Raw genomic sequence first — 109,332 nt, 5'->3', positions numbered from 1 at the left:
ACTGCAGGGGGGACCCTGTGGGAGAGTAGGACGCCGCCGAACAATTCTTCTGAAAAGCCCCTGATCCATTCGGATCAGGGGCTTTTCGCATTTCCGGTGACGTATCGTCGGTGCATGGACGATCAGACAGCGGTCATGGCGAACGATGTGCTCCGGCCCGAGCAGCGCGACGGTGCTCTGCGTGTTCTGGCGGAGGCCCAGGCGGTGGACGGTCGGGCAGCAGTGTCCGAGCAGGGCCGGCTCCGGCTGCGGACCGCGGAGACTCCGCGCCCGGGCGTCATCCACCTCGTCGAGACCGAGACCGAGACCTCGACCCAGGCCGAGGCCCAGGCCGAGGCCGGGACCGGGACCGGGACCGAGGAGAAGAACCCAGCCGTCCTCGGCTACGGCCAGCTCGAAGTACCGGAGAACCCCGCCGCGAACCCCGCCGCCGAGCTGGTGGTCGACCCGGCCGCCCGCGGTCGTGGCCTGGCCCGCCCGCTGGTGGACACCGTTCTGGCGCAGGCCCACCGGGCGGGGCACGAGGCGGTGGACTTCTGGGTGCACGGTGGCCACCCGGCGGCCCGGCACCTGGCCGAGGCGTACGGCGCCGAGCTGGTCCGCGAGCTGCGGCAGATGCGCCGCACCGGCCGGCAGAGCGAGGAGGTGGCCGTCCCCGAGGGCATCGAGCTCCGCACCTTCCGTCCCGGGGAGGACGACGCCGAGTGGCTGCGGCTGAACGCCCTGGCCTTCGCCCACCACCCGGAGCAGGGCTCCTGGACCGAGCAGGACCTGGCCGAGCGGATCGCCGAGCCCTGGTTCGACCCGGCCGGCTTCTTCCTCGCCACCCGTGACGGCAAGGTGGTCGGCTTCCACTGGACGAAGGTGCACCCGGCGAGCGCCACCGAGCCCGAGCTCGGCGAGGTGTACGTGGTCGGGGTGGACCCGGCCGAGCAGGGCAGCGGCCTCGGCCGGGCGCTGACCGCGGCGGGCCTGCGCCACCTGACCGGCACCGGTCCGGGCGAGCGCGGGCTGGACACCGTTCTCCTCTACGTCGACGCTGACAATCCGGCCGCCGTGCGGGTATACGAACGATTGGGGTTCGCCGTTCACGAGGTGGACCTCATGTACCGAGCCCGGTACCGGGCGAACCGGCCGTCCTGAGCGCTGGGGACGGCCCCCCGAGCGGTCGCGGGCGAGGGACGGGACGGCGACGCCTCTTGCCCCGACCGACTCAGCTTTCCTCCTGGCCATGCGGTGTTTACCGTGGATTCAATTGCTGCCGCGAAGATCACAGGATGAAGTCCGTAGTGTCTCGCTCGTGCAGAGTCGACCGCCACGCGCCGGCCGGTCCTGTACGGACCGCACCCGGAGGGTGGGTGCTGTCCCCGGGTCCGGCCCGGGGCGAGGGCGACGGCCCGCAGAGCCATTCGCGTCCGGACGCCGTCCTGCTGCTGGAGGAGCTGGAGCTCATGAGCATCCCCCGCCCCGTCTCTGCCCCGCTGTCGCCTACGGCCCGGATGTCCGGTGCGCTGGGTGTTCCGCCGGAGCTGCCGGCCACGGACGAAGAGGAGTTCGAAGCGTTGCCGCAGGGCCGCTTCCTGGACCGCGAGCGCAGTTGGCTCGCGTTCAACGAGCGGGTCCTGGAGCTGGCCGAGGATCCGGGTATCCCGCTGCTGGAGCGGGCGAAGTTCCTGGCGATCTTCGCCAGCAACCTGGACGAGTTCTTCATGGTCCGGGTGGCCGGCCTCAAGCGCCGGATCGCCACCGGCGTCGCCCAGCGCAGCGCGTCAGGCCTCCAGCCGCGCGAGGTGCTGGACCTGATCTGGACCCGCTCGCGCGAGCTGATGGCCCGCCACGCCGCCGCCTTCCAGCAGGAGGTGCTGCCGGACCTCGCCACCGAGGGCGTCGAGGTGGTCCGCTGGTCCGAGCTGGCCGAGAAGGAGCAGGCCCGGCTGCACACGCTGTTCCGCCAGAAGATCTTCCCGGTCCTGACCCCGCTGGCCGTCGACCCGGCGCACCCCTTCCCGTACATATCGGGGCTCTCGCTCAACCTGGCCGTCGTGGTGCGCAACCCGGTCTCCGGGCACAAGCACTTCGCGCGCGTCAAGGTGCCGCAGTCGCTGGCCCGCTTCCTGGAGGCCTCGCCCCAGCGGTACGTCCCGCTCGAGGACGTCATGGGCGCCCACCTGGAGGAGCTCTTCCCGGGGATGGAGGTGCTGGCCCACCACGCCTTCCGCGTCACCCGCAACGAGGACCTGGAGGTGGAGGAGGACGACACCGAGAACATCCTCAAGGCCCTGGAGAAGGAGCTGATGCGGCGGCGCTTCGGCCCGCCGGTCCGGCTGGAGGTCGAGGAGTCGATCGACCCGTACATCCTGGACCTGCTGGTGCGGGAGCTGAACATCACCGAGGCGGAGGTCTTCCCGCTGCCCGGGCCGCTGGACCTGACCGGGCTGTTCGGGATCGCCGACCTGGACCGCCCCGAGCTCAAGTACCCGAAGTTCGTGGCCGGCACGGCCCGCGGGCTGACCGACGTCGAGTCGGCCTCCCAGCCGGACATCTTCGCCGCGATGCGCGAGCGCGACGTCCTGCTGCACCACCCGTACGACAGCTTCTCCACCTCGGTGCAGGCCTTCCTGGAGCAGGCCGCCGCCGACCCGGACGTGCTGGCGATCAAGCAGACCCTGTACCGCACCTCCGGCGACTCGCCGATCGTCGACGCGCTGATCGACGCGGCCGAGTCCGGCAAGCAGGTGCTGGTGCTGGTCGAGATCAAGGCGCGCTTCGACGAGCAGGCCAACATCAAGTGGGCCCGCAAGCTGGAGGAGGCCGGCTGTCACGTGGTGTACGGCCTGGTCGGGCTGAAGACCCACTGCAAGCTCTCGCTGGTGGTCCGGCAGGAGGGCGACACCCTGCGCCGCTACTCGCACGTCGGCACCGGGAACTACCACCCGAAGACGGCCCGGCTGTACGAGGACCTCGGCCTGCTCACCTCCGACCCGCAGGTCGGTGCGGACCTCTCGGACCTGTTCAACCGGCTCTCCGGCTACTCGCGCCGCGAGTCCTACCGCCGCCTGCTGACCGCCCCGCGCGGTCTGCGCGACGGGCTGGTCTCGCGGATCCACAACGAGATCGCGCACCACAGGGACGGCCGCCCGGCCTACGTGAAGCTCAAGGTCAACTCGATCGTCGACGAGGCCGTGATCGACGCGCTGTACCGGGCCTCCCAGGCCGGGGTGCCGGTGGACGTCTGGGTGCGCGGGATCTGCGCGATCCGCCCGGGCGTGCCGGGGCTGAGCGAGAACATCCGGGTCCGCAGCATCCTGGGCCGCTTCCTGGAGCACTCCCGGATCTTCGTGTTCGGCAACAACGGCGATCCGGAGGTCTGGATCGGCAGCGCCGACATGATGCACCGCAACCTGGACCGCCGGATCGAGGCGCTGCTGCGGATCACCGATCCGGCGCACCGCGCCGAGCTGTCCGGGCTGATCGACCTCGGGGTGTCGGACGAGACCGAGTCCTGGCACCTGGGGCCGGACGGCGCGTGGGCCCGCCGATCCCAGGACGCCGAGGACCGGCCGCTGCGACACGTCCAGGACCTGCTGATCGACTCACGCCAGCGCCGCCGGGCCGCCACCTCGCGCTGACGCGTCCACTGATGCGAAGCCGCCGGGGCAGTGGCCCACGAGAGGGCACAGTCGCCCCGGCGGTCGGCCACCAGCTCCGGGACCACCCCGGGGGAACGGGGATCTACCACGCCATGACCGAAGCGCCGATGACGGCCCAGGCGGCCTCCACAGCGACCGCCGGGGACATCCTTTCCCGCCACCTCACCGCCCAGGCCGGCGCCTTCCTGCGCGCGCTGCCGCTGGCGGTGGGCGAGGTCGGTGCCAGACCCGGGGCGGCCTCGATCGTCCCGTCGGCCGGCACCTCGGACCTGCTGCGGGCCGTCCGGCGGGTCGGCGGGCTGCTGCACACCTTCGGTTCGCTCTTCGAGCAGACCTGGGCGCAGGAGTCGCGCACCGAGCTGCGCTGGCTGCTCAACCTGCTCGCGCTGGAGCCCGGTTACGTCCGCCGCTCGGCCCGGCTGCTGGGCGCGCTGGACTCGCTGAGCGCCACCGATCCGGGCGGGACGGGCATGCTGGCCGGCCACGCCGGCGCCCCCAAGGCGCGGGCGCTGCTGGACCGGCAGCTGACCCTGGCCCGGACCAGGGCGCACTCCACGGTGCTCCATGAGCTCCGCTCCGCCCGGCTGCACGCGCTGGCGGACCGGATGACCCTGCTGGTCGGCGAGGCGCCGCTGCTGGAGTCGGCGGGCGGCCGGGCCCCGGCGGTGCTGCTGCCGCAGGCCGCCGCCGCGTTCGCCGCGCTGTCCGCGGGAGCCCAGCAGCTGCCGCTGCAGCGGGCCGCGACGCCGTACGGCGGGGACGGGCTGCGCCGGCTGGGCACGGTGCCGGCGTCCCGCGGGGCGACGGACGCGGACACCGCGCTGGCGGCCGACGACGCGCCCTGGTCCCGGCTGCGGATCCTGGTGAAGCGGGCCCGGTACGCGCTGGAGGTGTGCGGCCGCTCGTCCTCCGAGCTGGACGAGCTGGACCTGGTGCTGGCCCGGCAGCAGGAGGCGGCGGACGCCGCCGTCACCGCCGCCACCGCGGCGCGCACCCCGCGGATCACCCCGGCGACCGCGTACGTGCTGGGCGTGGTGCACGCCGACCAGCGGCTGGAGGTGGAGTCGGCGCGGTACGCCGTCGGCCGCCGCTGGCCCGACCTGCCGCCCGGCCCGGACGGCTGGCTGGAGCTCGTGCCGGCCGACGCCTGGGGGCACCCGGGCGTGCCCGGGACGGTCTGAGGTGGGCGAGCGCCCGGGCACCGGACGGGCGGCGGCCCGGGCCGGGAGCGGGGCGGAGCACGCCCCGGTGGTGATGGCGGCGGGTGCGGTGCTGTGGCTGCCGGGGCGGCCGAAGAAGAGCGGCCGGCTGGGGCGGCCGCGGATCGCGGTGATCCACCGGCCCAAGTACGACGACTGGAGCCTGCCGAAGGGCAAGCTCGAACCCGGCGAGGGCGTGGTCGAGGCGGCGCTGCGCGAGGTCCGGGAGGAGACCGGGTTCGGCTGCCTGCTGGGCCCGGAGCTGCCCACCCGGCACTACCGGGTGCAGGGCCGTCCGAAGGAGGTCCGCTACTGGGCGGCGGTGCCGTCGAGCGGGTCGTTCCGGCCCAACCGGGAGGTGGACCGGCTGGAGTGGCTGCCGGCCGGGAAGGCCCGTGCCCGGCTCACCCACGACCACGACCGGGTGCTGGTCGACGCCCTGCTGGCGGTCCTGGGGGCGGAGCCGGTGCGGGCGGAGGGGCCGCAACGGTGAAGGAACGGTGGAAGTGATCTTCCCGCGCCCTCGCCGTGACGCAACCGTTACTACCTGACGTAGTTTCCTGCCATCCCTTCGAGGTTCACTCTCCGTTCACTTGTGACCGGCTGTCGTGTCACTTACCCGGCCTAACTTCGGGACCACCGGAGGGCCGAACGGGCCCCGGACCACAGCAGAACCCGCGCCGGGCCGTACGTGTACGGCCTGCGCAGAGGGCAATGCCACAGAAAGGGACACCCCTGTGAAGCTCCAGCGGAACGGCCGCTCCAAGGCCCTCGCGATCGGTGCCATGGCGCTCGTCAGCTCGCTGTCGCTCGCTGCCTGCGGGTCGGACGACAACAACAACACGACCGCCTCCGGTGGCTCCAGCGGCTCTGCCGCGGCCGCCGGCGCGATCAACTGTGGCAAGCCCGGTTCGCTGATCTCCGCCGGTTCGACCGCCCAGGGCGCCGCGATGGACGTCTGGAAGACCAGCTTCGCCGCCGCCTGCTCCGGTACCACGATCAACTACCAGGGTGGCGGCTCCGGTGCCGGCATCCAGCAGTTCAACCAGGGCAAGATCCAGTTCGCCGGCTCCGACTCGGCCCTCAAGCCGGCCGAGGTCGACGCCTCCAAGGCGGTCTGCACCGGCGGCCAGGGCATCGACCTGCCGATGGTCGGCGGTCTGATCTCGCTGGTCTACAACGTCGACGGCGTCGACAAGCTGGTCCTGGACGGCCCGACCGCCGCCAAGATCTTCGACTCGCAGATCACCAAGTGGAACGACCCGGCGATCGCTGCCCTGAACCCGGGCGCCAAGCTGCCGGACGCGGACATCCAGACCTTCCACCGCTCGGACGACGCCGGCACCACCGAGAACCTGACCAAGTACTTCGCCGCCGCCGGCGGCGGTGCCTGGTCCTACCCGGCCGCCAAGCCCTGGGCGGGCAAGGGCGGCCAGTCGGCCAACGGCAGCGCCGGCGTCTCGGCCCAGGTCAAGCAGGTCAAGAACTCGATCAGCTACGTCGAGCTGGCCTACGCCCAGACCAACAGCCTGAAGAGCGCCGCGATCAACACCGGCGCCTCCAAGCCGGTCGAGGCCACCGCCGAGGCCGCCGCCACCACCATCGGCAAGGCCCAGGCCGCCGGCACCGGCAGCGACCTCGCGCTGAAGCTCGACTACGCGACCAAGGAAGAGGGTTCCTACCCGCTGGTCCTGATCACGTACGAGATCGTCTGCGACAAGGGCAACAAGGCCGAGACCCTCGACACCCTGAAGTCCTTCCTGACCTACACGGCCAGCGACGCCGGCCAGAAGGCCATCGGCGAGAAGGGCTACGTCCCGCTGCCGAAGACCGTGACCGACAAGGTCAACGGCGTCATCACCACCCTGGCCTGACCCGACAGGACCCCCGGTGGGGCGGCCCCGTGAGCGAGGGGGGCCGGGGCCGCCCCCACCGGAACGCACCTCACCCAGCACCACGTCCGGGGCACCGCCGCCATGGTGCCGTTCCCCCTTCCGGGGCGGCGCCACCAGACCGGAGTAGACCAATGACTTCATCCTCCCCTGCCGCCCCGCGAGGCAGGGAACGCCGGCCGCGCGACAGCCGGGTCGGCGACAAGATCTTCATGAACCTCGCCCGGGGCTCGGGCATCCTGCTGCTGGTCATCATGGCCGCGATCGCCGCGTTCCTGACCTGGCGGTCGGCGCTGGCCCTGGGCACCAACGAGGGCAACTTCCTCACCACCTTCGAGTGGACGCCGGACGCCCCGAAGCCCGTCTTCGGCATCGCCGTCCTGGCCTTCGGCACCATCGTCAGCGCCGTCATCGCGATGGCCATCGCCGTCCCGGTCGCCATCGGGATCGCGCTGTTCATCTCGCACTACGCGCCGCGCCGGATCGCCCAGCCGTTCGCCTACCTGGTCGACCTGCTCGCCGCCGTCCCCAGCGTCGTCTACGGCCTGTGGGGCGCGCTCTTCCTGGTGCCGCACCTGGACGGCCTGACCAGCTGGCTCAACGAGTACCTGGGCTGGACGTACATCTTCGACCAGACCCGGACCGGCACCCCGCGCAACCTGTTCACCGTCGGCATCCTGCTGGCGATCATGATCCTGCCGATCATCACCGCGGTCTCCCGCGAGGTGTTCCGCCAGGTGCCGCGGATGCACGAGGAGGCGGCGCTCGCGCTCGGCGCGACCCGCTGGGAGATGATCCGCACCTCGGTGCTGCCGTTCGGCCGCCCCGGCATCATCTCGGCCTCGATGCTCGGCCTCGGCCGCGCGCTCGGCGAGACCATCGCGGTCGCGATCGTGCTCTCCGCCAGCAACGTCCTGTCGCTGCACATCCTGGACGCCGGCGGCGGAACCTTCGCCCAGAACATCGCGCTGAAGTTCAACGAGGCCGGCACCAACGGCCGCGACGCGCTGATGGCCTCCGGCCTCGTCCTGTTCGTCATCACCCTGCTGGTGAACGGCGCCGCGCGAATGATCATCGCCCGCCGCAAGGAGTACTCGGGGGCCAACGCATGACCGCCACCGTCGTCGTCGAGGACGCCCGGCCCGTCGCCCGTCCGCTGACCACCAACCGCCTGCCCAAGTGGGCCCCGGCCGCCATCGCGGCCGGCTCGATCGCCCTCGGCTGCGGGATCGGCGCGGTCGCCGGACTGGCCAGCCACATCCAGTGGGGCCTGATCTCGGCCCTGCTCTTCGTCCTGGTCACCTACGGCCTCGCGGCCCGGGTCGAGGGCCGCCGGCAGGCCAAGGACCGGGTCGCCACCTCGGTGGTCTGGGTCGCCTTCATCCTGGCGGTCATCCCGCTGGTCGCCCTGACGGTCTACACCGTCCAGCAGGGCATCGAGGTGATCAACGACAACTTCCTGAGCCACTCGATGAAGGGCGTGATCCAGTCCGGTCCCGGCGGTGGCATCTACCACGCGCTGATCGGCACCCTGGAGCAGGTCGGCCTGGCCACCGCGATGGCCGCCCCGATCGGTCTGCTGACCGCCGTCTACCTGGTCGAGTACGGCCGCGGCAAGCTCGCCAAGGCGGTCACCTTCTTCGTCGACGTCATGACGGGCATCCCGTCGATCGTCGCGGGTCTGTTCGTCCTCTCGCTCTGGAACCTCGCCCTGGGCTTCGGCTACTCCGGTTTCTCGGGCAGCCTCGCGCTGGCGATCCTGATGATCCCGGTCGTGGTCCGGTCCACCGAGGAGATGCTGAAGCTCGTCCCGAACGAGCTGCGCGAGGCCTCCTACGCGCTCGGCGTGCCGAAGTGGAAGACCATCCTGCGGATCGTCCTCCCCACCGCGATCGGCGGCATCACCACCGGTGTGATGCTCGCGGTCGCCCGCATCACGGGCGAGACCGCCCCGGTGATGATGCTGGTGTTCGGCGCCGACTACATCAACAGCAACCCGTTCGACGGGCCGCAGCAGTCCCTGCCGATGTACATCTGGACGCAGTACTCGCAGGTCAACAACGACTTCGGCTACGCCCGTGCCTGGGGTGCGGCGCTGGTGCTGATCGCCTTCGTGATGGGGCTCAACCTCATCGCCCGGGGCATCGCACGCTGGCGCTCGCCCAAGGGCGGGCACTGAGCGACCGACTGACGTACGAGACAGACGAGAGAAGCAACGATCATGGCCAAGCGCATCGACGTCAGCGGACTGTCGGCCTACTACGGCTCCACCAAGGCCATCGAGGACATCTCGATGAGCATCGAACCCCGCTCGGTGACCGCCTTCATCGGCCCCTCCGGCTGCGGCAAGTCCACCTTCCTGCGGACCCTCAACCGGATGCACGAGGTGATCCCCGGCGCCCGGGTCGAGGGCAAGGTCCTCCTGGACGACGAGAACCTGTACGCCTCCAACGTCGACCCGGTCGCCGTGCGCCGCTCGATCGGCATGGTCTTCCAGCGCCCGAACCCGTTCCCGACCATGTCGATCTACGACAACGTGGTCGCGGGCCTGCGGCTCGCCGGCGTGAAGAAGAAGTCCGTGCTGGACGAGGTGGTGGAGCGCTCGCTGAAGGGCGCCAACCTCTGGAAGGAGGTCCACAACCGGCTGAACAAGCCGGGGGCCGGCCTCTCCGGCGGTCAGCAGCAGCGCCTGTGCATCGCCCGCGCCATCGCGGTCGAGCCCGAGGTCCTGCTGATGGACGAGCCGTGCTCCGCGCTCGACCCGATCTCCACCCTCGCCATCGAGGACCTGATCGGCGAGCTGAAGGAGCAGTTCACCATCGTCATCGTGACCCACAACATGCAGCAGGCGGCCCGCGTCAGCGACCGCACCGCCTTCTTCAACCTGGCCGGCGTCGGCCAGCCGGGCAAGCTGATCGAGCTGGACGACACCCAGCGGATCTTCTCCAACCCGCAGGTCCAGGCGACCGAGGACTACATCTCCGGCCGCTTCGGCTAGACCGGACCCCGTCGCACCCCCGGCACGGGGAGCGCGACGGACCCGAGCTGTCCCGTGGTGCTGCATGGCGGTGCCGCCGCGGGACATGGAAAAGGGCCCGCCCCCGAGATGTGGGGGCGGGCCCTGTCCGTTCACGCGTCCTGCCGGGGCGTCAGCCCCAGAACAGGTGGACGAACCAGTACACCAGCGCTGCGACGATGGCGGCCGCCGGCATCGTGATGAACCAGCCGAGCACGATGTTCTTCGCGACGCCCCAGCGCACCGCGCGGATCCGCTTGGTGGCCCCCGCGCCCATGATCGCCGCGGTGATCACGTGGGTGGTGGAGATCGGCGCCTTGAAGACGAACGACGTGATGTACATGACCGTCGCGGAAGTGGCCTCGGCCGCGAAGCCCTGCGGCGGGTCCAGCTCGATGATCTTGCGGCCGAGCGTGCGCATGATCCGCCAGCCACCCGCGTAGGTGCCCAGCGACAGCATGGTCGCGCAGGAGATCTTCACCCAGACCGGGATCCCGTTGCCGGACTGGTGGCCGGAGATGGTCAGGGCCAGGACCACGATGCCCATGGTCTTCTGGGCGTCCTGGAGGCCGTGCGCCAGGGCCATCGCGGCGGCCGAGGCGGTCTGGGCGACCCGGAAGTTGCGCTTCGCCCGGTGCGGGTTGGCCCGGCGGAAGATCCACAGGATCGCCAGCATCACCAGGAAGCCGCCGACCAGGCCGACCACCGGCGAGACGATCATCGGGATGATGATCTTGTCGAGGACGCCGCCCCAGATCACGTCGACGCCGCCGGCCAGCGCCGCGCCCACCATGCCGCCGAACAGCGCGTGCGAGGAGGAGGACGGGAGGCCGAAGTACCAGGTGACCAGGTTCCAGGCGATCGCCCCGACCAGGGCCGCGAACAGGATCACCATCCCCTGGTCACCGGTGGGGGTCTCGATGATCCCCTTGGAGACGGTGTGCGCCACGCCGCTGCCGAGGAACGCGCCGGCCAGGTTCATCACCGCGGCCATCGCCAGCGCCGCCCGCGGGGTGAGCGCCCGGGTGGAGACCGAGGTGGCGATCGCGTTCGCCGAGTCGTGGAAGCCGTTGGTGTACGTGAAGAAGAACGCAACGCCGACGACGGCGATGAGTGCTGCCATGTCCACGGGGGTCAGGACTCCTTGACGGCGATGGTCTCCACCGTGTTGGCGACGTGCTCGAACGCGTCCGCCGCCTCCTCAAGGACGTCCACGATCTGCTTGAGCTTGAGGACCTCGATGGCGTCGTACTGACCGGAGAACAGGTGGGCGAGCAGCTTGCGGTGGATCTGGTCGGCCTGGTTCTCCAGCCGGTTGACCTCGATCCAGTACTCGGTCAGGTTGGACATGCTGCGCAGGTTCGGCATCGCCTCGGCGGTGAGTTCCGCGGCGCGCGCCAGCACCTCGATCTGCTGCTCGATGCCCTTCGGCAGGGTCTGGATGTCGTAGAGGACGACCAGGTCGACGGCCTCCTCCATGAAGTCCATGATGTCGTCCAGCGACGAGGCGAGGCTGTAGATGTCCTCGCGGTCGAAGGGCGTGATGAAGGACGAGTTCAGCTGGTGGAAGACGGCATGGGTGGTGTCGTCCCCGGCGTGTTCGGCGGCGCGCATGCGCTCGACGATCTCCGCACGGGCCGACACGTCTGATCCCAGCAGCTCCAAGAGGAGCTTCGATCCGACGACGAGGTTCTCCGCCGCGGCGGCGAACATGTCGTAGAAGCTCGTCTCCTTCGGGGTCAGGCTAAAACGCACGGAAATCTCCGATGTGCGGGGTAGGGACTGAACGATGCTAGGTGCAACCAAGCGCAATCACGCAAGCGGGGTGTCGGGGCAGGAGCCGGAACCTCCCCTTCCGTTCGACGGTCGCACCGGCTGTCCGGGCCGCACCACCACACGTGGACTCGAACCCTCAGTCTGACGGAACCTCGACCGGATTGTCCCCGTCGTGCGCACGGAAGACCGGGTCGCCGCCCAGACGGGCGAACCGGCGGGCGCCCCCTCCCGAGCCCCGTGGCACATGCCGGGTCGGCCGTCGGAACACCACGGAAGGCCCCGGTGTTGGACACTGGTGGCCGACGCAGCCACCAGGCACTGAGACGAAGGCGGGGCCGATGACCACGACGCAAGCGCGCACCGAGCCGGAGCAGGCGCAGGGGACCGACCCGCACGCCGACCACGCTCCGACGGGGCACCACGGCCCGCACGGCTACAGCGCGCAGAAGGACGCCCACCTCAAGCGGCTGCGCCGGATCGAGGGCCAGATCCGCGGCCTGCAGCGCATGGTCGACGAGGACGTCTACTGCATCGACGTGCTCACCCAGGTCTCGGCCAGCACCAAGGCGCTGCAGTCCTTCGCGCTCTCCCTGCTGGAGGAGCACCTGCGGCACTGCGTCGCCGCGGCCGCCGAGGAGGGCGGCACCGAACTCGACGCCAAGGTCGCGGAGGCCACCGCCGCGATCAGCCGCCTGCTGCGCAGCTGAGCGCGGCCCCGGGGGCGCGTCGCCCCCGGGTGCCCGCTAGCCGTCGGCCTCCCGGTCGGCCTGCCCGGGCTCGGCCCGGTCCAGCAGCACCTCGTCGATCCGCTCGGTCGGCAGCCGGTCGCCGGAACTGGCCGTCGCGGCGATCATCAGCTCGCCGGCCAGATCGATCTCGTCGAGGGCCGCGTCGTCGTGGCCGCCGCTGCGGCCACCCGTGGACGACACCACCTGCACCACCCCTTCAGTGCCTCGCCAGCCCGGGCGGCAGCCACCCGGAGTCCAGCCTAGGCACTTCGGGGCCCGTCCACATGGCACGGACGGGCCATCTCGGCGCCGCCGAAACGGGTGGCCGTCGCTCCCCGGACGGCCACCCGCCCCGGTGGCACCCCGTCTCGCCCCGGCGCCGGAGCGCTGCCCCGGCGACCCGGGGCGTGTCCGACCCGCCCTACTTCGGGCTCTCCGTGGGCTTCATCTGGTAGATGTCCGAGGCCGAGGGCTCGGCCGCCTCCACCGGCTTGCCGAAGTCCGTCAGCGAGGTCGTCGACGTCACCTTCACCTGGTCCTTGGGCTCCTTCGACCCGGCCACCCCGGCGAAGGTGAACACCTCGACCACCTTGCGCAGCCGGCCCTGGTCGTCCAGCCAGGCGTCGTACGGGACCTCCTTGACGGTGAAGGTCTGCCCGCCCATCCGCAGGCCGTCACCGCCGCGGCCGCCGGTCGCGTCGGCCGCCTTCGCCAGATCCAGAGTGCCCCGGTAGTGGTGCAGCGCGACCCCGTCGACGGTATCGGTGCCCACCGCCTCCGCCTTCTGCGCCCCGCGCAGCGCCCCCGCCGCCGAGGCCGGGTCGGTGGCGCCGCTGCTGACCAGGTTGCCGTCCGGCAGCTGGCGCACGTCCAGCTTGACCCACTTGCCCTCGGGGACCTTGGCGCCGCTGTTCTGGAGGTAGACGGTGCCCGGCAGGACCACCTCGACGATCTTCCCGGTGGTCGCCGCGCCCGGCGGCACCTGGACCTCCAGCCGGCCGATCCGCTTGACGTAGTCGTAGCCGCCGGAGCCGCTGAACGAGGCCTTCTTCTCGGCGGACTCGGTGACCAACTCCGTCGCGGTGTGCGCGGAACCGGTGCGACCGGTGATGTCGGCGGCGTTGCGCACCGCCGTCAGCGCGTCCGCGGCGAGCTGGTCGGGGGCGCCCGACTGCTGGTCGGAGGAGCCGTCGACGGAGCCGCCGGAGCAGCCGGCGGCCCCCGCCGCCAGTGCGGCGGCGAGCAGGGCGGCCCCGGCCGCCGCGCGCAGGTGAGGACCCGGACGGCGTGCCGACCGTCCGGTGCGCTGCTGGTCGGTCATCTTCATCCTCGCGACAACCCCCTCGGGCCCGACTGCCCCGCCGGCCACCACCGGGTGGGCAGAGCTCTTTCCGGGCAAACGAGTTGGGAGGCAAAGGGTTACGGCGGCCGGTGTGACGGGAGCTTCGCGCCGGGGCCCGTGACGCGTTACGGTGAGCGACGTGCACAGTGAGCTGCCGGTCGCCCCCGGCGCCGCCCGGATGCCCGAACACCGCCTCGCGATCAGCGAGCGCGGCTCCTTCGCCTTCGCGACCTGCAGCTGTGGCTGGTACGCCCCGGCCCGCCGCTCCCGCGACCTGGCCCGCCGCGAGGGAGCCGACCACCTCGCCGAGAACGGTGCCGGGAACGATGCGGCGAACGGTGCCGAGCCGGACTGATCCGGAGCCCGACTGATCCGGGGCCGGACCCCTGGCACCCCCGCGGGGCCGCGGGAGGGGCGGCCGCGAGGTCAGGCCGCGAGGTCGGACTCCGGCGGCTGCTCCCCGGTCCGCACCGCCCCGCGACCGCGCCGACGCCCGCGCGCGGCGACCCCGCCGCGGGCCGCTCCGCCGCGCTCGGGCGCCCGGATCAGCGGGGCGACCGCCGTTCGGCTCAGCGCGTGGCAGAACGGCACCAGCACCGCCATCGCGATCGGCGCCAGCAGCAGCACTACGGCGACCGCGAGCGCGAAACCGCCGATCACGTCGGTCGGGTAGTGGACGCCCATGAACATCCGGCAGAAGCCCTGGAGGAGCGCCAGCCCGCCGGCGATCCAGCCGAGCCTGCGGTTCACCAGGAACAGCGCCACCGCGACGCCCATGGTCATGGTCGAGTGGTCGCTGACGAAGGAGTGGGTGCCGGCCTTGCCGTCCACCAGCACCAGCAGCCCCGGATGGTCGACGAAGGGGCGCGGGCGGTTCACGATCGCCGCGATCGGGAGGTTGGCCAGCTCGGCGACGGCCACCGAGAGCGGCACCCAGAGCAGCCCGGCCATCGCCACCGGCGCGTCCGGACGACGCCTGGCCTGGAGCCAGGCCACCAGACCGAGCATCGCCAGGCCGATCAGGATGCCGTACTCGCCGATCCACGAGACCAGGTGGTCCAGCCACTGCGGGGAGCGCTTGGCCAGGCCGTTGACGGCGTAGAGCAGGTCGAGGTCGGGGTTGGTCGTGTCGGCAAGCGGCGTCGACACGCCGCACCTCCTTCTGGTCCGCTGCACCTGGTCGTCGTGGCCGGGGCCCGCCCGGTGCGGGGTGCTGACGAGGGGCCACCGGAGGAAACGTCATTTCCGGGGCACAGCGTTCCACGGAAACGCGCGGTTATCGAAACTTGACTCAGCGTCCACAGTGCGCACACAGGTCCCGGCCGTCCCCGCCGCGCCGGGCCTATCGTCCCGACCCGGCGGGGCTCGGCCCGGCCGGCGCGGGCGACGCCGCGACCGCCGACCGTGCGGGAGCCGCCGGGGCCGCGGCGGCGCCGCCCTGCGCGCCGCCCTGGTTCCTCGCCGGGGCGGTGGGCTCCGTTCCGCCCGGCCGGCTCGGGGCGTTGACCGCGCCGTCGTCGTTGCGGGTCGGCAGCGCCTGGGCGCCGTCCGAGGTGACCCGGGTCGCGCCGATGTACTCCCTGGTGTCGATCTTGTCGTAGCGGATCACCGCACCGGTGTGCGGCGCGTTGATCATGTACCCGCCGCCGACGTAGATCCCGACGTGGTGGATGCTCCGCGGATCGCTCAGGTCCGTCGCCCAGAACACCAGGTCGCCCGGCCGCAGCTGATCGCGCGACGGGTGCGGCCCGGCGTACCACTGGTCGTTGGCCACCCGGGGCAGGGTGATGCCCACACTGGCGAACGCGGCCTGGGTCAGGCCCGAGCAGTCGAACCGCCCGTTCTGCGAGGGCAGGCCCTCACCGCCCCACAGGTACGGGGTGCCGAGCTTGGTCTGCGCGAAGTAGATCGCGGCCGACGACTGCGGGGACACCTCCAGCGGAGCGGTCGGCGAGGCCGGCGCGGCGAAGCTGCGGGCCATCGCCTGGATGTTCCGCACGTAGCCCTGCGTCTCCTTGAACGGCGGGACCCCGTTGTACTTCTCCACGTTGCCCTCGCCGGCGTTGTAGGCGGCCAGCATGTTGGCCTGCGGGTCGCCCGGGTACTTCGCGACCCGTTTGGCGATCGCACAGTCGTAGGTCGCCGCCGAGGCGATCGCGTCCACCGGGTCCCAGACGTCCGCCTTGCCGTCCCCGTTGCCGTCGGTGGCGTAGCCGGGCCAGGTGTCCGGCATGAACTGCGCCATTCCCTGCGCCCCGACCCCGGACCGCGCCCTGGGGTCGAAACCGCTCTCCTGGTACAACTGCGCCGCGAGCATCGGCGGGGAGATCTCCGGGCAGAGCGAGCCCCACCGCTGGATCGGATCCTGGTAGGCCGCGGGGACCGTTCCGGGGGACAAGGCGGAACGATTCGCCGACTGTTGCGGCGTCCCACTTGCCGCAAAAGTCCCCATCGTCACCAGCCCGATGAACCCGAAACCAACAACTCCCGCAGCGGCGGCGGCCGTACCGGCCTTCCGGAGTACCATCAGCACCATCCCGACGAATCGTCAGTCGAAGTGTCCCGGAAGGCGTTGCTCACCGCAATCATCAGAGATACGAACAGTGAGCGCTATCCTTCGTACGGTGTACATCCTCGCGTACGTGCCCGATGCCTCACGACCAATTCGCGAGAAGTAGCCAAGTCGACATCAGATCTGGCCAAGAATAGGTACCGACCCTTCGCGCGGGCCGGGTCCGGGCCCTTGAATTTGCCTGATCGGGCGGTGAGATGGAAATGAACCTGAGCAGCGTGCACACCAATGCGGTCGGCCACCTGGCCGAGGACCCCCCCAAGAAGCCGAACATCGACACCATCATCGGCGGAATCGCGCCGGACTGGGGGCCGTTCGCGAGCCTCGGGTCGGAGGCGCGGGTGATGGTCGAGGTCATCATGGCCGTCGCCATCCTCATCTGCCTCGGCCTCGCGGTCTGGGGTGCGGCCAAGCAGCGGATCGGAGCGACCGCGATGCGCGACAGCTTCGGCGCCGAACAGGGCAAGGGGCTGATCGTCGCCGGCCTGACCGGCGTGTTCATCATCGGATCACTCGGCACTCTGTTCACCATTGTCTACGGCATGGCGATCTGACGATCGGACAGCAGTAGTCCGACCTGCCTGAGGCCGGGGCCCCGTCCGGACCCTCTCCGACGGCCGGCCCGCCAGGAGTCCACCCCCGTCCCCGCCCTCCGCCCGCGCCCGCCCCCGGGCGGAGGACCCCCGGAGCCGCCCCGGCTCCCCGCACTTGGAGGGCCGCCGTGCCGTTGTCCGACGACCAGCCGCGCACCCGCACGCGCCTGCCGGTCGGCGAACAGTCCTCCGCCCAGCCGAACCCCCGTCAGGCCCGACCGCTGCGCGCCCTGCTGGCCGTCCTGGTCGTCGTCACCCTGCTCGTGGTGGCCGTCGCCATCGCCAACCGCGTCACATCCGGCACCGGAGGCGGCGGCCCCTCCGCCGACCGCGCCGACGCCGGTGCCGGCCCCGCCCCCAGCGGCGACCAGCCCGTCGGCACCACCGTCAACGGCATCCCGACCGGCTACCCGCACACCGAGCCCGGCGCCCAGTCGGCCGCCACCAACTACGCGGTGGCGATCGGCTCCGCGGACATGTTCCGCACCGACAGCCGGCACGGCATCGTCGCCACCATCGCCGACCCGGGCGCACTGGCGGGGCTCCAGAGTCGACTGGACCAGGGCTTCGGCGGCGACACCGTCACCCGCTACGGCCTCGACTCCCAGGGCCGCGCACCCAAGGGCCTCACCTTCGTCAGCCGCACCGTCCCGGTCGGCGCCAAGTCGACGGGCTACAACGAGGGCGACGCCAAGGTCGAGGTGTGGTGCACCGGCCTCACCGGCCTCGCCGGCGAGCGCTCCGTCCAGCCGGTGACCACCAACTGGTTCACCCTCACGCTCTCGCTGCACTGGACGGGCAGCGACTGGAAGCTCACCGACTTCACCAGCAGGCAGGGCCCCGCGCCGGTGCCCGCAGATCAGCAGGCCGCCACCGCCGATGAGATCACCGGCGCCGTCCAGCAGTTCGGGGGGTTCCGCTTTGCGCGCTGACCAGACCTCACACACTTCCGGCGCACGGCGCCGCGTGGGCACCCTTGCCGGTGTGCTGGCCACCGTGCAGGTGGCGGCGCTGTCGACGGCCCAGCGGGTGTTCGCAGAGCCGTCGCCGACAGCCACGCCCACTTGTCAAAAGGTCGATCTCCCGATCCCTGGCAGTGACGCGGGCTGTGCTCCCGGGGGAGCGGTCGTCATCCCCGGGAGCGGCACCGTCGGGACTGTGACCGATCCGCTCGGGTCGTTGGCCAAGAGCTGTGCGCAGGCCGCGGCGTGGGTGGTGCGGAAGTTGTCGGGGGCGATCGACGGGACGACGCAGGTGGACTTCACCAATGCGTCGTTCCTGCAGCAGTACGCCGTGGTGTTCGCCGTGTCGACGGTGATCACGCTGGTGCTGTGGCTGCTGGCGGTGACGAAGCGGGCGGTGCGGGGGGCGCCGCTGACGACGGCGTTCTCGGAGGCGATCGGTTTCCTGTGGTTGACGGTGGTGGCGTCCGCGTTCACGCCGTTGATCCTGTTCACCGTGGTGAGTGTGACGGACGGGCTGACCAAGGCGATCGCGGTCGGGACGAAGACGGACACCGGGTCGTACCTGGGGGGGTTCGCCGACACTCTGGAGAAGGGCGACGTGGGTGGTGGTCCGCTGATCCTGGTGATCGTGTCGCTGGTCGCGGTGTTGGCGGCGGCGGTGCTCTGGATCGAGCTGCTGATCCGGGCGGCGATGCTGTACGTCGGCGCGCTGTTGGGTACGGCGGTGTACGCGGGGCTGGTGGACCGGCAGTTGTGGAAGCACGTGCGGCGCTGGGCGGGGGTGATGCTGGCGGTGGACCTGGCGAAGCCGATCATCGTGGTCATCCTGGGGCTGGCGGGCGCGGTGGCGACCGGGTCCGGGGCCGACGACGACTTCGCCCGGGTGTTGTCGGGGCTGGCGATCCTGTTCCTGTCGATCTTCGCGAGTGCCTCGGTCTACCGCTTCGTGCCGGGCTTCGGCGACGAGATGCTGAACATGCGCGGGGCCCGGGCCAACGCCGTGCAGGCCGGTTCGGCGATGATCAACGGCACCGCGAACCTGATGAAGCAGGGCATCACGACCCACGGCGACCGTGGTCCGCAGGCGGCGGGCACGGGTGGCGGCGGGGGTGCGGGCGGCGGTTCGGTCGCGCCGGGCATCGCCGCCCACGCCGGCCGGACGCCGACGCCACCGCCGCAGGGCGGGCCCCCGCAGGCTTCGGTTCCGATCCGCGACAGCAATCCAGCGAAGGGAGGGTGACGGGTAAGTGAGCAGCGAACCGCTGGGCCAGTACGGTGCCCAGTACGCCCAGCCGTACGTGCACCAGCGCCGCACCTACCTGATCGGCAAGGCCCGCCCGAACGCGCCGATCGGCCGGAACCGGGAGTCCGGCGAGATCATGCTGATCATCCTCGGGGCCTTCCTCGGCATGCTCTGGGGCCTGTTGATGCCGATCCTGCCGCTGCGGATCGGCGGGTTGGTCGGTCTGCCGGCGCTCGCCATCGCGGCGGTGTACGTGCCGTACCGCAAGCGGACGTTCTACAAGTGGGTGGAGATCAACCGCACCTACCGCCGGACGGTCCGCAGCGGGCGGGCGGTGTGGCGCTCGGACGTGATGGACGCCGGTACCCGGCTGGACGGTCGGGAGGTGGAGGTCGGTCCGCCGCCGGGGGTGGGGCGGCTGCGCTGGCTGACGGCGCCGTTCGGGCCGGACGAGGTCGGGGTGCTGATGCACCTGGAGCGTCGGACGGTGACGGCCGCGATCGAGATCGAGGGCCCGGGCGTCGGCCTGCGTGACTCGGAGGACCAGGAGGCCCTGGTCGACCGGTTCGGGACGCTGTTGAAGCACGTCGCCAACGGGGACGGCTTCGTGACGCGGCTGCAGATCCTGGCCCGGACCCTGCCGGCCGATCCGGACGCGCACGCCAAGGACGTCGAGCGGCGCGGCGACCCGTCGTCGGCGCGCTGGCTGCAGGACTCGTACGACCAGCTGCAGTCGATGGTGTCGACCTCCTCGGAGCAGCACCGGGCGTACCTGGTGGCCTGCATGCACTACACCCGGGACCTGGCCGCCGAGGCGCACGCGATGGGCCGGACGGCCACCGGGCGGCGGGCGCGGGACGACGAGGGGCTGGCGGCCGTGATGGCGCGCGAGCTGACCGACATCTGCGCCCGGCTGGCCGAGGCGGACATCCGGGTGCGTCAGCCGCTGGGTCAGGCCCGGCTCTCCTCGCTGCTGCACTCGATGTACGACCCGGACCACCCGATCGACCACATCCAGGCGATGTCCCGGCGCAACGCCTGGCCGGCCGAGCTGGACGCGACCCAGCCGCAGTACCTGCAGGCGAAGACCCGCGAGTCGGCGACCCGGGAGCCGTGGTGCCACGCCACCGCGTGGATCAAGGAGTGGCCGCTCACCCCGGTGGGCGTCAACTTCCTGGCTCCGCTGCTGGTGCACACCCCGGACGTGATCCGGACGGTCGCGGTGACGATGGACCTGGAGCCCACGGACGTCGCGATCGAGCGGATGCTGACCGAGAAGACCAACGACGAGGCCGAGGCCAGCCGTGCGGCCAAGATGAACCGCACGGTCGACCCGCGCGACCTGGCCCACACCGGCCGGGTGGACCAGCGCGGTGACGACCTGGCCTCCGGCGCGGCCGGGGTGAACCTGGTCGGCTACATCACGGTCTCCTCGCGCAACCCCGACGCGCTGGCCCGCGACAAGCGGACCATCCGGGCCTCGGCCGGCAAGAGCTACCTCAAGCTGGAGTGGTGCGACCGCGAGCACCACCGGGCCTTCGTCAACACGCTTCCGTTCGCCACCGGCATCCGCCGCTGAGCACGGCCGCACGCCCCCCGTACACCCGTATCCCCGTCCACCGCTGACCCGTCAGGAGGCCGCCCATGGCGCTCGGCAACCTCACCGATGCGTTCACCAGCCTGATGTTCGGCAAGGTGGAGACCACCCGCCTGCCGGTGCGCACCTCCACCGGCCAGGCGCAGGCCGTCTACCTGCCCACGGCAGCTCCGGGCCTGGGCGACTCCGGTGTGATCATCGGTCGCGAGGTGTACAGCGGCAAGGGGTACGTCTACGACCCGTTCCAGCTGTACGGGCAGCAGCTGCCCGCCCCGCACTGGCTGGTGCTCGGTGAGTCCGGCAACGGCAAGTCGGCGCTGGAGAAGACGTACGTGCTGCGGCAGCTGAGGTTCCGCGACCGCCAGGTCGTGGTGCTGGACGCGCAGGGCGAGGACGGCGTGGGCGAGTGGAACCTGATCGCCGACGCGCTGGGCATAAAGTCGATCCGGCTGGACCCGATGGCGGCCAGGGACGGCGGGGTGAAGCTCAACCCGCTGGACCCGGCGATCACCCAGACCGGCCAGCTGTCGCTGCTGCGCACCATCGTCGAGGTGGCGATGGGGCGCGGGCTGGAGGAGCGGGCGGGCTTCGCGCTGAAGGCCGCGCACGCCCACGTGGCGGCCTCGGTGAAGGATCGTCAGCCGGTGCTGGACGACATCATCGACACGCTGCGCAACCCCGACCTGTCCTCGGTGGAGTCGCTGGGCGTGGCGGTGGACGAGGTGCAGTCCTGGGGCCTGGACGTGGCGCTGGTGCTGGACCGGCTGGTCGACGGCGACCTGCGCGGCATGTTCGACGGGTCGACCACCGAGGGCATCGACCTGGACGCGCCGCTGATCGTCTTCGACCTCTCGCACATCGACCGCAACTCGATCGCGATGCCGATCCTGATGGCGATCGTCGGGGTGTGGCTGGAGCACACCTGGATCAGGCCGGACCGGAAGAAGCGCATCTTCCTGGTCGAGGAGGCCTGGCACATCATCAACAGCCCCTTCGTGGCCCAGCTGTTCCAGCGGCTGCTGAAGTTCGGCCGCCGGCTCGGCCTGTCCTTCGTCGCGGTGGTCCACCACCTGTCCGACGTGGTGGACGGCGCGGCGGCCAAGGAGGCCTCGGCGATCCTGAAGATGGCCTCGACCCGGACGATCTACATGCAGAAGGCCGAGGAGGCGCGGGCGACCGGCCGGGTGCTGGGCCTGCCGCGCTGGGCGGTGGAGATCATCCCGACCCTGTCGCCGGGCATCGCGGTCTGGGACGTCAACGGCAACGTCCAGGTGGTCAAGCACATCGTCACCGAGGCCGAGCGTCCGCTGGTCTACACGGACCGCGCGATGACGGAGGACGCGGTGGCCGAACGGGACCGTGCGGAGCGGCAGTTGGCGGCCGAGCCGGGGGTCTGAGGGCTCCTCGGGAGGGCCCGCGCGGCGGCCGTCTCCGCGGGCTCGGCGCCCCTCGGACGGCGATGGTTCGTCAGTAGGTAATCCTCTCGTTACGTTCGACGTCCTGACAGCTACGCGCGTTGACCATAGGCTTCGCAGTCGCAACACATGCCCGAACGCCGATGCTGTCCACAGCCGGTGCTCCTTCCAAGGTGCAGGGGAACCCTTCATGCTCACCGTCAGATCCCGACGGACGGCGCTCGCCGTCGTCGCCGCCGCAGGTCTGTTCGGCACGGTGGTCGTGCCGACGGCCGCCCAGGCCGCCGACGCCAACGCCAAGCGCCACAAGACCGTCAACCTCCAGCTGCTGGCGATCAACGACTTCCACGGCAACCTGGAGCCCCCGGCCGGCTCGTCCGGCACGATCAAGGAGATCGACCCGGCCACCGGCAAGGAGGTCTCCACCCCGGCCGGCGGCATCGAGTACCTGGCCACCGAGCTGCGCAAGGCGCGCATCCCGGCCGACGACTCGATCACCGTCGCCGCCGGCGACATCATCGGCGCCAGCCCGCTGACCTCGGCGCTCTTCCACGACGAGCCGACCATCGAGGCGATGGACAAGCTCGGCCTGGACGTCACCTCCGTGGGCAACCACGAGTTCGACGAGGGCGCGCAGGAGCTGCGGCGCATGCAGGACGGCGGCTGCCACCCGACCGACGGCTGCTACGAGCCCGGCCGCACCTTCAAGGGCGCCAACTTCAACTTCCTGTCGGCCAACGTCACCGACGAGAAGTCCGGCAAGCCGCTGCTGGCCCCGTACTGGATCACCAAGTCCCAGGGCGTGAAGGTCGGCTTCATCGGCGTCACCCTGGAGGGCACGCCGAACATCGTGACCGCCGAGGGCGTCAAGGGCCTGAAGTTCGCCAACGAGGTCACCACGATCAACAAGTACGCCGCCGAGCTCAAGGCCAAGGGCGTCAACTCGATCGTCGCGCTGATCCACGAGGGCGGTTACCCGGCCAGCGGCACCTACAACTACGACTGCGGCGCGGCCGGCCAGGGTATCTCGGGCCCGATCGTCGACATCGCGAAGAAGATCGACCCGGCGGTCGGCGCCATCGTCACCGGCCACACCCACAACGCGTACGCCTGCAGCATCCCCGACCCCGACGGCGTCCCGCGCTCGGTGACCAGCGCCGCCTCCTTCGGCCGGCTGTTCACCGAGATCGACATGAAGCTGGACAAGACCACCGGCGAGATCGTGCGTCCCTCGGTCAAGGCCGAGAACCACGTGGTGCGCCGCACGGTCGAGAAGGCGCCCGACATGACGGCGCTGGTCGACCACTACTCCAAGCTGGCCGCCCCGATCGCCAACCGTCCGATCGGCTACATCGCCTCGGACATCAACGGCCGCGGCAACGGCGACCCGGAGAAGCCGCTCGGTGACGTGATCGCCGACGCGCAGCTCGCCGGGCTGGCCCCGGCCGACAAGGGCGGCGCGCAGGTCGCCTTCATGAACCCCGGCGGCATCCGCTCCGACCTGGTCTACAAGGCCTCGGGCGGCGAGGGCGACGGCGTGGTGACCTACGGCGAGGCGTTCACCGTCCAGCCGTTCACCAACATGATGCAGGTCAAGACGCTGACCGGCGCCCAGCTGATCCAGCTGCTCCAGCAGCAGGTGAGCGGCTCCAACACCGCCGCGCCGAAGATCCTCCAGGTGTCCTCGAACCTGCACTACACCCTGGACATGCGCAAGACCGGTGCGGACCGCGTGGTCCTGGACTCGGTCCGGCTGAACGGCGCCCCGGTCGACCCGGCCGCCACGTACCGCGTCGCGGCCAACGAGTTCCTGGCCGGCGGCGGCGACGGCTTCCCGGCCTTCGCGGCCGGCACCGACAAGCTGGTCGGCGCCTCGGACCTGGACGTCTTCACCGCCTACCTGGGTGCCCACAGCTCGGCGGCCGCGCCGCTCCAGGCCCCGGCGCAGGACCGGATCAAGATCATCGGCCCGGGCAGCACCATCGACTGACCGTGAGCCGGCCATGGGGCGGGTGGGAGCGCTGTCGGGGCGCTCCCACCCGCCCTTCCGTCATTCCGGGGCGGGGCCGCCGGGCAGGCGGACGGTGGCCAGCGCGCCCGGGCCGCCGTCGGCGGCGGGGCCGAGGGTGACCTCGCCGCCGGCCTCCCGGATGCTCTGGGCGACGATCGAGAGCCCGAGGCCGGAGCCGGGCAGCTGGCGCGAGGACGGCGAGCGCCAGAACCGGTCGAAGACGTACTGGAGCTCGTCCGGCGGGATGCCGGGGCCGTGGTCGCGGACGGTCAGGACGCCCTGGTGCAGCCGGACGTCGATGGTGCCGCCGGGCGGGCTGTACTTGACCGCGTTGTCCAGCAGGTTGATCACGGCCCGTTCCAGCCCGGCCGCGTCGCCGTGCACGTACCAGGGCTCGGTGTCGGTCTCGAAGACCAGCCCCGGGCCGCGCAGCTCGGCCCGTTCGACGGCCCGTCCGGTGATCTCGTGCAGGGCGACCACGGTCGGCGCCGGACCGCTCTTCGGGGTGTCCGGGCGGGAGAGCTGGAGCAGGTCGCCGATCAGGACGGTGAGTTCCTGCATCTGCGCCTTCATGTTGCCGAGCAGCTTGGTCTTGGTCGCGGCGGGCAGCGGGCGTCCGGTGTCGTTGCTGCGGATCAGCAGGTCGACGTTGGTGCGCAGGGAGGTCAGGGGGGTGCGCAGTTCGTGTCCGGCGTCGGCTATCAGCCGGGTCTGCCGCTCGCGGGAGTTGGCGAGGGCGGTGCTCATGGAGTTGAAGGAGGTGGAGAGGCGGGCGATCTCGTCGTCCCCGCGGACCGGGATGGTGGTGCCGACCTCCTCGGTCCTGGCGATGTGTTCGACGGCGTCGGTGAGCCGGTCGACGGGCTTCAGGGCGGAGCGGGCGACCAGGCGGCCGGCGATGGCGGCGAGCAGGATGCCGCCGGCGGAGACCGAGCCGAGGAGGATGGCGAGGCCCTGGAGGGACTCCTCGATGGGCTGGGTGGAGGTGGCCACCATCAGCAGTGCCGGGCGTGATCCGTGGGTCGAGGAGATGCGGACGACCGCCGGGGTGCCGTCGGTGAACCGGCCGTCGCGGATGATCGACTGGCCGTTCTGGAGCTTGAACCCGGTCAGGTCGCCCGGCTGGACCACGATGGCCTTGCTCGCGTTCGGCGGTAGGCAGACGGCGGTCGGGCCGGCCACCACGTACTGGGTGTCCCGGACCACCGCGCCGCCGTTCTCCGTGGTGAGGCCCGTCGGCTGTTCCGCCAGGGCCTGGTCCGCGGTCGGGTAGCAGCTCAGGAGGACTCGGGGGGCGGGGGGCATCGGTGCGCTGAGGAGGTCCGTCCGCACCTGCCCGTACAGCTGCTTCTCCACGATGAACCAGCACGCCAGCGCCGAGAGCGCGATGGCCACCGCCACCGCGGCCGCGCTCAGGAAGGTGAGGCGGCCGCGCAGCGAGCGGGAGCGGTACCAGTGGACCAGGCGGCGCCGGAGCCCCGGCGTGCGGGGCGGAGCCGACGGAGGGGTCAGCGGAGGGGGCGGGACGTTGTTCACGCGCTCGTGCCGGAGGCCGGGCGCAGCGCGTAGCCGACGCCCCGCACGGTCTGGATCAGGCGGGGCATGCCGCCCTGCTCGGTCTTGCGGCGCAGGTACATCACGTACACGTCCAGGGAGTTGGAGGAGGGCTCGAAGTCGAAGCCCCAGACCGCCTTGAGGATCTGTTCGCGGGTGAGGACCTGGCGCGGGTGGGAGAGGAACATCTCCAGCAGCATGAACTCGGTGCGGGTGAGCTCGATCGGCTTGCCGGCCCGGGTGACCTCGCGGGTGGCGGTGTTCATCCGCAGGTCGGCGAAGGCGAGCACCTCGCTCTCGTCCTCGACGGCGGCGCGGGCGGCGGCCTCGGCGGCGAGGGCGTTGCGGCGCAGCAGGGCGCGGACGCGGGCGAGGAGTTCGTCGAGTTCGAAGGGCTTGGCGAGGTAGTCGTCGGCGCCGACGTCGAGGCCGGTGACGCGGTCGCCGACGGCGTCGCGGGCGGTCAGCATCAGCACCGGGACGGTGTCGCCGCGCGAGCGCATCCGGCGGACGGCGGTGAGGCCGTCCATCCGGGGCATCATGATGTCCAGCAGGACGAGGTCGGGCCGGTCGCGTTCGACGGACTCCAGGGCTTCGTAGCCGTCGGTGGCGGTGGCGACCTCGTACCCCTCGAAGGCGAGGCTGCTCTCCAGGGCGTCCCGGAGGGCGGGTTCGTCGTCGACCACGAGGAGCCGGGCGCAGGGGTGGGCGGCCTCGGCGGTGGTGCGGTCGTCGGCGGACGGGGTCATGGGCGGGTGCCCTTTCTCGTCGGGGTCTCGTCGGCTGGAGGGCCTGCTGGGAGCAATTGTCCGTCTCAGGGAGTGTGGCTCACAGGCTCTGTCCGGCTTCGAGCTTCGGCAGGACCTGCTTGATGTCGTTGATCGGGATGGCGAAGCCGAGGCCGACGCTGCCGGCCGAGCCGTTGCCGGAGGAGCCGGAGCCGCCGGGCGAGTACATCGCCGAGTTGACGGCGATGACCTGGCCGTTGGCGTTGATCAGCGGGCCGCCGGAGTTGCCGGGGTTGAGCGCGGCGTCGGTCTGGAAGGCCTTGTAGGTGGTGGTGCTGCCGCTGGTGGACTGCGGGGCGGTGCCGCGCATGCCGGGCAGGAAGGGCAGGCCGAAGCCGCCGTTGTTGCTGGTGCTGCCCTCGTCGAGCTGGACGGTGACGTCGCGGTTCTCGGCGCTGATGATGCCGGAGGTGACGGTGCCGGTGAGGCCGTCGGGGTTGCCGATGGCGACCACCGGGTCGCCGATGGCGACGGTGGAGGAGTCGCCGAGGACGGCGGGGGTGAGGTTCTTCGCGCCGGTCGCGGTGATCACGGCGACGTCGAGGGCCTTGTCGGTGCCGGTGACGGTGGCCTGGGCGGTGGAGCCGTCCTTGAAGGTGACGGTGATCCGGCCGCCGCCGGCCGCGGCGGTGTCGATCACGTGGTAGTTGGTGAGGATCCGGCCGTCGGTGTCCAGGACGACGCCGGTGCCGGTGGCGGTGCCGTTGCCGGTCTTGACGGTGATCTGGACGGTGCTGGGCGAGACGGCGGCGGCGATGGCGGCCACGTCGGCGCTGCCGTCGGAGCGGGCGGAGACCGGGCTGGCGATGGTGCCGACGCGGTTGTCGGAGCTCTGCCGGTCGGCGGCGACCAGCCCGCCGGTGACCCCGCCGAGGACGGCGGCGACCGCGGCGACGGCGGTGACCATGGCGAGCCGGCCGCGCAGCAGTCCGCGCCGGGCCCGGCCGCCGTGGTGGCCGGGGCCCTCGGGGGAGCCGGGGCCGAGGATCGTGGGCGGCTCGGGCGGGATCGGCGGGGGCGGCGGCGGTCCGTCGAAGCCGCCGTCGGAGTGGTCCTCGCGGTAGCCGTACCCGGCGGTGGCGCCGCCGGTGGTGCCGGGGGCGTCCGGGGCCGGGCCGGCGCCGAGCACGGTGCCCTCGATCACCCGGGGCTCGTGCGCCCGGTACGGGTCGTACTGCCGGTGGGGCTGGTACGGGTCGTACTGCCGGTGGGGCTGGTACGGGTCGTACTGCTCGCCGGGGTGCTGCTGCTGTTCGCTCATGCAGACCAAGCTCGGCCCGGTGCATGAGGAGTGGATGAGAACCGGCTCAGAACGGGGAGAGAAGCCCGTTGGGTTCTCATAAAGCCTGGTCAGGCCGCCTGTCGAGCGGAACCGGCTACTCCGCTACGGATCGGCCGGGGGTGGTGCCGTCGCAGCCGCAGGAGCGGCGGATGACCAGCCGGGACGGGAAGGTGCGGACCCGCTCGGTGTCCGATCCCGGCACCATCAGCGAGTCGTCCAGCACCAGGTCCACGGCGGCCCGGGCCATCGCGTCGCGGTCGGAGGCGACGGTGGTCAGCGGCGGGTCGGCGAGCGCGGCCTCGGGCACGTCGTCGAAGCCGGCCACCGCGAGGTCCTCCGGGACCCGCAGGCCGACCTCGCGGGCGGCCCGCAGCACGCCGATCGCCTGGTCGTCGGTGGAGCAGAAGATCGCCCGCGGCCGGTCCGGCGAGCGGAGCACGCCGAGCGCGACCTCGTAGGCGCCGTAGCGGTGGAAGGGCGCGTCGATCAGGTGCGGCTCGGTGGGGATGCCGTGGGCGTCCATGGCGCGCTGCCAGCCCTCGACGTGGTCGATGACCGGGTCGCCGGGGGCGGGGGACTCGACCGGGCCGCCGAAGCAGGCCACGTACGGGTGTCCGTGCACCTCCAGCAGGTGGCGCACGATCGCCTCGGCGCCCGCCACGTCGTCGGTGACCACCGCGACGTCGTCGATCGCCTCGGGCCGGCGGTGCAGCAGCACCACCTTGGCGCCCTCCATGGCGGCGAACTCCTCGGCGGCGCGCTGCGAGGGGCCCTGGCTGACCAGGATCAGGCCGGAGACGCGCATCCCGAGGAAGGCGCGGACGTAGTGCACCTCGCGGTCGTCCACGTAGTCGGAGTTGCCGATCAGCACGAGCTTGCCGCGCTCGGAGGCGGCCCGTTCCACGGCGTGCGCCATCTCGGCGAAGAAGGGCTGGCGGGCGTCCGGGACGACCATGCCGATCAGGTTGGTGCGCCGGGAGGCCATCGCCTGGGCGACGCTGTTCGGCCGGTAGCCGAGCTGCTCGATCGCCGCGAGGACCTTCTCCCGGGTCGCGGGCGCGACCGGGCGCGGCCCGTTGTTGATGACGTAGCTGACGACCGCGGTCGAGGTACCAGCCAGCCGGGCTACATCGTCGCGCGTCACTTTGGCCACGGGGGGAGTCTACGCGTGTGGCCCCCGGGGCGGCAGTGGGACCTGAGGCCTTGTCCGGCAGGCCGGCGGGCGGCTCCGGGAGGAACCGGACAAGCCGGGCGGTCGGCGGTCCGTCCGGCCCCGGACGGGTGCCGGACGGACCCGTGCCTCAGGCGTCCAGGGGGGCGGGCCGCTGGGTGAGCTCTGGCCGTTCGCCCTTCTCGGGCTTCTCCGGGACGACGAAGCGGTAGCCGACGTTGCGCACGGTGCCGATCAGCTGCTCGTGCTCGACGCCGAGCTTGGCGCGCAGCCGCCGGACGTGCACGTCGACCGTCCGGGTGCCGCCGAAGTAGTCGTAGCCCCAGACCTCCTGGAGCAGCTGCGCCCGGGTGAACACCCGGCCCGGGTGCTGGGCGAGGTACTTGAGCAGCTCGAACTCCTTGAAGGTGAGGTCGAGCGCCCGGCCCTTGAGCTTGGCGGAGTAGGTGGCCTCGTCGACCGAGAGGTCGCCGTTGCGGATCTCCATCGGGCTGTCGTCGGTGACGACCTGCAGGCGGCCGAGGGCGAGCCGCAGCCGGGCCTCGACCTCGGCCGGGCCGGCCGTGTCCAGCAGGACGTCGTCGATGCCCCACTCGGCGGTGACGGCGGCCAGGCCGCCCTCGGTGACCACCAGGATCAGCGGGCAGCCGATGCCGGTGGAGCGCAGCAGCTGGCAGAGGCTGCGGATCTGCGGCAGGTCGCGTCGGCCGTCGACCAGGATGACGTCCGCGCTGGGGGTGTCGACCAGGGCCGCGCCCTCGGCGGGCGCCACCCGGACGTTGTGGAGCAGCAGTCCGAGGGCGGGCAGCACCTCTGCGGAGGGTTGCAGCGCATTGGTGAGGAGGAGGAGAGAACTCATGCCCGGTGGTCCCCTTTCCGGGTCGTCGCGGTCGCGTTACGGCTGCCGCCACAGCCGGATGGCGCACGTGCTGGAGGGGAGGAGGGGACGACGGTCGGCCGCGGCGAACCGGGGGCGCGGACGGTGTACAGGGCGCGACGGCGGGTCGGCCGGGGGTCCCGCAACCCCTGGCGCACCGTTTCTGCCCTGTCCCTCACCGCGAACCCTCCGGTCTGTCCGGTGCCGGGTGGCGGCCCGGTGCCGGGTGGCGATGCCCCGGGCCGGCCGGGGCACGTCGTTGTGCCGCGTCAGGCGGGGCGGTCCCTGCGCTGCGCCGGGGGTGGGCCGACGAATCGCAAGAACGTCCGTACTGGCGTCCTGGAAGCACAAAAGGACCCGGGGGCGACTCTGCCCGGATCCCTCTTGGTGGTCGAGGATAGCCGACCGCCCCCGCGGCCGGGAGTGCCCGAATCCGGCGGTTCGCCCAAATCGGGCGTACGCCGGGTGAGGCTGGACACAGCGTCGAACGCCGGTCCGGCGCCCCCGGCGCCGGTCCGGTGGGAGGCCGCCGGGTGCCGCCTGCCCGTTCGGCCAGGGCGATTGCCGCTCGTGGTGGCGGACACGCCATCATGGGACGCACATCGGAGGCGCTGTTCGGGTCCATCGTTCGGGTGATCGGGCGGCCGTCGCGGTGGCGAGCCGGACCGGGGTACCGGGGCCGGGCGAGGACGACGAGAAGGGGTGGCCCGATGGGCGCGACCACCGAGCCCGCGAGCGGCGCCCGGGTGCGCGGGACGATCCGCTACTGGGCGGCGGCGAAGTCCGAGGCCGGGCTGGCCGAGGAGCCGTACGAGGCGGCGACCCTGGCGCAGGCGCTGGCGGCGGCCAAGGAGCGGCACGCCGACCGGCCGAAGCTCGTCCGGCTGCTCGGGCACTGCTCGTACCTGGTCGACGGGGCCCAGGTGGGCGGCCGCGACCACGCGGCCGTCGCCCTGACCGAGGGCGGGACGGTGGAGGTCCTCCCGCCGTTCGCGGGAGGCTGAGCGGCGTGACGGACATGAACAACCCGAACCGCGGCGGCTCCGGCGACTGGCCGCAGCAGCCCCACCCGCAGCAGCGGCCGTACCCGCCCCAGGGGCAGCAGCCGTACTTCCCGCCGCAGCAGCCCGGCCCGCAGCCGCCGTACGGCTACCCGGTGGACGACGCGGCGACCGCGGTGCTGCCGCCGGTGCCGGCGTTCGACGACGCGGCCGCGACCACCCTGCTGCCGCCGGTGCCGGCGGTGGACGACGCCGAGACGACGGCGCTGCTGCCGCCGGTGGTGGTGTCCGGTTCGACGCCGGTCGCGCCGCCGCGGCACCAGCAGCAGCCGCAGTACCAGCAGCAGGCCCCGCAGCACCCTCAGTACCGGCAGCAGCCCCCGCAGCACCCTCAGCAGCAGGCCCCGCAGCAGCCTCAGTACCGGCAGCAGGCCCCGCAGCACCCGCGGCGGCGGCAGCCGGAGCAGCCGGTGCAGCCCCAGCCGGACCCGACGATCCAGCTCCAGCAGCCGCCGAGGCCGCGGGCCAGGCACGCGGCCCCGGCGCCGCAGCCGGCCCCCGTGCCGCAGCCGGCGGAGGCCTTCGACCCGCCGACCATGACGCTCAAGCGTCCGCCCGTCCCCGGCCTTCCCGGCCCGCAGGGCCAGGGCGCGCCGGCGTACGCGGCCGCCCCGCCGCAGGCGGTCCCGCCCGCCGGCCCGCGCGGCCGGACCGGCTCGCCGATCATCGATCCGGGCCTGCAGCCGGCCCTGATCACCGCCGGCGCGGCCGCCCTGCTGGCCGGCGGCGCCGCGCTCGGCCAGGTCGCGCTGGCCCTGGTGGTGGCGCTGCTCCAGCTGCTGACGGCGGCCGGCTGGTTCCGGCTGAACGGCATGTGGCCGGCCCGGCAGGGCATCCTGCTCGCCGCGCTGGCCGGCTTCACGGCGGACGCGGCGGTGCTGCTGGCGGACTCCGACGGTGGCGTGGCGGCCGTGGTCGGCACCCTGGGCGGGTTCTTCCTGCTCGTCCTGGTGCTGCAGACGTTCCGCCCGTCGGACCCGAAGGAGCGCTTCTACGCGCTGACCGTGCTCGGCTCGGCCACCGTGGTGACGGCGCTGTGCACCACGCTGCTGCTGGCCGACTGGGTGCCCGCCGCGGTGGGTGCGGTGGCGCTGGCCACCCTGCTGGCCGCGGCGCCGCTGCCCGGGCCGAAGCAGCTGGGCCCGGTGCTGGGCCTGGCCGCGGCGGTGGCGCTGGGCCTGCTGGTCGGGGCGCCGGTGGCGCTCGGCGCGCTGGCCGGGCTGGGCGCGCTGGTCGGTCGCCGGGTCGCGGCGTACGACTTCCCGTCCCGTTTCGTGCACATGACGGCGGGCGTGGCGCTGCCGCTGGCGGTGGCGGCGCCGCTGATCTGGATCGCCACCGAGCTGCTGGCCTGACCCTTCCGCTCCGCCCCAGGTCGGATTCCGGCCCCGGAACCATGTTCCGGGGCCGGACGTCGTACGGTCGTGCGAGGGCGGACGTGTCCTGCGACCGCCGTGGAACGACGACTGACGACGACCGACGAACGACCACAGCGACCGGCGACGACGGGGGACACGATGCGCGGATGGCTGAAGGCCACGATCGGCCTGGTGGTGCTCTCCGGCCTGCTGCTGGGCGCCGACCGGATCGCGGTCGGCGTGGCCGAGGACGAGGCCGCCGACCGGATCGTGAAGAGCGGCCGGATGAGCCAGCGCCCGGACGTCTCGATCGAGGGCTTCCCGTTCCTCACCCAGGTGGTGTCGAAGAAGCTGGACGACGTCCGGATCTCCTCGGACGGCCTGACCGTCGGCGACGGCAGCCACCGGGTGGCGCTGCACTCCTTCAAGGCGCGGCTCTCCGGGGTCAAGGTGAGCGACAGCATGAGCAGTGCCACGGTGGACAGCGGCACCGGCAGCGGGGTGATCTCCTACCAGGACCTCGCGCAGCTGCTGCCGCCCGCCTCCGAGCTGCTGCACGGGGCCAAGCTGCCGGTGGGCGGCAACTCCCGGCTGAGCCTGTCCTACGCGGGCCCGGGCAAGGTCAAGGCCGCGCTGGGGCCGATCGCGATCGGCGAGGGCACCGTGCACAACAAGGGCAACACCGTGACGGTGGACGGCTTCCGGCTGAGCTCGCTCGCGGGGATGGTGGCCGGTGCCACCGGCCAGCAGGTCGAGCCGATGAGCTTCACCCTGGACTCGCTGCCGGCCGGCCTGAAGCTGGCCGACCAGGAGGGCGGGAGCGGCGGTGTGACGCCGCTGCCGGAGGGCCTCCAGCTGACCTTCGACGGCAAGGACGTCAAGCTCCTGGGCTGATCCCGGCCCGTGCCGGGCGCTGCCGAATCGTTTCGCTCCGCGAGACGCGCTGTCCAGCGCGAACCGCGGAGCGGTGTCGTTTCCGCCCCGCGCGCGCCGTCGGAGGGCCTCCGGCGGGGCCCCGGCGGGCCGCACCGAGGGCGAATCCCATCATCCGGTCGTTTCGATCCCATTATTCGATACGTTGATGACAGCGGGCCTCCGGTGTCCCTAGCATCGTCGGCATGAAGCGACAGACGGACCTCACGAAGCGGCGGGCGGTAGACCTGTGCCGCGTGGCCGCCTGTCTGTGTCGAATGCGCTGACTCGGCGCCCCGGCAGGGCAGTTGACGCCCGCCGCCGATCTTCCCGGTGACCGTGCCCGGCTCTGCGAGCGGGTGGTCCCCGAGGTACTCCGCAGTTCACCGCCCGGCCGCACCGGTCCAACCTCTCGTCCCAGTATTCGGACGGATTCTCGGACCGCGCCTGCCCGGGCCCCTGCAGCACCCCTCCTGAGCAGCACCTTCCGCACAACCGCCCTCGGATGGAGATCACCACCATGAGCCGCAGCGACGTCCTGGTCGACGCCGACTGGGTCCAGGCCCACCTGGACGACCCGAAGGTCGTCATCGTCGAGGTCGACGAGGACACCTCCGCGTACGACAAGAACCACATCCGCAACGCCGTCCGGATCGACTGGAAGCAGGACCTCCAGGACCCGGTCCGCCGTGACTTCATCGACCAGGCCGGCTTCGAGGCGCTGCTCGGCGCCAAGGGCATCGCCAACGACGACACCGTCGTCCTGTACGGCGGCAACAACAACTGGTTCGCCTCGTACGCCTACTGGTACTTCAAGCTGTACGGCCACGGCGACGTCCGCCTGCTGGACGGCGGCCGCAAGAAGTGGGAGCTGGACTCCCGCGACCTGGTCGCCGAGGTGCCGGCCCGCCCCGCCACCTCGTACACGGCGCAGGCCGCCGACTCCTCGATCCGCGCCTTCCGCGACGACGTGATCGCCGCCATCGGCAACCTGAACCTGGTCGACGTCCGCTCGCCCGACGAGTTCTCCGGCAAGCTGCTCGCCCCGGCGCACCTCCCGCAGGAGCAGTCGCAGCGCCCCGGCCACGTGCCGAGCGCCCGCAACATCCCGTGGGCCAAGAACGCCAACGACGACGGCACCTTCAAGAGCGACGACGAGCTCAAGGCGCTGTACGAGGCCGAGGGCATCGACCTGGCGAAGGACACCATCGCCTACTGCCGCATCGGCGAGCGCTCCGCGCTCACCTGGTTCGTGCTGCACGAGCTGCTCGGCCAGGAGAACGTCAGGAACTACGACGGCTCGTGGACCGAGTACGGCAGCCTGGTCGGCGTGCCGATCGAGCTCGGCAGCAACTGAGCCCCGGCTCGACCCGTAAGTCAGAAGGGAAATCACAGACATGTGCGGTGCGAAGGCCGGCGGCCCGGACCTGGCAGGAGTTGACGTGGCGAACGAGACGATCATCCAGGGTTCGGTGACCCGCGACGGTGAGCCGGTCAACGGCTACGTCCGGCTGCTGGACGAGAACAACGAGTTCACGGCCGAGGTGCCCACCTCGGCGACCGGCCAGTTCCGGTTCTTCGCCCGCCCGGGCAAGTGGACCCTGCGCGCGCTGGTGCCGGGCCAGACCGTGGACCGTCAGGTGGTGGCCTCCCAGGGCACCGCCGTCGAGGTCGCGATCGCGGTCTGACCCTGGCCGGAACGACTCCGGAGCACCCCGAGGGCCCCTGCCGCGCAGGGGCCCTCGGCCGTACCGTGGAGGGGTGCAGGCAAAGCGGCGGCGTCGCTACTACTTCGCCATGATGGGCGTGTGCCTGGGCCTGTTCGTCATGGCCTGGGGCGTGGTGCGGTTCTTCTCGGTCGGCGCGGCGATCGGCATGTGCGTGGTCGCGATGGTCATCCCGCCCGCCGCCGCGGTGTTCGCCAACAAGCGGGACCCGGACGACGACTGGTGGGAGGACCCGCGCTGGGACGACCCGAAGTGGGACGAACCCGGCCACGACCGGGACCGCCCCGACCACGAGCGACGCCCGTAGGGCCCGGCGGGCGTCAGTACACGAGCGCCTGGACGCCGTCCGCCATGATCTCGCTGACGAAGACCTGGGCGCCCGCGATGCGGACGCCCTCGACGGTGTCCTTCTGCTCGATCCCGCGCCGGGTCGCGCACTGGGTGCACAGCGTCACCGAGCCGGCCGCCAGGATCGACTCCAGCAGGTCCGGCAGCGGCGCCGCGTGCGGCAGCTCGAACTCCGCGGCCCGGCCCGGCAGCGCGAACCAGGAGGACTCCCCGGTCAGCCAGAGCGAGACCTCGATCCCGCTGGCGACGGCCACCGCCGCCACCGTGAACGCCTGCGAGCACCGCTCCGGCGCGTCCGCCCCTGCGGTGACCTTGATGACCAGTTTCTTCGACATGGCGCCACCATAGAGCGCCCGCCACCCCCGCCGTCCGGCATCCCCGGAACCCTTGGGCAAAGCTTGGGCAGCGCCGGGGAGGCGGCGGGAACACGGCGGGGAGGCGGCGCGAACCGCGACGTGGTGGGGCTCACCGCGACCGCCCGGAACCCGGCGGATAGAGTGAGCGGAGCAAAATCCACCACACTGTCGCCGCCTGGGAGCCCCCCGTGTCCGGTCTGGAAATCTTCTTCGACGGTCTGCTGGCCCTCATGGCCGTGCTGATCACCTGGTTCGCCATCTTCTCGGTGATGAAGCTGTACCAGGGCCAGCGCTGAGCCTGCCGTACGGTTGAGGCAGTCCCACACCGACGAGAACAGCGACCAGGAACATGATCGAGATCCCCTCTGACCTCCACAGGGACGTCGTCCCGCTCGCCTTCCTCCTCGGCACCTGGGAGGGCGCGGGAGTCTTCGCCCCTCTACCGGGTGAAAGCGGCCCCGGCGCGGAGAAGTGCAACTTCGGCCAGGAGATCGTGATCCGCCACGACGGCCGCCCCTTCCTGGAGTTCCGCTCCCGCACCTGGGTGCTGAACGAGGAGGGCGAGAAGGTCCGTCCGCTGGAGAACGAGCACGCGTTCTGGCGCATCACCAGCAACCACGACGGCACCAGCGGCGCCCGGGGGATCGAGATCTCCTCCGTCCGCGACGACGGCACGGTCGAGATCTGGTACGGCGAGCTGGCCGACGGCAAGCCCCAGGTCGACGTCTCCACCGACGCCGTCGCCCGGATCGAGGGCTCCCCGGAGTACTCGGGCGGCAAGCGGCTGTACGGCTTCGTCAACGGCGAGCTGCTCTGGGTCGGCGAGAAGGCCGCCCCGAACGTGCCGCTGCGCCCGTACATGTCCGCGCAGCTGAAGAAGGTGCTCAGCCCCGCCCAGCTGATCAAGGACATCAACGACCTGCCGGACGACGGCATCGCGTTCTTCAAGTAGGCCGGTCGCACGACCGGCACTTCGGTGCACGAGGTAGGGACCGGCCCGCGGCCGGTCCCTACACTTGCATCCAGGACCCCCGACCATTGGCAGGGACAGTACCGTGGCGGACACCGGCACCACCGACTGGCAGCTATCCGGCGACTGGAAGGCCGACCTGCGCGAACGCGGGTACCGGCTCACCCCGCAGCGCCAGCTCGTGCTGGAGGCCGTCGACGAACTCGACCACGCCACCCCCGACGACATCCTCTGCCACGTCCGCCGGACGGCCAGCGGCGTCAACATCTCCACCGTCTACCGGACCCTGGAGCTGCTGGAGGAACTGGGCCTGGTCTCGCACGCCCACCTCGGCCACGGCGCCCCGACGTACCACCTGGCCGGCCGCCACCACCACCTGCACCTGGTCTGCCGGGACTGCGAGCAGGTCACCGAGACCGGCACCGAGATCGCCCAGCCGCTGGTCGACGGCCTGCGCGAGCGGTACGGCTTCGACACCGACCTCAAGCACTTCGCGATCTTCGGCCGCTGTGCGGACTGCACCGCCAAGCTCGCCGAGGGGCGGTCGTAAGCTGGCCGGTATGACCGGTGTGAAGAGCCCGCTGCTTTCCCTGCCCGGAGCCGTCCCCGCCGAGGGGGCCGACGAAGGCGTCGCCGCCCACTACGGCGACATCTTCCGCGAGCAACGCAACCTGTCGCAGGGTGCGGGCTTCGTGGACCTCTCGCACCGCGGCGTGGTCACCGTGACCGGCGCGGACCGGCTCTCCTGGCTGCACCTGCTGCTCACCCAGCACGTCAGCGAGCTGCCGCCGCAGCAGGCCGCCGAGGCGCTGGTGCTCTCCCCGAACGGGCACGTCGAGCACGCGCTCTACCTGGTGGACGACGGCACCACCACCTGGGCGCACGTCGAGCCGGGCACCCAGGAGGCGCTGGTGGCCTACCTGGACAGCATGAGGTTCTTCTACCGGGTGGAGGTCGCCGACGCGACCGCCGAGTACGCCGTGGTCCACCTGCCGGCCGGCTCCACCGCCGCCGTCGAGGGCGCCGCCGCCGTCCGCGAACTCCCGTACGGGCGTGACCTGTTCGTGCCGCGCGGCGAGCTGGAGCGGCTCACCGCCGGGTACGGCCCGGCGGCCGGGGTCTGGGCGTACGAGGCGCTGCGGATCGAGGGCCACCGGCCCCGGCTGGGCTTCGAGACCGACCACCGGACCATTCCGCACGAGGTGGACTGGCTGCGCACCGCCGTCCACCTCCAGAAGGGCTGCTACCGCGGCCAGGAGACCGTCGCCCGGGTGCACAACCTGGGCCGCCCGCCGCGCCGGCTGGTCTTCCTGCACCTGGACGGCACCGAGGAGACGCTGCCCGCGCACGGCACCGAGGTGCGGCTGGCCACCGACCCGGACGGGCGGGCGCTGGGCTTCGTGACCTCCTCGGCCCGGCACCACGAGCTGGGGCCGATCGCGCTGGCGATCGTCAAGCGGAACGTCCCGGTGGACGCCGTGCTGCTGGCCGGGACGGTGCCGGGCACCCAGGACGTGATCGTCCCCCAGTAGACGGCCGCGCGGCCGGGGCCGCCCGGCCCCGACGCGGTCAGACCTCGACGAGGACGGTGAACGGGCCGTCGTTCACCAGCGCCACCTGCATGTCGGCGCCGAACCGGCCCGTCTCCACCTTGGCGCCCAGCGCGCGCAGCTGCGCCACCACCTCGTCCACCAGCGGCTCGGCGACCGGGCCGGGGGCGGCGGCGTTCCAGGTGGGGCGGCGGCCCTTGCGGGCGTCGCCGTAGAGCGTGAACTGGCTGATCACCAGCAGCGGGGCGCCGAGGTCGGAGCAACTCTGCTCGACGCCCTCGTCGTTCGCGGGCAGCAGCCGCAGCGTCCAGAGCTTGCGGGCCAGTTGGGCGGCCTTGGCGGGGGTGTCGTCGTGGGTGACGCCGACCAGGACGCAGAGCCCGGGCCCCTCGATCGCGCCGACGGTCTCACCGGCCACGGTCACCCGGGCCTCGGTCACTCGCTGCACCACTGCTCGCATGCCGCCATTGTGCCGGAGCGCCGCGGGGCCCCCGGGAGGGCCCCCGAGGGGCGTCCGCCGCCGCGTGTCGGCCGTGCCCCGGGCGCCCGCCGCACCCTTCCCGTCCGCCCCAGTGGCCTCCTCGGGGCGCACACCAGGGGCGTGCGCAAAGGTCGTGCACGCCCTGGAGTGCGCGCCTGCGCTGAATCGGGCGCCGCTCTCCCTGCGAAAAGGACCGGTCATATCAGCCACCCCCGTTCGCCAGGGGGCCGTTCGGGTGCACGGGCGGTGCGCGCGCGCCGGGAGGGGTGGCACGCTGGTGGACCGTACGAAGGGTCCGGGGCGCCAGGAGGTCCGCCGCGCCGGGCCGGGTTCGGCCGGGCGGTCGAGCCGGTAGGTCAGGCGTCTGGCGGTGCCGCCCGGTGGGCGGTCGCGGCCGGGGACCGGACCCTCCCGGGGTTCCCGGGGGTGCCGGTGGACGGGACGCCCGGCCCGTCGGGGGCCGGGCCGGACCGGCGGCAGGGACGGGGTGCCGCGAGCGGGCGGGATCGGACGACGTCAGGTGGTTGGGTGATGGACGCGAGCGGCGCGGCGCGGGACCGGTTCGGGCCGGTGGTGCGGGACCCGGGAGGCCCGTACGGTCCGGCGGCGGGCGTGGAGGACGAGCCCGACCTGGAGCGGCTGGGCCTGGAGCAGCTGCGGGTGCTGCGCCGGGAGACCCTGGAGCAGGAGGCCGACCTGTCCTACCTGCGGCGGCTGCTGCACGGGCGGATGGACATCCTGCGCGCGGAACTCGACCGGCGGCCCGGGGTGGGCCCGGTCCGTACGGCCGGCCCGTCCGGCCCCGACCTCGTTTCCGGCGACCTGCTGGACCGGCTGCCGGCCATCCTGACCGACGCGCCCTCCACCGTGCGGCGCTCGGCCCGGCACGTCACCCTCGGCCCGCCGCGCACCGAGGAGTCCCGGCTGGAGGCGGACGCGCTGATGGGCGACGTCCAGCTCGCCGACCTGGCCGCGCACCCGGCGGAGGAGCTGCTGGCCGCCCTGGAGCGGCTGCGGGCGCACGAGCGCGAGGTGTCCGGACGGCGCCAGCGGCTGCTGCGCACGGCCGACGGTTGCAATGCCGAGATCACCCGCAGGTACCGTGATGGGGAGGCACGGGTCGACGACCTACTCGCAGGTGGGCCGCTCTGACCGGGTGAGTCACCGCGGGCGGTGGGACCCGGCTCGCTCCCGGCCCACCCTCGCCCCCGGAAGGCTCATCCGTCATGTCCCTGCCCGTCACCGCGCCCGTTCTCGCCGAGGTCGTGCGCTCCGGTTTCGTCGAGGGCCGCCACCGTGGCTCCCTGGTGCTGCTCGCGGCCGACGGCTCGGTCGAGTTCGCGCTCGGCGACCCGGACGCCCCGGTCTTCCCGCGGTCGACCGCCAAGCCGTTCCAGGCGGTGGCCACGCTGCGGGCCGGGCTCGCGATCGGCGGCGAGCTGCTGGCGCTGGCGGCCTCCAGCCACTCTGCAGAATCGTTTCACCTCGATGGTGTGCGGAGCATCCTCGGCTCCGCCGGGCTCGACGAGTCGGCCCTGCGCACCCCGGCCGACCTCCCGCTGGACGAGACCGAGGCGGAGCTGCTGCTCGCCGCGGGCCGCGGGCGCGCCCCGATCCTGATGGACTGCTCCGGCAAGCACGCCGGCTGGCTGGCCGCCTGCACCGCCAACGGCTGGGACACCGCGAGCTACCTCGACACGGTCCACCCGATCCAGCTCCTGGCCCGCGAGGCCCTGGAGGAGGCCACCGGCGAGACCGCCGTGCACGCCGGGGTGGACGGCTGCGGAGCGCCGCTGCTGGCCGTGTCGCTGACCGGCCTGGCGCGCGGCTACCGCGGCCTCGTGCTGGCCGCCGAGGGCACCGGGCCGCGCCGCGTCGCCGACGCGATGCGCGCCCACCCCGAGTACGTGGCCGGCACCCGCCGGGCCGACACCTGGCTGATGCGGGCGGTGCCGGGCGCGCTGTCCAAGATGGGCGCCGAGGCCGTCCAGGTGGTCGCGCTGCCGGACGGGCGGGCGCTGGCCTTCAAGATCGAGGACGGCGCCGAGCGGGCCCGCGGTCCGGTGCTGGCGGCCGCGCTGCGCCGGCTCGGGGTGGCCGGGGCGGACGGGACCGTCGAGCGGATCGGCGCGGCTCCGCTGCTCGGCGGCGGCGTGCCGGTCGGCGAGGTGCGGGCGGCCTTCTAGGGCCGCTGCCCGGCGGGGTGCGGGCGGCCTTCCGGAGCCCCTTGTCCCGGGGGCCGTCGGGGTGCGGGCGGACCCGGGCCGGTGCACGGTGGACCGGGGGCCGTCGCACAGCTGAGGAGTCCGCCATGACCGACCATGTGTACCGGGTGACCGAGATCGTCGGGTCCTCGACCGAGAGCGTCGACGCCGCGATCCGCAACGGGGTGGAGCGGGCCTCCCGGACGCTGCGCAACCTCGACTGGTTCGAGGTCTCACAGGTCCGGGGCCACCTGGAGGACGGCCGGATCAAGCACTACCAGGTGTGCATCAAGGTCGGCTTCCGGCTGGAGGACTGACCTCCCCGGCACCGGCCGGGTTCGGACACGACAGGGGCCGGGGCCCGCGGAGGAATCCGCGAGCCCCGGCCCCTGGCTGTCCCGACCTACCTCGAACCGCCCTCGATCGAATGAGAGATCGGAACGACGGCTCAGTGGCCGCCCTGCTCCGCCAGACGCTTGATCGAAGCGGTGACCTCGGCCTCGGCCTCGGCGCGGCCGACCCAGTTGGCGCCCTCGACGGACTTGCCCGGCTCCAGGTCCTTGTAGACCTCGAAGAAGTGCTGGATCTCCAGGCGGTCGAACTCCGACACGTGGTGGATGTCGCGCAGGTGCTCCCAGCGCGGGTCGGTCGCCGGGACGCAGAGCAGCTTGTCGTCGCCGCCGGCCTCGTCGGTCATGTGGAACATGCCGATGGCGCGGCACTTGATCAGGCAGCCCGGGAAGGTCGGCTCGTCCAGGATGACCAGGGCGTCCAGCGGGTCGCCGTCCTCGCCGAGCGTGCCCTCGACGTAGCCGTAGTCGGCCGGGTAGCGGGTCGAGGTGAAGAGCATCCGGTCGAGCCGCAGACGGCCGGTCTCGTGGTCGACCTCGTACTTGTTACGAGAGCCCTTCGGGATTTCGATAAGGACGTCGAACTCCAACGGTTCCTCCAAGGTAGGGACTGACAGAATCCAAGTGTCTCCTACGGGAGTGAGTGCTCGGGAAAGGGGCCGGTCGGTGCGAGCAGGGGGAGGGGCGGCGCGCCGCCGCGGGGGGACAGCCGCGGGGCTGTTCGGGGCGGCGCTGCTGGTCGTCGGTACGGTCCTGACCTCGGGTGGTGCGTACGCGCAGCCGTCCCCGTCGCCGGGCGGGCACAGCGCCGGGCAGGGCGAGGACGGGGACCACGACGGGCAGGGCGGCCGCGACGGGAAGAAGGACGACCACGGGAAGGGCGGCAAGTCCCGGCCGGGCGACAGCCCGAGCGCGGGTCCGAGCACCACGCCCGCCCGCCGGGCCGCGCAACCGGGCGCCACCTCGCCCACCGCCGCCGGCAGCGACGCTCCCGGCACACGCCCGGCCCCCGCGCCGGGCACCGTCCTGGCCGCCGTCGAGGGCGGTGCCGGCGCCGCCGTCCCCACCGCCCAGGGCCTCCAGCAGGCGCTCGCCGCCGCCCTCGCCGACCGGAGCCTCGGCGAGGTCACCGTCGCCGTCGCGGACGCCGGCACCGGCCAACTCCTGTACGGCTCGGGGGAGAACACCCCGGCCACCCCCGCCTCCACCACCAAGCTGGCCACCGCGGTCGCGGCCCTGTCTCTCATCCCGGGCGACACCCGGCTGCACACCCGGGTGGTCCGGGGCGCGGACCCGTCCGCGATCACCCTGGTCGGCGGCGGAGACCCGACGCTCACCGCCCTGCCCGCCGACCAGGTGCAGATCGGCGGGCAGCCGGCCGACGCCGACACCGCCCCCGCCTCGCTGGACCTCCTCGCCCAGCAGACCGCCGACGGCCTCAAGAACATCGGCGTCACGTCGGTCCGGCTGGACTACGACCTGTCGCTGTACGCGGGCAGCCCGCAGCACCGCAACCACGACGCGCAGAACATCGCCCTGGTGGTCCCGTTGATGGTGGACGAGGGCAGGGTGGACCCGAAGAGCCGGGAGGACGCGCCGGACCGGGTCGCCGACCCGGCGGCCGCGGCCGCCGAGGCCTTCGCCGCGCTGCTCAGGGCCCGGGGCGTCGCCGTGACGGGCAAGGTCGCGCCCGCCGCCGCCCCGGCCCCCTCCGGCGCGATACCCCTCGCCGACGTCCGGTCGCCGACGGTCTCCCGGCTGGTCGAACGCCTGCTGACCACCTCCGACAACCAGCTCGCCGAGGCGATCGCCCGTCAGGTCGCCATCGCCGCCCACCAGTCGGCGAGCTTCGAGGGCGCCGCGGCCGCCGTCACCCAGGAACTCACCCGGCTCGGCGTGCCGATGGGCAACGCGGTCCTCAACGACGGCAGCGGCCTGCACCCGGGCAACGCGATCCCGCCCGCCGTCCTGGTGCGACTGCTCGTGCTGGCCGCCTCCGAACAGCACCCCACCCTGCGCCCGGTGCTCACCGGCCTCCCGGTCGCCGGCTTCACCGGCACCCTCAACAAGCGCTACGGCTCCGGGTCCGGCGCCGCCGACGCGGCCGGCCTGATCCGCGCCAAGACCGGCACCCTCAGCGGCGTCAACACGCTCGCGGGCACCGCCGTCGACGCCGACGGTCGGCTGCTCGCCTTCGCCGTCATGACCCGCACCACCGCCCCCGCCGACACCGCCCGCGCCGCCATGGACCGGGTGGCCGCCCGCCTCACCACCTGCGGTTGCCACTGACCCGGCGTCCGGCGGCGGTGCCACGGGCGGGCGGCCGTCAGCCCCCGTTCGTCGGGTGCCTCGTCGGGCGCTCTGTCGGGCGCTCCGTCGGGCGCGGGGAGGCCCCGCCGGTGCCCGGCCGTGGCCGGGGCGGTGCGCCGGGGCCCTCGGTGGAGAGGTGTTGGCGGCGGGTGGCTGCCGTTGGCGGTGGGGAGCACGTACGGTGAGGGCATGACGAGCGCGAGTGGCGGTGCTGACATGGTCGACTGGAACCTCGCGGTCGCAACCGCGACCAGGTTGGTGCGGCCGGGTCCGGAAGTGAGCCGGGAGGAAGCGGCGGCGGTGGTCGCCGAGTTGCGCCGGCACGCCCTGGCGGCGGAGGAGCACGTGCGGGCGTTCACCGGCATGCGCTCGTCCGGCCTGTCCCAGGCCGTGGCGACGCCGGTGCTGGTGGTGGACCGCCCCGGGTGGATCCGGGCGAACGTGGCGGGCTTCCGGACGGTCGTCCAGCCGCTGGTGGAGAAGCTCCAGGCGCGCCGGGCGAACAGCGCGGCGGCCGGGATGTTCGGGGCGGTGGGCGAGAAGGCCACCGGGATCGAGGTCGGGGCGCTGCTGGCGTTCCTGTCCACCAAGGTGCTGGGCCAGTACGAGACCTTCGCCCCGGCCGAGGCCCCGCTGGAGGCGCCGGACAGCCCGGCCGCGCTGTTCGACAAGCCGCGGCTGGGGCCGGACGGCCCCGGGCCGGGCCGGCTGCTGCTGGTGGCGCCGAACATCGTGCACGTCGAGCGGGAGCTGGACGTCGACCCGTCCGACTTCCGGCTCTGGGTCTGCCTGCACGAGGAGACGCACCGGACGCAGTTCACCGCGGTGCCGTGGCTGCGTGACCACATCCAGTCCGAGGTGCAGTCCTTCCTCGCCGAGACGGACGTCGACCCGGGTGCCCTGCTGGAGCGGCTGCGGGACGCGGCGGGTTCGCTCGGTGGCCTGCCGGGCGGCGGAAGCCGGGAGGGTGCCTCGTCCGGGAACCTGCTGGAGGTCGTCCAGTCGCCCGCGCAGCGCGAGATCCTCGGCCGGCTGACGGCCGTGATGTCGCTGCTGGAGGGCCACGCGGACGTGGTGATGGACGGCGTCGGGCCGGCCGTGGTGCCGACGGTCGCCGAGATCCGGGAGAAGTTCCAGCAGCGCCGGGACCGCGGTGCCAACCGGCTCGACCTGGTGCTGCGGCGGCTGCTCGGCATGGACGCCAAGCTGCGCCAGTACCAGGACGGCGCGGTGTTCGTGCGCGGGGTCGTGGAGCAGGTCGGCATGGAGGGGTTCAACCGGGTGTGGACCTCCCCGAACACCCTGCCGACCAAGGAGGAGATCCACGATCCGGCCGCCTGGGTGGCCCGGGTGGCCCGCTGAGCGCGCGGTCGTGACGCGGGCGCGCCGGGAGCTGGACGGCAAGCGGCGCGCGCCGGTCAAACCCGCTCGTACGAGTGGTCCAATCGGCCGTACGACGGATGAAGAAGCGTTTCTTCATTCACCCGAACGTGGGACGGTGGTGCCAGCGGGCGCGCGGGCGGCGTAGTGGGTGGCCACTATCTGCCACCATCTGTGAGCGCCCCGTAACCGGGCGTTCATGCCGGTGCGCGGTCCCCGCCGCGTCCGCCGCGAGTCCTGTCCCCCCTCCGCCGAGGAGTCTTCCGCCGTGGGCCCTCACCCCGCCGTCGCCGCGATACGCCTGGCCGTTCGCCGTACGCTCACCGACCTCGCCGCCGAGGCCGGTTCCACCTTCACCGCGCCCGCGCGCGAGCCCCGCGAGCGCCCGGCCGGGGCGCCGCTGGTGGGTGCCGCGGTCGGCACCACCCTGATCGGCAACGCCGCGCGCCATCCCTCCGGGCTGCCCCGGACCCCGGCCGCGCCCGGCTCGCCGCTGGTCCTGGTCGCCGTCAGCGGTGGCGCGGACTCGATGGCGCTGGCCATCGCCGCCGCCTTCGAGGCCCCCAAGATCGGCCTGCGGGTCGGCGCCGTCACCGTCGACCACGGCCTCCAGGCCGGCTCCGCCGAGCGCGCCGCCCAGGTGGCCGACCGGCTGCGCACGCTCGGCCTCGACCCGGTGGAGGCGGTCCCGGTGCGGGTCGGCCGCGCCGGCGGCCCGGAGGCCGCGGCCCGGGACGCCCGCTACGCCGCCCTGGACGAGGCCGCCGACCGCCACGGTGCGATCGCGGTGCTGCTCGGCCACACCAGGGACGACCAGGCCGAGACCGTGCTGCTGGGCCTGGCCCGCGGTTCCGGCGCGCGCTCGCTGGCCGGGATGCCCGCCCAGAAGGGCCGCTACCGCCGCCCGCTGCTGGAGCTGGACCGGGCGGCCACCCGGCAGGCCTGCGCCGCCCAGTCGATCCCGGTCTGGGACGACCCGCACAACTGTGATCCCGCCTACACCCGCTCCCGCGTCCGCCACGAGGTGCTGCCCGTCCTGGAGAAGCACCTGGGCGGTGGAGTGGTCGAGGCGCTGGCCCGCACCGCCCGGCTGTTCCGCGACGACGCCGACGCCCTCGACCAGTGGGCCTCCCTGGCCGAACGCGACCTCCGTACGGGCGACGGGGCCCTGGACGCGGTGAAACTGGCCGAACTGCCGCCCGCGGTGCGCCGCCGGGTGCTGCGCCGGGCCGCGCTGCGGGCGGGCTGCCCGGCCGGGGACCTCTTCGCCCGGCACCTGGAGACGATCGACCTGCTGGTCACCGGATGGCGCGGACAGGGCCCGCTGCACCTACCCGGGGGCGTCGAGGCCACCCGCAGGTGTGGCACGCTGGTCTTTCGGCGGCAGGGCGACTGACGGGCGAGGCATGCCCCGGGGGAGCCGACCGCCGGCCACAAAGACCCCGAACGTTTGAGGACGTATCCCCGGTGGACCAGAACGACATGGGCGCTGACCTCGCGAAGGTGCTCATCAGCAAGGACGAGATCGACGCCAAGCTCCTGGAGCTGGCCGAGCGAATCGACCGGGACTACGCAGGCAAGGACCTGCTGATCGTCGGCGTCCTCAAGGGGGCCGTGATGGTCATGGCCGACCTCGCCCGGGCCCTGCACTCGCAGGTCACCATGGACTGGATGGCCGTCTCCTCGTACGGCATGGGCACCAAGTCCTCCGGTGTGGTGCGGATCCTGAAGGACCTGGACACCGACATCGCCGGCCGTGACGTCCTGATCGTCGAGGACATCATCGACTCCGGTCTGACGCTGTCCTGGCTGCTGGGCAACCTGGGCTCGCGCGGCCCGGCCTCGCTGGAGGTCTGCACCCTGCTCCGCAAGCCGGACGCGGCCAAGGTCGAGATCGACGTGAAGTACGTCGGCTTCGACATCCCCAACGAGTTCGTGGTCGGCTACGGCCTGGACTACGCGGAGAAGCTGCGCAACCTTCCGTTCATCGGGACCCTCGCCCCGCACGTCTACGGCGGCTGAGGCCCCGTTCGGGCGACGGGCGGGAACAGTAGGCCGTTCCCGCCCGTTGTCCCGGGGGGACAAAGAACCAAAGCCGTGTCGCCGTGCTCCCGCCATGGGTGGGTTCGACTGCGGTACGGTCCAATAAACCGCTCTTCACATGAGCACCAATCGGATGCGCCGCGGCCCAACAGCCTCCCGGCGCCGTTGAGTGGCAGGAGGGACGGGGCGGCAACGCCCCGCATGGATGGACGTCAAGCGATACTTCCGTGCGCCGATCATGTGGATCGTGCTGGCCGTCCTCGCCGTCATCGTATTGATGCAGGTCGTTTCGGACTCGAACGGCTACAAGACGGTGGACACCGGTCAGGTCGTCGCGGCGATCGACGCGCACAACGTCAAGTCGGCGCAGATCACCACCGGTGACTCGAACACGATCAAGATCCAGCTGAAGGACGGCGCAACGCTGCCCAGCTCCGGCACGGGCAAGACCCCGTCCGGTACCAAGTTCCAGGCCTCGTACATCGGCGACCAGGGCGTCGCCATCGCCGACAAGCTCCAGGCCCAGGTCAACGACAAGGACCAGAGCACGCTCGCCGAGGGCTACACCATCAGCCCGGAGAAGCAGAGCACCTTCGTCAGCCTGCTGCTGTCGATGCTCCCGATCGTGATCATCGTCCTGGTCTTCCTGTTCCTGATGAACCAGATGCAGGGCGGCGGCTCCCGGGTCATGCAGTTCGGCAAGTCCAAGGCCAAGCTGCTCACCAAGGACACCCCCAAGACCACCTTCGCCGACGTCGCCGGCGCGGACGAGGCGGTCGAGGAGCTCCACGAGATCAAGGAGTTCCTCCAGGAGCCGGCCAAGTTCCAGGCCGTCGGCGCCAAGATCCCCAAGGGCGTGCTGCTCTACGGCCCGCCCGGTACCGGCAAGACCCTGCTGGCGCGCGCCGTCGCGGGCGAGGCCGGCGTGCCGTTCTACTCCATCTCCGGCTCGGACTTCGTCGAGATGTTCGTCGGTGTCGGCGCCAGCCGCGTCCGCGACCTCTTCGAGCAGGCCAAGGCGAACGCCCCGGCGATCGTCTTCGTCGACGAGATCGACGCCGTCGGCCGGCACCGCGGCGCGGGCCTCGGCGGCGGCCACGACGAGCGCGAGCAGACCCTCAACCAGCTGCTGGTCGAGATGGACGGCTTCGACGTCAAGGGCGGCGTGATCCTGATCGCCGCGACCAACCGCCCCGACATCCTGGACCCGGCGCTGCTGCGCCCGGGCCGCTTCGACCGCCAGATCGCGGTGGAGCGTCCCGACCTCCAGGGCCGGCTGGACATCCTCAAGGTGCACCAGAAGGGCAAGCCGATCGCGCCCGATGTCGACCTGTCGGCCGTCGCCAAGCGCACCCCCGGCTTCACCGGCGCCGACCTGTCGAACGTCCTCAACGAGGCGGCGCTGCTGACCGCCCGTTCGGACAAGAAGCTGATCGACAACGGCATCCTGGACGAGGCGATCGACCGCGTCGTGGCCGGTCCGCAGAAGCGCACGCGGATCATGTCCGACAAGGAGAAGAAGATCACCGCGTACCACGAGGGCGGCCACGCCCTGGTCGCGGCGGCCTCCCCGAACGCGGACCCGGTGCACAAGATCACCATCCTGTCCCGCGGCCGGGCCCTCGGCTACACCATGGTGCTGCCGGACGAGGACAAGTACTCCACCACCCGCAACGAGATGCTCGACCAGCTCGCCTACATGATGGGCGGGCGCGCGGCGGAGGAGCTGGTCTTCCACGACCCGACCACCGGTGCCTCGAACGACATCGAGAAGGCCACCGCGACGGCCCGGGCCATGGTCACCCAGTACGGCATGACCGAGCGCCTCGGCGCGATCAAGTTCGGCTCGGACAACTCGGAGCCGTTCCTGGGCCGCGAGATGGGCCACCAGCGCGACTACTCGGAAGAGGTCGCCGGGCTGGTGGACGAGGAGGTCAAGAAGCTCATCGACACGGCGCACAACGAGGCCTGGGAGATCCTGGTCGAGAACCGCGACGTGCTCGACAACCTGGTTCTGGAGCTCCTGGAGAAGGAGACCCTGAACAAGGAGCAGATCGCCGAGATCTTCGCCCCGATCGTCAAGCGCCCGGCCCGGCCGGCCTGGACGGGCTCCGCCCGCCGCACGCCGTCCACCCGGCCTCCGGTGCAGTCCCCGAAGGAGCTGGCGCTCACCAACGGCGCCGCCTCCGTGGAGAGCGCTCCGGTGGACGTCGTGAAGCTCCCGCCGCTGCCGGCCGAGCCGCCGACCGAGGGCTGACCCCCACTCCGTAGGGAATGGATGCCGCGTCACCAGGGTTTGTACCCTGGAGGCGCGGCATCCGTGCTGTTCCGCCAGAGCTCTTCCCACACGTAAGCGAGGCCCGCATGATCGACCCGGTGACGTTCGACGGTCCGCCCGCCGTCGGTACCTTCGACCAGAAGCGGGCCGAGAACGCCATCCGCGAGCTGCTGCTCGCCGTCGGGGAGGACCCGGACCGCGAAGGCCTGCTGGAGACGCCGGCCCGGGTCGCGCGTGCCTACAAGGAGATATTCGCGGGCCTGTGGCAGGAGCCCGAGGACGTCCTCACCACCACCTTCGACCTCGGCCACGACGAGATGGTGCTGGTCAAGGACATCGAGCTGACCTCGGTCTGCGAGCACCACCTGGTGCCGTTCCGCGGTGTGGCCCACGTCGGGTACATCCCGTCCACCAGTGGCAAGATCACCGGGCTGTCCAAGCTCGCCCGGCTGGTCGACGTCTACGCCCGCCGGCCGCAGGTGCAGGAACGGCTGACCAGTCAGGTCGCCGACGCGCTGATGCGGATCCTGGAGCCGCGCGGGGCCATCGTCGTGGTCGAGTGCGAGCACATGTGCATGTCGATGCGCGGCATCCGCAAGCCCGGCGCCAAGACCATCACCTCCTGCGTGCGCGGCCAGCTGCGCGACCCTGCCACCCGGGCCGAGGCGATGAGCCTCATCATCGGCCGCTAGGGCGGTCGGCGGGGGTCCGCTCAGAGCACCTCGTGCTCCGCGTGCGGCGGGGCCGGGGTGCCCAGGGCGTTGCGGCGCTCGGGCATCCGCAGCGTGACCATCCGGCGCCAGCCGTAGGCGCGGTCGTACAGGTAGAGCGTCTGCACCCCGAGGGTGACCAGGGCGAGCTGCCAGCGCGGCCAGCGCAGGATCCGGGCCATCCGGGCGGTGACGGCGAGGCCGACGTCCCGGTGGGTGCGGATCTCGCCGCGGGCGCTGGTCTCCAGGGCGTGCCGGATGTACGGGCCGTGGCCCTCGGAGACCAGCCGCAGCAGCTCCTCGTGGCAGTAGGCGAGGTGGTTGTCCTCGTCGGCGGAGATCATCCGCATCGCCCGGCCGAGGTCGGGGTTGTGCTCGTACACCCTCACCAGTTGGCGCATCTGCTCGGCGGCGCGCTGCTCGGTGACCCGGCTGTGGGCGAGGTAGGTGATGATCTCGCGGTCGGTCAGCGGGACGTCGCTGTTCAGCCGCTCGTGCGAGAGGCCGATGCCCTGGCGCTCCAGCAGCATGCAGTAGTCCGCCTCGTCCGGCACGGGCACCCTGGGCAGGCCGCGCTTGTGCAGCAGCCCGGCGAAGATCCGGCCGTGCTTGCGTTCGTCGGCACCGTGCCGGGCGACCTTCGGGGCGAGGACCGGGTCCCGGGTGAGCGCGGCGATCCGCTCGTTCTCCCAGCCGCCCTGGTCCTCGCCGCCGGCCGCGATGCTGCAGAACAGCTGATACGCCTGGTCGTTCCGGTAGATCTCGTCGAAGAGCGAGCGGGTGCTCAGCACGGTGCCTCCTGCGCGGGTCCGGGGCGGCGCCCGGCGGGGGCCGACGGGCGGTCGCGATACGTTCCCCCGGGCCGCCGGCCGTTCCGGGCCGACCGTCGGGTAATCACTCAGCTGCCCTAGCCCGGGTGCGGGCCCGGCTCGGGTGCGGCCTAGCCCAGGTGCGCGCCCAACCATTCGAGGGTGGCCGGCAGCTCCCTGGTCCAGCTCTCGAAGTTGTGCCCGCCGTCGTTCAGGTAGAGCGACTCGATGGTGAACTGCGGGTTGGCCGCCGCGACCTTGGTGGCCTGGTCGACGAACTGGACGGTCTGCGGGTAGTCACTCTCCGTGTGGGTGGAGACGGCCAACAGGTTGAGCGTCGGGACTGGCAGGTTCTGCAGCCGCCAGCCGAGGTCGTGCTGCTGGGCCAGCTTCGTGTCGCCGTTGAAGAGGTCGCCGCCGGTGTAGTTGTCCTGGCGCACGGTGAAGTCGCCGTGCAGGCTCGCCGCGTTGCCGTAGACGTTCGGGAAACGCATCGCCAGGCGCAGCGCGCAGCTGCCGCCGGTGGAGTAGCCTAAGGTGCCCCAGGAGCCGGCCGTGCGGCCGACCCGGTAGGTGCTGCGGATGGCCTCGGGGACGTCCTTGACGAACCAGGTCTCGGTGCGCGGCCCGCCGGGGACGTCCACGCACTCGGTGTCCCGGGCGGGGACGACCGCGGGGCGGGCCAGCACCAGGATGGTCGGCGGCATCTTGCCGGTGCGCTGCAGCTCGATCGCAGTCTGGGCGAGGGGGAGCTCCTGCAGCAGGTTCAGCGTGGTGCCCGGGTAGCCGGCGATGGCCAGCAGGACGGGGAAGCGGACCAGGGCGAGCTTCTGGTCGAAGTACGCGGGCGGCAGGTAGACGAACATCTGGTCGGAGAGGCCCGTCTCCTTGCCGTTGACCCGGATCGACTCGATCCTGCCGACCTCCTCGGGCGGGCCCTTCGGCAGGTTGGTGACGGCCTCCAGGCCGCCCTCGGTGGTGGGCTCGACCAGTGCGTCGGGGGCCGGGGTGCCGCCCTTGTGGTTCTCGTTGCTGGTCAGCGCGAGCTTGGCGCCGCCCGGGCTGAGCAGGTCGTCCCAGGAGGTGTAGAACCCGAAGGAGTTGTTCACCGACAGCGCGAGCACGGCCAGGACGGAGGCTTGAACGACCGTCAGCAGTCCGATCCGGCCGAGTACCGGCAGTGGGCGCTGGGGTGCCAGTCGTGGCCAGAGCCACAGGGTCGCGACGACGGCCACAACGCCGAGTGCGAGCAGCGAGTTCACCAGCGCTTCGCTGGTCAGTTCCATGCCGTCGGCCTTCCGGTGGGACGCTGTCGGTGCAGGCTTCATCGTCTGGCGGTCCGTCAGGTCCGGCCACCGCGACTAGGCTGTCCGGATGCTCGGGCGGGCCGGGTGGGGCGGGGGGAGCCGCGGGGCAACCGGCGCCCTAGAATGCGGCGTCCACCGTACGTAACGCGTCCCGGAGGGTCCCGTCGCGCCACGTTGCGGCGGGCTCCGGGCTCCCGCCGCCGGCTCAACCCGCAGCGCGACCACGGCACCGGTTTACCGACCGTTTCCGGGTCCTTGGTATGCGCATTGCCTGATGAAGGAATAGGCATGAAGGTCCATCACGCGTCCTCCTCCGGAGTGACCGGACACCGCACCGCAGCCTCTACGCTGAGCTTCCATGAGCGTTCCCGTGTCCGTTGAGCCGAGCCCCGAGCAGCCGCCCCGCCGTCGCCGCGGCCTGCAGACGCTGCGCACCCAGGCGGCCGCCGTCCCGAGGGCCTGGCTCCCCGGAGCGGTCGGCTACGCCTGTCTGCTGATCGGGCTCATGGACATAGCCAGCGCGGTGTTCCCCAAGCTTCGGCACACCAGGGTGCACACCTTCGCCGGGCAGCTGCCGGGCGGCACCACCAGCCTGGCGGCGGTCGGCACGCTGATGGTCGGCATCCTGCTGGTGCCGCTGGCGCACGCGCTGCGCCGGCGCAAGCGGCGGGCCTGGCGGGCGGTCTGCGTGCTGCTGCCGGTCAGCGCCGGACTGCACATCGTGCGCTGGCACCAGATCGGCCCGGCGGTCGTCTCGCTGGTGGTCCTCGTCGTGATGCTGGTCCACCAGCGCGAGTTCTACGCCAAGGCCGACCCGCGCACCCGCTGGCGGGCGCTGGTCAACCTGATCGTCATGGGCGCCCTCAGCGTGCTGCTCGGCCTGCTGATCGTGAGCACCCGGACCAAGTACGAGATCGGCCACCCCGGCCTGACCGAGCGCCTGCAGCACGTCGGCTACGGACTGTTCGGCTTCGAGGGCCCGGTCCGGTACAACAACATCCGGATGTCCGACCTGGTCGCGTACCTGCTCGGCGGACTCGGCCTGCTGACCGCCTTCACCACCGCCTACCTGGCGCTGCGTCCGGGCAAGCCGAAGCCCGAGCTGACCGCGGAGGACGAGGACAAGGTCCGCGAGCTGCTCAAGCGGCACGGCGAGCGCGACTCGCTCGGCTACTTCGCGCTGCGCCGCGACAAGAGCGTGCTGTTCTCGCCCACCGGCAAGGCGGCGATCTCCTACCGGGTGGTCTCCGGCGTGATGCTGGCCTCCGGCGACCCGGTCGGCGACGTCGAGGCCTGGCCCGGCGCGATCAAGGTGTTCATGGCCGAGGCCCGCGAGCACGCCTGGGTGCCGGCGGTGATGGGCTGCAGCGAGGTCGGCGGCGAGGTCTGGACCCGCGAGGCGGGCCTGGACGCGCTGGAGCTGGGTGACGAGGCGATCGTGGACACCGCCACCTTCTCGCTCTCCGGCCGGGCCATGCGCAACGTGCGCCAGATGGTCAAGCGGATCGAGCGCAACGGCTACTCCTGCCGGGTGCGCCGGGTCTCCGAGCTCACCGCCGAGGAGAAGTACCGGATCGCCGACGCCGCCGCCCGCTGGCGCGGCACCGACACCGAACGCGGCTTCTCGATGGCCCTCGGCCGCTTCGGCGACCCGCTGGACGACGACTGCGTGGTGGTCACCGCCCACAAGGCCCCGGAGGAGGGCGAGGAGGGCGACGACCTGAAGGCCGTGCTGCACTTCGTGCCCTGGGGGCCGGACGGCATCTCGCTGGAGCTGATGCGCCGCGACCGCGCCGCCGACCCCGGCCTGAACGAGCTGCTGATCGTCGCCGCGCTGCAGGCGGTGCCCGCGATGGGCGTGCGCCGGGTGTCGCTCAACTTCGCGATGTTCCGCTCGGCGCTGGCCCGCGGCGAGCGGATCGGCGCCGGCCCGGTGCTGCGCGCCTGGCGCGGGCTGCTGGTGTTCCTGTCGCGCTGGTTCCAGATCGAGTCGCTGTACAAGTTCAACGCCAAGTTCCAGCCCGAGTGGGAGCCGCGCTTCCTGGTCTTCCCGAGCACCCGGGACCTGCCGCGGATCGGCTTCGCCGCGATGCAGGCGGAGGCCTTCATCACCCTCGGCATGCCGCGTTTCGGCCGCAAGCGCCAGCGCGAGGGGCTGATGCCGGTCCCGTCGACCCGTGAGGTCACCGAGGCCGCCTGAGGCCCGCCGCCGCCCTCCGGGGCCCGCCGGTACGGAACGGGGCCCCCGCCGAGAACCTTCGGCGGGGGCCCCGTTCGATAATGGGAAGCATGAACGATTCGCCGTCTTTCTCCCTGCCGGCCGGCCTGCCGCGACTGGAGCGCTGTGCCGTGATGGGCGTTGTCAACGTCACGCCCGACTCCTTCTCGGACGGCGGGATGTGGCACGACCCGGCCAAGGCGATCGCGCACGGCCTCGCGCTGCGGGCCCGCGGCGCGGACCTGGTGGACGTCGGCGGCGAGTCCACCCGGCCGGGCTCGCAGCGGGTGCCCGAGGAGGAGGAGCTGCGCCGGGTGATCCCGGTGGTGCGCGAGCTCTCCGACGCCGGGGTGATGGTCTCCGTGGACACCATGCGCGCCTCGGTCGCCGAGCGGGCCGTCGAGGCCGGCGCCGTGATCGTCAACGACGTCTCCGGCGGGCTCGCCGACCCGGCGATGGCCCGGGTGGTCGCCGAGACCGGCGCCCCCTTCGTGGTGATGCACTGGCGCGGGCAGTCCGCCGACATGGACCGGCTGGCCGTCTACGACGACGTGGTCCGGGACGTGGTGACCGAACTGACCGACCGGGTGGACGCGCTGCTGGCCGCCGGGGTCAAGGAGGACCAGGTGATCCTCGACCCGGGGCTCGGCTTCGCCAAGACCTCCGAGCACAACTGGGCGCTGCTCGGCCGGCTGGACGCGCTCACCGCGCTCGGCCGTCCCGTGCTCGTGGCGGCTTCGCGCAAGCGGTTCCTGGGTACGCTGCTCGCCGACCCGGCAACCGGGGAACTGCGCCCGGCCCGGGAGCGCGACGACGCGACGGCTGCGGTGTCGGTGCTGTCCGCCCGGGCCGGAGCCTGGGCGGTGCGGGTGCACGACGTGTCCGGCACGGCGGATGCCGTCCGGGTCGTCGCGGCCTGGCAGCACGCGGCGCGGTCGGTGTGAGGGAGGGTCTGTGACAGGTGACGGCAGGTTGAGCGGCGGTACGGCCGGGCGGGCTCGCGAGGCGGACGTGGAGGCCGTGCTCGCGGCGAACCGGGGGCTCTACGAGGCGCTGGAACGGGGGGACCTGGAAGCGGTCGAGGACGCCTGGCTGGGCGCCGCCGACGCCGACGACAAGGGCGGGGTGGTGTGCGTGCACCCGGGCTGGCCGGTCCTGCGCGGCCGCGCCCAGGTGACCCGTTCGTACATGCTGATCATGATGAACACGGAGTACATCCAGTTCTTCCTGACCGATGTCGAGGCCGAGGTGCACGGGGATGTGGCCCTTGTCACGTGCACCGAGAACATCCTGTCCGGCGGTGAGTCGGAAGAGGAGGGGGAACTCGGACCACTGGTCGGCGGAAAGGTCGTGTCGACGAATCTGTTCCGTCGCACCCCGGCCGGGTGGAAGCTCTGGTCGCATCACGGTTCACCCGTTCTGACCAGCGGGGACGACGACGAGGAGAGCTGATTCCGGCGGCCGCGGAAATGCGCTGCCGAGAAGTCGCCGGAAATCTCCGAGTGGTCACCGAACGTTCACGTCAATCGCCATATCGGCGCGCGTGGCGTCGGTTCGTGCCGGGTAGGACGGTCAGGCGTTGTCCGTGCTCGCGGGTAGATTCGAAACGGAGTGGCGGGCGTGCTGCCCGCCTTCGCCCTGCCCGTCCATGCCTTTCTCCGGGTGGGGCCCGTCCGACTGGGAGCAGTGATTCGTTTGCTGGACCGCGTCACCCTGCGGGGGCTGCGAGCCCGGGGCCACCACGGCGTCTTCGAGCGCGAGCGCGTCGAGGGGCAGACCTTCGTGGTCGACCTCGTGCTCTACCTGGACACCCGCCCCGCCGCGGCCGGAGACGACCTCACCCGCACCGCGCACTACGGCCTGGTGGCGGAGGAGGTCACCGCGATCATCGCCGGGGAGCCGGTCGACCTGATCGAGACGCTGGCCCAGCGCATCGCCGACCAGTGCCTGAAGCACGATGCGGTCGAGGAGGTCGAGGTCACCGTGCACAAGCCGGACGCCCCGATCACCGTGCCGTTCGACGACGTGACCGTGACCATCCACCGGGGCCGCGCATGACCCCCACCGCGCGCCCGGTATCCGATGCAGAGGGATTTCTTCGATGAACAGCAGCGACACGCCGAACGCGTTCGACCTGGAGAGCCGGGTGGACTCCGCCGACACCACGCTGCACAGCCAGCGGTGCGCGGTGATCGCGCTCGGCAGCAACCTGGGCAACCGGCTGGACACCCTCCAGGGCGCCGTCGACGCGCTCGCCGACACGCCGGGGCTGAAGATCAAGGCCGTCTCCGCGGTGTACGAGACCGAGGCCGTCGGCGGGCCCGAGGAGCAGCCGAACTACTACAACGCGGTCGTGGTGCTGCAGACCTCGCTGCCCCCGCGGGACCTGCTGGAGCGCGGCAACGCCATCGAGGACGCCTTCGGGCGGGTGCGGACCGTCCACTGGGGCCCGCGCACCCTGGACGTCGACATCCTGGCCTACGAGGGCGTGCTGAGCGACGACCCGCAGCTGCTGCTGCCGCACCCGCGCTCGCACGAGCGGGCCTTCGTGCTCGCCCCCTGGCTGGACGCCCAGCCGGAGGCCGAGGTGCCCGGGCACGGGCGGGTGGACGCGCTGCTGACGGCGCTGGGCGGCCCCGACGCGCAGGGCGTGAAGCGCCGCGACGACATCCGGCTGACGCTGCCGGAGTGAGGCCGTAGCAGGGCCGTCGTGGGGCCTGGGGGAGCCCTGCGGGGGCCGGCGGCCGGGGTCGTCGCCCGGGGAACTCGACCGGGGGCCCGGCCGTACGAGTAGGTGACCGTCGTCGGCGCGGGTGTCCGCCCGGCCGGGCCCGGTACGGTGGCTTGGCGTCGCCGCGCCGGGCCGCCGGGCGGTCGGCCGGTTCTGGTACCCGGGAAGGACCTCCTCCGCGTGAAGCTGCTTCGCCTCCGTCTGCTGATCGGCATCACCGCCGCCACGACGGCGCTGTCCTGGGCCGGCTCCAAGCTGTGGGCCTCCGTGGACACGCTGCCGGCCGTTCCGGCCGCGGCGCCGGTGGTGCTGGCGGCGGTGGCCGTGATCCTGCTGGCGACCGCGCTGTCGCTGCGGGCCCGGCTGAAGGCGGTGCGCGAGCGGCAGCCCGGGGCGAAGGGGGTCGACCCGCTGCTGGCGGCCCGGGCGGTGGTGCTGGGGCAGGCCAGCGCGCTGGTGTCGTCGGTGGTCACCGGGATCTACGCGGGGGCCGGGATCTACCTGCTGGGCGAACTGGACGTGCCGGCCCGCAAGGACCAGGCCGTGACGGCCGGGCTCGTGGTGCTGGCGGGGGCCGCGGTGATCGCGGCGGCGCTCTGGATCCAGCACGTGTGCAAGCTGCCGGAGAACCACGACGACCCGCGTGGTCCGGCGGCGTCGCACCGCTGAGACCGCCAGGGCCTCGTTGAGCAGGGCTTTCTTCGTGATCTTGGGTGAGAATCCGGGCACGTGCGGTAAAAACCGCCCCCTGTCAAGGGCGGAAGGGGACCCTGGGCTGACACGCCCCCAATTCGCACGCTAGTTTCTTGGACATGTCTCGCGGACGCCACCGTCATTCCTCCGTCCTCGGCCGGGTCTTTCCCCCCACCGCCGCCGGCGTGCTGCTGGTCGCCGCGCTGGCCGGGCTGCTTTTCAGTCAGGACACCGTCCTGGTGCGCTCGGTGGGCGTCGCGGCGGTGATCGCGACGCTCGGCTTCGCGCTGCTGCTGCGCCAGCGGGACAAGGCGGCCCGGGCGGCCGCCGAGATGTCCTCGGCGCAGCGGCTGCGCGCCGAGGAGCGGTTCGAGGAGCAGTTGGCCGAGGCCGAGTACGCGGCGGAGGTCGCCGAGGAGCGGGCCACCCGGTTCGGGCGGCGGCTGACGGCGGAGAAGTCGCGGCTGGCGAAGGCCGAGACCGAGATCGCCCGGCTGCTGCGCGAGCGGGCCGTGACGGTGGCCGAGCAGGCGCTCAAGGAGGCCGAGGCGGCCCAGCGGGCGCTCGCCGCGAGCCGTCCGAAGTACCCGGCCAGCCCGGCGGCGTACGTGCGGGCGGCGGCCGTGCTGCGGCAGCTGGAGCGCCGTGCGGCGGAGCAGGAGGCCCGGCGGGCGCGGACGGCGGGTGCGGAGGTGGCTCTGCGGGCGCGTACGGCGCCGGCGCCGACCCCGGTGCCCGCCCCGGTGGCCGTACCGGCTCCGGTGGCGCCCTCGGTGCCCACGCCGGAGCAGGCGCCGGCGGCCCAGTCGCCGGTGCGGCCCGCGCCGGTGCGTCCGGCGCTGACCGCGACGGTGGGTCAGCTCGGCGGGACGCCGGCCGCGCCCGCCGCGGCGCCCGCGCCGGCCGAGCGGCAGCGGCCGCGGCCGGCCCAGTCCGGGCAGGCGCGCGGGCAGGGCTTCAGCTTCTTCGGCCGCGGCTCGGCCGCCCCGGCGCGCCCGGCGGCCCCGGCGCCGGCCGTGGGCAGCGTCGCCGAGTTGGGGGAGCGCGCCGACCTGGCGGACGTGGTGGGCGACGAGGCGGTGGCCGCGAAGGCCGAGGCCGACGCCCGGGCGGCGGAGCGGGCCGAGCGGCCGGAGCAGGGCGCGCCGGCCGTGGTGGACCTGACGCCGGAGGACGAGACCGAGCTGATCCAGCTGCCGGAGCTGCGCGCCTCGCGCTGAGGGCGCCGGGCCCGCCGGGCCCCGGAAACGAGAACCGCGGCGCGGGAAGTCGGACGGACCGACTTCCCGCGCCGCGGTGTTTTCCGCGGGTGCGTCAGATCTGGACGCCGAAGTCCTGGGCGATGCCCGCCAGGCCGGAGGCGTAGCCCTGGCCGACGGCGCGGAACTTCCACTCCGCGCCGTTGCGGTAGAGCTCGCCGAAGATCATCGCGGTCTCGGTGGCGGCGTCCTCGGAGAGGTCGTAGCGGGCGATCTCGGAGCCGCCGGCCGCGTTCACCACGCGGATGTAGGCGTTGCGGACCTGGCCGAAGTTCTGGCCGCGGGCGACGCCGTCGTAGATGGTGACCGGGAAGGTGATCTTGACGGCCTCGGCCGGCAGGCCGGCCAGGTTGACGTTGATCGACTCGTCGTCGCCCGCACCCTCGCCGGTGCGGTTGTCACCGGTGTGCACGACGGTGTTGTCCGGCGTGCTGGTGTTGTTGAAGAAGACGAAGTGGGCGTTGGACAGCACCTTGCCGTCCGCGTTCAGGACGATCGCGCTGGCGTCGAGGTCGAACTCGGCGCCGGTCGTGGTGCGGACGTCCCAACCCAGGCCGACGGAGACCGCGGACAGGCCGGGGGCCTCCTTGGTCAGCGAGACGTTGCCACCCTTGGAGAGGCTCACTGGCATGACGATTGCAGTCCCTTCGTTGCTTTCGTTCGCTATTTCCCGGGACAACGCAATAGTCCGGGGGCTTGGTTCCGCAGAGCCCGTGAATTCTTCGTGGGCGCCAATCGGCTGGCAAAGCCCCGGCAAAGCCGGTGTCAGATCCGGCGGAACCGTCCCTGCAGCGTCCAGATGTTCGGGTTGTCGGCCAGATCGGGGTGCATGTCGAAGAGGTCGGCCAGGGTGTCCTGGAGGAAGTCCCGGGCCTCGCGCCGCAGTTCGCCGTGTCGGACGACCACCGGCGGTTCGTCCGGCAGCCAGGTGGCGGTGACCTCGACCCAGTTGAAGCGGCGGGCGAAGCGCAGCAGCTCGGTGTTCTGGGTGAAGTCGAGGTCGGCGGTCTGCACCCGGGCGGCCCGGACGCCGTCCGGGTCGCGGTCCAGCAGCTCGGCGATGTCGCACAGCGCCCACGCGAAGTCGAGCACCGGCACCCAGCCCCAGGCGGTGGACAGCTCCGAGCCCTCGTCGTCCAGGTAGACGTCGCCGCAGAACAGGTCGTACCGCAGGGCGTGCACGGACGCGGTGCGGTAGTCCGTCTGCGGGGGGTCGGGGAAACGGTTGGAGAGGGAGTAGCCGAGCTCGATCACGTACGCCATTGTCGGGGCTCCGGACGCCCGGGGGGAACCGGGGCCGGACGGGCGACGGGGCCCGCGGGCCGTGCCGCCCCGAGCCGGAGGGGCGGGGGCGAATAACGGCGTGACCGGGTGGGCCGCGCACGGGATGATGGACGCATGTCCGAGCCCATCCGCGTACGGGGGTCGGTGGTCGTCCCCGACGCCGAGCTCGTCTGGCGCTTCTCGCGTTCCTCAGGCCCCGGCGGCCAGCACGTCAACACCTCCGACTCCAAGGCCGAGCTGCGCTTCGACCTGGCGTCGACCAAGGCGCTGCCCGAGGTCTGGCGCGAGCGCGCGCTGGAGCGGCTGGCCGGTCGGCTGGTGGACGGGCGGGTGCTGGTGGTCCAGGCCTCGGAGTTCCGCTCGCAGTGGCGCAACCGGGAGGCGGCCGCGGCTCGGCTGTCGGCGCTGCTGAGCGAGGCGTGCGCACCGCCGCCGAAGACCCGGCGGGCGACCAGGCCGAGCCGGGGGATGGTCGAGCGCCGGCTGTACAACAAGCGGCACCGCTCCGAGCTGAAGCAGGGCCGTCGGGCGCCGCGGGGCGGCGAGTAGACGCGCCCTGGGCGGGCGGACGGGCCGTGGCCGTGCGGACGCGCTCTAGCCGAGGGTGCGGTAGCCGCCGCGGAAGTAGAGCAGCGGGCGGCCGCCGGGGTCGGGCACCACGGCCTCCAGGACGCGGCCGAGCAGCAGGGTGTGGTCCCCGGCCGGTATCCGCTGTTCGGTGCGGCACTCGACGGTGGCCAGCGCCCCGGTGATCAGCGGGGCGTCGGTGTGCGGGCCGCGGTGGTGCGGGGTGTCCGCGAACAGCAGCCGGTCGCTGAGTCGGCCCTTCATGGCGAACCGGGAGCCGAGCGTCTTCTGCCCCTCGGCCAGCACCGAGACCGCCCAGGTGTCCGCCCGGGAGAGCACGTCGTCCATCCGGGAGTCCTCGCGGACCGAGATCAGCACCAGCGGCGGCTCCAGCGACACCGAGAGGAAGGACGTGGCGGTCATGCCGACGTCCTCGCCGTCCTCCGGGTCGTGGACGGTCACCAGGCTCACGCCGGCGGCGAGCTGGGAGAGGGCAGCCCGGAACTCGTCGGGCGTGGCGTGGGGGGCAGCTTCGGGCTGCGGGGACGGGTACACGTACCGCACGGTAGTCGTCACCTGGGAGAAACGGCATCGGGCCTTGGTCGTAGGACCGGAGGTCAGGCCGAAGGGTTGCGCTCGGTGGCCGAACTCACCCGTAGGAGTGAAGCGGCCGGAGTGGCGGGCGCACTGGGCTTCAGCCCGCGGCCAATGCGGTCGACCACGAGAAATGTTCCGATGGCGCTTTATGTCCCGCTATGGGACAGATGAACTGATTAAGGGCGCATTAGTGTCGTGTGATTTAAGTCACAAGTGATGGCCTATTGCTGACCGAGCGTGCCGAGCGCTGTGCTCCCTGTGATTCAGTTCTTCTGGCAATCGGACGATAACCAATCAAGAACTATCCGAAGCAGCCGGGGAGCCCCCGCATGGAAGCCGAGTCGGAGCCGTACGTCCGTCTCGCGACCCTCCGCACCTTGCACCGGGTCGTGGCGGACCTCAACGCTGCCCGCAGCCTCGCTGGCACGCTCCAGGCCGTTGTCGAAGGCGCGGTACACGGGCTCGGCTTCGACGCCGCCGCGGTCAGCCTGGTCCGGCCGGACGGCGACCTGGTGGTGGCGGCCGTCTGGGAGCTGGAGGAGAGCCCGATGGGCGGCCCCTCCGTCCTGCTCGGCCAGGTCGGCTCCCGGGAGTCCTGGGACCGGCTGCTCGGCGTCAGCGACCACTGGGGCACCCTGCGCTTCCTGCCGTACGACCGCGGCTGGGCCGTCGCCAGCGACATCCCGCGCTGGATCGGGGACGGTCCGCTGCCGGTGTACGCCAACGACTGGCACCCCGCCGACGGGCTGCTCGCCCCGATGTACAGCGCCGGCGGCGACCTCCTCGGCGTCCTCTCGGTGGACCGGCCGCGCAGCGGCAAACGGCCCGGGGCGTGGACCCGCGAGGCGCTGGAGATGTTCTCGCTGCAGGCCTCCATCGCGATCGGCAACGCCCGGCTGCGGGCCGAGATGCAGCGCGCGCTGGCCCGCCTGGAGAAGGAGCAGCAGGCGCTGCGGGCCAGCGAGGAGAGCTTCCGCCAGGCGTTCGAGTACGCACCCAGCGGGATGGCGATCACCGAGCTGCACGGTGCCGGGCGCGGCCAGCTGACCAGGGTCAACGACGCGCTCTGCCGACTGCTCGGCCGGCCCCGGGCGGTGCTGCGCCAGCAGAGCTTCGCCGACCTCGTGCACCCCGAGGACCGGGCGCTGCTGGAGCGCACCAGCGCCGAGAGCGGCCGCGCCGAGCTGCGGCTGTCCCGGCGGGACGGCGGCTACCAGTGGGTCTGCCTGCGCAACTCGATCGTCGCGGACGCGGCCGAGGGCCCGAGCTTCCTGCTCACCCACGTCGAGGACATCGAGGACCGCAAGCGGCACGAGTTCCAGCTCGCCCACCGGGCCAGCCACGACGCACTCACCGGGCTGCCGAACGGCGCCGAGCTCAAGGCCAGGCTGGCCCGCCGGCTCTGCGCCCAGCCGCAGCCGGTCGGCGCCGCCGCCGGCCAGGTCGAGGTGGCCTACCCCCAGCCGTACGGCTACCCGGCCGACTCCTACGCCGTGCACAGGGAGTACGCCGGGGCGGTGCACGGCTACGGGATGTACGAGGGCGTGCCGGGCGGGATCGGCCCGGGCTACGGGGAGCACGTGCACGCGGTGGTCCCCGCCGAGTACGGGCCGGGCGGCGAGGCCTGGTCGGTGCCGTTCCGCTCCGGCGGCGCGGCGGCGGTGGAGAAGGGGCTCGCGGTGCTCTTCTGCGACCTGGACGGCTTCAAGTCGATCAACGACCGGTTCGGCCACAACGCGGGTGACGCGGTGCTGGTCGAGGTCGCCCAGCGGCTGAGCCAGGCCGTCCGGGACGGCGACACGGTGGCCCGGCTCGGCGGTGACGAGTTCGTGGTGCTGGCCGACGGGATCGGCCGCGAGGAGGCCAAGGACCTCGCCCACCGGCTGCGGGGCGCCATCATCCCGCCGATGCGGATCGACGGCCGGGCGATGCGGGTGGGGGTGAGCCTCGGGGTCGGCTGGGCCGGCTGCGGGATGAGCATCGAGGAGGTGCTGCACACCGCGGACGAGCGGATGTACGACGAGAAGCGGGCCCGGGGCGGGGCGGTGCGCGGGGCGCGCGGCGAGCGCTCGCACCGGCGCGCGGGCTGAGCGGGCGCCGAGCAGCGCGGGTGCGGGCCCCGGTCGCGCCAGGTTACCCGTGAGTTGTCAAGGCGTCTTTTCCCGCTGTCACGTACGGCAGGTAGGGTTCCCGGTACGACAGCGTCCATGATCTGTGCCGCCCGCAGCCGGCGGCGCACCGGATGGGGGAGCAGACCACCGTGACGACCGCCGGCAGCAACGGAGTGCCCGAGGGCCAGGGGGGCGGTGCCCCGCAGGACGACGACCCGTTCGGCTACCTGTACCGCCCGGCCGACGGTTCCACCGGGCAGCCGGCCGAGCCGCAGCAGGGGGTCCCGCGCACGTCGTACAGCCGTCCGATGGAGGTCGGGCGCGCGCAGTACGGCTACCCGCAGCGGGCACAGCAGCAACAGCAGCAGCCGTACGGCCAGCAGGGCGGTCAGCCGCAGGCCCCGTACGGCGGCCAGCCCGGCCAGCCGCAGCAGCCCGAGTACGGTGCCGTGCCCACCCAGCAGACCCGCTACGCGGAGCACTCCCGGCCGCAGCCGGGGGAGGAGCCCCGCAGCAGCGGCCGCAGCAAGGGCGCGGTGATCGGCGCGGTGGCCGTGGTCGCGGCGATAGCGATCGGGGCCGGCATAGCGCTCTCCACCGGGGACCCGGACGACAAGGGCGGCAAGGGCGGCGCCGCGACCGCCGCACCGCCGGCCCCCACCACCCCGGTTCCGACGGCCACGTCCGCGAGCGCCGCCCCGTCGGCGAGCGCCGCCGCGATCACCGGCCCGACGAACGTGGACGCCGGCCAGTTCCAGGCGCAGAACGCGCCGGTGGGCAACAGCGTCAAGGGCGCCAAGTCGGCCGACGGCAGCTACCTGACGCTGCAGCCGGGCGGCTCGGTGACCTGGACCGGCGAGATCGCCACGGCCGGGACGTACAAGCTGTCCGTGCACTACAACTACACGGGTGCCGATATCAAGGGCAGCGTCGTGGTGAACGGCAAGGACTGGCCGAGCGGGGTGACCTACAAGATCTACGGGGCGCCCCCCAAGGACCAGACCTCCGCCTGGTTCTCCACCTGGATACTCCCGCAGTTCCAGGCCGGGACGAACTCGGTGACCTTCACGGTGCCCTCCGGGCCGATCCTGATCGACCAGATCACCATCGAGCCGAGCGGCTGACGCCGCCCCGGACGCGACACGGCCGCCCGTCCCCTTCCCGGGGGCGGGCGGCCGTCGTGTCGGCGGGCTCCGGTCAGTCGGCCTTCACGGGCCGGAACCGCTCGCCGCCGAGGACCCACCGGCCGCGGCGCATCACGGCGACCAGGTCGTAGCTCTCGGAGTCGACCACGACCAGGTCGGCGAGCTTGCCGGCCTCCAGCGAGCCGATCGAGTCGCTCAGGCCGAGGAGGCGGGCCGGGGTGGCGGACAGCGACTCGACGCTCTGGTTCAGGCTCAGCCCGTTGACGGTGACCGAGCGCTTGAACGCCACGTCCAGGGTGAGGGTGGAGCCGGCGATCGCGCCGCCCTCGACCAGCCGGGCCACGCCGTCCTTGACCTCGACCTGGAGCGGGCCGAGCGGGTAGAGGCCGTCGCCCATGCCGGCCGCGCCCATCGCGTCGGTGATCAGGGCGACCCGCTGCGCGCCGGCGGTGCCGTAGGCGAGGTCCAGCACGGAGGGGTGCAGGTGCACGCCGTCGTTGATCAGTTCGACGGTGACCCGCTCGTCCTCCAGCAGCGCCACGATCGGGCCGGGCGCGCGGTGGGCGATGCCGGGCATGGCGTTGAACAGGTGGGTGGCGACGGTGGCGCCGGCCTCGATCGCCTCCAGGGTGGTGGCGTAGTCGGAGTCGGTGTGGCCGACGGCGGCGATCACGCCGAGGTCGGCGAGCATCCGCACCGAGTCCAGGCCGCCGGGCAGTTCGGGGGCCAGGGTGACCATCCTGGCGTGGCCGCGGGCGGCGTCGACCAGCTTGCGCACCAGCGCCGGGTCGGGGTCCCGCAGCAGGTCGGGGCGGTGGGCGCCGCAGCGGCCCGGCGAGATGAACGGGCCCTCGAAGTGGATGCCGGCCAGGACGCCGTCCTCGACGAGTTCGGACAGGACGTGCGCCTGGCGCGCGACCTCGTCGATCTCGCCGGTGACGGTGGAGGCCACCGTGGTGGTGGTGCCGTGCTCCAGGTGGGTGCGGGCGGCCAGCAGCGCCTCCTCGGCGATGCCGGAGGTGTACGAGGCACCGCCGCCGCCGTGGACGTGCAGGTCGACGAAGCCGGGCACGACGGTGTACCCGGTCAGGTCGAGATCGCCGGGCTCGCTGTCGCCGCCACCCGCCCCACTCCCGACGGCGGCGATGCGCTCGCCGTCGACGGTGAGGCGGCCGCCCTCGACGACGCCGCCGGGCAGGACCAGTCGGGCGCCGGCCAGGGCAGTACGGTCACGGTCCGCGGTGGTCACGCGGTCACCTCCAAGGAGAGCAGATCCCAGGCGAGCAGGCCCGCGCCCAGGGATGCGGCGGTGTCTTTGAGCATGGCGGGCACGACCTTCGGGGGCATCTGGAAGGTCAGTCGCTCGGCGACCGCCGCGCGCAGCGGGGTGAAGAGCGTGTCGGCGGCCTCGGCCAGCCCGCCGCCGACGATCACCGTCGACGGGTCGAGCAGGCTCTGGGCCAGGACGATGCCGTCCGCCAGGGCGTCGACGGCCCGCTGCCAGACCGCGACGGCGCGGTCGTTCCCGGCGTCCACCGCGGCGGCGCAGGATGCCGCGTCGGCGTCGGGGTCACCGCTGGCCTCGGCCCAGGCGCGGGAGACGGCGGAGGCGGAGGCCAGTGTCTCCAGGCAGCCGCGGGCGCCGCAGCCGCACAGCGGGCCGCCAGGGCGGACCACGACGTGGCCGATCTCGCCGCCGTAGCCGTGCGCGCCGGCCTCGATCCGGCCGTCGATGCCGATGGCGCCGGCGATGCCGGTGCCGAGGGCGATGAACAGGAAGCGGTCGACGCCCCGTCCGGCTCCGATCCGGCCCTCGGCCAGGCCGCCGGACCGCACGTCGTGGCCGAGGGCCACCGGCATCGCGCCGCCCTGCGGCCCGGCCAGGCGCTCGCCGAGCAGCTTGCGCAGCGGGAGGTCGCGCCAGCCGAGGTTGGCGGAGTAGACCGCGATGCCGTTCTTCTCGTCGATCGTGCCCGGGACGGCGACGCCGGCCGCGAGCGGGGCGACGCCGAAGCGGCTGCGGCCCTCGTCCGCCAGGTCGGTGGCGAAGTCGAGGATGGCGGTGACGACGGCGTCGGTGCCGTGCTCCCGCCCGGTCGGTCGGCGTGCTTCGAACAGCACGGAGCCGTCCTGGGCGAGCAGCGCGGCCTTCATGCCGGTGCCGCCTACATCGAGTGCGATGACGTGCTTCACGGAGGACAGTTTCCCTTGGGCGGGTCGAAGAGGTCTAGTCCAGTTGTCGGATTGGTCTGGTCCATACTGGGTGAGCTTTGTCGCAGCTGCGGGGGTGTGCGGGGCTTTGCGGCGGGGCGCGGGGCCGGAGGCCGGGGTGGGTGCGGACCGGGGTGCGCGGGGGTTTTGTTGCGCATTGTGCAATGACTCGGAGCACTTCGATAACTACTCGGGCGGGCCCGGTCGGTGGTGTGGACCGGCGGTCGGCGGGTTTGGCAGTGTGGCGCGTCCCCTGCCGGAATCCCCCGTTCCGGCCGAATTCATCCCCCCGAAGGCGGTACCCGCGTTGAACAGGCGCGTCCACGTTCCCACCCGTGTGCTCGGCGGTGTACTGGCCGGAACACTGGTCCTCACCGCGGCCAGTGCCTGCGCCGGGCAGGACGGCGGGCCCGTCACCCTCAAGCTGGTCGCGGCCGACTACGGGGAGAGCCCCGAGACCAACTCCCAGCGCTACTGGGACGCGGTCGCCAGGGACTTCGAGGCGGCCAACCCCGGGATCAAGGTCAGCGTCGAGGTGGACAGCTGGACCGAGATCGGCAAGAAGGTCGAGGACATGATCGCGGCCGGCAAGTCGCCGGACCTGCTGCAGACCGGCGGCTTCGCCGACCAGGTGGCGGCGGAGCGGCTCTACCCGGCGTCCGACGTGCTCTCGGTGGAGACCCAGGCCAGGTTCCTGGAGACCTTCGCGCACGCCGGACAGGTGCTCGGGACGCAGTACGGGATCCCGTTCGTCTCCTCGTCGCGGGTGCTCTTCTACAACAAGGCGATGTTCCGGCAGGCCGGGATCGCCCAGCCGCCGGCCACCTGGAACGAGCTGCGGCAGGACGCGGAGAAGATCAAGGCCAAGGTGCCGGGGGTGACCCCGTACGGGCTGCCGCTGGGACCGGAGGAGGCGCCGGCCGAGTCGATGCTGTGGACGCTGAGCGGCGGCGGCAGCATCTCCGACGACGTCGGCAACTACACCATCGACAGCGCCCAGAACCAGGCGACCTTCAGCTGGCTGAAGAGCAACCTGGTGGCCACCGGGCTGACGTACCCGGACCCCGGCAAGATGAACCGCACCCCGGTGTTCCAGGACTTCGCCGCGGGGAAGGTGGCGATGCTGAACGGGCATCCGACGCTGCTGCGGATGGCGACCGCGGGGAAGGTCGAGTTCGGGACGGCGCCGATCCCGAAGCGGGACGGGCTCGGGCGCACGGGGAGCCTCGGGGTCGCGGACTGGATGATGGCGTTCAAGGCGAACGGGCACAAGAACGAGATCAAGAAGTTCCTGTCGTTCGTCTACGACAAGGACAACCAGCTGAAGTTCGACGAGCAGTACAACCTCCTGCCGGTCACCCAGGACGCGTTCGCGCAGATGTCGACGGACCCGAAGCACGAGGACCTCAAGCAGTTCGCGGTCGGGCTGACCAACGCGAGCTTCTACCCGTTCGGGGACCCGGCCTGGGGCGAGGTCAGCGACCGGATCAAGGCGGGGATCGGGCAGGCGGTGACGGGGGATCCGAAGCAGGTGCTCGGGGGGCTGCAGGACGCGGCGGTGAAGGAGGCGGCGGCGGTCCGCAAGTAGGGGGCCGGGGCCGGGCCGGGGGACCGGCCCCGGCGGGGTCGTCCGGTTCCTACGGGAGCGTGATGGCGTAGGCCTTGCGGAGGGTCTCGTGGACCGTCCAGGTGGTGCGGTCGCCCTCGCGCAGGACCGCGCAGTCGCCGGGGCCGACCTCCAGGGTCGGGCCGCCCTCGATCTCGATGGTGGCCCGACCGCTGAGCACCACGAACATCTCGTCGGCCTCGACGTCGGTGACCACGCCGGGGGTGATCTGCCAGAGGCCGCGCAGGTGGCGGCCGTCGGCGGACTCGGACAGCACCCTGCCGGTGACCTCGGGGGTGCCGGAGACGATCTGGGAGGGGTCCAGCGGGTCGGGGTCGAGGTCGGCGGTCGGGATGTGCAGGGCGAAGCTGGGCGTGGTCATGGGGGTGACGTTAGTGCGGCCGGGGGGACGGTGGGGCGAGCAGTGTGTGTCGGGGTCGCGCGGGAGAATGACACTCCGTAGTGGCGGGCGGAGGTGTGCGCGGTGGGCGAGCTGAGTGAGCGGGAACGGGCGGTGCTGGCGCTGGAGGGGCGGCAGTGGCGTACGGCGGGGGCCAAGGAGCGGGCGATCCGGGAGGAGCTGGGGCTCTCCTCCACGCGGTACTACCAGGTGCTGAACGCTCTGCTGGACCGGGAGGAGGCGCTGGCGCACGCGCCGGTGCTGGTGAATCGGCTGCGGCGGGTGCGGGAGGCTCGGCGGGGGGCCCGCTGATCGGCTCGCTGATCGACGGGGGCTCTCGGGAGGGTGGGGGGCTTCCGCGCGCGCCCGCGGGCCGGGGGAGTGCGGAGCGGGGTGCTCGGGGGTAGGGCTCCGGTATGGGCTTTGAAGAGATGTTCGTGCCGGCGACCGGGGCTGGGCGGGACGGGGTGCGGGTCGTCCTGGCGGCGCCCGGGGACGCCGTGATCGGGTTGGACTTCGACGGGACGTTGGCGCCGATCGTGGCGGATCCGGAGCGGGCGCGGGCGCATCCCGGGGTGGTGGGGGCGTTGCGGCGGCTGGCTCCGGTGGTGGGTGGCGTGGTGGTGGTGACGGGGCGGCCGGCCGGGGTGGCGGTGGAGTACGGGGGGTTCGCGGGGCTGCCGGGGGTGGTGGTGCTGGGGCACTACGGGGCCGAGCGGTGGGAGGACGGGGAACTGTCGGCGCCGGAGGCGCATCCGGGGGTGGCGCGGGTGCGGGAGGAGTTGCCGGGGGTGCTGGAGCGGGTGGGGGCGCCCGGGGGGACGTGGGTGGAGGACAAGGGGCGGGCGGTGGCCGTGCACACCCGGCGGACGGCGGCGCCGCAGGAGGCGTTGGAGCTGTTGCGGGCGCCGGTGGGGGAGTTGGCGGCCGAGCACGGGCTGGTGGTGGAGCCCGGGCGGCTGGTGCTGGAGCTGCGGCCGCCGGGGGTGGACAAGGGGGCGGCGCTGACCGGCTTCCTGCGCGAGCGGGGCGCCCGGTCGGTGCTCTACGCGGGGGACGACCTGGGGGACGTGGCGGCCTTCGCCGCGGTGGAGAAGCTGCGCGGCGAGGGTGTCGCGGGGGTGCTGGTGTGCGCCGGCGCGGTGGGGGACGCGCCGGTGCGGGAGCTGGCCGACCGGGCGGACCTGGTGGTCGCCGGGCCGGAGGGCGTGGTGGAGCTGCTGGGGGCGTTGGGGGACGCGCTCACAGCGCGTTGAGCTGGTCCAGGAACCACTGCTGCGGGGGGAGTGCGGTGGCCGCCGCCGCCAGGCGCTTGGTGCGGTCGGCGCGCTCCTCCGGGCTCATGGTGAGGCCGGCGTGGAGGGCGTCGGCGGTGGCGATGACGTCGTAGGGGTTGACGGTGAGGGCGTCGTCCTTGAGTTCGGCGTGGGCGCCGGCCTCGCGGGAGAGGACGAGGGCGCAGCCGTGGTCGGAGACCACGGGGACCTCCTTGGCGACCAGGTTCATGCCGTCGCGGATGGGATTGACCAGGGCGACGTCGGCGAGGCGGTAGGCGGCGAGGGAGCGCGGGAAGTCGTCGTCGACGTGCAGGATCAGCGGTTGCCAGGTGGGGGTGGCGAACTCCGAGTTGACGGCAACGGCGAGGTCCTGGACCTGTGCCGTGTAGTCGCGGTACTCGGCGAGGTCGGTCCGGGACGGGTAGGCGAAGGCGATGTGCACCACCCGGTCGTGCCACTGCGGGCGGGTGCGGAGCAGGTGCCGGTAGGCCAGCAGGCCGCGGACGATGTTCTTGCTCAGCTCGGTGCGGTCGACCCGGACGATGGTGCGGCGGTCGCCGACGGCCGCGCGGAGGGCGGCGAGGCGTTCGTCGACGTCGGGGCGGTGGGCGCGCTCGCGCAGGAAGTCGGCGTCGGCGCCGAGGGCGTGCACGCCGAGGCGGGTGGTCCGCCGAGTGGGGGTCCCCCCGGTGGTGCGGCCGTCGAGCGTGACGGAGAGCGCGTCGTGGTCGACGGTGGCGCCGAGGAGGTCCTCGCAGCAGGCGGCGAAGGCGCGGGCCCAGCGTTCGGTGAGGAAGCCGGCCCGGTCGGCGCCCAGGATGCCGGTGAGGACGGCCCGGGCGACGTCGTCGGGCAGCAGCCGGTAGTACTCGGGCGGGGCCCAGGGGGTGTGCGAGAAGTGGCCGATCCGCAGGTCGGGGCGGGCCTCCCGGAGCAGGGCCGGGACCAGGGAGAGGTGGTAGTCCTGGACGAGCACCGCGGCGTTCGGGGCGGCTTCGGCGGCCAGGGCTTCGGCGAAGGCCTCGTTGTAGGCCTGGTAGGCGGCCCACTCGGTGCGGAAGCCGGCGTCGAAGGCGGGGGCGGTGGGGGTCGCGTAGAGCAGGTGGTGGACGAACCAGAGGGTGGAGTTGGCGACGCCGTTGTAGGCGCGGGCGAAGGTCTGCGGGTCGAGGTCCAGCATCCGTACGGCCTGGCCGCCGACCTCGTGGCCGGCCAGGTCGAGGCGGCCGTGGGGGGCCTCGGCGGCGGCTCTGCGGTCGGAGTCGTTGAGGGCGGCGCAGACCCAGACGGCGTTCGGGTCCTCGATCGCGGAGAGGCCGGAGACCAGGCCGCCGCCGCCCCGCCGCAGGGTCAGCGTGCCGTCGTCGGCGGTGCTGAAGGACACCGGTCCCCGGTTGGAGGCCACCAGGACGGGGGCGGTGCCGGTCGCGTTCGAACGGTTGGTCGTGAGATCGCCCATGGTTGGCATCTTGCCGGGGGCTCGGCGTGGCAAACCCGTCAATGACGGGTGGCGTATTCCGGCACGGTGTGCATCGGGGGGCGTTCCAGGGCGGTCACCGGGTGGGTGTGCGCGGTGAAGGCGCGGGTTTCCGGGTCGCGGGTGAACTGGGTGAGATGGGGGTGGACGAGGTCGGCCGAGGCCTTGAGGCGGTGGGTGCGGTCGAGGCGTTCCAGGGCGGTCCGGTAGATGGTGGCGGCCATCCGGCCGAGGGCCTGGCCGTCCTGGTGGCGGTGGTGCCGGACGCCGACGTCCACCTGGGCCAGGGCGTCGAGGCCGGCCACTTCCAGGGCGTCGACCAGCAGGCCGAGTTCGACGCCGTAGCCGGTGGGGAAGGGCAGCCGTTCGAGCAGTGAGCGGCGGGCCGCGTACTCGCCGCCGAGGGGCTGGACGAAGCCGGCGAGTTCCGGCCAGTGGAGGTTGAGCAGGGGGCGGGCGACGAGTTCGGTGACCCGGCCGCCGCCGGCGGGCAGGACGGCGCCGTCCGACTCCAGCGGGCGGTCGTACATGGCCTTGACCAGCTGGATGGACTCGTCGGTGAGCAGCGGGCCGACGATGCCGGAGACGAAGGTCGGGTCGAACTCGCGCAGGTCGGCGTCGACGAAGCAGACGATGTCGCCGTGGGTGACCAGCAGGGAGCGCCAGAGCACCTCGCCCTTGCCCGGGACGGCGGGCAGCCGGGGGAGGATCCGGTCGCGGTGTTCCACCCGGGCGCCGGCCTCGGCGGCGACGGCGGCGGTGGCGTCGGTGGAGCCGGAGTCGACGACGACGAGTTCGTCGACGAGCGGGAGGCGTTCCATCAGCTCGCGGCGGACGGTGCGGACGATGTCGCCGACGGTGGCCTCCTCGTCCAGGGCGGGGAGGACCACGCTGACGGTGCGGCCGGTGCGTTCCTTGGCGTCGAGGAGGGTGCGGACCGGCCGGTCGGCCGCGCTCCAGGAGCGGCGGCGGAGCCAGGACGCCACCTGCGGGAGGAGCTCGGGAGTCGGTTCGGCGGGCACGGAGGTCTCCTCGGCGGGGTCGGTGGAATCTGTCATCTCGCGTGGCGGACGGTCCCGTTCAGGATTGGCGCCTTCGGATACAGTCTTCGTACAGCGGTCGGACCTTTGCACGCCGGGGTCGCCGTTGAGCAGCACCACAATTTCACAAGCTCATCCAGAGGGACTGAGGGAACGGCCCGTTGACGTCCCGGCAACCTTCTCGCGCGGCTGTCGTCGACAGGCCCCGGCGGGACAGGTGCCAATTCCGGCCCGTGCGCGACCGCGTCACGGGGAAGATGAGGAGAGAGGCCTCGCCATCATGGCTATCGACACTGCCGCACCCGTTTCCGTCGACCTCGGCCCCGCCACCGCGCTGTCCTGTCGCGAGTGCGGCACCCGCTTCCCGCTCGGCCCCAGCTTCGCCTGCCTGGAGTGCTTCGGCCCGCTGGAGATCGCCTACGAGTTCGGCAGCGAGGGCGCCGAGGAGCTGCGCAAGCGGATCGAGGCCGGTCCGGCGTCCATCTGGCGGTACGCGCCGCTGCTGCCCGTTCCGGCGGACGTGGCCTCGAAGCCGAACCTGAACCCGGGGTGGACCCCGCTGGTGAAGGCGGACAACCTGGGCCGGGAGCTCGGGTTCACCGCCCAACTGCACGTCAAGGACGACTCCGGGAACCCGACGCACTCCTTCAAGGACCGGGTGGTCGCGTGCGCGATCGAGGCGGCCCGGGCGTTCGGCTACACCACGCTGTCCTGCTCCTCCACCGGCAACCTGGCCGGCGCGGTGGGTGCGGCGGCGGCCCGGGCCGGGTTCCGGTCCTGCGTGTTCATCCCGCACGACCTGGAGCAGGGCAAGGTCGTCATGGCCGGGGTGTACGGCGGTGAGCTGGTCGGCATCGAGGGCAACTACGACGACGTGAACCGCTTCTGTTCGGAGCTGATCGGCGATCCGGCCGGCGAGGGCTGGGGCTTCGTCAACGTGAACCTGCGGCCGTACTACGGCGAGGGCTCCAAGACGCTGGCGTACGAGATCTGCGAGCAGCTCGGCTGGCGGCTGCCGGAGCAGATCGTGATCCCGATCGCCTCGGGCTCGCAGCTGACGAAGATCGACAAGGGTCTCCAGGAGCTGATCAGGCTGGGCCTGGTCGAGGACCGGCCGTACCGGATCTTCGGTGCCCAGGCCGAGGGCTGCTCGCCGGTGTCGGCCGCGTTCAAGGCCGGCCGGGACGTGATCAAGCCGGTCAAGCCGGACACCATCGCCAAGTCGCTGGCGATCGGCAACCCGGCCGACGGCCCGTACGTGCTGGACATCGCCCGCCGCACCGGTGGCGCGGTGGAGGACGTCACGGACGCCGAGGTCGTGGCGGCGATCCGGCTGCTGGCGCGGACCGAGGGCATCTTCGCCGAGACCGCGGGCGGGGTGACCGTCGGCGTGCTGAAGAAGCTGGTCGAGACCGGGCAGCTGGACCCGTCGAAGGAGACCGTCGCGATCAACACCGGCGACGGCCTGAAGACCCTGGACGCCGTCTCCGACGCCGGGATGACCGCCGTCATCCGCCCGACGCTGGACTCGTTCCGCGCCGCCGGCCTCGTGTCCGCCTGAACCACCCGCCCCCGCAAGGAGAATTCATGAGCGCCAACGTCCGCATCCCCACCATCCTGCGCACCTACACCTCCGGCGCCGCCGAGGTGACCGCCGAGGGCGCCACCCTGGCCGAGGTCGTCGCCGACCTGGAGAAGAACCACGCGGGCATCTCGGCCCGCATCCTGGACGACACGGGCAAGCTGCGCCGCTTCGTGAACGTGTACGTGAACGACGACGACGTGCGCTTCGCCGAGGGCCTGGCGACCGAGATCGGGGACGGCGCCAGCATCTCGATCATCCCGGCGGTGGCCGGCGGCTGCTGAGCCCGCAAGAGAACCCGCGGTCGCCCGCGCGTACGGAATTCCGCTGTCCGTATGCGCGGGCGACCGCTCGCATTCCTGCGGGAATATTTCCGGGTCGAGTCGGAGTAGAGTGTCGCTCGGCTGGGAACAGGGTTTCCCTTTCGGCCCCGCAGTGCTCGGCCCGGGGCGTCCGGCCGATGGGACCGGCCCGTGAAACCTGTCAGGCGGATGTCAGAATTACCGCAGGCATTTGGGTAATTCGTCCGCTATGTCCGGCGTGAAATGCCGAGAACATCCCGATTCGGTCCGTCCTGTCCCTTGACGCCGTGCCGGAATTACCGGTGGTTGGCCCTGTTGCAGAGGGCGTCGGTCCGGATACATTCAGCGGCGGTCGACGCAATCACCCGCTCGCCGGAAGCCGCCTGGCGTCCTGTGCGGAGGGTTGCGGCGTGCACGGCTGCGCCCAGGGGGGGTTCCCCGGGCCGGCCTTCAACCAACCCGGGCCCGCGACCTGCGGGCGCGTGAAGGGCCAGCACAGCACTAGGGGAGTTCGGAATGGCTCAGGGCACCGTCAAGTGGTTCAACGCGGAGAAGGGCTACGGCTTCATCGCGGTCGACGGTGGTGCGGACGTCTTCGTCCACTACAGCGCGATCCAGATGGACGGCTACCGCACCCTCGAGGAGGGCCAGCGGGTCGAGTTCGAGATCTCCCAGGGACAGAAGGGCCCGCAGGCGGACATGGTCCGCGCGGCGGTCTGACCCCTTCCGACCCCAGGAGCTCGGCGCGGCCCCACGGCTGGTGACCTCTCGCTTCTCGACGGGCCCGTGCGACGTGTGTCGCACGGGCCCGTCGGCGTTCCCGGGCGGCTCCCGCGGCGGCTCGCTGATTGCCGATTGGGCTTGCACTCGACCACCCGGAGTGCTAATCATTGGCGTTAGCACTCACAGTGTGAGAGTGACAGCGGACCGGGTCGGTGAGGCCCCCGGGAGCGGTAGGGAATGGACCTCCGCGCACCAGGGCCGTCCGTCGCGGGCACCCCTTGGTCCGAGCAGTCGACCGTGTCCCGGAGGACCACTTCTGATGGCCAAGATCATCGCCTTTGATGAGGAAGCTCGCCGCGGCCTTGAGCGTGGCATGAACCAGCTCGCCGACGCAGTGAAGGTCACGCTCGGCCCCAAGGGTCGCAACGTCGTGCTGGAGAAGAAGTGGGGCGCCCCCACGATCACCAACGACGGTGTCTCCATCGCCAAGGAGATCGAGCTCGAGGACCCGTACGAGAAGATCGGTGCGGAGCTCGTCAAGGAGGTCGCCAAGAAGACGGACGACGTCGCGGGTGACGGCACCACCACCGCCACCGTGCTCGCCCAGGCCCTGGTTCGCGAGGGTCTGCGCAACGTCGCCGCCGGCGCCAACCCGATGGCCCTGAAGCGCGGCATCGAGAAGGCCGTCGCGGCCGTCTCCGACCAGCTGCTGGCCCAGGCCAAGGACGTGGAGACCAAGGAGCAGATCGCCTCCACCGCCTCCATCTCCGCCGCCGACACCCAGATCGGCGAGCTGATCGCCGAGGCCATGGACAAGGTCGGCAAGGAAGGCGTCATCACCGTCGAGGAGAGCAACACCTTCGGCCTGGAGCTCGAGCTCACCGAGGGCATGCGCTTCGACAAGGGCTACATCTCCGCCTACTTCGCCACCGACCTGGAGCGCATGGAGGCGACCTTCGAGGACCCGTACATCCTCATCGCCAACTCCAAGATCGGCTCGGTCAAGGACCTGCTCCCGCTGCTGGAGAAGGTCATGCAGAGCGGCAAGCCGCTGGTCATCATCGCCGAGGACGTCGAGGGCGAGGCCCTGTCGACCCTGGTCGTGAACAAGATCCGTGGCACCTTCAAGTCCGTCGCCGTCAAGGCCCCGGGCTTCGGTGACCGCCGCAAGGCCATGCTCGGCGACATCGCCATCCTCACCGGTGGCACCGTCATCTCCGAGGAGGTCGGCCTGAAGCTGGAGAGCGCCGGCATCGACCTGCTGGGCACCGCCCGCAAGGTGGTCATCACCAAGGACGAGACCACCATCGTCGACGGTGGCGGCGACAGCGAGCAGGTCGCGGGCCGCGTGAACCAGATCCGCGCCGAGATCGAGAACAGCGACTCGGACTACGACCGCGAGAAGCTCCAGGAGCGCCTCGCCAAGCTGGCCGGCGGCGTGGCCGTCATCAAGGCCGGCGCGGCCACCGAGGTGGAGCTCAAGGAGCGCAAGCACCGCATCGAGGACGCCGTCCGCAACGCCAAGGCCGCCGTCGAGGAGGGCATCGTCGCCGGTGGTGGCGTCGCCCTGCTGCAGGCCGGTGTCGCCTTCGACAAGCTGGAGCTGGACGGCGACGAGGCCACCGGTGCCAACATCGTCAAGGTCGCGCTGGAGGCCCCGATCAAGCAGATCGCGACCAACGCCGGCCTGGAGGGTGGCGTCGTGGTGGAGAAGGTGCGCAACCTCCCCGCCGGTCACGGCCTGAACGCCGCCACCAACGAGTACGTCGACCTGGTCGCCGAGGGCATCATCGACCCGGCCAAGGTCACCCGCTCCGCGCTGCAGAACGCCGCCTCCATCGCGGCGCTGTTCCTCACCACCGAGGCCGTCATCGCCGACAAGCCGGAGAAGGCCGCCGCGGCCGCCGGTGGCGGCATGCCGGGCGGTGACATGGACTTCTGATCCTGATCGCTTCGATCGGATCGGCTGGTTCCCCGTCCGTGTGGGCGGCTCCCTTCGGGGGGCCGCCCACGCGGCGTTTCGGCGTTCGGGGGAGTTGAGGAGAGGATGGACGGATGGCTGCTGACGACATTGAGACCGCCCTGCACAACGCGCGGGCACTGATCCTGGCCGACCTCACCGCGCGGGACGTGGCGGACGCCGCCGTCGTCTCGCTGGTGGAGCAGGCCGTGACGCACCGCCGCTGGTGGCTGGAGCAGTGGCCCGACGGCACCGACTACGTGCTCGGACTGGTCGCCCAGGACGTCCAGGACGCGCTGCTGGAGGCGTACGGTCGCTGGCCGCTGTGCACCGACTGCGCGGCCGACGGGGATCCGCACGCGCTGAGCGTGGAGCCCGAGTTGGGGCCGGAGCCGCACTGGGTGTGCGGCAAGCGGGGCGCGGTGGTGGCTCCGGTGGGGGAGCTTTCCTGACGGGTGGGTACGGTGCCCGCATGGGGCGCTGGGTGTGGGGTGTGGTCGGCGGGTGCTGCGGGCTCGGGTTGTGGTGGGGCCTGGTGGAGGTGACGGTGGCCGACCAGGACGTGTGGTGGGCCGTGATAGGGCGCGTTCCCGCCGTGCTGGCGGGGATGGCCGCCGCGGACCGGGTGATCGCGTGGCGGGGCTGACGGGCGGTCGGGCGGGTTGACGGGCGTGCGTGGGGGGCGCGCGTCAGAGGGCGCCGAGCTCGGCCGTCAGGTTGGCGTGGGCGGCCGCCGTGAAGCGCTCGCGGGCGGCGGGCGTGCGGTAGAGCCCGGGCAGGGCGAGCAGGTGGCGCAGTACGGCGGCCCGGCCGGCCGTGAAGTCCGGTGCGGGGACGAAGCCGTACTCCTCGCGGACGGCGGCCGCGTACGCCGCGTACGCCTCGGGGGTGCCGCCGAGGACGGCGAGGTCCGCGTCGCAGAGCACCTCGCCGTTGCGGTCGCCGGGGGCGGGGTCGTGGCCGACGGTGAGCAGCACGAGGCGCTCGACCTCGGCGACCCGCTCGGCGGGCAGCCCGGCGGCGGTCAGCGCGCGGACGGCGAGGGCGGCGCTGCGTTCCTCGTTCTCGGTGCGGTCGGGCCGGTAGACGACGTCGTGGAACCAGGCCGCGAGGCGGACGGCCTCCGGGTCGGCGGCGTGCCCGGCCAGCTCGTCGACGTGCCGCAGCACCGCGCGCAGGTGCGCGACGGTGTGGTACCTGCGCTGCGGCTCCGACCAGCGGCGCAGCAGCTCCCGGCCGTACGGCTCGGGGTCGACGGCGGCGCCGCAGCGGTGCAGCAGGGCGGTCCAGGCGGCGAGCAGGTCCTCGGTCGGCATGGGCACATTGTGGCGGACGGGCCCGGCCCTGGACCTATAGGTAGGTTGGCGATATATGTAGTCGTATGACTGAACGCTCCATGCAGGAGCCCACGCTGCTGCTGCTCACCGCCCTGGCCGACGCGCCGAGACACGGTTACGCGCTGATCCAGGAGGTCGCCGCGATCTCGGACGGCCGGGTCAAGATGCGCACCGGCACGCTCTACGGGGCACTCGACCGGCTGCTCGGCCAGGGGCTGATCGAGGTCGCCGCCGAGGAGGTGGTGGACGGTCGGGCCCGGCGCAGCTACGCGCTGACCGGGGCCGGCCGGGACGCGCTGGCCGCCGAGGCGGAGCGGCTGCGGGCGGTCGCCACCGAGGCCGAGCGCCGACTGGCCGAGATCCGGTCGGTGCTTCCGGGCGGGACCGGGTCGCACGGGCGGCCCGCGGCGGGGGGAGGACTCTCATGAGCGCACCGGCGATCGGCGCGGGGCCCTCGGTGGCGCTGCGGACCGCGCTCCGGTTCTACCCGGAGCGGTACCGCCGCGAGCGCGGCGAGGAACTGGCCGAGGTGTTCGCCGACACGACGGCGGAGGGCGGCCGCCTGGCGGTCACCCGGGAGCTCCTCGGCCTGGCGGTGTACGGGCTGCGGGTGCGGCTCGGGCTGACCGGGGCCTCGCCGGCCGGGCGGCTGCTGGCGCTGGTCGCGCCGATGCTCGCCGGCGCGGTGGCCGGCGCCGCGCTGGTGGCCTGGGTGACCACCGCGGACCGGGTCGCCAACCGGCTCTCCTGGGACGGCTCGTACGGCACCTACGCCGAGTTGCTCTCCCGGCCGGTGGCCGCCGCGCTGCTCCTGGTGGCGGTGCTCCTCGGGCGGTGGACGGCGGTGCGGGGCAGCGCGCTGGTCCTGGGCGCGGTGGGGCTGTACGAGCTGGTGGAGGCCGTGTGGGTCTCCTCCTTCGACGCGTGGTGGAGCGGCTACATCGGGATGGCCTCGCTGCCGCTGGTGCTGGCCGCGCTGCTGCTGGCCGCGGCGCCGACCGACCTGCTGGCCCGGCCGACCTGGCGCGTCGGCGGGCTGGTGCTGGCGTCGGCGGTCGTGGGCGGGCTGCTGGAGACGGCGCAGAACTGGGACGACACCACCTTCCCGCTGGAGCTGCCGTGGGTCGTGGCGATGCTGGTCCTCCTGCTGCTGCTGACCTTCGCCGGGCTGCGCGGGCGGGCGGCCCCGGCGGCCGCGGGGGTGGCGGTGCTGGTGCTGACCGGGCCGGGCTGCCTGTTCAACATCTGGCGTGAGTCCCGGGGGCTCTCGCACCTGCTTCCGGTGGCGGCGCCGATGGTGGCGCTGCTGGTGCTGGTGGCGGTGGTGGTGCACCGGTCCGGGCGGCGGGAGGCGGTCGGGGTGGTCCACGGAGCGGCGTGACGGCGGCGGCGTGAGGGCAGGTGGGGCGGTGCGGCGGGACCGGGCGGCTCCGGGGGGTCGTTCCGGCGTGACCGGATCGGCCCCCTGGGGGTCACCGGGGGTCGCCGGGCTCCGCCGGATGTGGCAGTCTGTCGAATATGTCTAGACCAATTTTCGAAGTCATCGCGCTGACGCCCCAGGACGCCCAGGCCGCCGAGTCGGGCGGCGCCGACCGGCTCGAACTGGTCACCGACATGGCCGCCGACGGGCTCACCCCGTCCGTCGAGGACTTCGGCCGGATCCGGGCCGCCGTCGGCATCCCGCTGCGGGTCATGCTGCGGATCCGGGACGGCTTCGCCCCCGGCGACGTGGACGAGCTGTGCGCCCGGGCCGCCGCGCTGCGGGCCGAGGGCGCCGAGGAGTTCGTCCTCGGCTTCCTCGACGCCGACGGCGCCGTCGACCTGGCCGCCACCACCGCCGTCGCCGAGACGATCGCCGGCTGCCGTTGGACCTTCCACCGGGCGATCGACCACAGCGCCGACCGGGCCGCCCTGCGGGCCGCCGTCGGCGGGCTGCCCGGCCTGGACACCTTCCTCACCTCCGGCGCGGCCGCCGGGGTGGACGCCGGGCGCGAGGTGCTGTCGGCCGAGCTGGCCCGGGCCGGCGAGCCCGGGTACCGGCAGCGGATCCTGATCGGTGGCGGTCTGCGGGTCGAGCACCTGAAGGAGCTGCGGGCGGAGGGCTTCGACGCCTTCCACGTCGGCGGCGCGGTGCGGGTCGACGGCTGGCGGACGCCGGTGGACGCGGCCAGGGTCGCCGAGTGGCGGGCGCTGATCGACGCCTGAGCGCGTGCCCGGAGGGGCCGGTCCGCGGGCCGGCCCCTCCGGGTGGGCGAGCCGTTACCGCAACTGCTCGGGCAGCGGCTCGCCGTGCAGCACCGTCAGCCCGGAGACGGCACGGGTCAGCGCCACGTACAGCCGCCGCAGTCCGGTCCGCTCGTCCGGCTCCCCGGCGATCACCGCGGCCGGCTCGTCCAGCACCACGTAGTCGTACTCCAGACCCTTGGCCAGCGAGGCGGGGACGAGGGTGAGCCGGGCCTCCGCGCTGGTCTCGGTGCCGGGGGAGAGGTACGGCAGGCCGGCCGCGGTGAGCGCCTCGGCGAACCGCGGGATGCGGGCGTCGGCGGCGATCAGGCCGGTCGAGCCCTCGTGTTCCAGCGCCTCCCGGCAGGCCGCGAGGACCGCCTCCGTGCCGTCCGTGCCGTCCCCGTCCGCGATCGGACGGATCGTCAGCGAGCCGGGCGCCTCGCGGACCGAGGAGGCAGGGGCCAGGCCGGGGGCGATCGCCGGGAGCAGCCGGGAGGCGTACGCGATGACCTCCTCCGGCACCCGGAAGCCCTTGGTCAGCTCCTCGATGTGCGCCTCCGGCTTGCCCAGGTGGCGCAGCGCCTCCGGCCAACTCGCCGTCGCCCACGGGGTGGTGCCCTGGGCGAGGTCGCCGAGGACGGTCGCCGAGCCGGTGGTGCAGCGGCGGCCGACCGCGCGGTACTGCATCGGGGAGAGGTCCTGGGCCTCGTCCAGCACCACGTGCCCGAGCGAGGGGGTGCGCTGCACCAGGTCGGTCGCCTCGTCCACCAGGACGGCGTCGGCCGCCGTCCAGCGGGCCGTCTTCACCGAGCGGCCGGGCTTGGGCCACAGCACCGCCCGCTGCTCCTCGGGCGTCAGCACGCCCTCGGCGCACTCGGCCAGGAACTCCGGCTCGGAGAGCAGCCGCAGGACCAGCTTCGCCGGGTCGACGGCCGGCCAGCACTCCTTGACCACCGCCTTGACGGCGCTGTTGCGGGCCACCGCGTCCTGCACCCGGTCGTCCGGGGCCTCGCCGCCCTGCTCCATCTTCAGCAGCACGGCGTGCGCGATGCGCTGCGGCAGGGCGTCCCTGGACGCGCCGTAACGGACCTCGCGGCCCTTCAACTCCTCGATGATCTCGACCAGTTCGTACACCGGCACGCGCCAGCGGCGGGAGCCGCGGACCACCACGCAGGGCTCGGTGGGCAGCGAGATGCCCGAGCGCACGGCCCGGCGCAGCACCTCGGCCATCCGGGCGTCGCCCTTCAGCCGGGCCGCCTCCGGGGTGTCCTCGCCCCTCACCTCGACGTGTCCGACCAGCTGCTGCACGGTGGCCTGGGCGACGTCCAGCTCGCCGAGGGCCGGGAGCACCTGCTCGATGTAGGAGAGGAAGGCGTTGTTCGGCCCGATCACCAGGGTGCCGGTACGGGCCAGGCGCTCGCGGTGCGCGTACAGCAGGTACGCGACGCGGTGCAGGCCGACGGCGGTCTTCCCGGTGCCGGGCGCCCCCTGGACGCAGATCGTGCCCGTGATGTCGGAGCGGACGATCTCGTCCTGCTCGGGCTGGATGGTGGCGACGATGTCGCGCATCGGGCCGACGCGGGGCTTCTCGATCTCGGCGGCCAGCAGGGCGGAGGTCTGCTCCGTCTCGGCCGGGTCGGTGAGGTGCTCGTCCTCGTAGGCGGTGAGCTCGCCGCCGGTGTAGCCGAAGCGGCGGCGGCGCTCGACGTCCATCGGCTCGGTGCGGCTGGCCCGGTAGAACGGCTGGGAGACCGGCGCGCGCCAGTCGATCACCATCGGGTCGCCGTCGGCGTCGTGGACGTGCCGGCGGCCGATGTAGAAGCTCTCGCCTCCGCTGCCCTCGGACAGTTCCTCGCTGATCGCGTGGAGGTAGTCGAGGCGGCCGAAGAACAGCGGGGTGTGCGAGAGGTCGGCCAGTGCGGCGATCCTGGCCTCGATCTGGTTCTGCAGGACGAGGGTGGTGACCCAGGTGCCGGTCACGTCGCGGATGTCGAGCGACTCGACGTCCTCGCGCATGGCGCGCAGCGCGGCCCGGGACGCGGCCAGGTGGTCGCGTTCGCGCTGGAGGGGGTCGGTGATGGGGGTGGCGGGCACAGCGAACCTTCCCGGCTGCCCCCGGTGGCGGGTGCAGCGGATCGTAGGAGCTCACGGTGGGCACGCCGACCGGTTGCCGTGCGGTCGGCACCTCCCCCGGCTGCCTGCGGGACTTCAGCAGGTACCACGGTTCGGGAGGGGGCAGACGGACGATCTTAGACCCGTCCGCCCCGGGGTTCCAGCCGTGCCCTTCCCGGGGTTCCGGTCGTGCGGGCCTCGGGGTTCGCCCTACCCCGGCCCCGGGGTCCGCCGTACACCCGCAGGACGACCCGCGTACCTGCGGATACGGCCTTTGGAGTGATGCCGACGGCCGTCCGGGTGCCTACCGTTGAAGACATGAGCACCACGAACCGAACCCCCCGATCCGGCCCGTCCGGCGCCACCGCCGTCTCCGGGCATCACCGCAACCCGCTCAGCACCGCCGTCCGCAACGTCGGCATCGCCCTGGACACCGCCGCGCGCGTGATCTTCCTCGGGCGCGACGGTGTCCGGTACTGAAATGCCCGGTACTGACGCGCCCTACAGCACGTCGTCCGCGTCGATGATCCGGTACGCGTAGCCCTGCTCGGCCAGGAAGCGCTGCCGGTGGGCGGCGAAGTCCTGGTCCACGGTGTCCCGGGCGACCACCGAGTAGAAGTGCGCCGCGTGGCCGTCCGCCTTGGGGCGCAGCACCCGGCCGAGGCGCTGGGCCTCCTCCTGGCGGGAACCGAAGGTCCCGGAGACCTGGATGGCGACGGTGGCCTCGGGCAGGTCGATCGAGAAGTTCGCGACCTTGGAGACCACCAGGACGCTGATCTCCTTGTTCCGGAAGGCGTCGAAGAGCCTCTCGCGCTGGGCGTTGCTGGTCTCGCCCTTGATCACCGGGGCGTCCAGGGCCTCGCCGAGCTCGTCCAACTGGTCGATGTACTGGCCGATGATCAGCGTCTGGTCCTTCTCGTGCTTCCTGACCAGCGCCTCCACCACCCGCCGCTTGGTCGCCGTGGTGGCGCAGAAGCGGTAGCGCTCCTCCGGCTCGGCGGTCGCGTAGGCGAGCCGCTCGGAGTCGGTCAGGGTGACCCGCACCTCGCAGCAGTCGGCCGGTGCGATGTAGCCCTGCGCCTCGATCTCCTTCCACGGCGCGTCGAAGCGCTTGGGGCCGATCAGGCTGAACACGTCGCCCTCGCGGCCGTCCTCGCGCACCAGCGTGGCGGTCAGGCCGAGCCGGCGGCGGGCCTGGAGGTCGGCGGTGAACTTGAACACCGGCGCGGGCAGCAGGTGCACCTCGTCGTAGACCACCAGGCCCCAGTTGCGGGCGTCGAACAGCTCCAGGTGGGCGTAGACGCCCTTCCGCTTGGTCGTCATCACCTGGTAGGTGGCGATCGTGACCGGGCGGATCTCCTTCCGCGTCCCGCTGTACTCGCCGATCTCGTCCTCGGTGAGCGAGGTGCGCTTGACCAGCTCGTGCTTCCACTGGCGGGCCGAGACGGTGTTGGTGACCAGGATCAGCGTGGTCGACTTGGCCTGCGCCATCGCCGCCGCGCCCACCAGCGTCTTGCCGGCGCCGCAGGGCAGCACGACCACGCCCGAGCCGCCGTGCCAGAAGCCCTCGACGGCCTGCGCCTGGTACGGGCGCAGCTGCCAGCCGTCCTCCTCCAGGTGGATCGGGTGCGCCTCGCCGTCGACATACCCGGCGAAGTCCTCGGCGGGCCAGCCGAGCTTGAGCAGCACCTGCTTGATCTGCCCGCGCTCGGAGGGGTGGACCACCACGGTGTCCGGGTCGACCCGGGCGCCGACCAGCGGGACGATCTTCTTGGAGCGCAGCACCTCCTCCAGCACCGGTCGGTCGGTGGTGGTGAGCACCAGCCCGTGGGTCGGGTGCTTGAGCAGCTGGAGCCGCCCGTACCGGCCCATGGTGTCCGCCACGTCCACCAGCAGCGCGTGCGGCACCGGGTAGCGCGAGTACGTCACCAGGGCGTCCACCACCTGCTCGGCGTCGTGCCCGGCCGCCCGCGCGTTCCACAGCCCGAGCGGCGTCACCCGGTACGTGTGCACGTGCTCGGGCGCCCGCTCCAACTCGGCGAACGGCGCGATGGCGCGACGGCAGTCGGCGGCCCTGGGGTGGTCGATCTCCAGGAGAAGAGTTTTGTCGCTCTGGACGATGAGCGGTCCGTCGTTCACGCGGGGGAGCCCTCCACTGGCTGACAGGGTGGATTGACGCAGACCCTCCAGTGTCGCGCATCGCGGGGGCTGCGCGGGAGGCCGCTCGGAGTGACCACGGTGCGTGCTCGCTCGTTGAGCTGGTCATGAAGAAGTCGAAGCGTGTTCTCACCGCCCTCGCCCTGATGGGCTCGGCCTTCGCGGCCACCGCGTCCTCGGCCGGTTCGGCGCATGCCCTCGCGGGCATCGGGGAGGGGCCCGGCGGGCTGCTCGCGGCGCCCGGGTTCCTGTTGGCGGACACCGTCACCGGGGGTGCGATGCCGGTCGGGCAGGGGCAGATCGGCAGCCTGGCGGACAAGGCCGTGCAGGAGAAGATGAAGGAGGCGCAGCAGGGGCACTGAGCGCCCCGGGGGTCACTCGTCGAGTTCCGCGACGCCGGTGATGCGGTGCAGGGCGAAGGTGCGGAGTTCGTCGGCGTGGTGGTCGAAGGCGGTGACGAAGCCGCCTTCGACCTTGACCGGGTCGATGATCCGCTGGCTGGCGATGCCCTCGGCGTTGAGGTAGCCGATCCACATGCGTTCGCCGAGCAGGACGGCCGTCTGGAGGGCGGCCAGGGTCTCCGCGGCGGCGGTGCGGGGGAGGTGGCGCGGGTCGGGGGTGGGCTCGCGGCGGGTGGCGGTGGCGGCGCGGTCGCCGGCCCGGATGGCCTTGATGGCGGCCGCGAGCAGGGTGTCGTCGGGGGCGGGCGGCCCGTCGGGGACGGGCACGGGGGCGGTCCGGGGCGGGGTGCGGTGGCTGTCCGGGCGGGTGATCAGTACGTCGCCTTCGGCGGACTCGGCGGCCGGGGCGTAGCCCATGGTGCGCAGGGCGGCGAGCAGGACGTCCGGGGCGGCCTGGGCGGCGAGGACGGTGGGGGCGAGCAGCCGGAGCCGCAGGTCGGCGGAGCGGCGGTCGGCGAGCACCTCGCCGAGCAGTGACGGGTCGTCGCAGCGCAGGTAGGAGGAGGCGGCGCCGACCCGCAGGACGCCGTGCCGGCGGGCGACGTCGTCGATCAGGTAGGCGAGCGGCTGCGGGACGGGTGTACGGCTGTGCTGCTCCAGGAAGGTCCGCAGGTCGGTGGCGGTGCGGCCGGCGTCGAGGGCGCGGCGGACCGAGGCCGGGGTGAAGCGGTAGACGGTGGCGCCGCCCTTGGACTCGATGTCGGCGCACAGGGCGAGGGCCTGGGCGAGCGGGGTGAGCAGCGGGCCGGGGGCGATCGCGGTGAGGTCCGGCTGGAGGATCACGTGGTCCAGTGGCTGCGGGAGCAGCGGGGCGAGCACCTCGGCCGGGTCGGACTCGGCGGTGAGCAGCGCGCGGGCGGGGGCGGCCAGGGCGCCGCGGCCGATGATGCCGAGGAGTTCGGCCTCGTCGAGGGTCCAGGCGGTGAGTTCGTCGCGCAGTTCGCGGCCGTCCGGGCCGGTGGGGCCGCCGCGCAGCGGGCGCTGCCAGCGCAGGGTGGGGAGCAGTTCCTCGGCGGTGGCCGGGGTGCCGGGCGGGAGTTCGGCGAGCAGGGCGAGGGCGGCGCGGCGGACGGACGGGGCGAGGGTGCGGTCGAGTTCGGGGCCGAGGGCGGCGCGCGGCTTGCCCCGGCCGTCCGGGGTGCCGGTGAGGGCGGGGACGCGGGTGGCGGCGAGCCAGGCGGTGGCCAGTACGGACCAGCGCTCGGCGGTGTCCAGGTGCAGCCAGGCGTCGTACCCCGGGGTGGGGGCCCAGCGTTCGTCCACCTCGCCGTCGGGGGCCAGCAGCCCCGCGGTGTAGGCGAGTTCGAGCCAGAAGGCGGTCTGCTGCTCGGTGTTCTCCAGGGCCTGGGCGGTGCGCTTGAGGTCGCGGACACCGAGGCCGCCGGCGCGCAGGGTCAGCGGCGGGGTGAGTCCCCAGCCGTCCAGCAGCTCCTCGACGGTCTTGACCGCGGTGTGCGCCTGGCCGGCCGCGGCGCCGTCCACGGCCCCTGGGTCGCGCGGGGCGGCGGCGGGCACCGGCTCGGGCTGGACCGGTTCGACGGTGCGGTGGGTGCGGCCGCCACGCAGGTGCAGCGCGAGCTCGCGGGGCAGGACGACGCTGCCGGGGCTGGTGGGCAGCAGCAGGCCGCGGGCGAGCAGCCACTCGACCGGGCTCTGGGCGTCCTCGGCGGTGACCGGGCGGGTGGCGTCCGGGACGGTGCCGGTGGGCGGGCCCCAGACCAGCCGTTCCAGCAGCCGCAGCGCGGCCTCGGGCGCGGTGGCGAGCAGCGCGGCGCAGCGGGTGCGGTCGGTGAGCAGCGCGGTGAGCGCGGCGACGGCGCTGACCGGGTCCGGGGTGGCGGGCTGCCCGGCCGAGGCGAGCAGCTGCTGCAGCCGGGCCGGGGACGTGCCGACGGTGGCGTCGGCGAGGGTGGGGCCGAGTCCGGTGCGGCCCGGGTTGGTGGCGGTCGGGGCGAGCGCCTCGCGGACGGCGAGGACCAGCCGCAGCCCGTTGTCCGGGCCCCAGAGCAGCGCCCGGTCGCGCAGGGTGGCGATCGCGCGCGGCAGGGCGGTGGCGACGGCGGACCGGTCGGCCGGGGTGAGCGGGGTCGCGCCGGGGTGCGGCTTGACCTTCGCCGGGCCGGTCAGCAGGGTGCGGACGGTGCTCAGCGAGGTGCCGTCCGGGGCGGTGGCCAGCGCCTCGGCGACCTGGAGGGTGAAGCGGTCGAGCCGCTCCAGGGCGCGCAGCGCGGAGGCGCGCGAGGAGAGCCGGGCGGACAGCTGGGTGAGGTCCCCGGGGACGGGGTTCAGCAGGTCGGGGCGGGAGCGGAGCAGGGCGGCGAGCGCGTCGTCGGGACGGGAGCGCAGCTCCTCGGCGAGGGTGCGCGGGCCGGTGGCGGGCCTGCCCCGGCGTTGAGGGCCCTGCTGTGTGGTCATTCGACCTAGGTTAGTCGGGCGAGAGGACGGCGCGGTGTCCCTCGGCCGCCGCACCTCCGACGCACCGCCAGGGGCGCGGACGGACTCGCGCGGGCGGGGGCGGGGTGGGTAGCGTCACGCCGAGGGCGGTTCGGTGGCGGCCGGTACGGGCGAGGCGGGGTGGTCGGTGTGACGGACGGCGAGTGGTGGCGCAAGAGCGGGCCGTGGAGCGAGCGTTCCGGCGGCGGTTCGGCGGACCGTTCGGCGGACCGTTCGGCCGACCGTTCGGACGCCGGCCCGGACGCCGGCCCGGGCGGGGCCGCTTCCGGCGGCGCCCCGGAGGCGCCGTCCGCCCCCGCCCCGGCCCCGGAGCACGACCCCGACAGCGTGTACGACCCGCCGGCGCCGAGCGCGGCCGGCATCCCGTCGGTGCCGCTGGACCTGCCGGACCTGGCCGCCGTCGAGGAGCGGTCGGACGCGATCCCGCCGCCGACGGTGTCGAGCACCGGCCCGTGGACGATGACGCTCTTCGACTTCTCGGACGGGCCGCGGCCCGCGCCGAAGCCGATCCCCGAGCAGCGCACGGCCGAGGAGGCAGCGGCGGCGGCAGCGGCCGCGCCCGCGGCGGAGCCGGCGAAGCCCGCGGACCTGAGGAAGAAGCCGCGCCGGGGCCTGTTCAGGCCGGCCCCGGCCCCCGCCGCTCCCCCCGTGCTGCCCCAGGCCCCGGCCGGGAAGGCCGGGCGCAAGGTCAGGGGCAAGGGCAAGGTGGCGGAGAAGGACGCGTCCGCCCGCAAGCCCTCCCCGCTGATCCTGCTCTCCTGCCTCCTGCTGGTGGGCGGGGCGGTCTCCGGGTTCTTCCCGGCGATGCTGGCCGGCTGGGGCCTCGGGTATCTGTCCCGCCGGATCTCCGAGCTGATGCGCAAGTTCGTGATCCTCGGCATTCCGCTGGTCACGATGAGCGCGACCACCCTCTACTCCATGCAGCGGGCCAAGCAGGGCGGGGGACAGGGCGGCGGCCTCCAGACGGGCTCGCCGCTGGGCGAGATCAGCTGGTCGTCGGCCCCGACCGTGCTGCGGGTGTCCGCCGTGCTGTCGGCGGTGGTCCTGCTGCTGCTCGCCATGCGCCGCCGCCCGCCGCAGGAGGGCTGAGCCGGGGCCGTACCGGCGGTCCTCCCGGGGCGGCCGGGGCCTGAGCCGACGCCGTACCGCTCCGGCTGCGTGTCGGCGGCCGGGTCAGTCGTCGGCGAGGTGGACGAGGCGGCGGAAGGTCTCCGGGTCGCCGAGGTGGCCGACGATCCACCGGGCGACGGTGGCGCGGGTGACGGTGCCGGCGCGGGGGAGCGGCCGGTCGTACGAGACCTGGGGGCCAGGGGCCGGCGGTCCGTCCTTGAGCATCGGCACCCGGACCACCGTCCAGGCGGTGTCGGATTCGGCGAGCACCGCCTCCATCCGGGCGAGGTCGTGGTGGATCTCCCGGTACAGCCGGTCGACCACCAGCGTGGCCACCATCCGCTGGGCCAGCGGGAGCCGGCTGGTGTCCAGGCCCGCCGAGCTCATCGTCACCAGGTGCCCGGCGCCGCTGGCCCGCAGCGCCGCGGTCAGCTCGCGGGCGCCGTCGGAGAAGACGGAGGTGGCCCGGCGGCCGGTGGTGCCGAGGGTGGCGACGACGGCGTCCTGGCCGTACAGCGGGCCGTGCAGGGAGCCCGGCCGGCCGACGTCGGCCCGTGCGGTGAGCGGGGTGCCGTGCGGGAAGTCCGGCAGCCGGGCGGGGTCGCGGACGACGGCGGTCACGGTGTGTCCGGCGGCCAGCGCGAGGTCGACCACCAGGCGGCCGGTGCGCCCGGTGGCTCCCACGACTGCGATCCTCATCGGTTCCTCCTCGGGATGCCCGGGACTCGGGATGCCCGGGACTCGGGGGTTCGGGCTCGGGGTTCGGGCTCGGCCCGGGCCTGGGCTCGGCCCTGGGTCCGGCAGCGGTTGTCATTCATTCAGACGAGCTGTATGAATGAAATCAAGTGAACCACAGCACGCCCCGAGCGCAAGCCCAAAGGAGCGATGGGACATGGGAGTTCGACAGGCTCAGTACCCCGACCTGGACGGCCGGGTGGTCGTGATCACCGGCGGCAGCCGTGGCATCGGTGCGGAGACCGCCCGCGCTTTCGCCCGGCAGGGCGCGGCCGTCGCCGTCCTCGGCCGCGACGAGGCGGCGCTGACGGCGGTGGCCGAACAGCTGCGGGCGGAGGGGGCCCGGGCACTCGGGCTGGTCGCCGACTGCACGGACGCGGCGGCGCTCGGCTCCGCCGCCGCCAGGATCGGCCAGGACCTCGGCCCGGTCTCCGTCCTGGCCCCCTTCGCCGGCGGCGACGGCTACCCGGTGTCGACCGTCCACGAGACCGAGGAGCACTGGCGGGCCGTGCTGGACGGCAACCTCACCGCCACCTTCCTCACCGTCCAGGCCTTCCTGCCCGGCCTGCTGGTCCGCGGCGGCGGCTCGATCGTCACCATGGCCTCCACGGCGGGCCGGCTGCCCAGCGGAGCCTCCGCGGCGTACGCCACGGCCAAGGCGGGGGTGCTGATGTTCACCCGGCACCTCGCGCTGGAGGTCGCCGACGAGGGCGTACGGGTCAACGCCGTCGCGCCGGGTGCCGTCCGCACCGAGCGGACCGCCGCGCGGATGCCGCCCGAGGTGCAGGCCACGGTCGCCGCCGCGCACCCGCTGGGCCGGCTCGGCGAGCCGGTGGACATCGCCTCGGCCGCGCTCTTCCTGGCCTCCGACGCGTCCTCCTGGATCACCGGGCAGACCCTGGACGTCAGCGGCGGGCGGATCATGCTCTGAGCCGCGGGGCCGTCCCGCCGGGTGCCGGTGCAGCCGGGCCGTCCCGCCGGGCGCCGGGGCGGCCCGGTCGGAGGCGGGCGCCGCCCGGCCCGGGTGAACCGATCGGCGATACTGCCAGTTCACGCGGAACGAGTGGAGGCGAGCGGGATGAGCCCCCGGTCCTACCGGATGGGACAGCGGCAGGCGGAGGTCGACGAGACCCGCGCCCGGATCGTCGCGGCCGCCCGCGCGCACCTGGCCGAGACCGGCGGGGTCTCGCTGGACGCGGTCGCCCGCCGCGCGGACGTCGCCCGGGCGACCGTCTACTACCAGTTCGGCTCCAAGGCGGGCCTGCTGGAGGCGGTCTGCGACGCCCTCGCCGAGCAGGGCGGCATGGCCCGGCTCGCCGAGGCCTTCACCCTGGCCGACCCCTGGGCGGCGGTGGACCGCTTCGTCGAGGTGATGGGCGGCTTCTGGGCGTTCGACCGGGTCTGCACCCGCCGCCTGCGGGCGCTCGCCGCGCTCGACGAGGAGGTGGGCCGGGTCATCGCCGACCGTGACGCCCGCCGCCGCCAGGGGGCCGCCGTGCTGTCCGGCCGCCTGCCCGCCGCCCCGCCGGACGCGGCGAGCCTGCTGTTCGTCCTCACCGCCTTCGAGACCTACGACGCGCTGGCGGCGGAGGCGGAGGCCGCGGCGGAGGAGGGGGCGCAGGCGGAGGAGGGGGCGTCGGGCGGCGCCGGCGACCTGACGGTGGCCACCGCGGCCGTCATCCGCCTGGTCCGCGCCGCCCTGGGCGGGCCGGCGGACGCGCCTTAGGGGGCGAGGCCCCCGCGGGCCTCAGTGCAGGGGGAGCGCCTTGACGCCCGAGAGCACCGGGATGAGCTGGAACCGGCCGTCCCCGGCGCCGCAGGAGGGCCTGGTGTCGGGGGTGTCGGAGATGTTCGTCCCCGCACCGAACCGCCCGTCCCCGCTCCGGGCGAAGGTCGTGAAGTGGTCGTGGTAGCCGTCGTAGTAGTACATGCACTGGTGCAGGTTCAGGTACCGCCCGGCGGTCAGGTCCAGCGGCGTGGCACTCGACAGCAGGGGGATGGGGTGGTCGGTGCCTCCGCCGCCGCAGTTCGGGGCGGTGTCACGGGAGTTGGAGACGTTGGTGCCGGCGACGAACTTGACGTCGGTGGTCCCGACCACCGTGGTGAGGTGGTCCTGGTCGAAGTCGCTCCAGAAGACGCACTGGTGCAGGTTCAGGTAGCGCCCGGCCGTGAGGTCGTAGCCTTCGGCGGCCGTGTAGACATTGGGCTCGTAGTTCCCGTCCCCGGGGCCGCACACGGCGGCCGCGACGGGGGTGTCGGAGATGTTCGTCCCGGCGCTGAACCGCCCGTCCCTGCTCGGGACCAGGGTGGTCATGAGGTCGAAGCTGGTCGGCAGGAAGGGACCGTTGTAGACGCACTGGTGAAGGTTCAGGTAGCGGCCCGCGGGGGGCGGCGGAGCGGTGTCGGCGGTGTTGACGGCGCCGGCAACGGCAGCCGGAGCCGGGCCGGCCGACGCGGCGAGGGACATCGCCGCGCCGGCGAGCGCGGCGAAGCGTGGGAAGAGGAGCATGAGGGGGGTCTCCGTGCTGTGCTGCGGCCGCTCTGAGCGAGCGGCCGTCACGCAGGAGGCTTCCCCGGGAGCCCGGTGTCCCCGGCCGGCGCGCGGGAACTTCACCTGAACGACCGGCGTGTCCGGCCACCGCCGACCACGGGGGAGCCGGATCGACCCGGCCGCCTGGCCGCCGTCGGAGCGGCGCGGCGGGCTGGCACCCAGTGCGGGCAGGGGGTTAACACCCGTACGGGATGGGTGCTTTCCCCGTTCTGCGGGCCGGCCGGCGGCGGCCAGACTCTGGGCATGCCCGCGCAGCCCGTGATGACGCCCGAAGCCCACGCAGTCGTCGCAGCACCCGAAGCCCGCGAAGTCCCCGCAGTGCCTGGAGCGCCCGACGCCCGCGCCGCCCCGCGGTCCGGGAACGGCGGCAGCGACTTCGCCGAGTTGACCCGCCGGATAGCCGCCGAGGGCCTGCTCGACCGGCGCCCCGGCTACTACGCCGTCCGCGCGGGCCTGGTGCTCGCCGCCTTCCTCGGCGGCTGGTGCGCCCTGTTCGCGCTGGGTGACACCTGGTGGCAGCTCGGCCTGGCGGCGGCGATGGCCGTCGTCTTCGCCCAGGTCGGCCTGCTCTCCCACGACCTGGCGCACCGCCAGGTCTTCGACCGGCGGGTGCCGAGCGAGATCGGCGGCCGGATCGCCGCCAACCTGCTGATGGGCATGAGTTACGGCTGGTGGATGAACAAGCACACCCGCCACCACGCCAACCCGAACCACGAGGAGCGGGACCCGGACGTCGCCCCCGATCTCCTGGTGTGGTCCGGGCGGCAGGCCCGGCGGGCGAGCGGCCTCGCCCGGTTCATCGGCCGCCGGCAGGCGTACCTGTTCGTCCCGCTGCTCCTGCTGGAGGGCCTCAACCTCAGCTTCAACAGCTTCCGTGCGCTGCGCAGCCCCGCGATGAAGCGCCCGGTGCTGGAGGGCGTGCTGCTGGTGGTCCACTTCGTCGGCTACCTCGGCCTGGTGTTCGCCGCGCTCCCGGCGGGCAAGGCGGTCGCCTTCCTCGCCGTGCATCAGGCGCTGCTCGGCGTCTACCTGGGCTCCGTCTTCGCCCCGAACCACAAGGGGATGCTGATGGTGACGCCCGGGATGAAGCTCGACTTCCTGCGCCGCCAGGTGCTCACCTCGCGCAACGTCCGTGGCGGGCCGGTCGTCGACTCGGTGATGGGCGGCCTCAACTACCAGGTGGAGCACCACCTGTTCCCCAGCATGCCGACCCCGGCCCTCGGGCGGGCGGCCCGGATCACCAGGGAGTTCTGCGCCGAGAAGGGCGTCCCGTACTACGAGACGGGCCTGTTCCGCTCCTACCGGGAGATCTTCGCCCACCTGCACCGGACGGGTGAGCCGATCCGCTCCGGCTCGGGCGCGTGAAGGCCCGGCTTTCGCGACGTGACGGCCTGAGGTCCTGAACGCCCTTGTCCCGCACGGGAAGTCGGATCCGCCGACCTCCTGTGCCGGACCGTTTTCCGGCGGCACCGCCCGGCCACTCGCGCGTTCGCGCGTCCGCGCCCGTACGATGCCCGAGCGGGGGGTGGGCGGACGCCGGGGGTGGGTGTGGTTCGGTTCTGGCTGAGGTGGGTGCTGGTCGCGGTCCTCGGGGCGGCCGTCGTGTTCGGCAGCTGGGCGGGGTGGCGGCTCTACCGCGACACGGCCATTCCGGCCCCGCCGGACGTCCCGGGCCTGGCGCGGGCCGCGGACACCGCCGAGGCCCGCCGGGCGGCCGAGGGGCGGATGGCGGACCGGATCGACCGGCTGCCCGAACTGCTGCCGTGGGCGCAGGGGTTGGGGCGGTCCACGGTCGACGTGTGCCGGACCGACTACCGCGGCGACCTCTGGATCCGGGGCAAGTGGCTGCCGACGGCCTGCGAGCGGACCGTGAACGTGTACCTGGCCTTCGACGGGGCCGACGTCCGCGCCCGGCTGGCCGATCTGGACGGCTACCTGGACGGCCAGGGCTGGCGGAGCGCGCAGCGGTGGAAGGGCCTGGTCGCGGCCGACGAGTACGACCACCTGCCGCCCGCCGACCCGGCCCCGGAGGAGGCGCAGGAGGCGGCGGCCAGGCCGATCACCCCGTCCGTGGAGTTCGAGGCGGCGACGGACGAGGCGGTGCGGACGGAGCTGGTCGTGAGCGTCGCCCGGCCGCCGGGGCCCGAACGCCTGACCTCCGGCGAGGACTACTGGTACGAGAAGTACGGCAGCCGGCGCTACCGGAACGACGAGGGGCAGCGGTCCGAGTACCTGACCTGGCAGCCCGTGCGGCCGAGCGAGGTCACCAGGGCGGCCGAGGGGCGGTACGTGGTGGTCCTCGGCTTCACCACCAGGTACACGGAGAAGCACGGAACGCCGTAGCCCCCGCCGTGCCGTCCGTGGCCACCGCGCCCGGGCCCGCCCCCACGCGCACCGGGCCCGCCCGCCGGCAGTGCCGACGGGCGGGCCCGCCGCCGAGTACGTCGGCGCCTCCCCGAAGTGGGTGCTGCGCCGTGCCCGGCTCCACGAGGCCGCCGAACGCGCCGCCGCGGACGGCGGGTTGGATCTGGCCGGGCTCGCCGCCGAGCTGGGCTACGCCGACCAGGCGCACCTGACCAGGGATTTCACCGCCGCCGTGGGTGTTTCCCCGGCCCGCTACGCGGGGGCGCGCCGGCCCTAGGCTCCGAGGAAGCGCTGCAGCTCGTCCAGCATGTAGTTGGCGCCCGTGTACCCGATCCCCTGGAACCACAGCTGGTCGTCCACCGGGAACGCCCGGTGCCCCTTGACCGCCCCCAGCGCCTGCCAACCAGGGCTCGCCAGCACCGAGGTGGTGCCCGAGCGCCCCGGATCGCCGTAGGTCGCGTACAGCAGCAGATCGCCGTCGGCCCTGGCGAGCTGGTCCGCCGGGATCTCGAAGTCCGACTGGTCGACGTTCTGCGCGTCCGGCCGGCCCACCTGGGCGTCGGCGAGCACGGTGCCGGGAAAGCTCTGCCGGCCGAACAGTCGGATGCCGCCGCCCTCCACGAACCGCACCAGGCTCACCTTGCGCCCCGACAGCTTCGCCGCCGCCAGCGCCTGCACCACCTGCCCGACGTGCCTCTGGTACGAGCCGGCGAAGGCCGCCGCGGCCGCCTCCCGGCTCAGCGCCTGGGCGTGCAGCTGGAAGTCGGCCTTCCACGGCGCCCCGGTGGTCTGGGTGAGCACGGTCGGGGCGATGCCCCGCAGCTGCTCGTAGCGGTCGCCGTCGCGGGCCTGGTTGGAGAGGATCAGGTCCGGCCGCAGCGCCCGTACGGTCGGCAGGTCGGGTGCGCCCGCCGGGCCGACCAGTCGGATCCCGGCCGTCCGGGAGGCCGGCCAGTACCCGGGGTAGCTGGTGTCGCGGGCCGGCAGCGCGGCGCCGACCGGGGTGATGCCTAGGGTCAGCGCCGAGTCGAGCACGTCGGTGTCCAGCACGACCACCCGCATCGGCGCGCCCGGCACCACCACCGGTCCGGTGGCGGCGTTCACCGTCACCGGCGGCAGCGGGGTCGGGGACGGCGTGGCGCCGGGGGCGAGGCCGTCCGTGGTCGCCGGGGCCGGGTGGTGGTCGGTGCAGCCGGTGGCCGTCGCGAGCGCGGTGGCGCCGAGGCCGGTGAGGAGGGTGCGGCGGGAGATCCGGGGCATCGGCGGTCCTCTGGCGTCGCGGCGGGGTCGGGGCGCCGTCGATTATGTCCGAAATGGCAGCTAAAGTGCCGTTAAGGACGCAGTCAGGCGGGAGCGCCGTCCGGGGTGAGCGCCGACCACGGGGCGCCCGGCACGACCAGCGGCGTGCCGGTCACCGGGTCCGGCACCACCACCGAGTCCAGCCCGAACACCTCCCGCACCAGCTCGGCCGTCACCACGTCCCCGGGCGCGCCCTGCGCCACCACCCGGCCGTCCCGCATCGCCACCAGGTGGTCCGCGTACCGGGCGGCCTGGTTGAGGTCGTGCAGCACCGCGACGACGGTCCGGCCGCGTTCGACGTTCAGTCGCCGGACCAGGTCCAGCACCTCCACCTGGTGCGCGATGTCCAGGTAGGTGGTCGGCTCGTCCAGCAGCAGGATGTCGGTGCCCTGGGCGAGCGCCATCGCGATCCAGGCGCGCTGGCGCTGGCCGCCGGACAGCTCGTCCATGCTCCGCTCGGCCAGTTCGGCGGTGGAGGTGCGCTCCAGCGCCTCCGCGACCGCCGCCTCGTCCTCCGGCGACCACTGCCGCCACCAGCTCTGGTGCGGCTGGCGGCCGCGCGCGACCAGGTCCGCCACCGAGATGCCCTCGGGGGCGGTCGGCGACTGCGGCAGCAGGCCGAGCCGCTGGGCGATCCGCTTGGTCGGGATCCGCGCCAGCTCCTCGCCGTCCAGCAGCACGGCGCCCCGGACCGGCTTCAGCAGCCGGCCGAGGGCCCGCAGCAGGGTCGACTTGCCGCAGGCGTTCGGGCCGACGATCACCGTCACCCGCCCGTCCGGGACGCTCACGTCCAGGCCCTCGACGACCGTGCGCGCCTCGTAGGCCAGGGTGAGGCCCCGGGCCTCCAGACGGTGATCGGACATCAGGAACCTCCACGGCGGGATCGGATCAGCAGCCACATCAGGTACGGCGCGCCGACCAGGCCGGTCACCACGCCCACCGGCAGCTCCGTCGGGGCCAGCAGCCGCCGGGCGATCAGGTCGGCGAGGACCACCACCAGCGCGCCGGTCAGCGCCGAGCAGAACAGCGGGACCTGCGCCGAGCGGGCCAGCCGCAGCGCGATCTGCGGGGCCATCAGCGCGACGAAGTCCACCGGCCCGGCGGCCCCGGCCGCGCACGAGGCCAGCACGATGCCCAGCAGGGCCATGCCGAGGCGGATCCGGTCCAGGCGCAGGCCGAGGCCGACGGCGGTGGCGTCGTCGAAGGAGATCGACCGCTGGGCGCGGGCGGCCCACAGCGCGACCGGCAGGGCCGCGAGCAGCACCCAGGCGAGCCGGTCGGCCTGGTCGTAGCCGGCGCCGTTCAGGCTGCCGGTCATCCAGACCTTGGCGGCCTGGGCCTGGAAGCCGTCGCCCTTGGTGAGGAAGACGGAAGTCAGGGAGGACAGCGCGACGCTGACGCCGATGCCGATCAGCACGAAGCGCTGGGCGTGCAGGCCGCGCCGCCAGGCCAGCGCGTACACCAGCAGCCCGGCCACCAGACCGCCGGCCACCGCCGCGTACGGGGCCTGGCCGGTCGAGCCGACCACGCCGTACGCCGTCAGGCCGACCACGGTCGCGGTGGCGCCCCAGGTCACGCCCACCACGTCGGGGCTGGCCAGCGGATTGCGGGCGACGGTCTGGATCAGCGCCCCGGCCAGCCCGAGCGCGAGGCCGACCAGCAGCCCGACCACCACCCGGGGCAGCCGGAACTCGCCGACCACCAGCTCGTGCGGGCTCGGCTGCCCGAGCACCACCTTGACCACCTCGCCCGGCGCCACCGTGGACTCGCCCAGGCAGAGCGAGGCCACCGCGGTCGCCGCCAGCGCCACCAGCAGCCCGACGGTGACGGCCACCGAGCGCCGGTGCACCAGGAACGACACCCGCCCGGCCCGGACGGCCGAGTAGCCGCGCAGCGACACCGACGTCATGCCGCCACCACCTTCCGGCGGCGGACCAGGGCCACCAGCACCGGGACGCCGACGAGGGCCGTCATCACGCCCGCCGGGACCTCGGACGGCGGGAACAGGACCCGGCCGAGGGTGTCGGCGAGCAGCAGCAGTGCCGGGCCGAGGACGGCGGAGAAGGCGAGGATCCAGCGGTGGTCGGCGCCGGCCACCGCGCGGGCCGCGTGCGGGACGGCGAGGCCGACGAAGGCGATCGGGCCGGCCGCCGCGACCGCCGAGCCGGTCAGGACGGTCGCGCCGAGCGCGCCGACGGCCCGGACCAGGCCGGTCCTGGCGCCCAGCCCCTTGGCGGTGTCGTCGCCGAGCGCCAGCGCGTCCAGTCCGCGCGCCACCGCGACCACCAGCACCGTGCCGACGGCCAGGAACGGCAGCAGCTGCCAGGCCACGTCCGAGGTCCGCCCGGAGAGCGAGCCGACGTGCCAGAAGCGGAACTGGTCCATGGTGGCCGAGTCGGTGGTCAGCACCAGGGTGTTGAGCGAGGCGATGAAGGCGGACGCGGCCGAGCCGGCCAGTGTCAGCTTGATCGGCGTGGCCCCGCCCCGGCCGCGCCCGGCGAGCCCGTACACCAGCACGGTGGCGATCACCGCGCCCGCGAAGCCGAACCAGACGTACCCCGTGAGGGTGGAGACGCCGAAGCCGGAGATGGCGACCACCACACCGGCCGCCGCCCCCTGGGAGACGCCGAGGATGCCGGGGTCGGCGATCGGATTGCGGGTCAGGCCCTGCATGACGGCCCCGGCCAGGCCGAGCGCCGCGCCGACGGCCAGCCCGACGACCGTGCGCGGCACCCGCAGCTCGCGGACCACCACGGCGTCGGCGGTGTCGCCGCCGTGCAGCAGGGCGTCCAGCGTGCCGCCGAACGGGATGGTCCGGCTGCCGACCGCGAGGCTGAGCAGCACCGCGGCGGCCAGGACGGCGAGTGCGGCGGCGAGCCACAGTATTCGGCGCCGCGGCGCGCGGTACGGCGCGCGGGGCGCACCGGGCGGTGCGCTGGTGTCGGTCATGGGCCCTCTCCGCAGACAACTCAGGTAAACCTAAGTTCCCCCGTGAAGCCCGGGCAAATTGCCTCGTGGCCCGAGGCCCCCGTTGGGTAGCCTGACGGCATGCCCGCGACCTCACCCGCTCCGCTCACCGTCGGCTTCGACCTCGACATGACGCTGCTGGACACCCGGCCGGGTATCCGCGCCACCTACCTGGCGCTCTCCGCCGAGACCGGCACCCACATCGACGCCGACCTGGTGGTCACCCGGCTCGGCCCGCCGCTGCTGGACGAGATGCGCAACTGGTTCCCGGAGGGCGAGGTGGAGCGGGCCGTCGACCGCTACCGCGAGCTCTACCGGGACCACGCCTTCGCGCCGACCGTGGCCCTGCCCGGCGCGCACGCCGCCGTCGAGGCGGTCCGCGCCCACGGCGGCCGGGTCGCGGTGATCACCGGCAAGTACGAGCCGAACGCCCGCCTCCACCTGGAGCACGCCGGGCTGGCCGCGGACACCGTGATCGGCGACCTGTGGGCGGAGACCAAGGGCGTGGCGCTGCGCGAGCACGGCGCGAGCGTCTACGTCGGCGACCACCTCGGCGACATCAGGGGCGCCCGGTTCGCGGACGCCCTCGCGGTCTGCGTGCCCACCGGCCCGTACAGCGCGCGGGAGCTGCGCGAGGCGGGGGCGGACGTGGTGCTGGCGGACCTCACCGGCTTCCCGGACTGGCTCGCCGGGCACCTGGCCGAGCGGGGCTAGCGCGCAGGCCTGCGGCGGCCGTCAGGAGCCGACGGGCCCGGTCCGGCGGCGCTGGGCCCGGGCGTTCAGCAGCAGCCCGGTCAGCGCGGCCAGGAAGCCGGCCGGCATCAGCATGCTCAGCCAGTACGCGGCCGTCGGCAGCGGCGTCAGGTGCAGGAACAGCGGGACGAAGGTGACCAGGGTGGCGAGTGCCCCGAGGCCGAAGACGATCGCCCCGGCCTTGACGTACACGTCACCGGGGTCGGCGCTCTGGCTGCTCACGTCTGCTCACTCCTCCTGGCCGGTCGGGACTTCTCCCAGTCTGGCAGAGCGGCCTGCGGGCGGGCCCACCGGAGCGGGTCGGTCACGTTGCGCAGTTTCCCGGCAGCTGAACGTTTTGATCCCTGTTGGGCGGGGGTATGCACGGGGTGCCGAGGGGCGCTACAGGTGCGCCCCGCGTCCTCAGACCCGGGGGTGTGAGCCGATGGACCGCGTGGAGCCGCGCCCCGGCCGTGCCGATGCCGGGTTGCCCGTGACCGCGAGATCCCGTTCCCGCCGCCCCGACCGGGCCTCGGAACGCGGATCCCTCGCGGAACGCGGATGAGGCAGTGACGGACGGTTAGTCTGCTCCTGACCGCGTGCCGACCACGAGCGCCCAAGGGCGCCGAAGCGGGGTCGGTCGCCTTTCCCCACCACCCAGTGATCCCCGGCCAGGGCCGGGATCCCTCACACCCATTCGAGGACTGTTCGAGATGCCCACCGGCCAGGTCAAGTGGTTCAACGAGACGAAGGGCTTCGGCTTCCTGTCGCGCGACGACGGCGGCGACGTCTTCGTCCACACCAAGGCGCTGCCCGCCGGTGTCACGTCGCTGAAGCCGGGTCAGCGGGTCGAGTTCGGCGTGGTCGCCGGCCACCGCGGGGACCAGGCGATGGCCGTGCAGCTGCTGGACGCGCTGCCCTCGGTGGCCGCCGCCCAGCGCCGCAGCGCCGACGACATGGCACCGATCGTCCAGGACCTGATCACCACGCTGGACGCGGTGCTGCCCGGCCTGCAGCGCGGGCGCTACCCCGCCAAGCCGACCGGCCAGAAGCTGGCCGGCCTGCTGCGCGCGGTGGCCGACCAGTTCGACGTCTGACCGACGGGCACGTGGGAACGCGGGCCGGCTAGAACGCGAGCGCACCCGGGTCGAGCAGGGGCACCAGCCCCTCCGCCGCGGCCCGGGTGAGCAGCGCGTGGACGGCCGCGTAGCCCTCCTCGCCGAGGTCCTCGGAGAACTCGGTGACGTACAGCCCGATGTGCTGCTCGGCGACGGCCAGGTCCATCTCCTGGGCGTGCGCCAGCACGTACTCGCGGCTCGCCGCCGGGTCCGCCCAGGCCTGCCGGACGGAGGCGCGGATCGCGTCGGAGATCTCCCGCAGCCGCTCGGCGCCGAGCGAGCGCCTGGCGACGATCGCGCCCAGCGGGATCGGCAGGCCGGTCTCCCGCTCCCAGGCCTCGCCCATGTCGGCCAGGCTGTGCAGGCCGTACTGCCGGTACGTGAAGCGGGCCTCGTGGATCACCAGGCCGGCGTCCACCCGGCCGTCCCGGACGGCGGGCATGATCTCGTGGAACGGCAGGACGACGATCTCGCCGAAGCCGCCCGGCACCGCCCGCGCCGCCCAGAGCCGGAACAGCAGGTAGGCGGTGGAGCGCTCGGAGGGCACCGCGACGGTCTTCCCGGCGAGGTCGGCGGGGGAGTCCACGCCCGGCAGGGTGAGCACCAGCGGGCCGCAGCCGCGGCCCAGCGCGCCGCCGCAGGGCAGCAGGGTGTACTCGTCCAGGACCCAGGGCAGCGCGCCGTAGCTGATCTTCAGCACGTCCAGCTCGCCGCGTTCGGCCTGGCCGTTGGTGACGTCGATGTCGGCGAAGGTCACCTCGGGGGCGTCCACCCCGGGCACCAGGCCGTGCGCCCAGGCGTGGAAGACGAAGGTGTCGTTCGGGCAGGGCGAGTACGCGATGCTCAGCCGTTCAGCCACGGCCGGCCTCCTCAGTCGGTTGGTGCCGCGCGGCCGGTTCGTGCGCCGCGGCCAGTTCCCGGACGGGCAGCGCGGCGAAGGCCCGTTCCAGGGCGGCCAGCGCCTCGCCGATCCGCCAGGCGGACCGGTCGCGCGGGCCCACCGGGTTGGACACGGTGCGCAGTTCGAGGGCCGGCACGCCGTACCGGGCGGCGGCCTCGGCCACGCCGAAGCCCTCCATCGCCTCGGCGGCGGCGCTCGGGTGGCGGGCCGCCAGCTCGGTGGCCCGCTCGGCGCTGCCGGTGACGGTGGAGACGGTCAGCACCGGGCCGACGGCGAGGCCGGGGCCCAGTGCCCGCGCGACCAGGGCGACGGCCGCCGGGGGCGGGGTGTGCCGGACGGTGCCGAAGCCCAGTTCGGTGACGTCGGCGAAGCCGTCGGGGGTCTGGGCGCCGAGGTCCGCGGCCACGATGGCGTCGGCCAGCACGGTGGCGCCGACCGGGGCGAGCGGGGCGAAGCCGCCGGCGATCCCGGCCGAGACGGCCAGGGCGTACGGGTGGGCCGCCAGCGCGGCGGCGGCGCCGGCCGCGGCGGCGGCCGGGCCGACCCCGGCGGCCAGCACGTCCACCGGCACCCGCTCGGCCCGGTGCAGCGTGCCGCCGGGCAGCGGCAGCGCGGCGGACCCGCCGGGCAGGCCGCGGAGCACGGCCTCGGCCTCGGCGGCCACCGCGACGACGACGAGCAGCCGGGCCCGTGCGGTGCCCGACTGCTCGCCCTGGCCGTCGGTGACGGCGTGTGCGGTCATCGCAGGACCGTCAGCTGTCCTGGGTGTTCAGCTGGAAGTACCAGACGGCGACCGGGTTGTCCGAGTTCTTGTCGCCCTCGACCACGGTGACCAGGGTCTTGCCGCTGGCGTTCAGCACCTTGTTCGCCTGCTGGGAACCCGACCAGGTCGGGCCCTTGGCGTACGAGAACAGGCTGAAGCGCCCGCCCTGGCCGGTCGAGCCGCCGTTGGTGAAGGCCCACCAGCCGGTCTCGGCCACGTTCGGGGAGACCCCGACGCCGACCCGGTCGCTGCCCACCACGTCCTTGGTGGGCAGCGTGCCGTTCTTCAGGGCCTCGGTGGCCTTGTCCTGGCACTGCTCCTGGAGGTCCTCGGTGATCGGGCTGCCGCCGTTCCAGCACAGCGGGTCCGCGACGATCGAGGAGTTGCCGACCGTGAGGGTGGCACGGTGGGAGCTGTGCTCGGTCTGGCCGGCGGCGATGGCGACGGAGGTGCCCACCGTGGCGGCGCCGACCACGACGACGGCGCCGAGGGCGGCGATGGCACGGGTATTGAGGCTCATGCGTCAGAATCTACCGGGCCTGGCCGATCACGCGACGCGGGGGTCGGCACCGCGTGTTGCCCCGGGCCCCGGTCAGGCCACCCGGGGCGCCGCCGGGTGCCGCCGCAGACCCACCCGGAACAGCGAGCGCAGCGTCCACAGCAGCACCACGCCGACCACCCCGGCGGCGATCGACAGGCCCAGCTTCCCGTTCAGCGGCAGCAGGATGCCGACCGCGCCGCCGGCCACCCAGCACAGCTGCATCAGGGTCTCCGAACGGGCGAACGCCGAGGTCCGCACCGCCTCCGGGACGTCCCGCTGGATCAGCGCGTCCAGCGCCAGCTTGCCCAGTGACGCCGCCATCCCGGCAGTCCCGGCGACCAGAACCACCGTCACCACGCCGTACCAGAGCGCGGCCGCCGCCGTGACGCAGGTCGCCAGCAGCAGCATCGCGGTGACCGTCGCCTCCGGGCCCCGGGTGCGCAGCCAGGAGCCGAGCACCGAGCCCAGCGCGTTGCCCGTCCCGGCCGCCAGCGCCACCAGGCCCAGCGCCGCGGTCGGCCGCAGCCCGCCGATCGGCTCCTCCCGCAGCAGGAAGGCCAGGAACATCACCAGGAAGCCGACCAGCCACTTCATCGCCGACATCGCCCGCAGCGCCAGGATCACCGAGGGGCCGACGGTGCGCAGCGAGGCCTTGACCGGCGGCGGCCTGTGGTGGATCAGGTGCGAGCCCTCGCCGTGCACCTCGGCGTGCAGGACGGCGCGCTGCTCGCCCTTGGCCGAGTCCACCGCGGGCGGCAGGTGGAAGGCCATCAGGGTGCCGATCACGAACACCAGGAAGGCCCCGCGCAGCGGCCAGCCGGGCCCGAGCAGGTGCAGCAGCCCGCCGACCGCGGCCGCCACGCCGGTGGCCAGCAGCCCGGCCAGGGTGACCCGGGAGTTCGCCTTCACCAGGGACAGCCGGCTCGGCAGCAGCCGGGGCACCACCACGCTGCGCACCACGCCGTACGCCTTGGACGCGACCAGCACGCCGAGCGCCTCCGGGTAGAGCGCGATGCCGCCGCCGGCGATCACCCCGGCCATCGTCCAGGCGAGCACGGCCCGGGCCAGCATGGCCGTCGCCATGGCCGCCCGGCGGCCGTGCGGCAGCCGGTCCAGCAGCGGGCCGACCACCGGGGCCAGCAGCGCGAACGGGGCCATCGTGATCAGCAGGTAGAGCGCGACCCGGCCGCGGGCCTCGCCGGTGGGCACCGAGAAGAAGATGGTGGACGCCAGCGCGACGGTGATCAGCATGTCGCCGAAGGAGTTCAGCGCGTGCAGCTCGATCAGCTTCGCGAGGCCGGACTCGCCCGCGCCCTCGGCGGCGGTGGCCCGGCGGATCCGGCGGCCGGTGCCGTGCACCACCTTGCCGGTGCGGGAGCCGGCGGCGGAGGCGGTGCGGACCAGGAAGTGCCGGCGGGGCTCGGGGGTCTCCGGCTCCTCCGGCTCCTCCGGCTCCTCCGGGGCCAGGTCGAGGGCGGCGGGGGCGTCGGGGGCCCCGGCCGCGGACCGGTCCGCGGATTCGGCGGACGCCTCGGCGCCGTCCGCCGGCGGCGGTTCGCCCGCGCCGGGGACCGGAGGCTGCTGCCGCGGCACGGCGTCCGTCTGGTCGGGGCTGCCGGCCTGCGGGACACGCAGTACGTGCTGCGACGGTTCGGGGTCCGCCACAAGCCCATCCTGCCCCAGAATCGCCGAGCCGACGCGGGACCGGGCTCCGTTCGGCGCGGCCCCGGAACGGCCGTGTCCGCCCCGGACTGTGCCGGGGCACCGACCGGCGGGTAGCCTGCCCAAGGTCGACCCGCCGGAGCGCCGGGGCGCCGGCAGGCCGGTCGAGCGGCGCGGCCGGTACCCGAGGGGGCTCCCGGTCGCGCAGAATGGACGTGGGACACCAAGCCGCGACGGAACAGGCAACACGCCGTGGGCGACAGAAGAACTGGGAGAGAATCGACGCCGTGAGTGCTGCGATGCGAAGCCGTACCCCCGACCGGCTCTGTGCCGAGGCCGTCGAACTCGCCCGCCAGGCCGCCGAGGAGGCCGTCGGTGCGGAGGCCGTCGGGCCGCACCTGGGTGCCCACGCGGACGCCGACCGCGTCGTCACCCACACCTTCGAGTGCCTTGACGCGGCCTACCGCGGCTGGCACTGGGCGGTCACCGTCGCGCGTGCGCCGCGCGCCAAGAACGTCACCCTGGACGAGGTCGTGCTGCTGCCCGGCGACGACGCGGTGCTCGCCCCGGAGTGGGTGCCGTGGAGCGACCGGCTGCGGCCCGGCGACATGGGCCCGGGCGACCTGCTGCCCACCGGCGCCGACGACCTGCGGCTGGAGCCCGGCTGGACGGGCGAGGACGAGCCCGCGCCGAACTCCGCGGTCGCCCTGGCGGACGACGAGGACATGGTCGTCACCGACCCGCACGTCGAGCCCGCCCCGGCCCGCGCCCGGATCAACGCCGTCGCCGAGGAGCTGGGCCTGGGCCGCAGCCGGGTGCTCTCCCGGCTCGGGATGCACCTGGCCGCCGAGCGCTGGGAGAAGTCCCACGGCCCGCAGACCGCGATGGCGCAGGCCGCCCCGGCCTCGTGCGCGAGCTGCGGCTTCCTGGTCCCGATCGGAGGCTCGCTCGGGCAGGCCTTCGGTGTGTGCGGCAACGAGTTCGGCCCGGCCGACGGCCAGATCGTCTCCTTCGCGTACGGCTGCGGCGGGCACTCCGAGGCGGCCGTGATCCCGGCCCCGCCGGCGCCGTCCGAGCTGATCCTGGACGAGCTGGTGGTCGAGCCGCTCCCGCTGCACCCCGACCGCGCCTCCGGCTCCGTCGAGCCCGACGCCCCCGCCGAGGAGCTCGGCCACTCCTGAGCCCCGTGCCCTCCGCGGCCCGCCCGGTCACCGACCGGCGCGGGCCGCGGTGCTTTCCGGGCGGCGGGGGGCCGCCGGGGCCGGCGGCGGCGGGGTGCGTGGTCGGGAGCAGTCAGTGGGGCAGGGAAGAATGCCCTACGACGAACAGGGCAGCGGAAGGCGGCAGGTCCAGTGGAACCTCGGATCATCGGCAGCGGCACGGACGAGCACCTCGCGGACCCCTTCGGCAGCGCCGCGCTGCGCCGACGGGTGCTGGCCGCCTGGGCCGCCTCGCCGGCCCGGTTCCGGGAGGACGCCAACGCCGAGGAGGAGCTGGCGCTCGGCGGCTACCGGGACCGCCTGGTGGTCGAGTTGGCGCAGAACGCGGCCGACGCCGCGGTCCGGGCCGGCCAGGGCCCCGGCCGGCTGAGGCTGACCCTCGCCGACGGCGTGCTCGCCGCCGCCAACACCGGCGCCCCGCTGGACGCGGCCGCCGTCGAGTCGCTGTCCACCCTGCGCGCCTCCTCCAAGCGCGGCGAGGAGCCCGCCGTCGGCCGGTTCGGGGTCGGCTTTGCGGCCGTCCTCGCCGTGACCGACGAGCCCGCCGTGCTGAGTGCCACCGGCGGGGTGCGCTGGTCGCTCGGTGAGGCCCGGGCGCTGGCCGGGGCCCAGCCGGAGCTGGCCGACGAGCTGCGCCGCCGGGACGGCCACGTGCCGCTGCTGCGGCTGCCGTTCGCGGCCGAGGGGCCGGCCCCGGCGGGCTACGACACGGTGGTGGTGCTGCCGCTGCGGGACGCCGCCGCCGAGGACCTGACCCGCCGTCTGCTGGCCGGGATCGACGACGCGCTGCTGCTCACCCTGCCCGGCCTGCGCGAGGTCGTGGTGGAGACGCCGGACGGCACCCGCACGCTCACCCGGGAGGCCGCCGAGGCCCGCCCGGACGGGGTCACCGAGGTCACCGTCACCGACGACGCGGGCGGCCGGCCGCGGCGGACGGTCTGGCAGACCGTCGGCGCCTCCGGCACGCTCGCGGCCGAGCTGCTGCTCGACCGGCCCACCGAGGAACGCTCGCGCCCGTACTGGACGGTGACCTGGGCCGTCCCGGTCGGCCCGGACGGCGCCCCGCAGCGGCCCGCGATCGCCTCCGTGCTGCACGCGCCGACCCCCAGCGACGAGCCGGTCGGCCTGCCCGCGCTGCTGATCGCCTCCTACCCGCTGGACTCCACCCGCCGGCACGTCGCGCCCGGTCCGCTGGCCGACTTCCTCACCGAGCGCGCCGCCGACAGCTACGCCGAGCTGCTGCGCGCCCGCGGCGCCGACCTCGGCTCGCTCGGCCTCGTTCCCGCCCCGCTCGGCCAGGGCGCGCTGGACAACGCGCTGCGCGCCGCGGTGCTCTCCCGGCTGCCGGGCACGCCGTTCCTGCCGCACCCGGCGCCGGTCGAGGAGGGCACGCCCGCGCTGCGGCCCCGGGACGCGACGCTGCTGGAGGGCGCGGACGGCTCGGTGGTCGAGGCGCTCTCGCCGATCTTCCCCGGGCTGCTGCCGGCCGGCCTGGAGCGCCGCACCGAGCTGCGGGTGCTGAACGTGCGCCGGGTGCCGCTGGCCGAGGTGGTGGACCAGCTCGGCGGCCTGGACCGCGAGCCCGCGTGGTGGCGCAACCTGTACGCGGCGCTCGGCGCGGCCGACCCGGAGGCGCTCGGCGCGCTGCCCGTCCCGCTGGCCGACGGGCGGACGGTCACCGGGCCGCGGCGCGTCCTGCTGCCCTCCGAGGACGCCGACTGGGCGGCCTTCCCCGGCTACCCCGAGTCGCTGGCGGGCGCGCTCGCCGCGCTGGACCTGCGCCTGGCCCACCCCGAGGCCGCCCACCCGCTGCTGGCCAAGCTCGGCGCCGGCACCGCCACCCCGGCCGGGGTGCTGGACACCCCCGAGGTGCGGGCCGCCGTCGCCCGCTCCTACGAGCTGGCCGAGGACGACCTGGACGCGGCGCTCGAACTCGCCGACGCCGTCCTGGCGTTGGTGAAGGCCGCCGCCCCGGAGCCGGGCGCCCACCCGTGGCTGGCCAGGCTGGCGCTGCTCGACGACGAGGGCGAGCCCGCCCGGGCCGGTGAACTCGTGCTGCCCGGAAGCCCGTTCGCCGCGCTCGCCCGCGAGGAGGACGCCGGCTGGGTGGACGACGAGCTGCTGGAGCGCTGGGGCCCGGAGGTGCTCGCCGCCGTCGGCGTGCTGGCCGACTTCGTGCTGGTGCGCGCCGAGGACGTGGTGCTCGACCCGGACGACCTGGAGCGGCTCGACCCGACCGCGCCGGCCGACCGCGCGGCCGGCGGCCACCCCACCGGCCTGCTGGACGAGGCCCCGGACGGGCTCGCCGAGTGGGCCGAGGACGCGCTGGAGGCGCTGCAGGCCGACGAGGCGATCGGCGTCCCGCCGGTGGCCGCCGAGCTGCTGGCCGTGCGCGACCTCGACCTGGTGGACGACGACGCCTGGCCCCAGGCGCTCGCCGCGCTGGCCCGCCCGCCGTACCGGGACGCCGTGGTCGGCCCGGTGCGCACCCTGCTGCCGGACGGCTCGTACGCCGACCTGCCGCCGTACACCGCGTGGTGGCTGCGCGACCACCCGGTGCTGGCGGGCCGCGAGCCGGCCGGCCTGCGCGCCGCCGGGGCGGACCCGCTGCTGCGCGGCCTGTACGACGAGGCCCGCACCACCCTGGACGAGCAGTTCCTGCACGCGCTCGGGGTGCGCACCACGCTGGCCGCGCTGCTCGCCGAGCCGCACGGTCCTGACGAGGTGCTGGACCGGATGACCGACCCGGACGCCGAGGTCGGCCACCGCCAGCTGCACGGCATCCACACCGCGCTGGCCCGGGTGGACCGCGACCGGATCGAGCCGCTGGACGTGGTGCGGGCGCTGCCGCCGCTGGACCCGGAGACCGGGCGCCGGCCGGCCCACACCGTGGTGGTGGACGCCGCCGAGGCGGTCGTCGCCGACGCCCCCGACCTGGTCCAGCTGCTGCACCCGTACCCGCTGCTGCCGGTCGCCCCGGCGCTGGCCGCCGACCTCGCCGAGCGGCTGCAGGTGTCGCTGGCCAGCGAGGTGGCGGGCGGCCGGGTGCTGTCCGAGGGCGTGCTGCACCGGGTGCCGGCGGTGGTGCGGGAGCTGCTGCCCGGCTGCCCGGTGGCGTACGAGGAGCACGAGGAGCTGCTGGTCGTCGGGCCGGACGGCGGCGAGGCGGCGGTGGACTGGCGCTGGGACACCGGGGCGCAGGCCCCGGAGCCGCCGTACGACCCGGAGCTGGCCGAGGCCGGGGACGAGGACGACGAGTTCGAGGTCCCGCCGGTGCCCGGGCTGCTGCACGCGGCCACCCCGGAGGGCCTCGCCGCCGGGCTGGCCTGGTCGGTCGGGCAGTGGCACCGCCGCTTCGAGGTGCTGGCCGCCCTCAGCGAGCCGGACCGCGCCTACGAGCTCTCGGCCGCCCGGGACTTCGAGGGCTGAGCCGCGCCCCGTGGGCCCGCCCCGGGCGGCGGGCCCACGGGAGGGTCACTCCATGCCGCGGCGCTTCATGACGCGCCAGGTGATCTCCAGGGCGATGCCGCAGACCACCGCGATGGCGACGCCCGTCAGCGGGTCGCGGTAGCCGACCAGCGAGAGGTCGAAGAAGGTCTTCAGCGGGGGCACCA

Annotated in this window: 108 protein-coding genes, 1 pseudogene and 1 riboswitch (1 of these 110 cut by a window edge); of the genes and pseudogenes, 69 read left to right on the top strand and 40 right to left on the bottom strand. The window is 73.4% G+C overall.

Annotated elements, in window-relative coordinates:
• The first annotated feature begins 114 nt into the window (after positions 1 to 114).
• The 8 genes from mshD to pstB all read left to right on the top strand — a co-directional run bounded on the left by mshD (position 115) and on the right by pstB (position 9,739).
• Positions 115 to 1,143, top strand: a complete 1,029-nt coding sequence (mshD, locus tag ACGF13_RS33865) for a mycothiol synthase (RefSeq protein WP_392882680.1) — start codon at positions 115 to 117, stop codon at positions 1,141 to 1,143.
• Positions 1,144 to 1,451: 308 nt separating this feature from the next.
• Positions 1,452 to 3,629 carry an RNA degradosome polyphosphate kinase gene (locus ACGF13_RS33860; RefSeq protein ID WP_392882714.1) on the top strand — a complete coding sequence of 726 codons (2,178 nt, stop codon included), beginning with the start codon at positions 1,452 to 1,454 and terminating at the stop codon, positions 3,627 to 3,629.
• A 113-nt stretch (positions 3,630 to 3,742) separates the two neighbouring features.
• Positions 3,743 to 4,831 (top strand): CHAD domain-containing protein, encoded by a 1,089-nt coding sequence (locus ACGF13_RS33855; protein WP_392882677.1) that lies wholly within the window; start codon positions 3,743 to 3,745, stop codon positions 4,829 to 4,831.
• 73 nt (positions 4,832 to 4,904) lie between these two features.
• Positions 4,905 to 5,342: an NUDIX hydrolase gene (locus ACGF13_RS33850; protein WP_392882711.1), complete on the top strand. Its 438-nt coding sequence runs from the start codon at positions 4,905 to 4,907 to the stop codon at positions 5,340 to 5,342.
• A 244-nt stretch (positions 5,343 to 5,586) separates the two neighbouring features.
• Complete coding sequence (gene pstS / locus ACGF13_RS33845) at positions 5,587 to 6,723, top strand: phosphate ABC transporter substrate-binding protein PstS (RefSeq protein WP_392882674.1); 1,137 nt, start codon at positions 5,587 to 5,589, stop codon at positions 6,721 to 6,723.
• Positions 6,724 to 6,875: 152 nt separating this feature from the next.
• Complete coding sequence (pstC, locus tag ACGF13_RS33840; protein ID WP_392882671.1) at positions 6,876 to 7,853, top strand: phosphate ABC transporter permease subunit PstC; 978 nt, start codon at positions 6,876 to 6,878, stop codon at positions 7,851 to 7,853.
• Positions 7,850 to 8,920 carry a phosphate ABC transporter permease PstA gene (gene pstA / locus ACGF13_RS33835; RefSeq protein ID WP_392882668.1) on the top strand — a complete coding sequence of 357 codons (1,071 nt, stop codon included), beginning with the start codon at positions 7,850 to 7,852 and terminating at the stop codon, positions 8,918 to 8,920. The genes pstC and pstA overlap by 4 nt, the downstream gene beginning before the upstream one ends.
• Positions 8,921 to 8,962: 42 nt before the next feature.
• Positions 8,963 to 9,739 carry a phosphate ABC transporter ATP-binding protein PstB gene (pstB, locus tag ACGF13_RS33830; protein ID WP_392882665.1) on the top strand — a complete coding sequence of 259 codons (777 nt, stop codon included), beginning with the start codon at positions 8,963 to 8,965 and terminating at the stop codon, positions 9,737 to 9,739.
• 151 nt (positions 9,740 to 9,890) lie between these two features.
• Here pstB and ACGF13_RS33825 read toward each other — a convergent pair whose 3' ends face one another.
• Together ACGF13_RS33825 and ACGF13_RS33820 are read right to left on the bottom strand one after the other, a co-directional pair.
• Positions 9,891 to 10,886, bottom strand: a complete 996-nt coding sequence (locus tag ACGF13_RS33825; RefSeq protein ID WP_392882662.1) for an anion permease — start codon at positions 10,884 to 10,886, stop codon at positions 9,891 to 9,893.
• A gap of 5 nt (positions 10,887 to 10,891) precedes the next feature.
• Positions 10,892 to 11,512, bottom strand: a complete 621-nt coding sequence (locus ACGF13_RS33820; RefSeq protein WP_031064133.1) for a DUF47 domain-containing protein — start codon at positions 11,510 to 11,512, stop codon at positions 10,892 to 10,894.
• 359 nt (positions 11,513 to 11,871) lie between these two features.
• Here ACGF13_RS33820 and ACGF13_RS33815 point away from each other — a divergent pair, with 359 nt between their 5' ends.
• Positions 11,872 to 12,240, top strand: coding sequence for a metal-sensitive transcriptional regulator (locus ACGF13_RS33815; RefSeq protein WP_392882659.1), 369 nt, complete (start codon positions 11,872 to 11,874; stop codon positions 12,238 to 12,240).
• A gap of 36 nt (positions 12,241 to 12,276) precedes the next feature.
• Here the strand turns inward: ACGF13_RS33815 and ACGF13_RS33810 are convergent, their stop codons facing one another.
• Together ACGF13_RS33810 and ACGF13_RS33805 are read right to left on the bottom strand one after the other, a co-directional pair.
• Positions 12,277 to 12,465: a hypothetical protein gene (locus ACGF13_RS33810; RefSeq protein ID WP_363394422.1), complete on the bottom strand. Its 189-nt coding sequence runs from the start codon at positions 12,463 to 12,465 to the stop codon at positions 12,277 to 12,279.
• A gap of 217 nt (positions 12,466 to 12,682) precedes the next feature.
• Positions 12,683 to 13,582 carry a hypothetical protein gene (locus ACGF13_RS33805; protein WP_392882656.1) on the bottom strand — a complete coding sequence of 300 codons (900 nt, stop codon included), beginning with the start codon at positions 13,580 to 13,582 and terminating at the stop codon, positions 12,683 to 12,685.
• A gap of 160 nt (positions 13,583 to 13,742) precedes the next feature.
• On the opposite strand from ACGF13_RS33805, the gene ACGF13_RS33800 reads away from it, so the two are divergent.
• Positions 13,743 to 13,958, top strand: a complete 216-nt coding sequence (locus ACGF13_RS33800) for a hypothetical protein (RefSeq protein ID WP_392882654.1) — start codon at positions 13,743 to 13,745, stop codon at positions 13,956 to 13,958.
• Between the two features lie 71 nt (positions 13,959 to 14,029).
• Here ACGF13_RS33800 and ACGF13_RS33795 read toward each other — a convergent pair whose 3' ends face one another.
• Positions 14,030 to 14,752, bottom strand: a complete 723-nt coding sequence (locus ACGF13_RS33795) for a phosphatase PAP2 family protein (protein ID WP_392882652.1) — start codon at positions 14,750 to 14,752, stop codon at positions 14,030 to 14,032.
• Positions 14,753 to 14,945: 193 nt separating this feature from the next.
• Positions 14,946 to 16,130, bottom strand: a complete 1,185-nt coding sequence (locus tag ACGF13_RS33790; RefSeq protein WP_392882649.1) for an NlpC/P60 family protein — start codon at positions 16,128 to 16,130, stop codon at positions 14,946 to 14,948.
• Between the two features lie 248 nt (positions 16,131 to 16,378).
• Between ACGF13_RS33790 and ACGF13_RS33785 the strand changes: the two genes are divergently transcribed.
• The 6 genes from ACGF13_RS33785 to ACGF13_RS33760 all read left to right on the top strand — a co-directional run bounded on the left by ACGF13_RS33785 (position 16,379) and on the right by ACGF13_RS33760 (position 23,978).
• Positions 16,379 to 16,729 carry a hypothetical protein gene (locus tag ACGF13_RS33785; RefSeq protein WP_224284734.1) on the top strand — a complete coding sequence of 117 codons (351 nt, stop codon included), beginning with the start codon at positions 16,379 to 16,381 and terminating at the stop codon, positions 16,727 to 16,729.
• 167 nt (positions 16,730 to 16,896) lie between these two features.
• Positions 16,897 to 17,700, top strand: a complete 804-nt coding sequence (locus ACGF13_RS33780) for a hypothetical protein (protein ID WP_392882647.1) — start codon at positions 16,897 to 16,899, stop codon at positions 17,698 to 17,700.
• Between the two features lie 226 nt (positions 17,701 to 17,926).
• Positions 17,927 to 18,973, top strand: a complete 1,047-nt coding sequence (locus tag ACGF13_RS33775) for a hypothetical protein (RefSeq protein WP_392882645.1) — start codon at positions 17,927 to 17,929, stop codon at positions 18,971 to 18,973.
• A 7-nt stretch (positions 18,974 to 18,980) separates the two neighbouring features.
• On the top strand, positions 18,981 to 20,555 hold the full coding sequence (locus ACGF13_RS33770; RefSeq protein WP_392882642.1) for an SCO6880 family protein: 1,575 nt from the start codon (positions 18,981 to 18,983) through the stop codon (positions 20,553 to 20,555).
• Positions 20,556 to 20,620: 65 nt separating this feature from the next.
• Positions 20,621 to 21,970, top strand: coding sequence for an ATP-binding protein (locus tag ACGF13_RS33765; protein ID WP_392882639.1), 1,350 nt, complete (start codon positions 20,621 to 20,623; stop codon positions 21,968 to 21,970).
• Positions 21,971 to 22,178: 208 nt separating this feature from the next.
• The gene (locus tag ACGF13_RS33760) at positions 22,179 to 23,978 is read left to right on the top strand and encodes a bifunctional metallophosphatase/5'-nucleotidase (RefSeq protein ID WP_392882637.1); all 1,800 of its coding nucleotides are present in this window, start codon (positions 22,179 to 22,181) and stop codon (positions 23,976 to 23,978) included.
• A 60-nt stretch (positions 23,979 to 24,038) separates the two neighbouring features.
• On the opposite strand, the gene ACGF13_RS33755 is transcribed toward ACGF13_RS33760, so the two are convergent.
• The 5 genes from ACGF13_RS33755 to ACGF13_RS33735 all read right to left on the bottom strand — a co-directional run bounded on the left by ACGF13_RS33755 (position 24,039) and on the right by ACGF13_RS33735 (position 29,653).
• Positions 24,039 to 25,535: an ATP-binding protein gene (locus ACGF13_RS33755; RefSeq protein ID WP_392882635.1), complete on the bottom strand. Its 1,497-nt coding sequence runs from the start codon at positions 25,533 to 25,535 to the stop codon at positions 24,039 to 24,041.
• Positions 25,532 to 26,302: a response regulator transcription factor gene (locus ACGF13_RS33750; protein ID WP_392882633.1), complete on the bottom strand. Its 771-nt coding sequence runs from the start codon at positions 26,300 to 26,302 to the stop codon at positions 25,532 to 25,534. The genes ACGF13_RS33755 and ACGF13_RS33750 overlap by 4 nt, the downstream gene beginning before the upstream one ends.
• 79 nt (positions 26,303 to 26,381) lie before the next feature.
• A complete protein-coding gene (locus ACGF13_RS33745; protein ID WP_392882630.1) occupies positions 26,382 to 27,602 on the bottom strand; it encodes a S1C family serine protease in 1,221 nt (406 codons plus the stop codon).
• 115 nt (positions 27,603 to 27,717) lie between these two features.
• On the bottom strand, positions 27,718 to 28,776 hold the full coding sequence (locus ACGF13_RS33740) for a LacI family DNA-binding transcriptional regulator (protein ID WP_392882627.1): 1,059 nt from the start codon (positions 28,774 to 28,776) through the stop codon (positions 27,718 to 27,720).
• Between the two features lie 148 nt (positions 28,777 to 28,924).
• The gene (locus ACGF13_RS33735; RefSeq protein WP_392882625.1) at positions 28,925 to 29,653 is read right to left on the bottom strand and encodes a response regulator transcription factor; all 729 of its coding nucleotides are present in this window, start codon (positions 29,651 to 29,653) and stop codon (positions 28,925 to 28,927) included.
• 728 nt (positions 29,654 to 30,381) lie between these two features.
• Between ACGF13_RS33735 and ACGF13_RS33730 the strand changes: the two genes are divergently transcribed.
• The 7 genes from ACGF13_RS33730 to ACGF13_RS33700 all read left to right on the top strand — a co-directional run bounded on the left by ACGF13_RS33730 (position 30,382) and on the right by ACGF13_RS33700 (position 35,036).
• On the top strand, positions 30,382 to 30,675 hold the full coding sequence (locus ACGF13_RS33730) for a MoaD/ThiS family protein (protein WP_392882623.1): 294 nt from the start codon (positions 30,382 to 30,384) through the stop codon (positions 30,673 to 30,675).
• Positions 30,676 to 30,680: 5 nt separating this feature from the next.
• Positions 30,681 to 32,087: a hypothetical protein gene (locus tag ACGF13_RS33725; protein WP_392882621.1), complete on the top strand. Its 1,407-nt coding sequence runs from the start codon at positions 30,681 to 30,683 to the stop codon at positions 32,085 to 32,087.
• Positions 32,088 to 32,249: 162 nt separating this feature from the next.
• Entirely contained in the window at positions 32,250 to 32,984 is a 735-nt protein-coding gene (locus ACGF13_RS33720; protein WP_392882620.1) for a DUF2993 domain-containing protein, read from the top strand.
• Between the two features lie 224 nt (positions 32,985 to 33,208).
• A complete protein-coding gene (locus tag ACGF13_RS33715) occupies positions 33,209 to 33,289 on the top strand; it encodes an Ms5788A family Cys-rich leader peptide (RefSeq protein WP_350517234.1) in 81 nt (26 codons plus the stop codon).
• Between the two features lie 233 nt (positions 33,290 to 33,522).
• Positions 33,523 to 34,359: a sulfurtransferase gene (locus tag ACGF13_RS33710; protein ID WP_392882618.1), complete on the top strand. Its 837-nt coding sequence runs from the start codon at positions 33,523 to 33,525 to the stop codon at positions 34,357 to 34,359.
• 40 nt (positions 34,360 to 34,399) lie between these two features.
• Complete coding sequence (locus tag ACGF13_RS33705; RefSeq protein ID WP_030288989.1) at positions 34,400 to 34,690, top strand: DUF1416 domain-containing protein; 291 nt, start codon at positions 34,400 to 34,402, stop codon at positions 34,688 to 34,690.
• 73 nt (positions 34,691 to 34,763) lie between these two features.
• Positions 34,764 to 35,036, top strand: coding sequence for a DUF3099 domain-containing protein (locus tag ACGF13_RS33700; protein ID WP_392882616.1), 273 nt, complete (start codon positions 34,764 to 34,766; stop codon positions 35,034 to 35,036).
• Between the two features lie 13 nt (positions 35,037 to 35,049).
• Here ACGF13_RS33700 and ACGF13_RS33695 read toward each other — a convergent pair whose 3' ends face one another.
• On the bottom strand, positions 35,050 to 35,412 hold the full coding sequence (locus ACGF13_RS33695) for a DsrE family protein (protein ID WP_392882614.1): 363 nt from the start codon (positions 35,410 to 35,412) through the stop codon (positions 35,050 to 35,052).
• Between the two features lie 370 nt (positions 35,413 to 35,782).
• Between ACGF13_RS33695 and ACGF13_RS33690 the strand changes: the two genes are divergently transcribed.
• From ACGF13_RS33690 to ACGF13_RS33680, 3 genes are all read left to right on the top strand, one after another.
• Positions 35,783 to 36,385 (top strand): FABP family protein, encoded by a 603-nt coding sequence (locus ACGF13_RS33690; protein ID WP_392882611.1) that lies wholly within the window; start codon positions 35,783 to 35,785, stop codon positions 36,383 to 36,385.
• 103 nt (positions 36,386 to 36,488) lie between these two features.
• The gene (locus ACGF13_RS33685; RefSeq protein ID WP_392882609.1) at positions 36,489 to 36,953 is read left to right on the top strand and encodes a Fur family transcriptional regulator; all 465 of its coding nucleotides are present in this window, start codon (positions 36,489 to 36,491) and stop codon (positions 36,951 to 36,953) included.
• Positions 36,954 to 36,972: 19 nt separating this feature from the next.
• Entirely contained in the window at positions 36,973 to 37,935 is a 963-nt protein-coding gene (locus tag ACGF13_RS33680; protein ID WP_392882708.1) for a YgfZ/GcvT domain-containing protein, read from the top strand.
• Between the two features lie 37 nt (positions 37,936 to 37,972).
• Here the strand turns inward: ACGF13_RS33680 and dtd are convergent, their stop codons facing one another.
• A complete protein-coding gene (gene dtd, locus ACGF13_RS33675; protein WP_224283110.1) occupies positions 37,973 to 38,413 on the bottom strand; it encodes a D-aminoacyl-tRNA deacylase in 441 nt (146 codons plus the stop codon).
• Between the two features lie 552 nt (positions 38,414 to 38,965).
• On the opposite strand from dtd, the gene ACGF13_RS33670 reads away from it, so the two are divergent.
• The 3 genes from ACGF13_RS33670 (at position 38,966) to ACGF13_RS33660 (ending at position 40,955) form a co-directional block, all read left to right on the top strand.
• Positions 38,966 to 39,586 carry an ABC transporter substrate-binding protein gene (locus ACGF13_RS33670; protein WP_392882705.1) on the top strand — a complete coding sequence of 207 codons (621 nt, stop codon included), beginning with the start codon at positions 38,966 to 38,968 and terminating at the stop codon, positions 39,584 to 39,586.
• Positions 39,587 to 39,660: 74 nt separating this feature from the next.
• Entirely contained in the window at positions 39,661 to 40,620 is a 960-nt protein-coding gene (locus ACGF13_RS33665; RefSeq protein ID WP_392882606.1) for an asparaginase, read from the top strand.
• A gap of 125 nt (positions 40,621 to 40,745) precedes the next feature.
• The gene (locus ACGF13_RS33660) at positions 40,746 to 40,955 is read left to right on the top strand and encodes a dodecin (RefSeq protein ID WP_030288965.1); all 210 of its coding nucleotides are present in this window, start codon (positions 40,746 to 40,748) and stop codon (positions 40,953 to 40,955) included.
• Positions 40,956 to 41,086: 131 nt separating this feature from the next.
• Here the strand turns inward: ACGF13_RS33660 and ACGF13_RS33655 are convergent, their stop codons facing one another.
• Positions 41,087 to 41,578, bottom strand: coding sequence for an inorganic diphosphatase (locus ACGF13_RS33655; protein ID WP_030059594.1), 492 nt, complete (start codon positions 41,576 to 41,578; stop codon positions 41,087 to 41,089).
• A gap of 76 nt (positions 41,579 to 41,654) precedes the next feature.
• Between ACGF13_RS33655 and dacB the strand changes: the two genes are divergently transcribed.
• From dacB to folE, 6 genes are all read left to right on the top strand, one after another.
• Positions 41,655 to 43,277, top strand: a complete 1,623-nt coding sequence (gene dacB, locus ACGF13_RS33650) for a D-alanyl-D-alanine carboxypeptidase/D-alanyl-D-alanine-endopeptidase (RefSeq protein WP_392882603.1) — start codon at positions 41,655 to 41,657, stop codon at positions 43,275 to 43,277.
• A gap of 210 nt (positions 43,278 to 43,487) precedes the next feature.
• Positions 43,488 to 44,660 (top strand): zinc-dependent metalloprotease, encoded by a 1,173-nt coding sequence (locus ACGF13_RS33645; RefSeq protein ID WP_392882601.1) that lies wholly within the window; start codon positions 43,488 to 43,490, stop codon positions 44,658 to 44,660.
• A gap of 286 nt (positions 44,661 to 44,946) precedes the next feature.
• A complete protein-coding gene (tilS, locus tag ACGF13_RS33640; RefSeq protein WP_392882599.1) occupies positions 44,947 to 46,074 on the top strand; it encodes a tRNA lysidine(34) synthetase TilS in 1,128 nt (375 codons plus the stop codon).
• Positions 46,075 to 46,145: 71 nt separating this feature from the next.
• On the top strand, positions 46,146 to 46,700 hold the full coding sequence (hpt, locus tag ACGF13_RS33635; RefSeq protein ID WP_030059589.1) for a hypoxanthine phosphoribosyltransferase: 555 nt from the start codon (positions 46,146 to 46,148) through the stop codon (positions 46,698 to 46,700).
• Between the two features lie 226 nt (positions 46,701 to 46,926).
• Positions 46,927 to 48,978: an ATP-dependent zinc metalloprotease FtsH gene (ftsH, locus tag ACGF13_RS33630; protein WP_392882595.1), complete on the top strand. Its 2,052-nt coding sequence runs from the start codon at positions 46,927 to 46,929 to the stop codon at positions 48,976 to 48,978.
• Between the two features lie 107 nt (positions 48,979 to 49,085).
• On the top strand, positions 49,086 to 49,691 hold the full coding sequence (gene folE, locus ACGF13_RS33625; RefSeq protein WP_049654054.1) for a GTP cyclohydrolase I FolE: 606 nt from the start codon (positions 49,086 to 49,088) through the stop codon (positions 49,689 to 49,691).
• A 20-nt stretch (positions 49,692 to 49,711) separates the two neighbouring features.
• Here folE and ACGF13_RS33620 read toward each other — a convergent pair whose 3' ends face one another.
• Together ACGF13_RS33620 and ACGF13_RS33615 are read right to left on the bottom strand one after the other, a co-directional pair.
• Positions 49,712 to 50,500, bottom strand: a complete 789-nt coding sequence (locus ACGF13_RS33620) for a ferritin-like domain-containing protein (protein WP_392882592.1) — start codon at positions 50,498 to 50,500, stop codon at positions 49,712 to 49,714.
• A gap of 149 nt (positions 50,501 to 50,649) precedes the next feature.
• Positions 50,650 to 51,804, bottom strand: coding sequence for an alpha/beta hydrolase (locus tag ACGF13_RS33615; RefSeq protein WP_392882590.1), 1,155 nt, complete (start codon positions 51,802 to 51,804; stop codon positions 50,650 to 50,652).
• A gap of 379 nt (positions 51,805 to 52,183) precedes the next feature.
• On the opposite strand from ACGF13_RS33615, the gene ACGF13_RS33610 reads away from it, so the two are divergent.
• From ACGF13_RS33610 to ACGF13_RS33580, 7 genes are all read left to right on the top strand, one after another.
• On the top strand, positions 52,184 to 54,025 hold the full coding sequence (locus ACGF13_RS33610) for a phosphatidylglycerol lysyltransferase domain-containing protein (protein ID WP_392882587.1): 1,842 nt from the start codon (positions 52,184 to 52,186) through the stop codon (positions 54,023 to 54,025).
• Between the two features lie 80 nt (positions 54,026 to 54,105).
• Positions 54,106 to 54,987 carry a dihydropteroate synthase gene (gene folP, locus ACGF13_RS33605; RefSeq protein ID WP_392882584.1) on the top strand — a complete coding sequence of 294 codons (882 nt, stop codon included), beginning with the start codon at positions 54,106 to 54,108 and terminating at the stop codon, positions 54,985 to 54,987.
• Between the two features lie 67 nt (positions 54,988 to 55,054).
• Positions 55,055 to 55,495 (top strand): nuclear transport factor 2 family protein, encoded by a 441-nt coding sequence (locus ACGF13_RS33600; protein ID WP_392882582.1) that lies wholly within the window; start codon positions 55,055 to 55,057, stop codon positions 55,493 to 55,495.
• A 246-nt stretch (positions 55,496 to 55,741) separates the two neighbouring features.
• A complete protein-coding gene (gene folB / locus ACGF13_RS33595; RefSeq protein ID WP_392882701.1) occupies positions 55,742 to 56,101 on the top strand; it encodes a dihydroneopterin aldolase in 360 nt (119 codons plus the stop codon).
• A gap of 43 nt (positions 56,102 to 56,144) precedes the next feature.
• Positions 56,145 to 56,735 (top strand): 2-amino-4-hydroxy-6-hydroxymethyldihydropteridine diphosphokinase, encoded by a 591-nt coding sequence (gene folK, locus ACGF13_RS33590; protein ID WP_392882580.1) that lies wholly within the window; start codon positions 56,145 to 56,147, stop codon positions 56,733 to 56,735.
• Positions 56,736 to 56,954: 219 nt separating this feature from the next.
• Complete coding sequence (locus ACGF13_RS33585) at positions 56,955 to 57,443, top strand: DUF3180 domain-containing protein (RefSeq protein ID WP_392882579.1); 489 nt, start codon at positions 56,955 to 56,957, stop codon at positions 57,441 to 57,443.
• A 143-nt stretch (positions 57,444 to 57,586) separates the two neighbouring features.
• Entirely contained in the window at positions 57,587 to 58,687 is a 1,101-nt protein-coding gene (locus ACGF13_RS33580; RefSeq protein ID WP_392882577.1) for a hypothetical protein, read from the top strand.
• 94 nt (positions 58,688 to 58,781) lie between these two features.
• Here ACGF13_RS33580 and ACGF13_RS33575 read toward each other — a convergent pair whose 3' ends face one another.
• Complete coding sequence (locus tag ACGF13_RS33575; protein WP_392882574.1) at positions 58,782 to 59,357, bottom strand: TerD family protein; 576 nt, start codon at positions 59,355 to 59,357, stop codon at positions 58,782 to 58,784.
• A 134-nt stretch (positions 59,358 to 59,491) separates the two neighbouring features.
• The gene (locus ACGF13_RS33570) at positions 59,492 to 59,989 is read right to left on the bottom strand and encodes a hypothetical protein (RefSeq protein WP_392882572.1); all 498 of its coding nucleotides are present in this window, start codon (positions 59,987 to 59,989) and stop codon (positions 59,492 to 59,494) included.
• A 135-nt stretch (positions 59,990 to 60,124) separates the two neighbouring features.
• Here ACGF13_RS33570 and arfB point away from each other — a divergent pair, with 135 nt between their 5' ends.
• Positions 60,125 to 60,559, top strand: coding sequence for an alternative ribosome rescue aminoacyl-tRNA hydrolase ArfB (gene arfB / locus ACGF13_RS33565; protein ID WP_392882569.1), 435 nt, complete (start codon positions 60,125 to 60,127; stop codon positions 60,557 to 60,559).
• 45 nt (positions 60,560 to 60,604) lie between these two features.
• Here the strand turns inward: arfB and ACGF13_RS33560 are convergent, their stop codons facing one another.
• On the bottom strand, positions 60,605 to 61,132 hold the full coding sequence (locus tag ACGF13_RS33560) for a flavin reductase family protein (protein ID WP_392882567.1): 528 nt from the start codon (positions 61,130 to 61,132) through the stop codon (positions 60,605 to 60,607).
• Positions 61,133 to 61,503: 371 nt separating this feature from the next.
• On the opposite strand from ACGF13_RS33560, the gene ACGF13_RS33555 reads away from it, so the two are divergent.
• Entirely contained in the window at positions 61,504 to 63,264 is a 1,761-nt protein-coding gene (locus ACGF13_RS33555; RefSeq protein ID WP_392882564.1) for a diguanylate cyclase domain-containing protein, read from the top strand.
• A gap of 170 nt (positions 63,265 to 63,434) precedes the next feature.
• Positions 63,435 to 64,409, top strand: a complete 975-nt coding sequence (locus tag ACGF13_RS33550) for a hypothetical protein (protein WP_392882561.1) — start codon at positions 63,435 to 63,437, stop codon at positions 64,407 to 64,409.
• Between the two features lie 73 nt (positions 64,410 to 64,482).
• On the opposite strand, the gene nagA is transcribed toward ACGF13_RS33550, so the two are convergent.
• Both nagA and ACGF13_RS33540 read right to left on the bottom strand, forming a co-directional pair.
• Positions 64,483 to 65,679 (bottom strand): N-acetylglucosamine-6-phosphate deacetylase, encoded by a 1,197-nt coding sequence (gene nagA / locus ACGF13_RS33545; protein WP_392882559.1) that lies wholly within the window; start codon positions 65,677 to 65,679, stop codon positions 64,483 to 64,485.
• On the bottom strand, positions 65,676 to 66,623 hold the full coding sequence (locus ACGF13_RS33540; protein WP_392882556.1) for an ROK family protein: 948 nt from the start codon (positions 66,621 to 66,623) through the stop codon (positions 65,676 to 65,678). Before ACGF13_RS33540 ends, nagA begins: the two co-directional genes overlap by 4 nt.
• A gap of 325 nt (positions 66,624 to 66,948) precedes the next feature.
• Here ACGF13_RS33540 and ACGF13_RS33535 point away from each other — a divergent pair, with 325 nt between their 5' ends.
• Positions 66,949 to 68,229 (top strand): extracellular solute-binding protein, encoded by a 1,281-nt coding sequence (locus ACGF13_RS33535; protein WP_392882553.1) that lies wholly within the window; start codon positions 66,949 to 66,951, stop codon positions 68,227 to 68,229.
• A 49-nt stretch (positions 68,230 to 68,278) separates the two neighbouring features.
• Here ACGF13_RS33535 and ACGF13_RS33530 read toward each other — a convergent pair whose 3' ends face one another.
• Complete coding sequence (locus tag ACGF13_RS33530) at positions 68,279 to 68,629, bottom strand: cupin domain-containing protein (protein ID WP_392882550.1); 351 nt, start codon at positions 68,627 to 68,629, stop codon at positions 68,279 to 68,281.
• Between the two features lie 102 nt (positions 68,630 to 68,731).
• Here ACGF13_RS33530 and ACGF13_RS33525 point away from each other — a divergent pair, with 102 nt between their 5' ends.
• Both ACGF13_RS33525 and otsB read left to right on the top strand, forming a co-directional pair.
• Positions 68,732 to 68,959: a DUF3263 domain-containing protein gene (locus ACGF13_RS33525; RefSeq protein WP_392882548.1), complete on the top strand. Its 228-nt coding sequence runs from the start codon at positions 68,732 to 68,734 to the stop codon at positions 68,957 to 68,959.
• Between the two features lie 104 nt (positions 68,960 to 69,063).
• The gene (gene otsB, locus ACGF13_RS33520; protein WP_392882545.1) at positions 69,064 to 69,903 is read left to right on the top strand and encodes a trehalose-phosphatase; all 840 of its coding nucleotides are present in this window, start codon (positions 69,064 to 69,066) and stop codon (positions 69,901 to 69,903) included.
• On the opposite strand, the gene ACGF13_RS33515 is transcribed toward otsB, so the two are convergent.
• Positions 69,890 to 71,383, bottom strand: coding sequence for a trehalose-6-phosphate synthase (locus ACGF13_RS33515; RefSeq protein ID WP_392882543.1), 1,494 nt, complete (start codon positions 71,381 to 71,383; stop codon positions 69,890 to 69,892). The two genes, otsB and ACGF13_RS33515, sit on opposite strands and share 14 nt — an antisense overlap.
• 38 nt (positions 71,384 to 71,421) lie before the next feature.
• On the bottom strand, positions 71,422 to 72,459 hold the full coding sequence (locus ACGF13_RS33510) for a glucosyl-3-phosphoglycerate synthase (protein ID WP_392882540.1): 1,038 nt from the start codon (positions 72,457 to 72,459) through the stop codon (positions 71,422 to 71,424).
• A 111-nt stretch (positions 72,460 to 72,570) separates the two neighbouring features.
• A riboswitch (SAM riboswitch) is annotated at positions 72,571 to 72,705 on the top strand.
• Positions 72,706 to 72,721: 16 nt separating this feature from the next.
• Between ACGF13_RS33510 and thrC the strand changes: the two genes are divergently transcribed.
• From thrC to ACGF13_RS33480, 6 genes are all read left to right on the top strand, one after another.
• Positions 72,722 to 74,002 (top strand): threonine synthase, encoded by a 1,281-nt coding sequence (thrC, locus tag ACGF13_RS33505; protein WP_392882538.1) that lies wholly within the window; start codon positions 72,722 to 72,724, stop codon positions 74,000 to 74,002.
• Positions 74,003 to 74,028: 26 nt separating this feature from the next.
• Positions 74,029 to 74,307 (top strand): MoaD/ThiS family protein, encoded by a 279-nt coding sequence (locus ACGF13_RS33500; protein ID WP_392882536.1) that lies wholly within the window; start codon positions 74,029 to 74,031, stop codon positions 74,305 to 74,307.
• A 534-nt stretch (positions 74,308 to 74,841) separates the two neighbouring features.
• Positions 74,842 to 75,045, top strand: coding sequence for a cold-shock protein (locus ACGF13_RS33495; protein WP_030289665.1), 204 nt, complete (start codon positions 74,842 to 74,844; stop codon positions 75,043 to 75,045).
• Positions 75,046 to 75,367: 322 nt separating this feature from the next.
• Positions 75,368 to 76,990, top strand: a complete 1,623-nt coding sequence (gene groL, locus ACGF13_RS33490; protein ID WP_316526858.1) for a chaperonin GroEL — start codon at positions 75,368 to 75,370, stop codon at positions 76,988 to 76,990.
• A gap of 113 nt (positions 76,991 to 77,103) precedes the next feature.
• Positions 77,104 to 77,460 carry a hypothetical protein gene (locus tag ACGF13_RS33485; RefSeq protein ID WP_392882533.1) on the top strand — a complete coding sequence of 119 codons (357 nt, stop codon included), beginning with the start codon at positions 77,104 to 77,106 and terminating at the stop codon, positions 77,458 to 77,460.
• A 20-nt stretch (positions 77,461 to 77,480) separates the two neighbouring features.
• Positions 77,481 to 77,654, top strand: a complete 174-nt coding sequence (locus tag ACGF13_RS33480; RefSeq protein WP_392882530.1) for a hypothetical protein — start codon at positions 77,481 to 77,483, stop codon at positions 77,652 to 77,654.
• A 43-nt stretch (positions 77,655 to 77,697) separates the two neighbouring features.
• On the opposite strand, the gene ACGF13_RS33475 is transcribed toward ACGF13_RS33480, so the two are convergent.
• Positions 77,698 to 78,324, bottom strand: a complete 627-nt coding sequence (locus tag ACGF13_RS33475) for a hypothetical protein (protein WP_392882527.1) — start codon at positions 78,322 to 78,324, stop codon at positions 77,698 to 77,700.
• A gap of 65 nt (positions 78,325 to 78,389) precedes the next feature.
• Here ACGF13_RS33475 and ACGF13_RS33470 point away from each other — a divergent pair, with 65 nt between their 5' ends.
• The 3 genes from ACGF13_RS33470 (at position 78,390) to ACGF13_RS33460 (ending at position 80,550) form a co-directional block, all read left to right on the top strand.
• Positions 78,390 to 78,773, top strand: a complete 384-nt coding sequence (locus ACGF13_RS33470) for a PadR family transcriptional regulator (protein WP_392882525.1) — start codon at positions 78,390 to 78,392, stop codon at positions 78,771 to 78,773.
• Positions 78,770 to 79,726: a hypothetical protein gene (locus ACGF13_RS33465; RefSeq protein WP_392882522.1), complete on the top strand. Its 957-nt coding sequence runs from the start codon at positions 78,770 to 78,772 to the stop codon at positions 79,724 to 79,726. Before ACGF13_RS33470 ends, ACGF13_RS33465 begins: the two co-directional genes overlap by 4 nt.
• Before the next feature lie 137 nt (positions 79,727 to 79,863).
• A complete protein-coding gene (locus tag ACGF13_RS33460) occupies positions 79,864 to 80,550 on the top strand; it encodes a copper homeostasis protein CutC (RefSeq protein WP_392882520.1) in 687 nt (228 codons plus the stop codon).
• A gap of 54 nt (positions 80,551 to 80,604) precedes the next feature.
• Here ACGF13_RS33460 and ACGF13_RS33455 read toward each other — a convergent pair whose 3' ends face one another.
• Positions 80,605 to 82,665: a HelD family protein gene (locus ACGF13_RS33455; protein ID WP_392882518.1), complete on the bottom strand. Its 2,061-nt coding sequence runs from the start codon at positions 82,663 to 82,665 to the stop codon at positions 80,605 to 80,607.
• Between the two features lie 336 nt (positions 82,666 to 83,001).
• Here ACGF13_RS33455 and ACGF13_RS33450 point away from each other — a divergent pair, with 336 nt between their 5' ends.
• Complete coding sequence (locus ACGF13_RS33450; RefSeq protein WP_392882516.1) at positions 83,002 to 83,163, top strand: hypothetical protein; 162 nt, start codon at positions 83,002 to 83,004, stop codon at positions 83,161 to 83,163.
• Positions 83,164 to 83,184: 21 nt separating this feature from the next.
• On the opposite strand, the gene ACGF13_RS33445 is transcribed toward ACGF13_RS33450, so the two are convergent.
• Positions 83,185 to 84,822, bottom strand: a complete 1,638-nt coding sequence (locus ACGF13_RS33445; protein WP_392882514.1) for a DNA repair helicase XPB — start codon at positions 84,820 to 84,822, stop codon at positions 83,185 to 83,187.
• Positions 84,823 to 84,947: 125 nt separating this feature from the next.
• On the opposite strand from ACGF13_RS33445, the gene ACGF13_RS33440 reads away from it, so the two are divergent.
• Positions 84,948 to 85,202, top strand: coding sequence for a hypothetical protein (locus tag ACGF13_RS33440; protein WP_392882511.1), 255 nt, complete (start codon positions 84,948 to 84,950; stop codon positions 85,200 to 85,202).
• Between the two features lie 12 nt (positions 85,203 to 85,214).
• On the opposite strand, the gene ACGF13_RS33435 is transcribed toward ACGF13_RS33440, so the two are convergent.
• A complete protein-coding gene (locus ACGF13_RS33435) occupies positions 85,215 to 87,716 on the bottom strand; it encodes a helicase-associated domain-containing protein (RefSeq protein WP_392882508.1) in 2,502 nt (833 codons plus the stop codon).
• A gap of 168 nt (positions 87,717 to 87,884) precedes the next feature.
• On the opposite strand from ACGF13_RS33435, the gene ACGF13_RS33430 reads away from it, so the two are divergent.
• The gene (locus ACGF13_RS33430; protein WP_392882506.1) at positions 87,885 to 88,844 is read left to right on the top strand and encodes a hypothetical protein; all 960 of its coding nucleotides are present in this window, start codon (positions 87,885 to 87,887) and stop codon (positions 88,842 to 88,844) included.
• Positions 88,845 to 88,928: 84 nt separating this feature from the next.
• Here the strand turns inward: ACGF13_RS33430 and ACGF13_RS33425 are convergent, their stop codons facing one another.
• On the bottom strand, positions 88,929 to 89,564 hold the full coding sequence (locus tag ACGF13_RS33425) for an NAD(P)-dependent oxidoreductase (protein WP_392882504.1): 636 nt from the start codon (positions 89,562 to 89,564) through the stop codon (positions 88,929 to 88,931).
• Between the two features lie 193 nt (positions 89,565 to 89,757).
• On the opposite strand from ACGF13_RS33425, the gene ACGF13_RS33420 reads away from it, so the two are divergent.
• Both ACGF13_RS33420 and ACGF13_RS33415 read left to right on the top strand, forming a co-directional pair.
• Positions 89,758 to 90,531, top strand: a complete 774-nt coding sequence (locus ACGF13_RS33420; protein ID WP_392882501.1) for an SDR family NAD(P)-dependent oxidoreductase — start codon at positions 89,758 to 89,760, stop codon at positions 90,529 to 90,531.
• 147 nt (positions 90,532 to 90,678) lie between these two features.
• On the top strand, positions 90,679 to 91,326 hold the full coding sequence (locus tag ACGF13_RS33415) for a TetR/AcrR family transcriptional regulator (protein WP_392882499.1): 648 nt from the start codon (positions 90,679 to 90,681) through the stop codon (positions 91,324 to 91,326).
• Positions 91,327 to 91,347: 21 nt separating this feature from the next.
• Here ACGF13_RS33415 and ACGF13_RS33410 read toward each other — a convergent pair whose 3' ends face one another.
• Positions 91,348 to 92,109, bottom strand: a complete 762-nt coding sequence (locus tag ACGF13_RS33410) for a hypothetical protein (RefSeq protein WP_392882496.1) — start codon at positions 92,107 to 92,109, stop codon at positions 91,348 to 91,350.
• A 303-nt stretch (positions 92,110 to 92,412) separates the two neighbouring features.
• On the opposite strand from ACGF13_RS33410, the gene ACGF13_RS33405 reads away from it, so the two are divergent.
• The 3 genes and pseudogenes from ACGF13_RS33405 to ACGF13_RS33395 all read left to right on the top strand — a co-directional run.
• Positions 92,413 to 93,516, top strand: a complete 1,104-nt coding sequence (locus tag ACGF13_RS33405) for a fatty acid desaturase family protein (protein WP_392882698.1) — start codon at positions 92,413 to 92,415, stop codon at positions 93,514 to 93,516.
• Positions 93,517 to 93,693: 177 nt separating this feature from the next.
• The gene (locus tag ACGF13_RS33400) at positions 93,694 to 94,494 is read left to right on the top strand and encodes a hypothetical protein (protein WP_392882494.1); all 801 of its coding nucleotides are present in this window, start codon (positions 93,694 to 93,696) and stop codon (positions 94,492 to 94,494) included.
• A 91-nt stretch (positions 94,495 to 94,585) separates the two neighbouring features.
• Positions 94,586 to 94,792, top strand: a pseudogene (locus ACGF13_RS33395) (helix-turn-helix domain-containing protein); the annotation flags it as partial.
• On the opposite strand, the gene ACGF13_RS33390 reads toward ACGF13_RS33395, so the two are convergent.
• The 4 genes from ACGF13_RS33390 to ACGF13_RS33375 form a co-directional block, all read right to left on the bottom strand.
• Complete coding sequence (locus ACGF13_RS33390) at positions 94,789 to 95,775, bottom strand: ABC transporter substrate-binding protein (protein WP_392882492.1); 987 nt, start codon at positions 95,773 to 95,775, stop codon at positions 94,789 to 94,791. The pseudogene ACGF13_RS33395 and the gene ACGF13_RS33390 overlap by 4 nt on opposite strands.
• 83 nt (positions 95,776 to 95,858) lie before the next feature.
• On the bottom strand, positions 95,859 to 96,677 hold the full coding sequence (locus tag ACGF13_RS33385) for an ABC transporter ATP-binding protein (RefSeq protein WP_392882489.1): 819 nt from the start codon (positions 96,675 to 96,677) through the stop codon (positions 95,859 to 95,861).
• A complete protein-coding gene (locus ACGF13_RS33380) occupies positions 96,677 to 97,723 on the bottom strand; it encodes a FecCD family ABC transporter permease (RefSeq protein ID WP_392882487.1) in 1,047 nt (348 codons plus the stop codon). The genes ACGF13_RS33385 and ACGF13_RS33380 overlap by 1 nt, the downstream gene beginning before the upstream one ends.
• Positions 97,720 to 98,763, bottom strand: coding sequence for a FecCD family ABC transporter permease (locus ACGF13_RS33375; RefSeq protein WP_392882485.1), 1,044 nt, complete (start codon positions 98,761 to 98,763; stop codon positions 97,720 to 97,722). The genes ACGF13_RS33380 and ACGF13_RS33375 overlap by 4 nt, the downstream gene beginning before the upstream one ends.
• A gap of 99 nt (positions 98,764 to 98,862) precedes the next feature.
• On the opposite strand from ACGF13_RS33375, the gene ACGF13_RS33370 reads away from it, so the two are divergent.
• Entirely contained in the window at positions 98,863 to 99,495 is a 633-nt protein-coding gene (locus ACGF13_RS33370; RefSeq protein WP_392882483.1) for an HAD family hydrolase, read from the top strand.
• A 21-nt stretch (positions 99,496 to 99,516) separates the two neighbouring features.
• On the opposite strand, the gene ACGF13_RS33365 is transcribed toward ACGF13_RS33370, so the two are convergent.
• A complete protein-coding gene (locus tag ACGF13_RS33365) occupies positions 99,517 to 99,756 on the bottom strand; it encodes a hypothetical protein (RefSeq protein WP_392882480.1) in 240 nt (79 codons plus the stop codon).
• Between the two features lie 470 nt (positions 99,757 to 100,226).
• On the opposite strand from ACGF13_RS33365, the gene ACGF13_RS33360 reads away from it, so the two are divergent.
• Positions 100,227 to 100,610, top strand: coding sequence for a cold-shock protein (locus ACGF13_RS33360; RefSeq protein ID WP_360348240.1), 384 nt, complete (start codon positions 100,227 to 100,229; stop codon positions 100,608 to 100,610).
• Between the two features lie 28 nt (positions 100,611 to 100,638).
• On the opposite strand, the gene ACGF13_RS33355 is transcribed toward ACGF13_RS33360, so the two are convergent.
• From ACGF13_RS33355 to ACGF13_RS33340, 4 genes are all read right to left on the bottom strand, one after another.
• The gene (locus ACGF13_RS33355; RefSeq protein ID WP_392882478.1) at positions 100,639 to 101,490 is read right to left on the bottom strand and encodes a 1,4-dihydroxy-6-naphthoate synthase; all 852 of its coding nucleotides are present in this window, start codon (positions 101,488 to 101,490) and stop codon (positions 100,639 to 100,641) included.
• The gene (locus tag ACGF13_RS33350) at positions 101,483 to 102,274 is read right to left on the bottom strand and encodes a futalosine hydrolase (RefSeq protein ID WP_392882476.1); all 792 of its coding nucleotides are present in this window, start codon (positions 102,272 to 102,274) and stop codon (positions 101,483 to 101,485) included. The genes ACGF13_RS33355 and ACGF13_RS33350 overlap by 8 nt, the downstream gene beginning before the upstream one ends.
• A gap of 10 nt (positions 102,275 to 102,284) precedes the next feature.
• Positions 102,285 to 102,815 carry a hypothetical protein gene (locus ACGF13_RS33345; RefSeq protein ID WP_392882474.1) on the bottom strand — a complete coding sequence of 177 codons (531 nt, stop codon included), beginning with the start codon at positions 102,813 to 102,815 and terminating at the stop codon, positions 102,285 to 102,287.
• 72 nt (positions 102,816 to 102,887) lie between these two features.
• Entirely contained in the window at positions 102,888 to 104,240 is a 1,353-nt protein-coding gene (locus ACGF13_RS33340) for an MFS transporter (protein ID WP_392882696.1), read from the bottom strand.
• A 557-nt stretch (positions 104,241 to 104,797) separates the two neighbouring features.
• Here ACGF13_RS33340 and ACGF13_RS33335 point away from each other — a divergent pair.
• Both ACGF13_RS33335 and ACGF13_RS33330 read left to right on the top strand, forming a co-directional pair.
• Positions 104,798 to 105,679, top strand: coding sequence for a DUF3027 domain-containing protein (locus tag ACGF13_RS33335; RefSeq protein ID WP_392882693.1), 882 nt, complete (start codon positions 104,798 to 104,800; stop codon positions 105,677 to 105,679).
• Between the two features lie 171 nt (positions 105,680 to 105,850).
• Positions 105,851 to 109,147 carry a sacsin N-terminal ATP-binding-like domain-containing protein gene (locus ACGF13_RS33330; protein WP_392882471.1) on the top strand — a complete coding sequence of 1,099 codons (3,297 nt, stop codon included), beginning with the start codon at positions 105,851 to 105,853 and terminating at the stop codon, positions 109,145 to 109,147.
• 45 nt (positions 109,148 to 109,192) lie between these two features.
• Here ACGF13_RS33330 and ACGF13_RS33325 read toward each other — a convergent pair whose 3' ends face one another.
• Positions 109,193 to 109,332: the 3' portion of an HAD-IC family P-type ATPase gene (locus ACGF13_RS33325; protein WP_392882469.1), read on the bottom strand. Its footprint extends 2,320 nt past the window's final position; the window shows 140 of its 2,460 coding nt (coding positions 2,321-2,460); the start codon falls outside the window, past its right edge; it ends in the stop codon at positions 109,193 to 109,195.

The organism is Kitasatospora sp. NPDC048286, assembly GCF_043201735.1.
Taxonomy (GTDB): domain Bacteria; phylum Actinomycetota; class Actinomycetes; order Streptomycetales; family Streptomycetaceae; genus Kitasatospora.
Note: the sequence above shows the minus strand (reverse complement) of the source record. Positions and strands in the feature narration are given on the sequence as shown.

Bases quoted from the DNA above. Each gene is read 5' to 3' on its own strand.
- mshD (WP_392882680.1), top strand. From the start codon at position 115: ATGGACGATCAGACAGCGGTCATGGCGAACGATGTGCTCCGGCCCGAG.
- ACGF13_RS33745 (WP_392882630.1), bottom strand. From the start codon at position 27,602: ATGAGCGAACAGCAGCAGCACCCCGGCGAGCAGTACGACCCGTACCAG.
- ftsH (WP_392882595.1), top strand. From the start codon at position 46,927: ATGGACGTCAAGCGATACTTCCGTGCGCCGATCATGTGGATCGTGCTG.
- ACGF13_RS33570 (WP_392882572.1), bottom strand. From the start codon at position 59,989: ATGGCGTACGTGATCGAGCTCGGCTACTCCCTCTCCAACCGTTTCCCC.
- ACGF13_RS33485 (WP_392882533.1), top strand. From the start codon at position 77,104: ATGGCTGCTGACGACATTGAGACCGCCCTGCACAACGCGCGGGCACTG.
- ACGF13_RS33815 (WP_392882659.1), top strand. From the start codon at position 11,872: ATGACCACGACGCAAGCGCGCACCGAGCCGGAGCAGGCGCAGGGGACC.
- ACGF13_RS33710 (WP_392882618.1), top strand. From the start codon at position 33,523: ATGAGCCGCAGCGACGTCCTGGTCGACGCCGACTGGGTCCAGGCCCAC.
- ACGF13_RS33480 (WP_392882530.1), top strand. From the start codon at position 77,481: ATGGGGCGCTGGGTGTGGGGTGTGGTCGGCGGGTGCTGCGGGCTCGGG.
- ACGF13_RS33465 (WP_392882522.1), top strand. From the start codon at position 78,770: ATGAGCGCACCGGCGATCGGCGCGGGGCCCTCGGTGGCGCTGCGGACC.
- ACGF13_RS33420 (WP_392882501.1), top strand. From the start codon at position 89,758: ATGGGAGTTCGACAGGCTCAGTACCCCGACCTGGACGGCCGGGTGGTC.
- ACGF13_RS33855 (WP_392882677.1), top strand. From the start codon at position 3,743: ATGACCGAAGCGCCGATGACGGCCCAGGCGGCCTCCACAGCGACCGCC.
- ACGF13_RS33610 (WP_392882587.1), top strand. From the start codon at position 52,184: ATGAGCGTTCCCGTGTCCGTTGAGCCGAGCCCCGAGCAGCCGCCCCGC.
- ACGF13_RS33580 (WP_392882577.1), top strand. From the start codon at position 57,587: ATGTCTCGCGGACGCCACCGTCATTCCTCCGTCCTCGGCCGGGTCTTT.
- ACGF13_RS33380 (WP_392882487.1), bottom strand. From the start codon at position 97,723: ATGACGTCGGTGTCGCTGCGCGGCTACTCGGCCGTCCGGGCCGGGCGG.
- ACGF13_RS33705 (WP_030288989.1), top strand. From the start codon at position 34,400: ATGTGCGGTGCGAAGGCCGGCGGCCCGGACCTGGCAGGAGTTGACGTG.
- ACGF13_RS33475 (WP_392882527.1), bottom strand. From the start codon at position 78,324: ATGCCGACCGAGGACCTGCTCGCCGCCTGGACCGCCCTGCTGCACCGC.
- ACGF13_RS33790 (WP_392882649.1), bottom strand. From the start codon at position 16,130: ATGGTACTCCGGAAGGCCGGTACGGCCGCCGCCGCTGCGGGAGTTGTT.
- ACGF13_RS33695 (WP_392882614.1), bottom strand. From the start codon at position 35,412: ATGTCGAAGAAACTGGTCATCAAGGTCACCGCAGGGGCGGACGCGCCG.
- ACGF13_RS33470 (WP_392882525.1), top strand. From the start codon at position 78,390: ATGACTGAACGCTCCATGCAGGAGCCCACGCTGCTGCTGCTCACCGCC.
- ACGF13_RS33360 (WP_360348240.1), top strand. From the start codon at position 100,227: ATGCCCACCGGCCAGGTCAAGTGGTTCAACGAGACGAAGGGCTTCGGC.
- ACGF13_RS33370 (WP_392882483.1), top strand. From the start codon at position 98,863: ATGCCCGCGACCTCACCCGCTCCGCTCACCGTCGGCTTCGACCTCGAC.
- ACGF13_RS33850 (WP_392882711.1), top strand. From the start codon at position 4,905: ATGGCGGCGGGTGCGGTGCTGTGGCTGCCGGGGCGGCCGAAGAAGAGC.
- groL (WP_316526858.1), top strand. From the start codon at position 75,368: ATGGCCAAGATCATCGCCTTTGATGAGGAAGCTCGCCGCGGCCTTGAG.
- ACGF13_RS33670 (WP_392882705.1), top strand. From the start codon at position 38,966: ATGGACGCGAGCGGCGCGGCGCGGGACCGGTTCGGGCCGGTGGTGCGG.
- otsB (WP_392882545.1), top strand. From the start codon at position 69,064: ATGGGCTTTGAAGAGATGTTCGTGCCGGCGACCGGGGCTGGGCGGGAC.
- ACGF13_RS33335 (WP_392882693.1), top strand. From the start codon at position 104,798: ATGCGAAGCCGTACCCCCGACCGGCTCTGTGCCGAGGCCGTCGAACTC.
- ACGF13_RS33345 (WP_392882474.1), bottom strand. From the start codon at position 102,815: ATGAGCCTCAATACCCGTGCCATCGCCGCCCTCGGCGCCGTCGTCGTG.
- ACGF13_RS33435 (WP_392882508.1), bottom strand. From the start codon at position 87,716: ATGACCACACAGCAGGGCCCTCAACGCCGGGGCAGGCCCGCCACCGGC.
- ACGF13_RS33425 (WP_392882504.1), bottom strand. From the start codon at position 89,564: ATGAGGATCGCAGTCGTGGGAGCCACCGGGCGCACCGGCCGCCTGGTG.
- ACGF13_RS33615 (WP_392882590.1), bottom strand. From the start codon at position 51,804: ATGGAACTGACCAGCGAAGCGCTGGTGAACTCGCTGCTCGCACTCGGC.
- ACGF13_RS33660 (WP_030288965.1), top strand. From the start codon at position 40,746: ATGACCGACCATGTGTACCGGGTGACCGAGATCGTCGGGTCCTCGACC.
- ACGF13_RS33690 (WP_392882611.1), top strand. From the start codon at position 35,783: ATGATCGAGATCCCCTCTGACCTCCACAGGGACGTCGTCCCGCTCGCC.
- ACGF13_RS33510 (WP_392882540.1), bottom strand. From the start codon at position 72,459: ATGACAGATTCCACCGACCCCGCCGAGGAGACCTCCGTGCCCGCCGAA.
- ACGF13_RS33750 (WP_392882633.1), bottom strand. From the start codon at position 26,302: ATGACCCCGTCCGCCGACGACCGCACCACCGCCGAGGCCGCCCACCCC.
- folE (WP_049654054.1), top strand. From the start codon at position 49,086: ATGATCGACCCGGTGACGTTCGACGGTCCGCCCGCCGTCGGTACCTTC.
- ACGF13_RS33405 (WP_392882698.1), top strand. From the start codon at position 92,413: ATGACGCCCGAAGCCCACGCAGTCGTCGCAGCACCCGAAGCCCGCGAA.
- ACGF13_RS33555 (WP_392882564.1), top strand. From the start codon at position 61,504: ATGGAAGCCGAGTCGGAGCCGTACGTCCGTCTCGCGACCCTCCGCACC.
- arfB (WP_392882569.1), top strand. From the start codon at position 60,125: ATGTCCGAGCCCATCCGCGTACGGGGGTCGGTGGTCGTCCCCGACGCC.
- folK (WP_392882580.1), top strand. From the start codon at position 56,145: ATGAACAGCAGCGACACGCCGAACGCGTTCGACCTGGAGAGCCGGGTG.
- ACGF13_RS33715 (WP_350517234.1), top strand. From the start codon at position 33,209: ATGAAGCGACAGACGGACCTCACGAAGCGGCGGGCGGTAGACCTGTGC.
- ACGF13_RS33720 (WP_392882620.1), top strand. From the start codon at position 32,250: ATGCGCGGATGGCTGAAGGCCACGATCGGCCTGGTGGTGCTCTCCGGC.
- ACGF13_RS33415 (WP_392882499.1), top strand. From the start codon at position 90,679: ATGAGCCCCCGGTCCTACCGGATGGGACAGCGGCAGGCGGAGGTCGAC.
- ACGF13_RS33495 (WP_030289665.1), top strand. From the start codon at position 74,842: ATGGCTCAGGGCACCGTCAAGTGGTTCAACGCGGAGAAGGGCTACGGC.
- thrC (WP_392882538.1), top strand. From the start codon at position 72,722: ATGGCTATCGACACTGCCGCACCCGTTTCCGTCGACCTCGGCCCCGCC.
- pstC (WP_392882671.1), top strand. From the start codon at position 6,876: ATGACTTCATCCTCCCCTGCCGCCCCGCGAGGCAGGGAACGCCGGCCG.
- ACGF13_RS33375 (WP_392882485.1), bottom strand. From the start codon at position 98,763: ATGACCGACACCAGCGCACCGCCCGGTGCGCCCCGCGCGCCGTACCGC.
- ACGF13_RS33530 (WP_392882550.1), bottom strand. From the start codon at position 68,629: ATGACCACGCCCAGCTTCGCCCTGCACATCCCGACCGCCGACCTCGAC.
- ACGF13_RS33440 (WP_392882511.1), top strand. From the start codon at position 84,948: ATGAAGAAGTCGAAGCGTGTTCTCACCGCCCTCGCCCTGATGGGCTCG.
- ACGF13_RS33765 (WP_392882639.1), top strand. From the start codon at position 20,621: ATGGCGCTCGGCAACCTCACCGATGCGTTCACCAGCCTGATGTTCGGC.
- dtd (WP_224283110.1), bottom strand. From the start codon at position 38,413: ATGCGAGCAGTGGTGCAGCGAGTGACCGAGGCCCGGGTGACCGTGGCC.
- ACGF13_RS33805 (WP_392882656.1), bottom strand. From the start codon at position 13,582: ATGACCGACCAGCAGCGCACCGGACGGTCGGCACGCCGTCCGGGTCCT.
- ACGF13_RS33575 (WP_392882574.1), bottom strand. From the start codon at position 59,357: ATGCCAGTGAGCCTCTCCAAGGGTGGCAACGTCTCGCTGACCAAGGAG.
- pstB (WP_392882665.1), top strand. From the start codon at position 8,963: ATGGCCAAGCGCATCGACGTCAGCGGACTGTCGGCCTACTACGGCTCC.
- ACGF13_RS33735 (WP_392882625.1), bottom strand. From the start codon at position 29,653: ATGAGTTCTCTCCTCCTCCTCACCAATGCGCTGCAACCCTCCGCAGAG.
- ACGF13_RS33500 (WP_392882536.1), top strand. From the start codon at position 74,029: ATGAGCGCCAACGTCCGCATCCCCACCATCCTGCGCACCTACACCTCC.
- ACGF13_RS33645 (WP_392882601.1), top strand. From the start codon at position 43,488: ATGACGAGCGCGAGTGGCGGTGCTGACATGGTCGACTGGAACCTCGCG.
- ACGF13_RS33460 (WP_392882520.1), top strand. From the start codon at position 79,864: ATGTCTAGACCAATTTTCGAAGTCATCGCGCTGACGCCCCAGGACGCC.
- ACGF13_RS33450 (WP_392882516.1), top strand. From the start codon at position 83,002: ATGAGCACCACGAACCGAACCCCCCGATCCGGCCCGTCCGGCGCCACC.
- ACGF13_RS33385 (WP_392882489.1), bottom strand. From the start codon at position 96,677: ATGTCCGATCACCGTCTGGAGGCCCGGGGCCTCACCCTGGCCTACGAG.
- ACGF13_RS33760 (WP_392882637.1), top strand. From the start codon at position 22,179: ATGCTCACCGTCAGATCCCGACGGACGGCGCTCGCCGTCGTCGCCGCC.
- pstA (WP_392882668.1), top strand. From the start codon at position 7,850: ATGACCGCCACCGTCGTCGTCGAGGACGCCCGGCCCGTCGCCCGTCCG.
- ACGF13_RS33410 (WP_392882496.1), bottom strand. From the start codon at position 92,109: ATGCTCCTCTTCCCACGCTTCGCCGCGCTCGCCGGCGCGGCGATGTCC.
- ACGF13_RS33390 (WP_392882492.1), bottom strand. From the start codon at position 95,775: ATGCCCCGGATCTCCCGCCGCACCCTCCTCACCGGCCTCGGCGCCACC.
- folP (WP_392882584.1), top strand. From the start codon at position 54,106: ATGGGAAGCATGAACGATTCGCCGTCTTTCTCCCTGCCGGCCGGCCTG.
- ACGF13_RS33350 (WP_392882476.1), bottom strand. From the start codon at position 102,274: ATGACCGCACACGCCGTCACCGACGGCCAGGGCGAGCAGTCGGGCACC.
- ACGF13_RS33515 (WP_392882543.1), bottom strand. From the start codon at position 71,383: ATGGGCGATCTCACGACCAACCGTTCGAACGCGACCGGCACCGCCCCC.
- ACGF13_RS33665 (WP_392882606.1), top strand. From the start codon at position 39,661: ATGTCCCTGCCCGTCACCGCGCCCGTTCTCGCCGAGGTCGTGCGCTCC.
- ACGF13_RS33785 (WP_224284734.1), top strand. From the start codon at position 16,379: ATGAACCTGAGCAGCGTGCACACCAATGCGGTCGGCCACCTGGCCGAG.
- ACGF13_RS33860 (WP_392882714.1), top strand. From the start codon at position 1,452: ATGAGCATCCCCCGCCCCGTCTCTGCCCCGCTGTCGCCTACGGCCCGG.
- ACGF13_RS33730 (WP_392882623.1), top strand. From the start codon at position 30,382: ATGGGCGCGACCACCGAGCCCGCGAGCGGCGCCCGGGTGCGCGGGACG.